General features: G+C 38.4%; 135 protein-coding genes, 6 tRNA genes and 2 pseudogenes (1 of these 143 running past the window's edge). 46 read left to right on the top strand and 97 right to left on the bottom strand.

Annotated features, from left to right (window positions below; translation table 11 throughout):
- From nuoC to hexA, 4 genes are all read right to left on the bottom strand, one after another.
- Positions 1-1418, bottom strand: partial view of an NADH-quinone oxidoreductase subunit C/D gene (nuoC, locus tag CUB63_RS00715; protein WP_072063179.1) — the 5' portion only. The gene continues 379 nt to the left of window position 1, outside the view; the window shows 1418 of its 1797 coding nt (coding positions 1-1418); the start codon lies at positions 1416-1418; its stop codon lies off the left edge, out of view.
- 76 nt (positions 1419-1494) lie between these two features.
- Complete coding sequence (locus CUB63_RS00710; RefSeq protein ID WP_004243697.1) at positions 1495-2169, bottom strand: NuoB/complex I 20 kDa subunit family protein; 675 nt, start codon at positions 2167-2169, stop codon at positions 1495-1497.
- Positions 2170-2186: 17 nt separating this feature from the next.
- Positions 2187-2639 carry an NADH-quinone oxidoreductase subunit A gene (locus tag CUB63_RS00705; RefSeq protein WP_072068609.1) on the bottom strand — a complete coding sequence of 151 codons (453 nt, stop codon included), beginning with the start codon at positions 2637-2639 and terminating at the stop codon, positions 2187-2189.
- Between the two features lie 796 nt (positions 2640-3435).
- The gene (gene hexA, locus CUB63_RS00695) at positions 3436-4353 is read right to left on the bottom strand and encodes a transcriptional regulator HexA (protein WP_109847245.1); all 918 of its coding nucleotides are present in this window, start codon (positions 4351-4353) and stop codon (positions 3436-3438) included.
- An 859-nt stretch (positions 4354-5212) separates the two neighbouring features.
- Here hexA and CUB63_RS00690 point away from each other — a divergent pair.
- Positions 5213-6427, top strand: a complete 1215-nt coding sequence (locus tag CUB63_RS00690) for a pyridoxal phosphate-dependent aminotransferase (protein WP_109847244.1) — start codon at positions 5213-5215, stop codon at positions 6425-6427.
- A gap of 137 nt (positions 6428-6564) precedes the next feature.
- Positions 6565-7146 (top strand): 5'-deoxynucleotidase, encoded by a 582-nt coding sequence (gene yfbR, locus CUB63_RS00685; protein ID WP_109847243.1) that lies wholly within the window; start codon positions 6565-6567, stop codon positions 7144-7146.
- Positions 7147-7195: 49 nt separating this feature from the next.
- Here the strand turns inward: yfbR and CUB63_RS00680 are convergent, their stop codons facing one another.
- The 5 genes from CUB63_RS00680 to yfbV form a co-directional block, all read right to left on the bottom strand.
- Positions 7196-8068, bottom strand: coding sequence for a hypothetical protein (locus tag CUB63_RS00680; RefSeq protein ID WP_109847242.1), 873 nt, complete (start codon positions 8066-8068; stop codon positions 7196-7198).
- Between the two features lie 182 nt (positions 8069-8250).
- The gene (locus tag CUB63_RS00675; RefSeq protein ID WP_072063183.1) at positions 8251-10080 is read right to left on the bottom strand and encodes an SLC13 family permease; all 1830 of its coding nucleotides are present in this window, start codon (positions 10078-10080) and stop codon (positions 8251-8253) included.
- A gap of 109 nt (positions 10081-10189) precedes the next feature.
- Positions 10190-10852, bottom strand: coding sequence for a sugar phosphatase (locus CUB63_RS00670; RefSeq protein WP_006533318.1), 663 nt, complete (start codon positions 10850-10852; stop codon positions 10190-10192).
- Positions 10853-10886: 34 nt separating this feature from the next.
- Positions 10887-11381, bottom strand: a complete 495-nt coding sequence (locus CUB63_RS00665; RefSeq protein ID WP_109399923.1) for a YfbU family protein — start codon at positions 11379-11381, stop codon at positions 10887-10889.
- A gap of 139 nt (positions 11382-11520) precedes the next feature.
- Positions 11521-11976 (bottom strand): terminus macrodomain insulation protein YfbV, encoded by a 456-nt coding sequence (gene yfbV / locus CUB63_RS00660; RefSeq protein WP_069367978.1) that lies wholly within the window; start codon positions 11974-11976, stop codon positions 11521-11523.
- Positions 11977-12368: 392 nt separating this feature from the next.
- Between yfbV and ackA the strand changes: the two genes are divergently transcribed.
- The 3 genes from ackA to CUB63_RS00645 all read left to right on the top strand — a co-directional run bounded on the left by ackA (position 12369) and on the right by CUB63_RS00645 (position 16349).
- Positions 12369-13571, top strand: coding sequence for an acetate kinase (gene ackA, locus CUB63_RS00655; protein WP_006533321.1), 1203 nt, complete (start codon positions 12369-12371; stop codon positions 13569-13571).
- Positions 13572-13648: 77 nt separating this feature from the next.
- Positions 13649-15793: a phosphate acetyltransferase gene (pta, locus tag CUB63_RS00650; RefSeq protein ID WP_109847241.1), complete on the top strand. Its 2145-nt coding sequence runs from the start codon at positions 13649-13651 to the stop codon at positions 15791-15793.
- 412 nt (positions 15794-16205) lie between these two features.
- Complete coding sequence (locus CUB63_RS00645; protein ID WP_071788551.1) at positions 16206-16349, top strand: Hok/Gef family protein; 144 nt, start codon at positions 16206-16208, stop codon at positions 16347-16349.
- 72 nt (positions 16350-16421) lie between these two features.
- On the opposite strand, the gene alr is transcribed toward CUB63_RS00645, so the two are convergent.
- From alr to CUB63_RS00625, 4 genes are all read right to left on the bottom strand, one after another.
- A complete protein-coding gene (gene alr / locus CUB63_RS00640) occupies positions 16422-17645 on the bottom strand; it encodes an alanine racemase (RefSeq protein WP_006533326.1) in 1224 nt (407 codons plus the stop codon).
- 189 nt (positions 17646-17834) lie between these two features.
- Positions 17835-19091 (bottom strand): PTS ascorbate transporter subunit IIC, encoded by a 1257-nt coding sequence (locus tag CUB63_RS00635; protein WP_006533327.1) that lies wholly within the window; start codon positions 19089-19091, stop codon positions 17835-17837.
- Between the two features lie 10 nt (positions 19092-19101).
- Entirely contained in the window at positions 19102-19389 is a 288-nt protein-coding gene (locus CUB63_RS00630) for a PTS sugar transporter subunit IIB (protein WP_069367973.1), read from the bottom strand.
- A 29-nt stretch (positions 19390-19418) separates the two neighbouring features.
- Positions 19419-19862 (bottom strand): PTS sugar transporter subunit IIA, encoded by a 444-nt coding sequence (locus CUB63_RS00625; protein WP_006533329.1) that lies wholly within the window; start codon positions 19860-19862, stop codon positions 19419-19421.
- A 227-nt stretch (positions 19863-20089) separates the two neighbouring features.
- Here CUB63_RS00625 and CUB63_RS00620 point away from each other — a divergent pair, with 227 nt between their 5' ends.
- A complete protein-coding gene (locus CUB63_RS00620; protein ID WP_006533330.1) occupies positions 20090-21136 on the top strand; it encodes a LacI family DNA-binding transcriptional regulator in 1047 nt (348 codons plus the stop codon).
- Here the strand turns inward: CUB63_RS00620 and yfcD are convergent.
- A complete protein-coding gene (yfcD, locus tag CUB63_RS00615; RefSeq protein WP_072063189.1) occupies positions 21133-21675 on the bottom strand; it encodes an NUDIX hydrolase YfcD in 543 nt (180 codons plus the stop codon). The genes CUB63_RS00620 and yfcD overlap by 4 nt on opposite strands.
- 197 nt (positions 21676-21872) lie before the next feature.
- Here yfcD and CUB63_RS00610 point away from each other — a divergent pair, with 197 nt between their 5' ends.
- Together CUB63_RS00610 and CUB63_RS00605 are read left to right on the top strand one after the other, a co-directional pair.
- On the top strand, positions 21873-22487 hold the full coding sequence (locus CUB63_RS00610) for a glutathione binding-like protein (RefSeq protein WP_109847240.1): 615 nt from the start codon (positions 21873-21875) through the stop codon (positions 22485-22487).
- A gap of 66 nt (positions 22488-22553) precedes the next feature.
- Positions 22554-23459 carry a TIGR01777 family oxidoreductase gene (locus CUB63_RS00605; protein ID WP_006533334.1) on the top strand — a complete coding sequence of 302 codons (906 nt, stop codon included), beginning with the start codon at positions 22554-22556 and terminating at the stop codon, positions 23457-23459.
- A 98-nt stretch (positions 23460-23557) separates the two neighbouring features.
- On the opposite strand, the gene CUB63_RS00600 is transcribed toward CUB63_RS00605, so the two are convergent.
- The 11 genes from CUB63_RS00600 to CUB63_RS00550 form a co-directional block, all read right to left on the bottom strand.
- Positions 23558-24139 carry a UbiX family flavin prenyltransferase gene (locus CUB63_RS00600; RefSeq protein WP_109847239.1) on the bottom strand — a complete coding sequence of 194 codons (582 nt, stop codon included), beginning with the start codon at positions 24137-24139 and terminating at the stop codon, positions 23558-23560.
- Between the two features lie 119 nt (positions 24140-24258).
- Positions 24259-25776, bottom strand: a complete 1518-nt coding sequence (purF, locus tag CUB63_RS00595) for an amidophosphoribosyltransferase (RefSeq protein WP_109847238.1) — start codon at positions 25774-25776, stop codon at positions 24259-24261.
- A 30-nt stretch (positions 25777-25806) separates the two neighbouring features.
- Complete coding sequence (cvpA, locus tag CUB63_RS00590) at positions 25807-26298, bottom strand: colicin V production protein (protein ID WP_023581692.1); 492 nt, start codon at positions 26296-26298, stop codon at positions 25807-25809.
- 185 nt (positions 26299-26483) lie between these two features.
- A complete protein-coding gene (gene dedD / locus CUB63_RS00585) occupies positions 26484-27134 on the bottom strand; it encodes a cell division protein DedD (RefSeq protein WP_006533341.1) in 651 nt (216 codons plus the stop codon).
- Positions 27124-28422 (bottom strand): bifunctional tetrahydrofolate synthase/dihydrofolate synthase, encoded by a 1299-nt coding sequence (gene folC, locus CUB63_RS00580; RefSeq protein WP_006533342.1) that lies wholly within the window; start codon positions 28420-28422, stop codon positions 27124-27126. The genes dedD and folC overlap by 11 nt, the downstream gene beginning before the upstream one ends.
- Positions 28415-29377, bottom strand: coding sequence for an acetyl-CoA carboxylase, carboxyltransferase subunit beta (gene accD / locus CUB63_RS00575; protein WP_072063195.1), 963 nt, complete (start codon positions 29375-29377; stop codon positions 28415-28417). Before accD ends, folC begins: the two co-directional genes overlap by 8 nt.
- Positions 29378-29546: 169 nt before the next feature.
- Positions 29547-30248, bottom strand: a complete 702-nt coding sequence (locus CUB63_RS00570) for a DedA family protein (protein WP_109399883.1) — start codon at positions 30246-30248, stop codon at positions 29547-29549.
- A gap of 24 nt (positions 30249-30272) precedes the next feature.
- The gene (gene truA, locus CUB63_RS00565) at positions 30273-31157 is read right to left on the bottom strand and encodes a tRNA pseudouridine(38-40) synthase TruA (protein ID WP_006533347.1); all 885 of its coding nucleotides are present in this window, start codon (positions 31155-31157) and stop codon (positions 30273-30275) included.
- A complete protein-coding gene (locus tag CUB63_RS00560) occupies positions 31157-32167 on the bottom strand; it encodes an aspartate-semialdehyde dehydrogenase (protein ID WP_109847237.1) in 1011 nt (336 codons plus the stop codon). Before CUB63_RS00560 ends, truA begins: the two co-directional genes overlap by 1 nt.
- 44 nt (positions 32168-32211) lie before the next feature.
- Entirely contained in the window at positions 32212-33354 is a 1143-nt protein-coding gene (gene pdxB, locus CUB63_RS00555; RefSeq protein WP_109847236.1) for a 4-phosphoerythronate dehydrogenase PdxB, read from the bottom strand.
- Between the two features lie 149 nt (positions 33355-33503).
- Positions 33504-34286 carry an AraC family transcriptional regulator gene (locus CUB63_RS00550; protein ID WP_072063200.1) on the bottom strand — a complete coding sequence of 261 codons (783 nt, stop codon included), beginning with the start codon at positions 34284-34286 and terminating at the stop codon, positions 33504-33506.
- 121 nt (positions 34287-34407) lie between these two features.
- On the opposite strand from CUB63_RS00550, the gene CUB63_RS00545 reads away from it, so the two are divergent.
- Positions 34408-35328 carry a DMT family transporter gene (locus CUB63_RS00545; RefSeq protein ID WP_072063201.1) on the top strand — a complete coding sequence of 307 codons (921 nt, stop codon included), beginning with the start codon at positions 34408-34410 and terminating at the stop codon, positions 35326-35328.
- A 562-nt stretch (positions 35329-35890) separates the two neighbouring features.
- Here CUB63_RS00545 and fabB read toward each other — a convergent pair.
- Entirely contained in the window at positions 35891-37102 is a 1212-nt protein-coding gene (gene fabB / locus CUB63_RS00540; protein ID WP_006533354.1) for a beta-ketoacyl-ACP synthase I, read from the bottom strand.
- Between the two features lie 205 nt (positions 37103-37307).
- Between fabB and mnmC the strand changes: the two genes are divergently transcribed.
- Positions 37308-39356 carry a bifunctional tRNA (5-methylaminomethyl-2-thiouridine)(34)-methyltransferase MnmC2/FAD-dependent 5-carboxymethylaminomethyl-2-thiouridine(34) oxidoreductase MnmC1 gene (gene mnmC, locus CUB63_RS00535; protein WP_109399881.1) on the top strand — a complete coding sequence of 683 codons (2049 nt, stop codon included), beginning with the start codon at positions 37308-37310 and terminating at the stop codon, positions 39354-39356.
- Between the two features lie 95 nt (positions 39357-39451).
- Here the strand turns inward: mnmC and CUB63_RS00530 are convergent, their stop codons facing one another.
- The 7 genes from CUB63_RS00530 to prmB form a co-directional block, all read right to left on the bottom strand.
- Complete coding sequence (locus tag CUB63_RS00530) at positions 39452-40000, bottom strand: GNAT family N-acetyltransferase (protein WP_109399880.1); 549 nt, start codon at positions 39998-40000, stop codon at positions 39452-39454.
- Positions 40001-40109: 109 nt separating this feature from the next.
- Positions 40110-41006 carry a hypothetical protein gene (locus CUB63_RS00525; protein WP_006533358.1) on the bottom strand — a complete coding sequence of 299 codons (897 nt, stop codon included), beginning with the start codon at positions 41004-41006 and terminating at the stop codon, positions 40110-40112.
- A gap of 327 nt (positions 41007-41333) precedes the next feature.
- Entirely contained in the window at positions 41334-41606 is a 273-nt protein-coding gene (locus tag CUB63_RS00520) for a YfcL family protein (RefSeq protein ID WP_006533359.1), read from the bottom strand.
- Positions 41607-41759: 153 nt separating this feature from the next.
- Positions 41760-42314, bottom strand: a complete 555-nt coding sequence (locus CUB63_RS00515) for an elongation factor P hydroxylase (protein ID WP_109847235.1) — start codon at positions 42312-42314, stop codon at positions 41760-41762.
- A gap of 19 nt (positions 42315-42333) precedes the next feature.
- Complete coding sequence (locus CUB63_RS00510) at positions 42334-43134, bottom strand: sulfite exporter TauE/SafE family protein (protein WP_109847234.1); 801 nt, start codon at positions 43132-43134, stop codon at positions 42334-42336.
- A gap of 168 nt (positions 43135-43302) precedes the next feature.
- Positions 43303-44388 carry a chorismate synthase gene (aroC, locus tag CUB63_RS00505; protein ID WP_072063207.1) on the bottom strand — a complete coding sequence of 362 codons (1086 nt, stop codon included), beginning with the start codon at positions 44386-44388 and terminating at the stop codon, positions 43303-43305.
- An 84-nt stretch (positions 44389-44472) separates the two neighbouring features.
- On the bottom strand, positions 44473-45405 hold the full coding sequence (gene prmB, locus CUB63_RS00500) for a 50S ribosomal protein L3 N(5)-glutamine methyltransferase (protein ID WP_109847233.1): 933 nt from the start codon (positions 45403-45405) through the stop codon (positions 44473-44475).
- Positions 45406-45787: 382 nt separating this feature from the next.
- Between prmB and CUB63_RS00495 the strand changes: the two are divergent.
- Positions 45788-46342 (top strand): annotated as a pseudogene (locus tag CUB63_RS00495) (Dps family protein).
- A 152-nt stretch (positions 46343-46494) separates the two neighbouring features.
- Positions 46495-47037 (top strand): endonuclease SmrB, encoded by a 543-nt coding sequence (smrB, locus tag CUB63_RS00490; protein ID WP_072063210.1) that lies wholly within the window; start codon positions 46495-46497, stop codon positions 47035-47037.
- 85 nt (positions 47038-47122) lie between these two features.
- Here the strand turns inward: smrB and sixA are convergent.
- The 4 genes and pseudogenes from sixA to CUB63_RS00470 all read right to left on the bottom strand — a co-directional run bounded on the left by sixA (position 47123) and on the right by CUB63_RS00470 (position 51979).
- A pseudogene (sixA, locus tag CUB63_RS00485) lies at positions 47123-47597 on the bottom strand (phosphohistidine phosphatase SixA).
- Positions 47598-47983: 386 nt separating this feature from the next.
- Entirely contained in the window at positions 47984-50143 is a 2160-nt protein-coding gene (fadJ, locus tag CUB63_RS00480) for a fatty acid oxidation complex subunit alpha FadJ (protein ID WP_170110777.1), read from the bottom strand.
- On the bottom strand, positions 50143-51447 hold the full coding sequence (gene fadI / locus CUB63_RS00475) for an acetyl-CoA C-acyltransferase FadI (protein WP_006533377.1): 1305 nt from the start codon (positions 51445-51447) through the stop codon (positions 50143-50145). Before fadI ends, fadJ begins: the two co-directional genes overlap by 1 nt.
- 235 nt (positions 51448-51682) lie before the next feature.
- Positions 51683-51979, bottom strand: a complete 297-nt coding sequence (locus tag CUB63_RS00470) for a YfcZ/YiiS family protein (protein WP_006533378.1) — start codon at positions 51977-51979, stop codon at positions 51683-51685.
- A 345-nt stretch (positions 51980-52324) separates the two neighbouring features.
- On the opposite strand from CUB63_RS00470, the gene fadL reads away from it, so the two are divergent.
- Positions 52325-53680 (top strand): long-chain fatty acid transporter FadL, encoded by a 1356-nt coding sequence (gene fadL, locus CUB63_RS00465; protein WP_109847232.1) that lies wholly within the window; start codon positions 52325-52327, stop codon positions 53678-53680.
- Positions 53681-53765: 85 nt separating this feature from the next.
- Here the strand turns inward: fadL and mlaA are convergent, their stop codons facing one another.
- Positions 53766-54503 (bottom strand): phospholipid-binding lipoprotein MlaA, encoded by a 738-nt coding sequence (gene mlaA, locus CUB63_RS00460; RefSeq protein WP_109847231.1) that lies wholly within the window; start codon positions 54501-54503, stop codon positions 53766-53768.
- 707 nt (positions 54504-55210) lie between these two features.
- Positions 55211-55285, bottom strand: a tRNA-Arg gene (locus CUB63_RS00455).
- A gap of 193 nt (positions 55286-55478) precedes the next feature.
- On the opposite strand from CUB63_RS00455, the gene CUB63_RS00450 reads away from it, so the two are divergent.
- From CUB63_RS00450 to CUB63_RS17915, 4 genes are read left to right on the top strand one after another with little or no spacing between them, the layout of a single operon-like run.
- Positions 55479-56648 (top strand): tyrosine-type recombinase/integrase, encoded by a 1170-nt coding sequence (locus CUB63_RS00450; RefSeq protein WP_109847230.1) that lies wholly within the window; start codon positions 55479-55481, stop codon positions 56646-56648.
- A gap of 38 nt (positions 56649-56686) precedes the next feature.
- A complete protein-coding gene (locus CUB63_RS00445; protein ID WP_109847229.1) occupies positions 56687-56902 on the top strand; it encodes a DNA polymerase III subunit theta in 216 nt (71 codons plus the stop codon).
- A gap of 4 nt (positions 56903-56906) precedes the next feature.
- Positions 56907-57164: an acyltransferase family protein gene (locus CUB63_RS17475; protein ID WP_157955964.1), complete on the top strand. Its 258-nt coding sequence runs from the start codon at positions 56907-56909 to the stop codon at positions 57162-57164.
- Positions 57145-58008: an acyltransferase family protein gene (locus CUB63_RS17915; RefSeq protein ID WP_415752984.1), complete on the top strand. Its 864-nt coding sequence runs from the start codon at positions 57145-57147 to the stop codon at positions 58006-58008. Before CUB63_RS17475 ends, CUB63_RS17915 begins: the two co-directional genes overlap by 20 nt.
- A gap of 73 nt (positions 58009-58081) precedes the next feature.
- On the opposite strand, the gene CUB63_RS17470 is transcribed toward CUB63_RS17915, so the two are convergent.
- The 12 genes from CUB63_RS17470 to CUB63_RS00380 all read right to left on the bottom strand — a co-directional run bounded on the left by CUB63_RS17470 (position 58082) and on the right by CUB63_RS00380 (position 70546).
- Entirely contained in the window at positions 58082-60028 is a 1947-nt protein-coding gene (locus CUB63_RS17470) for a tail fiber/spike domain-containing protein (protein ID WP_157955962.1), read from the bottom strand.
- Positions 60029-60085: 57 nt separating this feature from the next.
- Entirely contained in the window at positions 60086-62554 is a 2469-nt protein-coding gene (locus CUB63_RS00430; RefSeq protein ID WP_109847228.1) for a host specificity factor TipJ family phage tail protein, read from the bottom strand.
- Complete coding sequence (locus CUB63_RS00425) at positions 62541-62933, bottom strand: NlpC/P60 family protein (protein WP_109847227.1); 393 nt, start codon at positions 62931-62933, stop codon at positions 62541-62543. Before CUB63_RS00425 ends, CUB63_RS00430 begins: the two co-directional genes overlap by 14 nt.
- The gene (locus tag CUB63_RS00420) at positions 62930-63400 is read right to left on the bottom strand and encodes a DUF1833 family protein (protein WP_109847226.1); all 471 of its coding nucleotides are present in this window, start codon (positions 63398-63400) and stop codon (positions 62930-62932) included. The genes CUB63_RS00425 and CUB63_RS00420 overlap by 4 nt, the downstream gene beginning before the upstream one ends.
- The gene (locus CUB63_RS00415; protein ID WP_109847225.1) at positions 63400-63876 is read right to left on the bottom strand and encodes a hypothetical protein; all 477 of its coding nucleotides are present in this window, start codon (positions 63874-63876) and stop codon (positions 63400-63402) included. Before CUB63_RS00415 ends, CUB63_RS00420 begins: the two co-directional genes overlap by 1 nt.
- Positions 63877-63879: 3 nt before the next feature.
- Positions 63880-67302, bottom strand: a complete 3423-nt coding sequence (locus CUB63_RS00410; protein WP_109847224.1) for a tape measure protein — start codon at positions 67300-67302, stop codon at positions 63880-63882.
- A gap of 72 nt (positions 67303-67374) precedes the next feature.
- Positions 67375-67755 carry a hypothetical protein gene (locus CUB63_RS00405; RefSeq protein WP_109847223.1) on the bottom strand — a complete coding sequence of 127 codons (381 nt, stop codon included), beginning with the start codon at positions 67753-67755 and terminating at the stop codon, positions 67375-67377.
- Between the two features lie 140 nt (positions 67756-67895).
- Positions 67896-68213 (bottom strand): hypothetical protein, encoded by a 318-nt coding sequence (locus tag CUB63_RS00400; protein WP_109847222.1) that lies wholly within the window; start codon positions 68211-68213, stop codon positions 67896-67898.
- Positions 68214-68234: 21 nt separating this feature from the next.
- Entirely contained in the window at positions 68235-68714 is a 480-nt protein-coding gene (locus CUB63_RS00395; RefSeq protein WP_109847221.1) for a type VI secretion system-associated protein TagO, read from the bottom strand.
- Between the two features lie 213 nt (positions 68715-68927).
- On the bottom strand, positions 68928-69683 hold the full coding sequence (locus CUB63_RS00390; RefSeq protein ID WP_109847220.1) for a BRO-N domain-containing protein: 756 nt from the start codon (positions 69681-69683) through the stop codon (positions 68928-68930).
- Positions 69684-69757: 74 nt separating this feature from the next.
- Complete coding sequence (locus CUB63_RS00385) at positions 69758-70330, bottom strand: BRO-N domain-containing protein (protein ID WP_109847219.1); 573 nt, start codon at positions 70328-70330, stop codon at positions 69758-69760.
- A 39-nt stretch (positions 70331-70369) separates the two neighbouring features.
- The gene (locus CUB63_RS00380) at positions 70370-70546 is read right to left on the bottom strand and encodes an Arc family DNA binding domain-containing protein (protein ID WP_109847420.1); all 177 of its coding nucleotides are present in this window, start codon (positions 70544-70546) and stop codon (positions 70370-70372) included.
- Positions 70547-70674: 128 nt separating this feature from the next.
- On the opposite strand from CUB63_RS00380, the gene CUB63_RS00375 reads away from it, so the two are divergent.
- Both CUB63_RS00375 and CUB63_RS00370 read left to right on the top strand, forming a co-directional pair.
- Positions 70675-71109, top strand: a complete 435-nt coding sequence (locus tag CUB63_RS00375; protein ID WP_109847218.1) for an Arc family DNA-binding protein — start codon at positions 70675-70677, stop codon at positions 71107-71109.
- 128 nt (positions 71110-71237) lie between these two features.
- Entirely contained in the window at positions 71238-71417 is a 180-nt protein-coding gene (locus CUB63_RS00370) for a hypothetical protein (RefSeq protein WP_109372780.1), read from the top strand.
- 5 nt (positions 71418-71422) lie between these two features.
- On the opposite strand, the gene CUB63_RS00365 is transcribed toward CUB63_RS00370, so the two are convergent.
- The 38 genes from CUB63_RS00365 to CUB63_RS00170 form a co-directional block, all read right to left on the bottom strand.
- A complete protein-coding gene (locus tag CUB63_RS00365; protein WP_232240029.1) occupies positions 71423-71764 on the bottom strand; it encodes a hypothetical protein in 342 nt (113 codons plus the stop codon).
- 72 nt (positions 71765-71836) lie between these two features.
- Positions 71837-72529, bottom strand: a complete 693-nt coding sequence (locus CUB63_RS00360; protein ID WP_109847216.1) for a DUF6246 family protein — start codon at positions 72527-72529, stop codon at positions 71837-71839.
- A gap of 49 nt (positions 72530-72578) precedes the next feature.
- Positions 72579-73334, bottom strand: a complete 756-nt coding sequence (locus tag CUB63_RS00355; RefSeq protein ID WP_109847215.1) for an Ig-like domain-containing protein — start codon at positions 73332-73334, stop codon at positions 72579-72581.
- Between the two features lie 50 nt (positions 73335-73384).
- Positions 73385-73630: a hypothetical protein gene (locus CUB63_RS00350; RefSeq protein ID WP_036895037.1), complete on the bottom strand. Its 246-nt coding sequence runs from the start codon at positions 73628-73630 to the stop codon at positions 73385-73387.
- A gap of 74 nt (positions 73631-73704) precedes the next feature.
- Positions 73705-74076 (bottom strand): phage tail termination protein, encoded by a 372-nt coding sequence (locus tag CUB63_RS00345; RefSeq protein ID WP_109395740.1) that lies wholly within the window; start codon positions 74074-74076, stop codon positions 73705-73707.
- Positions 74073-74441 (bottom strand): hypothetical protein, encoded by a 369-nt coding sequence (locus CUB63_RS00340; RefSeq protein WP_109847214.1) that lies wholly within the window; start codon positions 74439-74441, stop codon positions 74073-74075. The genes CUB63_RS00345 and CUB63_RS00340 overlap by 4 nt, the downstream gene beginning before the upstream one ends.
- A 2-nt stretch (positions 74442-74443) precedes the next feature.
- Positions 74444-74785 carry a hypothetical protein gene (locus tag CUB63_RS00335; RefSeq protein WP_052038475.1) on the bottom strand — a complete coding sequence of 114 codons (342 nt, stop codon included), beginning with the start codon at positions 74783-74785 and terminating at the stop codon, positions 74444-74446.
- A 1-nt stretch (position 74786) separates the two neighbouring features.
- Complete coding sequence (locus tag CUB63_RS00330; protein WP_109847213.1) at positions 74787-75164, bottom strand: DUF7370 family protein; 378 nt, start codon at positions 75162-75164, stop codon at positions 74787-74789.
- Positions 75165-75206: 42 nt separating this feature from the next.
- Positions 75207-76157: a major capsid protein gene (locus CUB63_RS00325; RefSeq protein ID WP_109847212.1), complete on the bottom strand. Its 951-nt coding sequence runs from the start codon at positions 76155-76157 to the stop codon at positions 75207-75209.
- Positions 76158-76162: 5 nt separating this feature from the next.
- Positions 76163-76852 carry a hypothetical protein gene (locus CUB63_RS00320; RefSeq protein ID WP_109847211.1) on the bottom strand — a complete coding sequence of 230 codons (690 nt, stop codon included), beginning with the start codon at positions 76850-76852 and terminating at the stop codon, positions 76163-76165.
- 66 nt (positions 76853-76918) lie between these two features.
- The gene (locus tag CUB63_RS00315; RefSeq protein ID WP_109847210.1) at positions 76919-77980 is read right to left on the bottom strand and encodes a structural protein; all 1062 of its coding nucleotides are present in this window, start codon (positions 77978-77980) and stop codon (positions 76919-76921) included.
- Positions 77981-77982: 2 nt separating this feature from the next.
- Positions 77983-79365: a DUF4055 domain-containing protein gene (locus CUB63_RS00310; RefSeq protein WP_109847209.1), complete on the bottom strand. Its 1383-nt coding sequence runs from the start codon at positions 79363-79365 to the stop codon at positions 77983-77985.
- Between the two features lies 1 nt (position 79366).
- Positions 79367-80851 carry a terminase large subunit gene (locus tag CUB63_RS00305; protein WP_109847208.1) on the bottom strand — a complete coding sequence of 495 codons (1485 nt, stop codon included), beginning with the start codon at positions 80849-80851 and terminating at the stop codon, positions 79367-79369.
- 2 nt (positions 80852-80853) lie between these two features.
- Positions 80854-81456, bottom strand: a complete 603-nt coding sequence (locus CUB63_RS00300) for a hypothetical protein (protein ID WP_109847207.1) — start codon at positions 81454-81456, stop codon at positions 80854-80856.
- 16 nt (positions 81457-81472) lie between these two features.
- On the bottom strand, positions 81473-81655 hold the full coding sequence (locus CUB63_RS00295) for a hypothetical protein (protein ID WP_004247755.1): 183 nt from the start codon (positions 81653-81655) through the stop codon (positions 81473-81475).
- Entirely contained in the window at positions 81648-81806 is a 159-nt protein-coding gene (locus CUB63_RS17465) for a hypothetical protein (RefSeq protein ID WP_157955961.1), read from the bottom strand. Before CUB63_RS17465 ends, CUB63_RS00295 begins: the two co-directional genes overlap by 8 nt.
- Positions 81807-81836: 30 nt before the next feature.
- The gene (locus tag CUB63_RS00290; RefSeq protein WP_109847206.1) at positions 81837-82196 is read right to left on the bottom strand and encodes a hypothetical protein; all 360 of its coding nucleotides are present in this window, start codon (positions 82194-82196) and stop codon (positions 81837-81839) included.
- Positions 82177-82959 (bottom strand): KilA-N domain-containing protein, encoded by a 783-nt coding sequence (locus CUB63_RS00285; RefSeq protein ID WP_109847205.1) that lies wholly within the window; start codon positions 82957-82959, stop codon positions 82177-82179. The genes CUB63_RS00290 and CUB63_RS00285 overlap by 20 nt, the downstream gene beginning before the upstream one ends.
- A gap of 472 nt (positions 82960-83431) precedes the next feature.
- Positions 83432-83824: a hypothetical protein gene (locus CUB63_RS00280; protein ID WP_109847204.1), complete on the bottom strand. Its 393-nt coding sequence runs from the start codon at positions 83822-83824 to the stop codon at positions 83432-83434.
- A gap of 90 nt (positions 83825-83914) precedes the next feature.
- Positions 83915-84208, bottom strand: coding sequence for a hypothetical protein (locus CUB63_RS00275; RefSeq protein WP_170110776.1), 294 nt, complete (start codon positions 84206-84208; stop codon positions 83915-83917).
- A 12-nt stretch (positions 84209-84220) separates the two neighbouring features.
- The gene (lysC, locus tag CUB63_RS17910; RefSeq protein WP_109847203.1) at positions 84221-84484 is read right to left on the bottom strand and encodes an Rz1-like lysis system protein LysC; all 264 of its coding nucleotides are present in this window, start codon (positions 84482-84484) and stop codon (positions 84221-84223) included.
- The gene (locus tag CUB63_RS00265) at positions 84372-84752 is read right to left on the bottom strand and encodes a hypothetical protein (protein ID WP_109847202.1); all 381 of its coding nucleotides are present in this window, start codon (positions 84750-84752) and stop codon (positions 84372-84374) included. The genes lysC and CUB63_RS00265 overlap by 113 nt, the downstream gene beginning before the upstream one ends.
- Positions 84749-85141, bottom strand: coding sequence for a M15 family metallopeptidase (locus CUB63_RS00260; protein ID WP_109847201.1), 393 nt, complete (start codon positions 85139-85141; stop codon positions 84749-84751). The genes CUB63_RS00265 and CUB63_RS00260 overlap by 4 nt, the downstream gene beginning before the upstream one ends.
- A complete protein-coding gene (locus CUB63_RS00255; protein WP_109391273.1) occupies positions 85134-85451 on the bottom strand; it encodes a phage holin, lambda family in 318 nt (105 codons plus the stop codon). Before CUB63_RS00255 ends, CUB63_RS00260 begins: the two co-directional genes overlap by 8 nt.
- 444 nt (positions 85452-85895) lie before the next feature.
- Positions 85896-86390, bottom strand: coding sequence for a DUF1133 family protein (locus CUB63_RS00245; RefSeq protein WP_232240028.1), 495 nt, complete (start codon positions 86388-86390; stop codon positions 85896-85898).
- A gap of 297 nt (positions 86391-86687) precedes the next feature.
- On the bottom strand, positions 86688-87053 hold the full coding sequence (locus CUB63_RS00235; RefSeq protein WP_109847197.1) for a RusA family crossover junction endodeoxyribonuclease: 366 nt from the start codon (positions 87051-87053) through the stop codon (positions 86688-86690).
- Complete coding sequence (locus CUB63_RS00230) at positions 87050-87340, bottom strand: DUF1364 domain-containing protein (RefSeq protein WP_109847196.1); 291 nt, start codon at positions 87338-87340, stop codon at positions 87050-87052. Before CUB63_RS00230 ends, CUB63_RS00235 begins: the two co-directional genes overlap by 4 nt.
- A 111-nt stretch (positions 87341-87451) precedes the next feature.
- Positions 87452-87577: a hypothetical protein gene (locus tag CUB63_RS17830; RefSeq protein ID WP_275657917.1), complete on the bottom strand. Its 126-nt coding sequence runs from the start codon at positions 87575-87577 to the stop codon at positions 87452-87454.
- Between the two features lie 158 nt (positions 87578-87735).
- Entirely contained in the window at positions 87736-88167 is a 432-nt protein-coding gene (locus CUB63_RS00220; protein ID WP_109847194.1) for a hypothetical protein, read from the bottom strand.
- A gap of 2 nt (positions 88168-88169) precedes the next feature.
- Complete coding sequence (locus tag CUB63_RS17825) at positions 88170-88292, bottom strand: hypothetical protein (protein WP_260619472.1); 123 nt, start codon at positions 88290-88292, stop codon at positions 88170-88172.
- Complete coding sequence (locus tag CUB63_RS00215; protein WP_109847193.1) at positions 88289-88732, bottom strand: YbcN family protein; 444 nt, start codon at positions 88730-88732, stop codon at positions 88289-88291. Before CUB63_RS00215 ends, CUB63_RS17825 begins: the two co-directional genes overlap by 4 nt.
- A gap of 9 nt (positions 88733-88741) precedes the next feature.
- Positions 88742-88969, bottom strand: coding sequence for a hypothetical protein (locus tag CUB63_RS00210; RefSeq protein ID WP_109847192.1), 228 nt, complete (start codon positions 88967-88969; stop codon positions 88742-88744).
- A complete protein-coding gene (locus CUB63_RS00205; RefSeq protein WP_109847191.1) occupies positions 88969-89181 on the bottom strand; it encodes a hypothetical protein in 213 nt (70 codons plus the stop codon). The genes CUB63_RS00210 and CUB63_RS00205 overlap by 1 nt, the downstream gene beginning before the upstream one ends.
- 622 nt (positions 89182-89803) lie before the next feature.
- The gene (locus CUB63_RS00190) at positions 89804-90070 is read right to left on the bottom strand and encodes a hypothetical protein (RefSeq protein WP_109847188.1); all 267 of its coding nucleotides are present in this window, start codon (positions 90068-90070) and stop codon (positions 89804-89806) included.
- Positions 90067-91434, bottom strand: a complete 1368-nt coding sequence (locus CUB63_RS00185; RefSeq protein ID WP_109847418.1) for a replicative DNA helicase — start codon at positions 91432-91434, stop codon at positions 90067-90069. Before CUB63_RS00185 ends, CUB63_RS00190 begins: the two co-directional genes overlap by 4 nt.
- Before the next feature lie 3 nt (positions 91435-91437).
- Positions 91438-92274, bottom strand: coding sequence for a replication protein (locus CUB63_RS00180; RefSeq protein ID WP_049257590.1), 837 nt, complete (start codon positions 92272-92274; stop codon positions 91438-91440).
- A gap of 256 nt (positions 92275-92530) precedes the next feature.
- Complete coding sequence (locus tag CUB63_RS00175; protein ID WP_109391284.1) at positions 92531-92872, bottom strand: CII family transcriptional regulator; 342 nt, start codon at positions 92870-92872, stop codon at positions 92531-92533.
- Positions 92873-93008: 136 nt separating this feature from the next.
- A complete protein-coding gene (locus tag CUB63_RS00170; RefSeq protein ID WP_109395758.1) occupies positions 93009-93194 on the bottom strand; it encodes a Cro/CI family transcriptional regulator in 186 nt (61 codons plus the stop codon).
- Between the two features lie 95 nt (positions 93195-93289).
- Here CUB63_RS00170 and CUB63_RS00165 point away from each other — a divergent pair, with 95 nt between their 5' ends.
- The 6 genes from CUB63_RS00165 (at position 93290) to CUB63_RS00145 (ending at position 96776) form a co-directional block, all read left to right on the top strand.
- Complete coding sequence (locus CUB63_RS00165; protein ID WP_109847187.1) at positions 93290-94000, top strand: LexA family protein; 711 nt, start codon at positions 93290-93292, stop codon at positions 93998-94000.
- Between the two features lie 8 nt (positions 94001-94008).
- Positions 94009-94350: a DUF3024 domain-containing protein gene (locus CUB63_RS00160; protein WP_088207088.1), complete on the top strand. Its 342-nt coding sequence runs from the start codon at positions 94009-94011 to the stop codon at positions 94348-94350.
- A gap of 104 nt (positions 94351-94454) precedes the next feature.
- Positions 94455-94913: a hypothetical protein gene (locus tag CUB63_RS00155; protein WP_088207087.1), complete on the top strand. Its 459-nt coding sequence runs from the start codon at positions 94455-94457 to the stop codon at positions 94911-94913.
- On the top strand, positions 94910-95959 hold the full coding sequence (locus CUB63_RS00150; RefSeq protein ID WP_071425828.1) for a serine/threonine-protein kinase: 1050 nt from the start codon (positions 94910-94912) through the stop codon (positions 95957-95959). The genes CUB63_RS00155 and CUB63_RS00150 overlap by 4 nt, the downstream gene beginning before the upstream one ends.
- Positions 95960-95961: 2 nt before the next feature.
- The gene (locus CUB63_RS17460) at positions 95962-96123 is read left to right on the top strand and encodes a hypothetical protein (RefSeq protein ID WP_157955960.1); all 162 of its coding nucleotides are present in this window, start codon (positions 95962-95964) and stop codon (positions 96121-96123) included.
- 380 nt (positions 96124-96503) lie between these two features.
- Positions 96504-96776 (top strand): hypothetical protein, encoded by a 273-nt coding sequence (locus CUB63_RS00145; protein WP_109847186.1) that lies wholly within the window; start codon positions 96504-96506, stop codon positions 96774-96776.
- A gap of 21 nt (positions 96777-96797) precedes the next feature.
- Here CUB63_RS00145 and CUB63_RS00140 read toward each other — a convergent pair whose 3' ends face one another.
- Positions 96798-97331, bottom strand: coding sequence for a super-infection exclusion protein B (locus tag CUB63_RS00140; protein WP_049199138.1), 534 nt, complete (start codon positions 97329-97331; stop codon positions 96798-96800).
- Positions 97332-97499: 168 nt separating this feature from the next.
- Between CUB63_RS00140 and CUB63_RS00135 the strand changes: the two genes are divergently transcribed.
- The 17 genes from CUB63_RS00135 to CUB63_RS00060 all read left to right on the top strand — a co-directional run bounded on the left by CUB63_RS00135 (position 97500) and on the right by CUB63_RS00060 (position 104934).
- Positions 97500-97772 (top strand): hypothetical protein, encoded by a 273-nt coding sequence (locus tag CUB63_RS00135; protein WP_049257585.1) that lies wholly within the window; start codon positions 97500-97502, stop codon positions 97770-97772.
- Positions 97773-98100: 328 nt separating this feature from the next.
- The gene (locus tag CUB63_RS00125; RefSeq protein ID WP_141225990.1) at positions 98101-98325 is read left to right on the top strand and encodes a hypothetical protein; all 225 of its coding nucleotides are present in this window, start codon (positions 98101-98103) and stop codon (positions 98323-98325) included.
- A gap of 72 nt (positions 98326-98397) precedes the next feature.
- Positions 98398-98553: a hypothetical protein gene (locus tag CUB63_RS17535; protein ID WP_170110775.1), complete on the top strand. Its 156-nt coding sequence runs from the start codon at positions 98398-98400 to the stop codon at positions 98551-98553.
- Between the two features lie 64 nt (positions 98554-98617).
- Positions 98618-98824: a hypothetical protein gene (locus CUB63_RS00120; protein WP_232240027.1), complete on the top strand. Its 207-nt coding sequence runs from the start codon at positions 98618-98620 to the stop codon at positions 98822-98824.
- Complete coding sequence (locus CUB63_RS00115; RefSeq protein ID WP_109847183.1) at positions 98821-99075, top strand: hypothetical protein; 255 nt, start codon at positions 98821-98823, stop codon at positions 99073-99075. Before CUB63_RS00120 ends, CUB63_RS00115 begins: the two co-directional genes overlap by 4 nt.
- The gene (locus tag CUB63_RS00110) at positions 99072-99884 is read left to right on the top strand and encodes a PD-(D/E)XK nuclease-like domain-containing protein (protein ID WP_109847182.1); all 813 of its coding nucleotides are present in this window, start codon (positions 99072-99074) and stop codon (positions 99882-99884) included. Before CUB63_RS00115 ends, CUB63_RS00110 begins: the two co-directional genes overlap by 4 nt.
- 1 nt (position 99885) lies before the next feature.
- Positions 99886-100761: a RecT family recombinase gene (locus CUB63_RS00105; RefSeq protein ID WP_109847181.1), complete on the top strand. Its 876-nt coding sequence runs from the start codon at positions 99886-99888 to the stop codon at positions 100759-100761.
- A gap of 81 nt (positions 100762-100842) precedes the next feature.
- Positions 100843-101025: a hypothetical protein gene (locus tag CUB63_RS17610; protein ID WP_193524903.1), complete on the top strand. Its 183-nt coding sequence runs from the start codon at positions 100843-100845 to the stop codon at positions 101023-101025.
- Between the two features lie 36 nt (positions 101026-101061).
- Positions 101062-101388: a hypothetical protein gene (locus CUB63_RS00095; RefSeq protein WP_109847180.1), complete on the top strand. Its 327-nt coding sequence runs from the start codon at positions 101062-101064 to the stop codon at positions 101386-101388.
- A gap of 29 nt (positions 101389-101417) precedes the next feature.
- Positions 101418-101603 (top strand): hypothetical protein, encoded by a 186-nt coding sequence (locus CUB63_RS00090; RefSeq protein ID WP_109847179.1) that lies wholly within the window; start codon positions 101418-101420, stop codon positions 101601-101603.
- Positions 101600-102133 (top strand): phiTE_072 family protein, encoded by a 534-nt coding sequence (locus CUB63_RS00085; protein WP_109847178.1) that lies wholly within the window; start codon positions 101600-101602, stop codon positions 102131-102133. The genes CUB63_RS00090 and CUB63_RS00085 overlap by 4 nt, the downstream gene beginning before the upstream one ends.
- Positions 102134-102202: 69 nt before the next feature.
- Positions 102203-102895, top strand: a complete 693-nt coding sequence (locus CUB63_RS00080) for a hypothetical protein (protein WP_109847177.1) — start codon at positions 102203-102205, stop codon at positions 102893-102895.
- A 203-nt stretch (positions 102896-103098) separates the two neighbouring features.
- Complete coding sequence (locus CUB63_RS17530; protein WP_168713144.1) at positions 103099-103272, top strand: hypothetical protein; 174 nt, start codon at positions 103099-103101, stop codon at positions 103270-103272.
- A complete protein-coding gene (locus CUB63_RS00075; protein ID WP_109847176.1) occupies positions 103265-103672 on the top strand; it encodes a phage protein NinX family protein in 408 nt (135 codons plus the stop codon). Before CUB63_RS17530 ends, CUB63_RS00075 begins: the two co-directional genes overlap by 8 nt.
- Positions 103659-104261: an MT-A70 family methyltransferase gene (locus tag CUB63_RS00070; protein ID WP_109847175.1), complete on the top strand. Its 603-nt coding sequence runs from the start codon at positions 103659-103661 to the stop codon at positions 104259-104261. Before CUB63_RS00075 ends, CUB63_RS00070 begins: the two co-directional genes overlap by 14 nt.
- 80 nt (positions 104262-104341) lie before the next feature.
- Positions 104342-104536, top strand: a complete 195-nt coding sequence (locus tag CUB63_RS00065) for a TraR/DksA C4-type zinc finger protein (protein WP_109847174.1) — start codon at positions 104342-104344, stop codon at positions 104534-104536.
- A gap of 200 nt (positions 104537-104736) precedes the next feature.
- Positions 104737-104934, top strand: a complete 198-nt coding sequence (locus tag CUB63_RS00060) for a helix-turn-helix transcriptional regulator (protein WP_109847173.1) — start codon at positions 104737-104739, stop codon at positions 104932-104934.
- Positions 104935-105253: 319 nt separating this feature from the next.
- On the opposite strand, the gene CUB63_RS00055 is transcribed toward CUB63_RS00060, so the two are convergent.
- Positions 105254-106030: an AraC family transcriptional regulator gene (locus CUB63_RS00055; protein WP_109399871.1), complete on the bottom strand. Its 777-nt coding sequence runs from the start codon at positions 106028-106030 to the stop codon at positions 105254-105256.
- A 104-nt stretch (positions 106031-106134) separates the two neighbouring features.
- On the opposite strand from CUB63_RS00055, the gene CUB63_RS00050 reads away from it, so the two are divergent.
- From CUB63_RS00050 to phsC, 4 genes are all read left to right on the top strand, one after another.
- The gene (locus CUB63_RS00050; protein WP_109847172.1) at positions 106135-106938 is read left to right on the top strand and encodes a sulfite exporter TauE/SafE family protein; all 804 of its coding nucleotides are present in this window, start codon (positions 106135-106137) and stop codon (positions 106936-106938) included.
- A gap of 874 nt (positions 106939-107812) precedes the next feature.
- Positions 107813-110092 carry a thiosulfate reductase PhsA gene (phsA, locus tag CUB63_RS00045; protein WP_109847171.1) on the top strand — a complete coding sequence of 760 codons (2280 nt, stop codon included), beginning with the start codon at positions 107813-107815 and terminating at the stop codon, positions 110090-110092.
- A 14-nt stretch (positions 110093-110106) separates the two neighbouring features.
- Positions 110107-110685, top strand: coding sequence for a 4Fe-4S dicluster domain-containing protein (locus CUB63_RS00040; protein WP_006533391.1), 579 nt, complete (start codon positions 110107-110109; stop codon positions 110683-110685).
- Positions 110682-111461 (top strand): thiosulfate reductase cytochrome B subunit, encoded by a 780-nt coding sequence (phsC, locus tag CUB63_RS00035; protein WP_109847170.1) that lies wholly within the window; start codon positions 110682-110684, stop codon positions 111459-111461. The genes CUB63_RS00040 and phsC overlap by 4 nt, the downstream gene beginning before the upstream one ends.
- A 959-nt stretch (positions 111462-112420) precedes the next feature.
- On the opposite strand, the gene CUB63_RS00030 is transcribed toward phsC, so the two are convergent.
- The 6 genes from CUB63_RS00030 to CUB63_RS00005 all read right to left on the bottom strand — a co-directional run bounded on the left by CUB63_RS00030 (position 112421) and on the right by CUB63_RS00005 (position 115343).
- Positions 112421-112723 carry a helix-turn-helix domain-containing protein gene (locus CUB63_RS00030; RefSeq protein WP_006533394.1) on the bottom strand — a complete coding sequence of 101 codons (303 nt, stop codon included), beginning with the start codon at positions 112721-112723 and terminating at the stop codon, positions 112421-112423.
- A 2106-nt stretch (positions 112724-114829) separates the two neighbouring features.
- Positions 114830-114905, bottom strand: a tRNA-Val gene (locus CUB63_RS00025).
- 14 nt (positions 114906-114919) lie between these two features.
- A tRNA-Lys gene (locus CUB63_RS00020) sits at positions 114920-114995 on the bottom strand.
- A gap of 41 nt (positions 114996-115036) precedes the next feature.
- A tRNA-Lys gene (locus CUB63_RS00015) sits at positions 115037-115112 on the bottom strand.
- A gap of 38 nt (positions 115113-115150) precedes the next feature.
- Positions 115151-115226, bottom strand: a tRNA-Lys gene (locus tag CUB63_RS00010).
- 41 nt (positions 115227-115267) lie between these two features.
- Positions 115268-115343: transfer RNA gene (locus CUB63_RS00005), tRNA-Val, on the bottom strand.

Raw genomic sequence — 115343 nt, 5'->3', positions numbered from 1 at the left:
CGTAGCTCTTCTACTTTCAGCATTACACGATCGTAACAGTCACCATTGCTTGCGACAGGGATTTCAAATTCAAAGTTTTCATAACCTGAATATGGACGCCATTTACGCACGTCAAATTCAACACCTGTTGCACGAAGACCCGCACCTGTGACTCCCCACTCTAACGCTTCTTTTGCGTTATATGAGGCAACACCAATAGTACGACCTTTCAAAATACTGTTTTGCAACGCTGCTTTTACGTAAGAATCTAGACGTTTTGGCATCCAATCTAAAAATTCACGTAATAAGCGTTCCCAACCGCGAGGTAAATCATGAGCAACACCACCGATACGGAACCATGCAGGATGCATACGGAATCCGGTAATCGCTTCAACAATGTTGTAAACTTTTTGACGGTCAGTAAAGGCGAAGAACACCGGTGTCATTGCACCAACGTCTTGGATAAAGGTACTGATATACAGTAAGTGGCTATTAATACGAAATAGCTCAGACAGCATGACACGAATGACTTTAACGCGTTCAGGCACTTCGATACCGGCAAGTTTTTCCACTGCAAGTACATAAGGCATTTCGTTAACGCATCCGCCAAGGTATTCGATTCGATCTGTATATGGGATATAGCTGTGCCAAGATTGGCGCTCACCCATTTTTTCAGCACCACGGTGGTGATAACCCACATCAGGTACACAGTCGACGATTTCCTCGCCATCAAGCTGAAGAATAATACGGAATGCACCGTGAGAGGATGGATGGTTAGGACCGAGGTTTAAGAACATAAAGTCCTCATTCTCCGTACCGCGTTTCATCCCCCACTCTTCAGGTTTAAATGTCAGCGATTCCATTTCCAGATCCTGCTTCTGCTTTGTCAGCACATAAGGATCGAACTCTGTCGCACGAGCAGGATAATCTTTACGCAGTGGATGACCTTCCCAATCAGGAAGCATCATAATACGGCGTAAATTTGGGTGCCCATTAAAGACAATCCCAAACATATCCCAGACTTCACGCTCATACCAATTCGAGTTAGGAAAGAGAGATGTGATTGTCGGAACATTAAGATCATTTTCACTTAATGCGACTTTCAACATAATATCTTTATTACGATCGATTGATATCAGATGATAGAAAACGGAAAAATCTGCTGCTGGTAAGCCTTGGCGGTGCGTACGAAGACGCTCATCAAAGCCATGCATATCAAACAGCATGACATAAGGTTTCGGTAAAGATTTGAGGTATTGCATTACCTCAATGAGTTGTTCCCGCTTAACCCAAACAACTGGCATGCCAGTACGAGTAGGCTGGAACGTAAACGCATCTGGCCCAAATTTCTGACGCAGTTCATTAACTACCTGATCATCAATATGATCGGTCGTTTCCCACGCTGGCCGAGCGCCTTTTTGCGCTATCTGATCGGTCATTTCTATTCACCACAACTTTGATCAGGGTTACTATGATCGCAACACATTGCTCTGGTTACGTCTTAGGCAAAAGCCTTTAAATTTCGTCAGGAGTACGCAGATTTTTGACTGCGATACGCTCACCGTGTTTTCTTTCTCGTTCTGATTGCATATTGGCACGGTAAACGCCTTGGTCGCCGACAACCCATGATAATGGGCGACGTTCTTTACCAATGGACTCTTGTAATAACATCAGTGCTTGCATATAAGCTTCAGGGCGTGGCGGACATCCAGGAATATACACATCAACTGGAATGAACTTATCCACACCTTGCACTACTGAGTAGATGTCATACATACCACCAGAGTTAGCACATGCACCCATAGAGATAACCCATTTAGGCTCTAACATCTGATCGTATAAACGCTGAATAACGGGTGCCATTTTTGTAAAGCAAGTACCCGCAACCACCATAAAGTCAGCTTGACGAGGGGATGCACGTAATACTTCTGAACCAAAACGAGCCACGTCATGTACAGCTGTAAATGACGTCACCATTTCAACGTAACAACAAGAAAGACCAAAGTTATATGGCCATAAAGAGTTTTTCCGTCCCCAGTTCACAACGTCATGCAACGCATGTTCCAGTTTTCCCATATACACACTGCGATGAACGTGAGCATCTAATGGGTCACTGACAATTTCCTGTGATTGCAGGGGATAACGGTCATTCTCACCGTTCGGATCTATGCGGGTGAGCGTATAATCCATTTCTAATGCCTCGCTTATTACTGCTGCGGATGTTTGCCGCTGGTTAATCGAACATGGCTTTTACTCGCAGTTTCACGGCGAGAGCGAATAGGCGTCCAATCTAATGCACCTATGCGAACCAAATAGAATAATCCAGCTAATAAAATAGCGATGAAGACTGATGCTTCAATAAAGCCTAACCAGCCAACTTCACGAACGGAAACAGCCCAGGCATAAAGAAACAGTGCTTCAACATCGAAAATAACGAAAAACATGGCAACTAAATAGAATTTAGCTGACATGCGCAGACGAGCGCTGCCAACAGAATCAAGACCAGATTCATAAGGAACATGCTTTGCCCTTGCCTGTGCGCGTCCGCCTAAATAGCGGGCACCCAACAACATGAGCGAACATAACCCCAATGCGCCTATGAGGAAGACAGCAAATGCCCAATGATGGGCGATAACTTCGGTGGTTGTAGACATACTCATTGCTTACTCATCAAAGGTGGTGTCAATTAACCAACTCTTATCCGGCGGTTTACACCACATTTCTAATTACGAAAAAAAGGCGAATTAAACAGACTTGCTAATTAAAGAAATAATAACAGTCTATTTATACCTTTTTTCTTTTTTAGAAAACTTTGCGACAAATCACTCAGTTTTCTATCGCGATTTAACAAATTAAACACTCATTTTTAACACTAAATTACTGGCTAATGCTAAAACGTGTCAGTCAACCGACAAACTTTATGCTAACACGCTTAGTCTAACCGATAATTCGATTTTACTACACCAGTATCTCAGGAAAAACCTTATTCAACACAGGCAAATGTGCCTTATTTTTTTGATCAAACTCACAAAATAGTCGAAAAAACGCCTAATCAGTTTAAAATTTATCCAAATTTTAACAAATTAACTTTCTAATATTGTGGAGAAGGTCAAATATCCGCTTAGATTTACTTTTTTATTCTCTTAAAACCTAGACAAACTTTTTATTTGTTAACAAATCCTACAAGTGATTAACTAAGAGGGAAGGTAAACATTTTTTTAACAAATAGTTTAGGTAGTAATGGAATGAAATGTCACAAAGATAAATACATAAAACAACATAATTATTAACATAATGTTACTACTTCAAAAGAAAGCAATAAAAAAACGGAAATAAATGCACTTCATTGCATCTATTCCCGTTTATTATTCATCACTATCCAGTTTTATTTGACTCTATTTTAATCTTTAATTTTTGTGTTTTAACGCTAAAAAATTCACACAATTATTAATGTGATTATTCAAGTTCAGTAGAGCTAATATCTTCAGATGCAGTGACAGTATAAGGTGTTTTCTTGTTTTCAATCGCATTGAATACTGTTAACACCGCTTCATTTTGTTCATCAGAGTTACGATATAACCAATATTGTGTTTCAGGTAAACGCGGTAAACCTTCGCTTTCACCTAAAATACGCAAATCAGCATTTTGCATTTCAAGTGGACGAGCAGTAATACCCACTTCTGCATTAACTGCCGCACGAACAGCAGATAAAGAAGCGGCTTCATAAGCAACACGCCATTGAATTCCAGCGTCATCTAACGTGTTTATCGCTAATTGACGGAATGGATTTGTTTCATCCATAACAACTAAAGGAATAGGTTCATTCATTTGTAATTGGAAATCTGGCGCACAATGCCATAACACTGGTGCAGTACGTAGCGCTGTACGTGGGTGATGACCAATACGTGCTGTTGTTAATGCTAAATCAATTTCATGATTATCTAGCATTGTCTCAATATATTGAGAACGCTTAATACGTACATCAACAGCTAAACGAGGATACACTGACGCGATACGATTTAATAAAAACGGTAATAAAGTATCAACAGAGTCATCAGAAGCACCAATACGTAACTCCCCTTCTGCATCGCTATACGTTAATGATGCCGTTGCATCATCATTTGCACGCAAAATTTGACGCGCATAACCTAACAGTTGTAGACCATGCTCGGTTAAAAGTTTATTACGACCATGACGGGCGAAAAGCTCTCTACCCACCAATTGCTCTAAACGTTGCATCTGCTGACTCACAGCAGATTGGGTTCGACATACAGCAGCCGCGGCGGCTGCAAAAGTGTTCAAATCTGCTACAGCTACAAACATTCTAAGCAGATCGAGGTCGAGATTCATTATCGGACGATTTGCATTAATCATTGTTTATTCTTCACTTATTTTTGATTTTTAAATTACATATACCTGGTGTTTTATATCAAAAGTCTAAAAAGACTTCCGATTCAGACTGTACTTTACTCTGAAAAGGAGAGCAAAGACATACTGAATACTTTACATTTGTTTCTTATCGTTTACACCTCCTAGATAGAAAGGAATTGCATCTTTTTGTAACAAATTAAATTTTATTATCATTTCATATATTCACAAGAAAGAACTCTATACCGTCATCACAAGTTAGACTTAGATCATGCTATATTGTTTTCTCATTCATAAATTTTAACATTTTGAAAATAATTTAGATTATCTTAACTATACATTCAAGTTTAAGTATTTTCCCCTATAAACTAAATTTAAGATTTAAATTTAATTTATACTTAAACTAATTGATTGCTATAGAATAAAGTAGATTTAACCATATTATTTGAAAATTTAATATATTAAGTCAGATAATACAAATCCGATAAAATTATTCAATAATTGATTATGCAACATTTCACTTACTAACCTATCACATCAACTTATTTCTAATTGACACACTAAAAAGGCCCTTTTCATCAGAATAACAATCTAGATTATTTATCAAGTCTGAAACATAATCTCGCAGTAGGTAATATATTCAGTCATCAAAATAACATTCCAAGAATAAACTGACCTTTTACACCAAAAATTACCTAGCATCTTCAAAAGTTTGTAACGTGAGAGTAGAGTGATAGAACAGTTATTTGCTGGGATAACCTTTTCATTTGTATCTTTCTATATGAATAGCAACCGGCGATAAATGTCGCTAAGTCGCCATAATCACAATAAAGATACGAGTCAGACCCTATTAGGTAAACGCGCTATGAATCAGATTAAAAAATCAAACAAACTCGAACATGTCTGTTACGACATTAGAGGTCCGGTTTTGCAAGAGGCAAAACGTCTGGAAGAAGAAGGTAACAAAGTTTTAAAACTCAATATTGGTAACCCAGCACCTTTCGGCTTTGAAGCACCTGATGAAATTTTAGTAGATGTGATCCGCAATCTACCAAGCTCTCAGGGTTATAGTGACTCTAAAGGTCTGTTTTCTGCGCGTAAAGCTATCATGCAGCATTATCAAGCTCGTGATATGCGAGATATCACTGTTGAAGACATCTATATTGGTAATGGTGTTTCTGAGTTAATCGTACAAGCGATGCAAGCGTTATTGAATAATGGCGATGAAATGCTAGTACCAGCGCCTGATTACCCATTATGGACAGCCGCTGTTTCCCTTTCTGGGGGAAATGCCGTTCATTATATGTGTGACGAGCAACAAGGTTGGTTCCCTGATCTCGATGATATTCGTAGTAAAATTACAAAAAATACCCGTGGTATTGTTATTATCAACCCAAATAACCCAACAGGTGCGGTGTATAGCAAAGATATTCTGATGGAAATCGTTGAAATAGCATGTCAACACAACCTGATTATCTTCGCTGACGAGATCTACGATAAAATTCTGTATGACGATGCACAACATCATTCTATCGCTGCCATGGCACCCGATTTATTAACCGTAACATTTAATGGTTTATCAAAAACTTACCGTGTTGCAGGTTTCCGTCAAGGTTGGATGGTATTAAACGGCCCTAAAAAACAGGCTAAAAGCTATATTGAAGGCTTAGATATGCTGGCATCGATGCGTTTATGTGCCAACGTACCAATGCAACATGCTATTCAAACGGCATTAGGAGGCTATCAAAGTATTAGTGAATTTATCCTGCCGGGTGGTCGTTTATACGAACAACGCAATCGAGCTTGGGAGCTCATTAATCAAATCCCGGGGGTTTCTTGTGTTAAACCTATGGGGGCATTGTATATGTTCCCTAAAATAGACCTTAACCGCTACAGTATTAAAAACGATCAGAAAATGATCCTTGATTTATTACTGCAAGAAAAAGTCTTATTAGTGCAAGGTACTGCCTTTAATTGGCCATACCCTGACCATTTCCGTATCGTTACTCTTCCGCGTGAAGATGATTTAGATATGGCAATCCAAAAATTTGGTCGTTTTATTGTGGGTTATCATCAATAAAATTGTCTACACCTAAAATAAAACGCAATATTACAATACGTTATATTGCGTTTTATTTATTTTCTTTTTTATTAATGTTTACATCTATCTATTATCCACTCACAATAATGTCTTCAATCACGCAATTGGGAGATATTATGAGTTACTTTTTTGCCCACCTTTCTCGCTTAAAACTCATTACTCGTTGGCCTTTAATGCGTAATATTCGCCAAGAAAATGTGTCTGAGCACAGTTTACAAGTCGCTTTTGTCGCCCATGCCTTAGCAGTGATAAAAAATCGTAAATTTGATGGTAATGTCAACGCAGAGCGAATTGCATTACAAGCGATGTATCATGATGCCAGCGAAGTGATCACTGGCGATATGCCAACGCCTATTAAATATCACAATCCTCAAATTGCTCATGAATATAAAAAAATAGAAAAATATGCACAGCAAAAATTAATTGAAATGTTACCCGAAGAATTACAAGACGATTTTCGCCCTCTTATTGATGAGCAATTACATAATGAAGAAGAAACGTTTATTGTTAAGCAAGCAGATAGTCTGTGCGCTTATTTAAAATGCCTTGAAGAGTTAGCGGCAGGTAATAGCGAATTTAATTTAGCGAAAAATCGCTTAGAGAAAACACTTGCTGAAAGGCATAGTCCTGAGATGGACTATTTTATGAAGGTATTTGTACCGGGATTTAGTTTATCGCTGGATGAAATTAGTGAATAAAAAAACGAAATGAGCACAATTAAACGTGCTCATTTCTCTAAAAACAATATTATCTTTTATCTTGTAAGACGTTTATATTTATATCTGTTTTAATTGTTTCCCTATAAATCGTTAAAGCATGCGTTTTTTGTTCTTTCTGTAAAGTTTTTATTTTTTCTGATTTACCAAATAAATTTTTAGTCTTTTCCCAAAAAGAAATATTTTTCATTAAATTATCATGAGCTGCCAAGTATTTCTTTATATCCTTAATTTTATCTTCTTTAGACACATTGCTATCTTTAATTTTATTCTCTATAAGAGAATAATCGCTATTTTTTAAATTATATCTTTCTTTTATATCATTATATTCTTTATCTACTGCATTCTCAGATTTTTTTTCATTAATAAATTCCTTTCTATATGCAGAGAGTCTATCTTCTACTTTATCACTATTAACCATTGATTGTTCGTTCTCTTTTTTCTTTCTAACTCTAGAATCCTTGTGGTATTCTCTAATTATTACATCACTCTCAGTAGATTGATTATCTTGATATTTAATAGATTGTTTTAACTGAGTTTTACTTTCTGAATTATTATCATTTTTTTTATCGAAAAAAGTTGATAATTTAACGACTTGAATTTTTTCCGATAAATGAGGATATATTGGATTCGAATTATTATTGATGTCAGGTAATATAAAATTATTTTCCGTTGAACTAACGTTATTATTTTCACCATACATATTTGCTGTATAATAAGTATTATTAGAACTATTATCTGATACTATATCTTTAATTTTATTTAAACCTAGAAAATTTCTAAATGTATTACCAATAAAGGATACAGCTTTTGATAAACTTCCATACTGTTTAGATTCATTTTTTATTTGACCAAGAAATACCACACCCATATTTGTAGGTTGCACACCATTTGTTCCGCTCATTTAAACTCTCCAACTGTACTATTAATACTCCAAATAGTATTCCCTCTTCTTGGTAAGATATGTCAAAAAACACACACTCATAGATACAACACATACATCAAATAAAAACCACCGCCTAATAAATAAAAAACGCTGTTTATTAATTAACAAACAGCGTTTCAGCAAAACAAAAGTATTGATATTTAGAATGGGAATAATAGCGGGATCAAGAAGACACTAATCAACATCACAATAACCGTAAATGGCACTCCAATCTTAATAAAATCGGCAAACTTATATCCCCCCGGCTCAAGAATAAGCGTATTAACGGGTGATGAAACAGGCGTCATAAATGCCGCAGATGCTGCAACACCAATCACCATTGCAAATGGTAATGGAGAAACATTCATTTGATTCGCTGCTGCTATCGCAATCGGTGCCATTAATACCGCAGTCGCGGTATTTGAAATAAACAACCCAATGGATGCACAAAGTATAAATAAACACACCAACATCACTTGAGGACCAGCACTACCTGCCACATCCATTAAGCCATTAACAATAAGCTCTATGCCGCCTGTTTTTTGTAGTGCTGCAGCAAAAGGCATCATACCGACAATTAAAATAATGCTTGGCCAATGAATAGAACGATAAGCACTTTCCATATCAATACAACGGAATTTACCCATTAATAAACAAGCAATAAGTGCTGCAATAAAGTTAGGGACTTCATTCGTTACCATCAATGCCACCATTAACGCTAACGAAAATAGTGCATGAGGAGCTTGAGATGAAGCAGGCGCCACAGTTTCAATTTCTGCCGCTAAATTTAACACGATAAAATTACGTGGTTTGGTTGATAAAATCCGAATAAGTTTCCAATCACCAATCACTAATAACACATCACCAAGGCGTAATGGCTCATCGACAATTTTACCCGGTAAGGCACTTCCTTCACGGCGAATAGCAACCACGTTTAATCCGTAGCGAGTACGGAATTTAATCTCTCTTAATGATTTGCCTAATAACTCTGAATCTGGATTCATGGATACTTCAGCAAGCCCTACATCACGAGATTGTTCAGAAAAATATTCGCCTCGCAAGACCATTGGCTCTAACATTTGTTCACGGCAAAACTCACGTAAATCGACATCACTAGCGGACATATCAACTAATAGAACATCTCGCTCTCTTAATTCAGTGCCTCCCGTTGCACTGACCATCACACGCCGAAAACGCCTCCAGCGTTCAATACCGACAACGTTTGCACCATAACGTGAACGTAAGTGTAATTCATCAAGTGAATGACCTATCAGTGGAGAGCCTTTACGAATAGCTAAACGGCGAGCACGCCCCGCTAACTGATAATCACGAATAAGATCACGGAAAGTACGGCGATAAGCTTCTTTTTGTTTACCATTATCGTTATTTCCTAGCCAGCGACGTACTACCAACATATAAAGAATGCCTGCGAATAATACGGCGATACCAATAGGCGTAATAGAGAAAAACTGAAAACTCGGTAACCCCTCTCTAACTAATTCACTGTTAACAACCATATTAGGTGGCGTTGCCACTAAGGTCATTAATCCACTAATCAATCCAGCAAAACCTAACGGCATCATTAAACGACCGGGTGATGTTTTCATTCGAGCTGCAACACTCAAGACAACAGGAATAAATATTGCGACAACGCCAGTTGAACTCATGAAAGCACCTAGACTTGCTACGCATATCATTAATAGCACAAGCATTTTAACTTCACTATTACCCGCGACACGTACCAGCCAGTCCCCCATTTGATAAGCCACGCCCGTTCTCACTAACCCTTCGCCAATAACAAAAAGGGCAGCAATAAGCAATACGTTTGGATCGCTAAATCCTACCGTGGCTTCATTTAATGAGAGAGTTCCACTAAGAACGAATGCGATAATGACAAGTAAAGCGACCACATCCATGCGGATTTTGTTGGTCGTAAAAAGGACAATAGCTATCAATAGCAGGCTTAAAACCCATAATAATTCGCTATTCAAAATGGCCTCGATCAGCAATAAGTGAAAACAAGTTAAGACATCAATTCACTACATTGATAAGTAGACCATTTTTACAACAATAAATCTTCTAATATGATCAAAGAAAAGACTATCTTTTGTGCGTTATTATCACTTTTTCAGCTTGCTTCTCGATTTGAATATTGTTTAAAGAATCAATGATTAAATGAATCTCATTGCGGCGAGGGAGAGAAAGAGGTGCATGAACAGCAACGACTTGACATCCTGCATCTAAACCAGAGTAAATACCCGCTGCAGCATCTTCAAAAACCACACAATCCTGTGGCAATAAACCCAATTTTTTGGCACCTAAAAGATAAGGCTCAGGATTAGGTTTACCTTTACTAATACATTCCGCGGTAACCCAATGCTTAGGTTCAGGGATACCCGTGACAGATTGGCGCGTTGAGGCGATAGGAACAGTACCAGATGTGACAATCGCCCATGGAATATTTAAGTCATTAAGGCGATTAATTAACTCAATAGACCCCGGAAGTGGTGCTAAACCTTCTGTTTGTGTTGATTCTAATTTTTCTAACCAACGAAAAGTTTCTGTTATCTCTTGTTCGGTAGCATTAGGCATAAAATGGCGAATCGACTCAATAGCAGGCTTTCCATGGATGTAGTCATTAATCTCTTGTGTTGATACGCCAACGCGTTCACCAAATAACGCCCAGCAATGTTCAACAACAGGTAATGAATCGACTAATGTTCCATCTAAATCAAATAGAAAACCTTTACATGTGATCGCCATAATTTATGCCTACCTTAGAATGATGCGTTACTTATTACGCATTAAGAATTTGTTGGATTTCAACGACGCTAAGGTGATATTGACGAGGGCACGCTAACCAAACAGCCAGCATTCTCTGGTATTTTTCCCACATTGGTGTTTGTGAGTTAAAACCATGACTGCCACTATCAAAATGTGTATAACGCCCTTCTGTATTCACCATAAAACGCACATAACTAAGATAGCGAGATTCTGTCGCCGCATCAAAGCCAATAAATGCAACACGACGAGCATCAGGCATTTCTTGATCTTTTAAGTTATCGCGAGAAACTTGCAGTGCATGGTACATTTCCATGACGTTAATAATGGTACGGCAAGTCTCCTCAGACATTTCATCAAAATCACGGTCTAGTTCACGTAATTGTAATCCGTAACCGCGTTCAATGATTGTCTGATAGCGACGATAACGTTCAGCGTTATCAGGATCCATCATAGTCATCATTTTGTATTGATTAGAGAGGATCAAGCGTTGTGCGTGTGTCATTTCCATCATTAATTCTCCAAAGAAATCATTGAGGAGAGAATGACATTAATCAAAAGTATTGAGTAGTGTTAACTACGCGTTTTTTGATCTCAACGGGGTAATTCTGATGACAATCATGACCAACGAAGAAGGTAGAACAAATGTTCTACACATCATCAAGAAAAGAACGATCAAGTTGCTTAAAAGCGCGTTTTAATAAATGGGCTAAAGAAAGGTACGTCGGCGTTTGTTCGACTGGTGCTAAAGCAATGCCTGCTTCTTCAAATTTCTCTCGAATTTCATAAAACCAGCGTAATAACGTAGCTGGAAGTGGCGTTGCTGCACGCTTACCTAACCACCACAACCCTTGCATTGGCAGACTACAGGCAAATAACGCCGTTGTAATTGCAGGCCCTAAATTACCGCCTAATGCGATTTGCCATGTCATTGTAAAAATAGCAATAGGTGGCATATAACGAATACCAAAACGTGTGGCTTTGACAATACGATTTTCAGGGAAAACAGGCGCTAATTGCTTTTCAACCGGCCAGGTTTTTAAATACTCGTTACCCAATCGAAGCTTCTTAAAAAAGCCTGGGGGAGTCACTGTCGGTTCGCTCATAATGACCTCAATCAATTTCTTCTGTAACTTTTAAAAAATATCTATAAAGAATAAAAATCTTTTAGTAGAATTAAGTATATTTTGTCTTTGTTGCCTTTACTCTGTATCCTGTGCCCATTCTAAAGGTTTGTGGCAATAAAGCGCTATATTTTGTTTGCCGGCGTGATTTTCAACCCTTTTCGCCGATTTTAACGCGAAAAGTTAATGGGTGAATAAAAATCGTCCAATTAATGATTGGCAACTATAATTAGCATCAAGTTTTTTACTTTAAGCATGATGCGCGTCATTAATGTCATCATAGTAATGCGATAGGCTTTTATGATTGACGTTTTATTAACCACCGTCTTTATAATATAAAAGACACTACGACAACAAGATAAATAGGTAATTCCATGTCAAGTAAGCTGGTGCTGGTACTGAACTGCGGTAGTTCTTCTCTTAAATTTGCAATTATCAACCCAGAAAATGGTGAAGAATTCCTGTCAGGTTTGGCTGAATGCTTCAACCTTCCTGAAGCCCGCCTGAAGTGGAAAATGGATGGCCAAAAACATGAAGCTGCGTTAGGCGCAGGTGCTGCTCATAGCGAAGCATTAAACTTTATCGTAAATACTATTCTGGCTGAAAAACCAGAACTGTCTGCACAAATCGCTTCAATTGGTCACCGTATTGTTCACGGTGGTGAGAAATTCACTAAATCTGTCGTGATCACTGACGAAGTTATCAAAGGTATTGAAGCTGCTATCCCATTTGCTCCATTACATAACCCAGCTCACCTTATTGGTATTGAAGAAGCGCGTAAAGCATTCCCTCATTTAATTGAGAAAATGGTTGCGGTATTTGACACTGCATTCCACCAAACAATGCCAGAAGAAGCTTATCTGTATGCACTGCCATACAGCTTATATAAAGATCACAGCATCCGTCGTTACGGTGCTCACGGAACTAGCCATTTCTATGTTTCTCGTGAAGCCGCTAAAATGTTAAACAAACCTGTTGACGAACTGAACGTGATCACTTGCCACTTAGGTAATGGTGGTTCTGTTTCTGCTGTTGTTAACGGTAAATGTGTTGATACCTCTATGGGTCTGACTCCATTAGAAGGTTTAGTAATGGGTACTCGTAGTGGTGATATCGATCCTGCTATCGTGTTCCATTTACACGATACTTTAGGTATGAGTGTTGAAGACATCAATAAACTGCTGACTAAAGAATCTGGTCTGTTAGGTTTAACAGAAGTCACTAGTGACTGCCGTTATGTTGAAGATAACTACGACACTAAAGCAGATGCTAAACGTGCAATGGACGTTTACTGCCATCGTTTAGCGAAATACATCGGTTCTTACTGTGCACTGATGGAAGGTCGTTTAGATGCGATTATCTTTACTGGTGGTATCGGTGAAAACGCAGCAATGGTTCGTGAATTATCTCTGAAAAAACTGGCTCTATTAGGTTTTGAAGTTGATCATCAACGTAACTTAGATGCACGTTTCGGCAAATCAGGCACTATCACTACCGATAACAGCCGTCTTGCTGTTGTTATCCCAACTAACGAAGAGTTAGTTATCGCTCAGGACGCAAGTCGCCTGACCGCTTAAGCTCTTTGATGTGCTGCCAGTGTCATGCTGGCAGTACTGTTTTACATAACGAGCAACCGATATTTAAAGAGGTTTCCGTGTCCCGTACAATTATGTTAGTCCCAACTGATACACGCGTAGGTTTAACCAGCGTCAGCTTGGGTGTTATCCGTTCTATGGAACAAAAAGGCGTTCGCCTTAGCGTGTTCAAACCAATTGCACAACCTCGTGTAAAAGGCGCTTTAGATCAGACAACTGCGATTATCCACTCTCACTCCACTATTCAATCATCAGAACCTTTAAACATGGATTATGTTGAGTCTCTACTCAGCTCAAACCAAAAAGATGTTTTGATGGAAGAAATTGTTGCTAGATACCATGAAAATACCACTGATGCAGAAGTTGTTCTCATCGAAGGTCTGGTACCTATGCGTAAGCACCCTTTTGCACAATCATTAAACTATGAAATTGCAAAAACATTAGGTGCTGAAATTGTTTTTGTTACTGCGCTAGGTAACAACACGGTTGAACAGCTAAAAGAGCGTATCGAATTTGCGCGTGCTGAATTCGGCGGTGTAAAAAACCAAAATATCACTGGTGTTATTGTTAACAAACTAAATGCACCTGTTGATGATCAAGGCCGTACTCGCCCTGACTTATCTGAAATCTTTGATGATTCAAGTAAAGCGATTATCTCTAATGTCGATTTAAAAACCATCGAAAAAAACAGCCCCCTGCCTTTACTGGGTTGCATTCCATGGAACTTCGATTTAATCGCTACTCGTGCAACAGATATGGCAAAACACTTAAATGCGACTATCGTCAATAAAGGCGATATTGAAACTCGTCGTATTAAGTCTGTCACTTTCTGTGCCCGCAGTATTCCACACATGTTAGAGCACTTCCGTCCAGGTTCACTTTTAGTGACTTCAGCGGATCGCCCAGATGTATTAGTTTCAGCGTGCCTTGCTGCAATGAATGGCGTTGAAATTGGTGCAATCCTACTAACTGGTGGTTACCAAATCGATGCGCCTATCAAACAACTTTGTGAACGTGCATTCGAAACTGGTTTACCAATCTTTATGGTTAATGCGAACACTTGGCAGACCTCTTTAAATCTGCAAAGCTTTAGCTTAGAAGTGCCTGCTGATGACCATGAACGTATTGAAAAAATTCAGAACTACGTTGCTCAACATATCAATACACAATGGATTGATTCACTGACTGCTAACTCTGAACGCCCTAACCGTTTATCACCACCAGCATTCCGTTATCAATTAACAGAATTAGCACGTAAAGCGAAAAAACGTATCGTTTTACCAGAAGGTGATGAGCCACGTACTGTTAAAGCCGCAGCAATTTGTGCTGATCGTGGTATCGCGACTTGCGTACTGTTAGGTGATCCTGAAGAAATTCGTCGCGTAGCAACTGCACAAGGTGTTGAATTAGGCACAGGTATTGAGTTAGTCAATCCTAAAGAAGTGCGTGAAATCTATGTACCTCGCTTAGTTGAACTACGCAAAAATAAAGGTATGACAGAAGTTGTTGCTCGTGAACAGTTAGAAGATAACGTTGTTCTAGGCACATTAATGCTAGAAAAAGGCGAAGTAGACGGCCTAGTTTCTGGTGCTGTTCATACAACTGCTAACACTATTCGCCCACCATTACAGTTAATCAAAACTGCACCAGGTAGCTCATTAGTGTCTTCTGTGTTCTTTATGCTGTTACCTGAACAAGTTTATGTTTATGGTGACTGTGCAATTAACCCAGATCCAACAGCAGAACAACTGGCTGAAATCGCAATTCAATCTGCAGACTCTGCAATTGCATTCGGTATCGACCCACGCGTTGCGATGATCTCTTATTCTACTGGTAACTCTGGTGCAGGTAGCGATGTAGAGAAAGTTCGTGAAGCGACACGTTTAGCACAAGAAAAACGCCCTGATCTGATGATTGATGGTCCTTTACAATACGACGCAGCTGTTATGGCTGATGTTGCTAAATCTAAAGCACCAAACTCACCAGTTGCAGGTAAAGCAACTGTGTTTATCTTCCCTGATCTGAACACCGGTAACACCACTTATAAAGCGGTACAACGTTCAGCTGACTTGGTTTCAATCGGACCAATGTTACAAGGTATGCGTAAACCAGTGAATGACCTTTCTCGTGGTGCATTAGTAGACGATATCGTCTACACCGTTGCGTTAACAGCAATTCAAGCAAGCCAACAAGAAAACGCATAATTATTGAAGTTCACTTCAATTAGAACCACGCCAGATGATTAATTTCATCTGGCGTTTTTTATTCTACGGATTTTCTATTTAACTAAAATCCGAAGCAGTTTCAACACTCAACAACATCAGTTCTCTCTCCTTTATAAAGGAGTATCAAGAGACATTCCTCATATAAACACCCAATAAAAACACAAATAACACATTGATTTTAATCGTTTATTTATATTGTTTTTATTCAAAAAAAGATAGGAATGAGGTCGATTTCTGTTAGTATGCAGGTGGGTGCTTGGATCGTTTTGGTTCAAGCATTTGCGAGCGCCAAAAAGACGAAAGCCCCGAATTTTAATTTACTAAAATCCGAGGCAGTCTCAACGCCCAACAACGTCGATTCTGTCTCCTTTAAAAAGGAGAGTCAAGAGAAATGACTAAATTTGCCCTGATAGGGCTGATTGCTGTCTGCATGACAGCACTGTGTTTATCACTACTTAGACATGAAAGATTATGCTCTTTCAATATTCGTAGTGGTCATACAGTAGTTCAAGCGACTTTATCTTGCGATAAATAGCTTTGTGGGGGAAAGTTCCCCCACAATTTCTCATGACACGTTGTTGCGTTTTGTGGTTACAAGCACCCTACTTTAATCCACCAATACACGCTGATTTGTCGCTCCCCACAAAATCGACATCTCTGTAAACAGCGCACCACTAATATCTTCAATCTCTTCAGCCGTGATCTCTGCATTACCTTGCTTACCAAAAAACACGACTTCATCCCCTGATTTGATATTTTTAAGATCGGTAATATCAACAATCACCGTATTCATTGACGTTTTACCTAAAACAGGCACACGTTGGCCACCAATTAAAGCATGTCCCGCATTACTAAATACTCGACGATAACCATCTGCATAACCGACAGGAATATTAGCTAATACTGAATCACGTTTTAGTGTGTAAGTGCGATCATAACCAACAGTATTGCCTTTAGGATAATAATTGATTGAAGCAATGTTGGATTTAAACGTCATTACGCGTTTGTAATCTGTACTTGCAATGGTATCGCCATAGAAAATTCCGCCTACACGCACCATATCTAACCAGGATCCAGGTACGGTAATTGTGGCAAAAGTATTTGCCATATGCAGAGTAACCTCTTTAGGATTTAGCCCTGTAACATCCAATACCTTTTGTGATTGCTGTTTAAAACGAGCGAGATCTTCTCTTACTTTATCAGCATCTTCTTCAGGATAATGAGACATAATACCAACCACTTTAAGGTTAGCTAATTGAGCAATTTGCTTCGCCTCTTCAAGCCCTGCTTTGTTATTGACCTCTAAGCCATTACGAGACATTCCACCTGAATTTAAGGCAAGATGAATAGGGATCACTTTATTTTGCTGTTTAGCAATGGCATCTAATTTCTTAGCCATATCTAAGTTACCAATTAATTCTTCTACGTTATAGCTTGTCGCCTGAGCCATTTCCTGCTCTGTAGCATTACGTACTCGCATTAAACGACCTTGAAACCCAAGATCACGAACTTCTTTTAGCTCTTGGTTATTCGTTACACCAATACATTGCACATTGTTTTCAATCATAACCGGGGCAACTAATGATAAATCATGACCATATGCATCGCCTTTTAAAACGGCACAAAGTGAGGATTTATCACCTAAAAGTGATTGAACTTTTTTTACATTAAAATCGAGCGCACTACGTGAGATTTCAATCCATGAGTTATTCACGATTGCAGGCTGAACTTGAGCAGTTTGAGCCACTGGTGGATTGTGATTAACGGGTTGTTGACAAGCAGTGATAACAAAAAGTGGTAACAACGCAAGATATCGAATACCGAAAGACATCTTCTTTTTCCTTAGTGATTGTGATGTTAAACCTATTTTTATAATTAGGTACGAAAATATACACAATGTGAATATTCACTCAGGATAATAGCATTGTTATTCATAAAATAAACATATAAATTCATATAAAAAAACGCCCCAATGAATTAATCTCAATGAGGCGTTGATGTATCTTAATTCTTAAAACAATCAGCGAACAATAATACCTAACAGAATACCGATAACACCAAAGTCTGCATCACTAAATGTGGTGTTAGCAATACCGATATCTCCAAGTACAGGTAATAGGAATACAGGTAAGAATGTAATCAATAAACCTTGAACAAAAGCACCTAAAATTGCACCGCGACGTCCACCGGTTGCATTACCAAATACCCCTGCGGTGGCGCCCACAAAGAAATGAGGAACAACCCCCGGAATGATCACTGTCCAATCTAAGGCATACAGAATAAACATGCCAATAACACCCGCCGCAAAGCTACTTAAAAAACCGACTAATACGGCATTGGGTGCATAAGGGAATACGACTGGGCAATCTAACGCTGGTTTTGCATTAGGGACTAATTTATCTGAAATACCTTTAAATGCAGGAACAATTTCAGCAATAACCATACGTACACCTTGCAGAATAATATAAACCCCTGCTGCAAAGGTTATCGATTGCATCAATGAGAACATAAACCAGTTTTTACCACCACTGACTTCACGAACAAAAGTATCGCCCGCAAATAAACAGGTAATGATAAAAATAATTCCCATAGTGAAAGCAATGGCAACGGGTGTATCACGTAAAAATAGTAGGCTTTTAGGGACATTCATCTCTTCAGTTGAATGCTCTTTATTACCAAATTTACTGCCGATAAAGCCGGCAACGACATAAGAAATAGTGGAAAAGTGTCCTAATGCAACATCATCAGAGCCAGTAATTTTTTTCATATAAGGATGTGCAATGGCTGGGAAAAATACCATTGAAATCCCAACAACTAATGAACCTACCGCAACTAACACTGTGCCTTCTAAGCCCGCAGTTGCCAAAATAACCGCCACCATCATCGACATAAATAATGTATGGTGACCTGTTAAGAAAATAAATTTCCACGGTGTTAAACGTGCAATTAAGATATTAATCAACATGGCAAAAAACATGATTAATGCCATCTCTTTACCAAAGCTTTTTTGTGCAATAGAGACAATTGCCTCATTATTAGGCACAACGCCTTGAATACCGAATGCATGTTGGAAAATCGTTGAGAAATCACCCAGTGAGTTAATGACAAGACCTGCGCCAGCACCTAAAATCACAAACCCCATAATGGTTTTTACGGTACCTTTAATACATTCTGTAACTGGTTTTTTTTGGGCAATTAAACCAATTAATGCGATCAAACCAACTAAAATAGCAGGCTCTGAAAGCACATCACTCATTAGAAAGCGGAAAAAGTCCATGATAGGCTCCTTATAACGCGCCTAATTCACGTAACGCGACTGAAAGCTTCTCTTTCATCGCTACTTTATCAATCATGTTATCCAGTGAAACAACTTTCCCATTTACTGCTTGTGAATTAAGTTGTTCTGCAATATCACGCGTACCTACATAGATATCACTTGGTGTACCTTTTGCTGACCCCAGATCAACGTGATCAACTTCAGCATTTACAGAAAGATCTTTTAAAATGCTTTTGATGCTCATTTCCATCATTAAGCTACTACCTAAACCATTTCCACACACAACAGTAATTTTCATGATATTCCCCTTGGTAATTTAAATTGTTATTAATAGTTGTTGATAACAGATAAGACATCCACTTTGCTTTTCGCATTAAATAACTTTTGAATATCTGTATCGTTATCAAAAAGTTCGGCTAATTTCATAATGGCATTAATATGGCTGTCGTTATCTGTTGCAGCCAAAACAATCAGTAATTTCACCGGATCGTTTTCGTCTGCACCAAACTCAACCCCTTGCTCAACAATAGTTAAAGCAAGCGAAAGTTGATTAACACCATCTTCGGGGCGCGCATGAGGCATCGCAATCCCAGGACCTAATACATAATATGGCCCTATTTTCTCGTGTGATTTGTAAATTGCATCGATATAACGAGGTTCAATATAGCCTTTATCAATTAATGGCTGACACGCCACTTTTACAGCCTCTCGCCAATCACTAACGTTTGGCACCACTTGCACCATATCCGGTGTTAATAACGTTTTAAGCATATTTATAACCTCGATCAGACTCTCTTTGAGCTTCGTTATTAAGGATAGTAATCATTAATGGTAGCGCTATCTAGATAGATCATTCGTAATTGTGATAGCGCTATCATTTTAATGAAATGTTAATTGCAGAAAATGCCAACTATTGACACTGTATTGTTTCAGCATAATAGGAAGATTTCAGGTAGGATCTGCCGTTAATCAAATAGGTTAAACAAGCATAATTACACATGATCAAAACACGTAAGCGCCGAAATACAGGCCGCGTCACATTACAAGATGTCGCTAAACACGCTGGAGTCGGTTCAATGACCGTTTCGCGTGCATTACGAACCCCTGAACTCGTTTCTGATAAGTTAAGAGAAAAAGTTAATCTAGCCGTAGAAGAACTTGGTTATATTCCTAATGCCTCGGCCGGTGCTTTAGCTTCAGCACAAAGTCATATTATTGCTGTCCTGTTGCCCTCTTTTACAGATAGAGCAAGTGCAGATTTTATGCAATCTTTACAACAAATACTCAATCGCCATCAGTATCAAATTTTAGTTGGTTGCTATGAGCATCAACCTCATAAAGCCAATGATGTGATTAATATGCTATTGCAAAGTAATCCTGCTGCATTAGTTGCTTTTGGTTCACAGCTTAGCCCAACTCATTTTTTACATATCAGTAATGCCAATGTGCCCGTTGTCAGTGTTGCCAGTCAATCAGACGAACAAGCGGCTATTAGTATTGATTGTTCTTATGAGCAAGCCGCATATGATTTAACAAACCATTTAGTCTCCCAAGGAAAGCGTTGTATTGGCTATATTGGTGCGTTACAAGGCCAGCGCCTGCATCATCAGCAAATAACAGGTTGGTCACGCGCATTACTCAAAAATTATTTAAATGCTGAGCAAAGTGTCACTACGCCTGATCCCGCGTCTATGGCATACGGTCGGCAAGCGTTAACAGAAATTTTATTGCGCCAACCTGAACTAGATGCGGTTATTTGTAGTCATGAGAGTATTGCACTAGGTATGATTTTTGAGTGTCAACGTCGATTAATTAAGATCCCACAAGATCTGGCTATCGCGTGTTTAGAAGGCTCAGAAAATAGCGATCAGATCTCCCCTTCTCTCACAACAATTCGTTTTGATTATCACAAAATGGGAAAAGAGGCAGGAAAACATCTGATAGCACTTTTACAACGTTTAAGAGACGAAGATGATAACGCTATATTTGAAGATACCGTTATCAACTATGCATATCGATTTGAGCTAGGACAAAGCACCCCTTAGTCTACGGTTTCTCTACTTTCTAGGCGTGTACTGTTATTACGTGTTAACCAAAGAGAAAGGGCTTTTAATGAATCAGGCGTGAATTCATCACAGCGCTCAGTAATTTCAGAGGGAGTTAGCCAACACACTTCCTCTATTTCTTCTGCTTGTAGTGCGAAAGGTCCATGAGAAACACAACTAAACAAGCTTCCCCAGACACGACAACTTTCATCATCATAATAAAATTGACCATGCTCAGCAAAAGGGACTCCAGCAATACCTAGCTCTTCTTCTGCTTCACGACGCGCACTTTCAAGTAAATTCTCACCTTGTTGAACCACACCACCCGCAGTCGCATCTAACCAACCAGGGTAAAAATCTTTTGTTTCAGTTCGACGCTGCGCCAAGATTTTCCCCATTCCATCATGAACAACGATATAAGTTGCTCTATGTCTTAGGTTTTCAGCTCGCATTTGTTGACGTGTTGCTTGTGCAACGACTTCATTTTTATCATCAACAATATCAACCCATTCAACCAATGCCGTCTTTTCTTGTTCCATCCTCAACAAACCTTTTTTAACCGATACTAAACGATCGTAATTTTTATCCTGAATATACCAAAATCACTATTTTTCACCACTACAATAATCATACGTGACTTATTTTATCCATCTTGCACTTTTTTGCTTTTTATGATGTTAAAAGGCAGACTGTGATTATGTTGTGTATTTAGTGCCTACTTTATTTTGGAGCTTTTATGATTGATTTATATTATGCAGATACCCCAAATGGCCAAAAAATAACGCTTTTTCTTGAAGAAACAGGCATACCTTATCAGTTACATCGCATCGATATTAGTAAAGGCGATCAATTTAAACCTGAATTTTTAGCCATTTCACCCAATAATAAAATTCCCGCAATTATAGATAACTCACCTATTGATGGAGGTGAACCTATCTCTATTTTTGAATCAGGTGCTATTCTTATCTATCTAGCTGAAAAAAGTGGCAAACTACTCAGTCAACATTTACGAGAAAAAACAACGCAACTACAATGGTTGTTTTGGCAAGTAGGTGGATTTGGTCCGATGTTGGGACAAAATCACCACTTCACCCGTTATGCCACAGAAAAAGCCCCTTATGCCATTAAGCGTTATACTGAAGAAACACAGCGTCTATATAGCGTATTAGAGAAACGATTAGCACAGTCACCTTATCTTGGTGGAGAAGAGTACAGCATTGCGGATATCGCTACATATACATGGGCTCGTTTGCACGATCACCACAATATCGATTTAACAAATTATCCAGCAATTGCTAAATGGCTAAACAACATTAATCAGCGTCCAGCAACGAAAAAAATCTTTAGTTAATACAAGCAATTCATATATCAGGATGATATTTATTCTTTATCAAGCAAGCAGATCAGGAGGATTGTGATGAAAATACTTATCACTGGTGGTACAGGATTAATAGGCAAAGCATTAGTTTGTGAGCTAGCACTCGCCAAGAATGATATTACGGTGCTTTCTCGTTCGCCTCAAAAAGTTTATTCGCATTTTTGTAATGAAATCACCTGCTGGACTCAACTCAACGATAAACAGGATCTTAATGAGTTTGATGCCGTCATTAATCTTGCTGGAGAGCCTATTGCTGATAAACGTTGGACACCCTCTCAAAAACAGAAACTGATTAATAGTCGTTGTCATTTAACCCAGAAATTGGTTGATTTGATTAATGCTAGCGACTCCCCACCCGCTGTTTTTATTTCTGGCTCCGCCGTAGGTTTTTATGGTGATCAAGGTGATACTAGAGTCACAGAAGAGACGCCTGCAAATCCTGAATTTACACATGAGCTTTGTGCTAAATGGGAACGCATTGCACTTGAAGCTCAAACACCATTAACTCGAGTTTGCTTGTTGCGTACAGGGATTGTACTTTCAACTCTCGGTGGCGCACTACCTAAAATGAGTAAACCCTTTAAATTAGGATTAGGTGGCAAATTGGGAAGTGGAAAACAATATATGCCGTGGATCCATATTGATGATATGGTCAGTGCAATTATTTTCTTGCTTAATACTCAAGATGCTAAAGGCGCTTTTAACTTAACAGCGCCTAACCCAGTACAAAATAAAGAATTTACTCGCCTATTAGGAAAAGTTTTTAATCGCCCAGCCTTAATGACAGTTCCTGAAAGTGTATTACGTCTAGTGATGGGAGAAAGCGCTACATTGGTGTTAGGCGGGCAACAAGCTATACCTGAAAAATTACTCAGTGCTGGCTTTGAATTTCGTTACCCACACTTAGAAGAGGCATTAAAAGATATTATTACCACAGGAAAATAATCTCTTTTTCTATTCTCAATCAGTTGGAATAAATACTCTAAATAATTCAAGATGCAACGTTGTTGACTACGTTGCATCTTGAAGTATGACGAATATCTTTAGCGAGCAGGTTTATCCCCTTCCCACCGTTGAAATAAATCATCAGGTAAATCAATCTCAAATTGATCAAGCACACGATTAACTGTTTGATTAACAATATCATCAATAGTTTTAGGCTGAAAATAGAAAGCTGGAACTGGTGGCATAATCACTGCACCTATTTCAGATGCTTGTGTCATCAATCGTAAATGCCCTAAATGAAGCGGTGTTTCACGCACACATAAGACTAGTTTACGCCCTTCTTTAAGTACGACATCTGCTGCACGAGTGACTAAGGTATCTGTATAACTATGAACAATACCTGACAAACTTTTGATAGAACAAGGTAATATGACCATTCCATTGACACGAAATGAGCCAGAAGAGATAGATGCACCAATATCACGATCGTCATAAATCACATCCGCTAAAGCATGAATATCTTTTAGCGAATAATCGGTTTCTAATGAAATAGTACGGCGTGCAGCTTGGCTAATCACTAGATGGGTTTCAACTGACGGCACAGATTTTAGTATCTCTAATAAACGTATACCGTAAATTGCACCACTGGCGCCGGTTAGCCCAACTATCAGCTTTTTCATTATAATCCTCAGAATATATATCTTTGTTAATCATTATGATGATTAACCCTCAAAAAACAAGCGTCGATGCAGAACACACTGACATCGACGCTTTATAAGGGAGATATCTTACCGAAAAATTAGCCTTCGTTATAGATTTCCAAATTTTCTATTTCATTCTGATCACGAATTTTATGTTCATCATCACGACGTAGATTTTCTAAATAATCCAAGTAATCTTGGTCGATATCTTTCGTAACATAAACACCATCAAATACAGAGCATTCAAACTGAGTGATATCAGGATTCTCTTCTTGTACCGCAGCGATTAAATCAGTGAGATCTTGGAAAATAAGTCCATCAGCACCAATTAATTTACGAATTTCATCCACTTCACGTCCATGGGCAATAAGCTCATTGGCATTTGGCATATCAATACCATACACATTCGGGAAGCGAACTTCTGGCGCTGCTGAGGCAAAATAGACTTTCTTCGCACCCGCTTCTCTTGCGAGTTCGACGATTTGCTCTGATGTGGTGCCACGTACAATGGAATCATCAATCAACAGAACATTTTTATCACGAAACTCTGCACGATTTGCATTCAGTTTACGTCTCACTGACTTACGACGCTCTTGCTGACCTGGCATAATAAAAGTACGACCAACATAGCGATTCTTGACAAAACCTTGGCGATAAGGTTTGTTGAGAATATGCGCAATTTCTAAGGCTATATCGCAAGATGTTTCAGGAATGGGGATCACAACATCAATGTGTAAATCATCCCACTCTTTGGCAATTTTAGCGCCTAATTTCTGCCCCATACGTAAACGTGCATTATAAACTGAAATTTTATCGATAAACGAATCAGGACGAGCAAAATAAACATACTCAAATAAACAAGGAATTAATTGCGGATTTTCGGCACATTGGCGAGTAAAGAGTTGCCCTTGCTCTGTGATATAAATCGCCTCACCCGGTGCAACATCACGCAAGAATTCAAAACCTAAAGTATCAAGCGCAACACTTTCAGATGCGACCATATATTCATGGCGACCATCTTCTAAGGTGCGTTTACCCAATACTAAAGGACGGATACCAAAGGGATCACGAAAAGCCAGTAAACCATGGCCGATAATCAAAGCAACACAAGCATAAGCACCGCGGAGTTTTTTATGCATTGCCGCAACGGCTGCAAAAATATTATCAGGCTCAAGCGGGAAATGGTCAAAACGGTCTAATTCATATGCCAATACATTGAGCAGGATTTCAGAATCAGAGGTGGTATTGATATGGCGACGCGCTGTTTCAAATAATTGGCGACGTAATAAATGCGCATTGGTTAAATTACCATTATGCGCCAACGTAATACCAAAAGGGGAATTCACATAAAAAGGCTGCGCTTCTGATGCACTAGAACTACCCGCTGTTGGGTAACGGACATGCCCTATCCCGATAGTACCTTTTAAACGCAACATATGACGGGTTTCGAACACATCTTTAACCAGTCCGTTTGCTTTGCGAAGACGGAAACCATTGTTACCGTCTATCGTTGCAATGCCTGCTGCATCTTGACCCCGGTGTTGTAACACCGTTAACGCATCATAAATTGATTGGTTTACTGGATTAGCTCCAGCGATACCGACAATACCGCACATGAATAGATCCTCATCAGCCAGACGGAGAGGTTATATTCTCTCCGACACGAAACTTGACGCATTTTGTAGGTAGTCAAAGAACCACCTAATAATATGGTTGAATTGAGGAATAAGCTCAGAACGTTGCCAATCAGCGCTATCTGCCATAGGCGTAAACGCGCCTAAAACAAAAAGTAATGCTGAAACTATCAGCACGCCTCTTAAAGCCCCGAAACAGACCCCCAATACACGATCTGTACCTGATAACCCTGTGCGTTGAACAAGAGAGCTAATCACATAATTCACAACAGCACCGACAATCAGTGTCGCAATAAATAACGTGACTATTGCAATCCCGTTACGAACCAGCTCATCTTCAAACCGGGTAAAATAGACGGCAAGATAAGGATAAAACTGACTAGCAACAAAGAAACCACAACCCCAGGTGATGAGTGACAATGCTTCACGAACAAAGCCACGGATCAGGCTGACTAATGCGGAAAAACCAATAATGGCAATGATGGCGTAATCTATCCAGACCATAAATTCTTTATCCAATAATGATGCTCCGCATTAATACGGAAGCATTCTAACAGAAAACGAAAACGTTTGCGTAATGCTAATTTTCGCTAATTTCAAAATAATTTACGGCGATATGAAAAATCATAATCGCCGCAATAAGTTAACGCTTTGTTACATTACTCATCTGATGACTCGTTTAGAAAAAATTAAGGCTTATATGCCCTTACCTCACCTTGTAAACCCGTAAGCTCTTTTAAATGAGGCAAAATAGCCTGTAATTCTGACTTAGATGCACTAGGACCAATGTAAATTCGAGTCACTTGTCCTGCAACTGGGCGGGCGGGTATGGTATATACTGGATAACCTGAGAAATGCATTTTCGCAATAATTTCTTCTACCTTCGCCGCATTTTTCAACGCACCTAATTGAACAACCCAAGCTTCGCCTTTCGGTGGCTTAGTTTCTTGCACTGGCGGTGTTGGTGGTTGTACGGGTGGAGTCACCACAGTTGGAGACTCTGGTGTAGGCGTTGGTTGTTGTGGTGGTTCTACTGGTGTAACAGGTACAACAGCGGGTGATTCAGGTGTTGTAACGGTAGATTGCTCAACGCCAGTCACTGCTTCAGAAAGCATACCTTCAGATGCACCTTCTGATGGAGTAGAAGGCACTGAGGTTTGCTCTATCGGGGCGATAGATTCTATTTCTTGCTCATCGCCTGGTTTAGGTACTAAAGGAATAGAGGCGAACTGGTCTTCGTTATATTTCTTATCGCCGTCGAGTAGAGCAGGTAAAAAAATAACTCCTACTGCCACCAATACAACGGCACCGACTAAGCGATTTTGAAATTTACTTGCCACCCACACTCTCCTTTTCCAAAAGTTCCATTATATGTGCGACTGTATGAAATGAGCCACAAACCACAACAATATCATTAGGAGCAGCATCAGAGATTGCTTGTTGCCATGCATTTTCAACACTATCGAATACCATTGGCTTATCAAGATGCTGAGCTAACACCTCAGCAGAAGCACCACGAAACTCATTAAGTGGAGCGACATACCAATGATCAGCTAATGGTGTTAAGCACGCTAATGTTCCTGCAATATCTTTATCACCCAGCATACCAACAACAATACGCATCTGAGTATCAGATTTTTGTGGTAATTGTGATAATTTTTCCGCTAAATATCCTGCAGCATGAGGATTATGAGCCACATCAAAGATAACCAGAGGATGTTGCGAAATTACCTGAAAACGACCCGGTAATTGTGCATGGGACATACCTTCGACAATACTTTGTTCTGTTATTGCTTGGCTGACTTTGTCATCAGATCTGAGCAAGCAACAAATAACTCCCATTGCTGTCGCCGCATTGGCTAGCGGAATATTAGGGATTGGTAACGCATCAAATTCACAGTCAACACAACGCCAATGCCAGTGCTCACCTTCAATAGCAAAAGACCAATCCGTTCCTCGACGGAAAAGCTTAGCGTGTTTTTCATTGGCAACTTGGGCTATGGAATGAGGCATATCCGGTTCACCCACAACAGCGTAGTGATTAGCACGGAAAATACCGGCTTTCTCGTGACCAATATGTTCTCTATCTGCACCTAACCAATCCGTATGATCGAGTGCAATACTAGTGATAGCCGCAATATCTGCATCAACGATATTCGTTGCATCTAATCGGCCACCTAATCCTACCTCAAGAATAACCACATCAAGTTGCGCTTGTTGAAATAGCTTCAGCGCAGCCAGAGTGCCATATTCAAAAAAAGTCAGCGAAATATCGCCTCTAGCTTGTTCAATTTCTGCAAAAACTTCGCAAAAAGCACCTTCGGAAAGTTCTTTGCCTTGAATACGAACGCGTTCTGTATAACGCACAAGATGAGGGGAACTATAAACGCCGACTTTCAATCCTGATGCCATCAAGATTGATTCGAGCATATGACAGGTTGTGCCTTTTCCATTTGTACCTGAGACAGTGATTACCTTAGGTGCAGGACGTAACACATTTAATATTTTTCCTACCTTGCCTACTCGTTCTAACCCCATATCAATAGCGCTGGAGTGTAAATGTTCAAGATAAGAAAGCCACACCGACAAAGGCGATGTGGCTTTAGGAGCAGTTATGATATTAGACATCTTCTTTTTTATTCGTTTCGATGTTAATTTCTGGCTCGTTATCTGTAGATTCAATTTCATCAGCAATCATTTCTTCACTAATGATTTCATCTTCATCTTCGACTAAATCATACTGAGTCAGCTTAGCCAGTAATTCAGCTAGTTCATCACGCATTTCAGGGCGGCGAATAATCATATCAATCGCCCCTTTTTCTAGTAGGAACTCACTACGTTGGAAACCAGCAGGTAGCTTTTCACGTACTGTTTGCTCAATAACTCGAGGACCTGCAAAACCAATCAGTGCTTTAGGTTCAGCAACATTGATATCACCTAACATCGCTAGACTTGCAGAAACGCCCCCCATTGTAGGGTCAGTCATGACAGAAATATAAGGTAAGCCACGTTCCTGCATTTTTGCTAATGCTGCACTGGTTTTTGCCATTTGCATTAATGACATCAGCGCTTCTTGCATACGAGCGCCACCACTTGCAGAGAAGCAAACTAATGGGCAGTTATCTTCTAGTGCTTGTTCAACAGCACGAACAAAACGCGCCCCTACAACAGAAGCCATTGAACCACCCATAAACGCAAACTCAAAGGATGCAGCAACAACTGGCATCTTTTTTAGCGTTCCTTTCATAACAACTAATGCATCTTTTTCTTGCGTTTGTTTTTGAGCAGCGCTAATTCTGTCTTTATATTTTTTAGAGTCGCGGAATTTCAGAATATCTTTAGGTTCTAATTCGCTACCTAATTCTGTTGTGCTTCCTGTATCAAGGAAAGTCTCAAGGCGACGGCGCGCTGAAATGCGCATATGGTGATCACATTTAGGACAAACCTCTAAATTACGCTCTAATTCTGCGCGATAGAGTACCTGTCCACAGCTATCACATTTAGTCCAAACCCCTTCCGGGATATTGGCTTTACGTGAACTTGTGATAGTGCTTTTATTTAGAATTTTTTCAATCCAGCTCATTAACGGACCTTTTCGTCTGAATCTGACCTTCGCCAGTAAAATTATTGTGAGCGTATCAACCACAATGCACTGGCTGTGTGGTTAGCAAAGTTTATGATGATACCGCTTACTGAATTTCAGCGCATCTCTTTATTATGGCTATTCTACGGCAAAAACTAATGATAACTGCTCAAACCTCTTTGCTATCACTTTCTTTCTTCGCTTTTGCGCTCGCTCTGCGATGGCGTATGATCTCAATGACGCCCGGTAAAATAGAAATAACAATAATGGCAACAATTAGCAATTTTAAGTTCTTTTGAACTATATCTAAGTCACCAAAAAAGTATCCCGCATAAGTAAATAGCAGTACCCATGCAATTGCCCCAGTAACATTATAAAAGGCAAAATGACGATATGACATTTTTCCCATTCCTGCAACGAATGGCGCAAAAGTTCGGATAATCGGCACGAATCTTGCCAAAATAATCGCCTTACCACCATGTTTTTCATAAAAAGCATGGGTCTTATCCAGATATTCACGACGGAAAATACGTGAATTAGGCTTACTAAATAGCTTTTCGCCAAAAAGTCGCCCTATAGAATAGTTTACTGCATCACCTAAAATGGCAGCACAAAGTAGCAGTAAAACCATAATATGGACATTAACATCATTGGTTTCTAATGAAGCTAAAGCGCCAGCAACGAATAATAAGGAGTCTCCAGGTAAGAAAGGTGTTACCACAAGCCCTGTTTCACAAAAAACAATTAGAAACAAAATGGCATAGACCCATGTACCATATTGCGCGACAAGCTCTGCTAAATGCGCATCAATATGTAAAATAAAATCAATTAGAAATTTTATCAGATCAACAAATTGCGTTAATATATCCATAAATCCTCAGAGAACTGGGTGTCTTTATGATTGAGATATCTCAATAGGGTTATCCGCTAAAAATAGTGGGCCCATTGCAGGTTTTGGTAATTCAAAATGATCAGGATAATCCACAGAAACTAAATACAATCCATTCGCTTTAGCTGTTGCAGCGGCTTTAGTTCTGTCTTTTAAGGCTAATAATTCAGCCATCCAAGTAATATCCTGATTGCCACACCCTATTTCTAAAAGGCTGCCAACAATATTTCTCACCATATGATGAACAAACGCATTCGCTTTAATGTCCACAACAACATAGTCACCATATCGAGAAACATTGATATGCATAACGTTACGCCATGGCGTTCGCGATTGACATTGAACGGCTCTAAAAGAGGTAAAATCGTTTTCACCCAGTAAACATTGCGCAGCTTGGTGCATACGCTCAGCATCTAAAGGGTAATGAAAATGCGTCACTCCAGATGATAATATAGCGGGACGATAGCGATGATTAAAAATAACATAGCGATAACGTCTTGCCGTTGCACTAAAGCGAGCATGAAAATCATCAGCAACTGTTTTTACCCAACGTACAGCGATATCCGCAGGTAAATGAGTGTTAACTCCCATTGTCCATGCAGGATCTTTGCGGTGCGCAGTTGTTTCAAAATGGACAACTTGTCCCGTTGCATGTACGCCAGCATCAGTTCTTCCCGCACAAAACACAGATATAGGCTCATTAGCCACTTGTGAAAGTGCTTTTTCTAGCCGTTCTTGTACACTGCGCACTTCATTTTGGCGTTGCCAGCCATAATAGCGACTACCATCATATTCAACGCCTAAAGCAATTTTGATTGTTGTGCTTTCAGAAGTAACCGCTGACTCAGTCAAAGGCTGTTCTGCCACTTCAGCACTCACTTGCGCATTCATTAGTAAAACTGCTCCTGCATTAATTGCTCTGCTACTTCAACAGCCATTAATGCCCCGCCAAAGCGCACGTTATCTGCTACTGACCAAAATTGCAAAGCTTCTGGCATACCATAATCATTACGGAAACAGCCTAAATTCAAACTCACATTACCAGATGCATCAGTGACTTGTGTTGGAAAATCATTTTCATCACTGATATTAAGATCTTCACTTTCTTGTAATGCTTCACGTGCTTCATCACTTCCCATTGGGCGTGAGGTTTCTAATTGTACTGACTGTGCATTACCATAGAAAACAGGCGCTTGCAGTGTAGTCACAGAAATTGGCAAGCCTTCATCTTGTAAAATTTTACGAATTTGATCAACCATACGACGCTCTTCTTGTATAGAACCTTCGTCATCAACCATTAAAGGTAAAATATTAAATGCCAATTGCTTATTAAAACGGCCTAATTCAGGAGGAATACCGTTAAGTAAACGAGCACTTTGCCCTGCGAGTTCATCTACGGCTTGTTTCCCAAAACGAGAAACAGACATTAAGTTAGTCACACTAAGGCGCGTTAAACCCGCAGACTCTGTTAGTGGATTAATGGCACGTAATAATTGGCTCACCATGCTATCAGCAATAGAAACAATATTACGCGTACGATATTCCGCTAGCATTGCACTGTTCACACCAGGAACAACCAATGGCACATCCCAATCCATTGCAAAGATGCCACTACAATCAATAACAATACAGCCAGCATCAGCGGCTTGTTGTGCGTATTGCGCACTGATTTCTGTTGGCGCCGCAAAAAAAGCTAATTGAATATCTGCCCATTCGATATTGTAAATACCTTGAACAGCAACACTTTTACTGTTTACACGCACTGATTTTCCAATACTGTCTTCACTTGCGATTGCCGTCAGTTCACCAATGGGAAATTCACGCTCTTGTAGCAGTTCTAAAATCGCTTCACCAACAGCGCCTGTTGCACCAACAACTGCGATATTCCAACCTTCTCCCATAAGATATCCTCCAATACCATAAATTTTAAAAATAATGTTGTGCTTTATTTGCGTGTCGCACTTTTGTATGTAGCACTAAAACCAATCGCACTTAATGTATTGGCCGTGGTTTGGTTATCACAAATTACATGTAGTGAAGACCATTCACGACGTACAGGATAAAGTTTGCGTAATTTATCAAACTCCCCTTTTATACCTGCTACCTTTCGTAATGGCGCATCATCACGACGCACATCATAAACAAGGTGGATCAGTTGTTTTAAAAGTGTTTGTGTTAACTCACCTTGTATTGAAATTATTGAAATAGTCGGTGCTGGCAACAAGGTTGATAATTCAACTTGTTGAGGCTGTCCAATAAAATCACAGTAAGCCTCAAATACTTGTGTTGTACCGCGTGCTTTGCCTTCTAAGGTATAACCCGCAATATGTGGGGTACCTATATCGACTTTATTTAATAATTCAATAGAAAGATCAGGCTCTGGCTCCCAAACATCTAATACCACACGTAAAGATTTACCTTTCTCGAGTACAGACAATAATGCTTGATTATCAACAACCTCGCCACGACTCGCATTAATTAAAATACGTCCTTCAGGTAATTTTTCGAGGTTGCTCTCATTAATTAAATGATAACTTTTGTATGGACCTGATTTATTGAGAGGTGTATGGAAAGTCAGAATGTCCGCTTTTTCTAATAGCGTTTCCAATGAATGAAATTCTTCATTATCACCATTATCTGCTCTAGGTGGATCGCAAAGTAATACATTGACACCCAATGCACGTAAACGTGTAGCTAACCGTCCACCTACATTTCCCACCCCCACAATACCGACGACTTTATCGGTTAATTGGAAGCCATCTTGCTCTGCTAGCATCATCAGTGCCGAAAACACATATTCAACGACCGCAATAGCATTACAGCCTGGGGCTGATGAAAAACCAATTTGTTGCTGTTCTAACCATGAAATATCGACATGATCGAAACCCGCAGTCGCCGTTCCAACAAATTTCACTGGCTTGCCTGATAATAAGGATTTATTGACTTTAGTAATTGATCTCACCATTAAGGCATCAGAATCATTAAGCTCATCAGTAGGTAATGGGCGCCCAGAAACAGCTTTTACCTCACCTAATTGGCGGAAAAGTTGTTCCGCATAAGGCATATTTTCATCAACCAGAATTTTCACGGTGTTATCTCACTGATTTGGTATTTATGTGTGTAAACAATCAATCGAAAAATAAAATTAAGCGGTCTATTTTGCCACTTATTCACCGCAAAGCCTATTATTGACAGTAAAATCCACCTAGATTTTAAGTAAATAAATGAAAAGAAAGCTTAACAATTAGGTAATCGACGAAAACGTTCGGGTGTTGTACCAGCAAATTGTTGAAACATCGCAATAAAAGAAGATGAAGAGCTATATCCAACATCAAATGCAATTTCATTCACACTTTTCCCTTGCTCTAGTAAAGAAATTGCATGTAAAAAGCGTAGACGTTTACGCCATTCACTAAATGACATACCTAATTCTTGTTGGCAACGGCGAGAGAGTGTTCTTTCTGAGGTATAACGTTTTTTAGCCCATTCTTCTAATGAGGTATTATCCGCTGGATCCTGCTCTAATACAGAAAGTATGGGAGCAAGTAATTTATCTTTAGAAGAGGGTAAGTAAGTATGATGTATTGGCGAAACTTTAAGTTGATCAATCAATACTTGGGCTAAGCGAAAATCTTCTTCTGTTTGTGGTTTACACACACCACGATGAAAGAAGTCGGAAAATATGGTTGAAAAAATAGCACTTAATTGGATCAAACAAGGTTTATCTAATAATCCATCACACCAGCTTGGCGCGATATCTAGCACTTTAAAAGAGAGTGTTTTTTTATTGTAACTAGCGTGCCCTATATTTTTTGGGATCCATACACTAAATTCTGGTGGTGCTAAAAACCGCTGTCCTCCGGCTTCTAAATCCATGACACCAGAGATCACATAAAGTAACTGACCAAAGTCATGCTGATGATAAACAAACTCAGTTTCAGCTAATAGTTGCTCATCACGAAATCGGACTGTATCTGGATCAGACAATAACCATTGCATTTTTTGTTGTTCAATTGTCATCGTTATGTTGTTCTCTTGTCATGTTGTCTTTATTGGCCTATCTGTTGTCTGGTTTTCATTATATATATCTAATCAGACAAGCTTACAATAGCAACCTGGTTTAAAAATAGATGTGAGAACAATGAAAAACGCAATATTTCCGCTTTTAGCGGTACTGATCTGGTCCATTAATGCCGTCGTAAATAAAGCAGCTGCGTCTGTTATCGATCCTGCGGCTATCTCTTTTTATCGTTGGTTTCTCGCCTTTTTAATTATGACACCTTTTTTGATTATGCCAGTTTGGCATCATCGTAAAACCGTCAAACAATATTGGTGGAAATTATTTATTCTTGGTGCATTAGGAATGGTGATGTACCAGAGTTTGGCTTATTATGCTGCACATTATGTTAGCGCAACATTTATGGGGATACTAAATTCTCTTATCCCATTATTAACCGTCATTATTAGTATTTTTGTTTTACGTGTTGTACCTACGGTAGGTATTGTTTTAGGCACTGTGCTTTCAATTAGTGGCTTAGTTTGGCTAATTAGCCGTGGCGAACCCTCTCAGTTACTTTCCCAAGGCTTGGGTTATGGTGAATTGATGATGTTTATAGCTTCGGCGTCATACGCTCTTTATGGTGTATTAACAAAACGATGGTCAATCACACTACCTAACTGGCAATCACTTTATGTGCAAATTGGATTTGGTGTTCTGTTATTATTGCCAAACTTCTTTCTTGCCGAAAGTGTTGCATTAACAAAAGATAATATTGGATTGGTTATCTTTGCAGGTATCGGAGCTTCTATTCTTGCACCTTATCTGTGGATTTTAGGTGTGATGAAATTAGGTGCAAACACAACCTCTATTTTTATGAACCTAATGCCATTATTTACTGCAATGATTGCTATCGCACTTCTTGGTGAAGAAATGCATAGTTATCACTTAGTGGGTGGGGGGATTGTGTTACTAGGTGTGCTCTTAGTGCAACAACTTAGAACACCACTAAATTTCCGACGTCAGTCTGCTCAAAAAAAAGCAGATTGTCATCAGGAGATGTGAGTCAATGTCAAAAAGACAACAATAAAAAATGCCGGCTAAATTCTTAGCCGGTCACATTCATAATGTTCGGTTTAATAAATAAAACTGACACAAGAAATCAAAGTATAAAATATAAAGTAATACAAGTATCCGTAGCAAACATTACCAACTTTTATATTAAATAGCTTCTACTTATTCATAATAAAATAATCCAGATCAATTTTTTACAGCTCTTTTTGTCCTATTAGCCCTTTCTATTAACCTAACTTCATATAAAACAAAACATTTAGTGATTTTAGTTACAATAAAATCAAACGATTGAAATAAAACACAATTGACTTTATTTAATCATTTAAAACAATTAGTTATAAAAAAACCATCTATTTTTTAGAATAATAAAAATAAGTAACTATTAGAAAGGCTTTTTAAAGATTATTTATATAATCTTTTTTAAATATTTTTTTATGCGAAAAGTATCTTTATTAGAATAATAATTTATTTTAACTTGTGATTTTAAAATAAAAAGGCAGACTCCATTAAAATGAAGCCTGCTTTTTTAATAAGAAAGTATAAGTATAACCAACTAATTTTTATATTTACTCATGACTAATGAAGCATTAGTACCACCAAAACCAAAGCTATTTGACATTACAGTCTCCAACTTCTGTTCTGTTGGCTGAGTAATGATATTCATACCTTGTGCTTTATCGTCTAATTCTTCAATATTAATGCTTGGTGCAATAAAACCGTGCTCTAACATCAATAAGCTATAAATTGCTTCATGTACACCAGCCGCACCTAATGAGTGGCCAGTCATCGCTTTAGTGGCTGAAATAGCTGGTGTATGTGTACCAAATACTTCAGTGATAGCTTCCAACTCTTTTAAATCACCCACTGGCGTTGAAGTACCATGTGTATTGATGTAATCAACTTTCTCAACATCTTGCATTGCCATTTGCATACAACGCACAGCACCTTCACCTGAAGGAGCAACCATATCTGCGCCATCGGAAGTTGCACCATAACCCACAACTTCAGCATAAATATGTGCGCCACGCGCTAATGCGTGCTCTAACTCTTCAACAACCACAATACCGCCACCACCAGCAATAACAAAACCATCACGGTTTTTATCGTAAGTACGGGAAGCTTTACTTGGTGTGTCGTTATATTTGGTTGAAAGTGCGCCCATTGCGTCAAATTCGCAGGTCATTTCCCAACTTAACTCTTCGCCACCACCTGCAAACACAACGTCTTGTTTGCCTAATTGGATAAGCTCAACGGCGTGACCAATACAGTGTGCTGATGTTGAACAAGCAGAACTGATTGAATAGTTAACGCCTTTAATTTTAAAAGGTGTTGCTAAACACGCTGAAACACCCGATGCCATTGCACGAGTCACCATATAAGGACCTACGCCACGTAGACCTTTTGCTCTCATGCCATCAGAACCTTGAACCTGATTACGTGGAGAACCACCACCAGACCCTACGACTAAACCTGAACGAATATTAGAAACTTGGTCTTCACTCAGACCTGAATCTGCTATCGCTTCTTGCATAGATAAATAGGCATAAACCGATGCGTCGCTCATAAAACGGCGGATTTTACGGTCAATAAGACCTTCAGTATCAAGCTTAACGTTGCCCCAAATGTGGCTACGAAGCCCCATCTCTTTAAATTCTTCTGAGAAAGTTATCCCGGAACGACCTTCTTTTAAAGAATCCAGCACTTCTTTCTGGTTATTACCAATGCTCGAAACAATACCCAGACCCGTGATCACTGCGCGCTTCATTCATACCTCTTTACAATAATAGTTGTAGCTGCGGGATTTCTGAGTAGCACTTTAGCGTACAGTTGTACGCCGAACAAGTCCGATCAGGATCTTTTTTACAAAAATAGAGATAGGCTGATAAAACACTTTTCCCTTTAAGGCTGGTACAGACTACCTAACGGCGCTAAGATATCTGTTAATTTTTTCGAGAAATACAGGCAGTTCCGTGAATAATAGCCCGATAAATACCGCGTCTTTAAGTTGGAATGAACTTGGTACACCTATCTCTGAGCAATTTGGCGATATTTACTTTTCAAACCAAGACGGTCTAGAAGAAACTCGACATGTGTTCTTACATGGAAATCATTTTCCATCACGTTTCGGTACACATGTACGCTCTGAATGTATTATCGCAGAAACAGGTTTTGGTACTGGGCTTAATTTTTTAACACTATGGCAAGCTTTCGAGCAATTTAGACAAGCATCGCCTGACTCTTGTTTAAAACGTCTTCATTATGTAAGTTTTGAGAAATTTCCTCTTACAAAAAGTGACTTACAATCTGCGCATGGTCATTGGCCTGAACTCGAAAAATATTCACAAGCGCTTTGTTCTCAATGGCCATTAGCTATTGCGGGTTGCCACCGCATTATCCTTGCTGATGGGACAATTACACTGGATTTATGGTTTGGTGATATCAACATCTTGTTACCGCAAACTCGCCAAGCATTACATAACAAAGTGGATGCATGGTTCTTAGATGGTTTTGCTCCTTCGAAAAACCCACAGATGTGGAGTGAAACGCTCTTCCAATCAATGGCTGACTCAATGAGAGAAAACGGCACATTTGCAACATTTACCGCTGCCGGGATTGTCAAACGAGGTTTACAACGTGTTGGTTTTGAGATAACTAAAATCAAAGGATTTGGGCAAAAAAGAGAGATGCTGACAGGTGTATTCCCTCATTCTCCCACCCCTGAATATCTACCTTATTATGCACGGCCTCATGCAACACAAGCACAAGATATCGCTATTATAGGCGGGGGTATTGCTAGCACCTTTATCGCACTTTCTTGCTTAAGAAGAGGCGCCAATGTCACCTTATATTGTGAAGATAAACAACCTGCAACTAATGCCTCAGGCAATCGACAAGGCGTGTTATATCCATTACTCAATGGCAAATCCGATGAACTAGAGCAATTTTTTACAACCGCATTTCTATTCGCTCATCGCACTTATGACAATCTGAGTAAAGCAGGCATTCCTTTTTCACATCAATGGTCTGGTGTTGCTCAGGTTATTTATAACGAGAAAGTTCGTAAAAAAGCACAGAGAATTATGGATAATTCCATACCTTTTGCTCAAATAGCGTGTTACCTCAATGAAGATGAAGTTAATAAAATCAGCGGAATAGATATTAATTGTGATGCATTGTTTTATCCACAAGCCGGCTGGCTTTCCCCGACTGAGCTCACAATCAATACATTAAAATATGCTGAAAAATTAGGCTTAACGTTGCGCTTTAATCATCAAGTCACTCAAATAAGTGCACAGGATACATCTTGGTGCTTAGATGTTGTTCATCATGATGGAGAGAGTACGATACATCTTCAATCACAACATGATTGCGTTATTTTGGCAAATGGCCATAGAATTATAGACTTTACTCAAAGTGCCAAATTACCCATTAGCGCAGTCAGAGGCCAAGTTAGTCATATTCCAACAACAAAAACATTATCAAAGCTAAAAACCGTTCTTTGTTATGATGGCTATTTTACACCGGTTGATAACCAAGATAATTTGCATTGTGTAGGGGCAAGCTTTCGTCGCGATCGCTTAGATTTAGCTATCTCAACTCAAGAGCAAGAAAACAACCAAGCTCATCTTATACAGTGTTTAGCCAAAGCACCTTGGGTTAAAGAAGTTGATTTTAGCCAAAATAAAGCGCGAATAGGTATTCGTTGTACTATTCGCGATCACCTACCGTTATTAGGTGAAGTGCCTGATTTTGAAAAATTGCGAGTAGCATACACGCATTTAGATAGATTTAAGCGTAGAAGACAAACTCCCGCTTTAGCGCCTGCTTATCATCAACTTTATATTATCAGTGCATTAGGCTCTCGTGGATTATGTTCAGCACCTTTATCCGCCGAAATTCTTGCAAGCCAAATTTTTGATGAACCTTTTCCAGTTGAAGATAATGTGTTGAATGCCTTACACCCTAATCGTTTTTGGGTAAGAGCATTACTGCGAGGAAAATCAATTGAAGTGAAATAAAGGTATAAGCAGCCGGCCTTGGTTGCTTAGCTCGCATATTTTTACTTTTTACTCCACTCATTGTGAGATCAGACATCATCGCATCAAAAGAGAAACTAAACCTCAAACTTCATTGCACAGCGCATTTCTTTTACAAAACCCCCACTTTCAACTTCATCATCTAAGATTTCTTGCAAAGAATGAGGAATTTCGTTTTCAGGTAAAATAGAAAAACCTAAACGTTGATAATACGGTGCATTCCAAGGAACATGGCGAAATGTTGTCAACGTAACAGCATCAAACTTATGTAGTTTGGCTTCATCTTTTACTTTTTGAATAAGTAATTTACCAATTCCTCTATTTTGCCAGTCTTGACTCACTGAGAGTTCATGAATAAATAAACTTTCTGGTAATGGCTTCGTCATAATAAAACCGACGGGATCATTCTCACTATTAACAGCTACCCAATGCCCTTTATGGTTAATAAAGAGTAAATGTTTTTCAACGCTTTGTACGCCACTTTCGCTTATCCAACTTAAATCTTCTAAGGTGCTAAATAATTGCCCTGCTGATTGCTCGATAATAGGTAATTTAATTGCATCATCAATTTGTGTGGGGCGAAGAGTAATATCGTTATTTTTTATTTTGGTTTGTGTTGTTGTCATAGAGATTTCCAGTGATGTTCTTATTCTTTAGTGAATTAAATACGTTAAAAAAGCCACCCGATTGGATGGCTTATAATTGCATTGGATAGCTTTTTACTCTTTGAATACCTTACTTTTTAGGTAATATACCGTAAGATTGAAATTTACCACTCTCTTCCATAAAATGGTTGTAATACTTGTTGTCTTCTACCGAGTCTTTCACCACTCTATTAGCATACGTGCTAGAGACAGCAAGTGTCGCCTTATAAAGTTTATCTTTTAATGCGTTATGGATCTTTGGATCATCACTTTCTTGAATTTGATTTAATAATGACACTAGCTCTTCTGCATCGGCTTGAATATCAGGATCAGTAAATTCTGCTGTCGGTAACATATAGTCTAAATCAAGGTTAACAGAATCGTTATACTCATCTTCTTGAGTAAACGGAGCTAAATCTTTACTGTATTCCGCTGAAATATATTTAACAAATTCAGGTTTATCAAAGCATTTATTTTTTATACTACCGTCATTATTTTTATTACGAGTACGGATCTCATTAGGAAATGGCTCACCTAAAGCATAAGTACACTGAAAAACATTACCGTCAATTAATGTGGCATTAGTGCTACGCACTGGAAGTTCAAATTCATAGCCATTAATAATAACGGGGTAATCAACAGGTTTAAATTGGTTTGTTTTTCCCTTTACGGCATAAACTTCAGAAAGGGTGTAATACATGAAATTATCAGGATTTAATATGCCACCGTTATTATGATCATAAACCATAAATCGAGCATTATTACCGGCGCTATCTGTTAAATTATGTTCACCTGGAGACAGCGTTATGTAACCATTTTTACCCGGCTCAACCTGATATTCTTTACCATCAACGTTAAAACTAATGACTTTCTCGCTTGGATTACTGTAATAAAACTTATTCTTTTTATTATCTAAATCAAATTGATCACAAGCAGATAAAAATAAAACAGCACTAGTCAGTAGGCCTATTTTAAAGAAATTTTTCATCGTATCGTTATCCTTATCATAAATATTCTATGCAAATCATTTGCATCCCGAGAAACATTCCTAAAAAACATTTAAAAGTAATTTTACAGAAATGGCAAGGAGTTACAAAAGATAGCACTATTATGCTTAATCAATGAGAGATACATCGACTTTGAAAAATCAAATAAAAACAATTGATAAATAGTGAGGATCAATTTTTGTATAAAAACCAGTCTAATTCAACAGCAAATATCCTAAATATAACTTAAGTGTCATTATTTTAATGAGATTTTAAGAAAGAAAAAACAACCGATTTATGCCGGTTGTTCTCTTAATCGACATGCCAAATTAATTAATTGAGTTAACTAAATCATGCCATGTAGATAAAACTAACGCTTGATCTGGAGGTGAAAGTTCACCTGCTTTTATCGCCTTTTGAATGCTCTCTTCTACACGCGCTCTTAACGCTTCTAACTGTGTGTTATTTTCTTGCTCTAGTTCAGCAATAGCTAGTGTAATATGACCTTGTAAATACCCACCTGCAAATAACTCATCGTCAGTGGCATGTTCAACACGGCTATCAATTTTATCTAATAAGTACGCTTCATACTCAGAAAGCATTATTTATCCTCAATATATAATGTTGCTATCTTTTATATTTACCTTGTATTAGCAAAGCATAAATACGTGTGTTCCAGCAACCTTACTACTTCAGACTCCACCCTATTGGGTAAAACCTTCACAGTGGATAGGCGATAGTTATTCTCGCAATCCTTAATTAACTAAAGGATTTTCCTGATAAGGAAACATCTCTTCCGTTAGCTCTGGGGTATTGTAAAACAAATGTAACGCATTAATAAATAGCTGTGCACGAGGTGGTGTGTTTTTGTCTCGTAAATAAGCGAGAACTTGTTCTCTCACTTTATTTCTAAATTCATAACGATCAGGTTCAAAGTTACCTTCTAAATTGTCACAACTAACATTAAAAGGATAACCAGCAGCTTGGCAGAATAACCAATCTAATGCTTGAGGTTTGATTTCTACAATTTCGAACTGTCTTTGAGTAGTTTCATCTCGTCCATCTGGGCAATACCAGTAACCATAATCAACTTGTTGCCGACGAGCCTCTCCGGCGATACACCAATGCGATATTTCATGTAATGCGCTGGCATAAAAACCATGAGCAAAAATAATTTGATGATAAGGAGTCTCTTCATTTGCTGGCAAATAAATTGGCTCATCATCCCCTTTAACTAAACGGGTTTGGAAACTTTCGCTAAAACATTGATTAAAGATATCAATTAACTGTTGATAATGATGTGCTGACATTTAAAAAAACCATTTATTCCTAATTAAAAAGTGCAGAGAACCAAAGTGCAATAGTATCACCATGATTGTCATTAATGAGTTTGATGCTCATCAAAAAGGAGATAATGACCAACATAGGTCTTATTAATTTTTGCCCTTTTGTTAAGACTAAACCTGCACCTAAGCGAGCACCAATAAACTGCCCACAAAGCATAACTAAACCAATAGTCCAAATAACCTGCCCACCAATAATAAAAAACAGTAAAGAGCCAAAATTAGAGGTGAAGTTGAGTAATTTAGCATGAGCTGTTGCTTTTGAAAGATTATATCCAAGTAACATGACATAACCTAAAGCGAAAAAAGAACCTGTACCCGGCCCAAAAATACCATCATAAAAACCGACACCGCCGCCTAATATTGCACCAAAAGTATAATAGCCAATACGTTGTTTACTGTCTTGAGCACCGATTGATGGAGTAAGAAGAAAATAGAAACCGATAGCGATGGTAAGAATAGGAAGTGCTTGTTTAAGAATTTCTGGATTAATAAACTGTACCAACATGACACCAGAAACAGCACCAATAAACGTCATTAAAATGGCAAATCGCTGCGCTCTTAAATCAATCACTTTTCGACGTATAAAGTAGAGCGTAGCCGAAAATGAACCACCTACTGATTGCAGTTTATTTGTTGCAAGAGCCTGAACAGGCGAGATCCCAGCGGATAACAAAGCTGGAATAGTGATTAATCCACCACCACCAGCAATTGAATCAATAAAACCTGCGATTAAAGCCACCAAAAAGAGAAGAAGGTAGATGCCATCTGAAAAGAGCCAATCCATTTATCTATCCGAATTATTAGGAATGAAGGACGTGTTGCTGTGTTTATCTCATTTATTTAAAAAAGCCACAACAACACGATCTGAGCATAATAAAATTAGGCGCTCACACCTTTAAAGCTAACATCAAACTTACAACAGTTTGTCGACTTCGTTATTGACTTAGAATGATTACCATTGCATTAGCGGAGGTACAACGTCACCACATTGCCCACGTTGGCGCAATGCATGATCGAGTAATACAATTGCCATCATTGCTTCTGCAATAGGGATAGCGCGTATTCCCACACAAGGATCGTGACGACCTTTGGTTATCATATCAACTTCTTCACCATCACGATTAATCGTTTTACCTGCAATAGTAATACTAGACGTTGGTTTTAAAGCAATATGAGCGACAATTGGCTGACCACTGCTAATTCCACCTAAAATGCCACCTGCATGATTACTGGTAAAACCATTCTTAGTGAGTTCATCTCTATTTTCAGTGCCTTTTAATGTTACAACACCGAAACCATCACCAATTTCAATTCCTTTAACAGCATTGATACTCATTAATGCGTGCGCTAAATCTGCATCTAGTCTGTCAAAAACAGGTTCACCCAATCCTACTGGCACCCCTTCTGCCACCACAGTCACTTTTGCACCAATCGAGTTGCCCTCTTTTTTCAATGCGCGCATATATTCATCTAGCGCATCTAAACGCGAAGGATCAGGACAGAAAAATGGATTACTTTCGACAATAGACCAATCAACAAGCTCACACGTAATTGGCCCTAATTGAGATAGGTAACCTCGAACTTCGATACCCAATTTCTCTTTTAGATATTTTTTTGCAATTGCGCCAGCGGCAACACGCATTGCTGTCTCACGAGCAGAAGAGCGTCCACCACCACGATAATCACGTAAACCATATTTTTGTTCGTAGGTATAATCAGCATGACCAGGGCGAAAAACATCTTTGATTTCACTGTAATCTTGAGAACGTTGATCCGTGTTTTCAATCAGTAAACCAATGCTTGTTCCTGTTGTAACACCATTGAATACACCTGATAAAATACGAACTTGATCAGGTTCACGGCGTTGCGTGGTATAACGTGATGTTCCGGGTCTACGTCTATCTAAATCAACTTGTAAGTCGGCTTCAGTTAAAGGTAATCCAGGAGGTACACCATCAACAATGCAACCTAATGCAATACCATGAGACTCACCAAAAGTTGTGACTCTGAATAATTGTCCGATACTGTTTCCTGCCATCCCTTTATTCCTATCTTTTACTGTGTGATGTTATCAATATGTTATTTTCAATAAATAACAATCTACCGTCTCATTACTGTTACATCAACGTTTATCAATAGAAAAACACGCTGAATATTCGACGAGCTGTTCACGAGTCAGCATAAAGACACCGATTCCACCATTTTCAAACTCAAGCCATGTAAATGGAACCTCGGGAAATTGCTCTATAAGGTGAACCATACTATTACCCACTTCACACACTAAAATACCTTTTTCACTCAGATATTCAGGGGCTTTTAGTAAAATTTGTCTTGTAATGTCTAGGCCATCAATACCCGAAGCTAATGCTAATTCAGGTTCAACTTGGTATTCATCAGGTAAATCACCCATATCTTCGATATCAACATACGGAGGATTTGTCACAATAATATCGTAAGGCGTTGGGACAAGAGCGTTAAATAAATCTGATTGCATTGGATAAACACGATGCACTAACCCGTGGTTTTCGATATTAAATTCAGCTACTTCCAGTGCATCTCCAGAAATATCAACTGCATCGACTTCCGCCTCTTCAAACTCATGAGCACAAGCAATCGCAATACAGCCACTACCCGTGCATAAGTCGAGAATACGTGTTGGCTCTTGCTGAATTAAACCATCAAAATGGTTATTGATTAGTTCACCAATAGGAGAGCGAGGGATAAGAACACGTTCATCAACATAAAATTCGTGACCACAGAACCAAGCGCTATGAGTTAAATAAGGAACAGGGATCTTTTGCTCAATTCGGCTTTCAATAAGTGTAATGATTTCCATTTTTTCAGAAGTTGTTAATTTAGTCGATAACAGCACATCTGGAATATCTAAAGGAAGTGCAATAGTTGGCAATACAAGCTGCAATGCTTCATCCCATGCGTTATCTGTGCCATGACCATAATAAATGTCAGATGAATTAAACTGACTCATAGCCCAACGTAGCATATCTAGGATCGTGCTTAAATCAGCAACTGCTTCCTCTTTTAGTGTTATATCCAAAATGGTTGTCCTCTGAAGAAATAGAAAGTCTGTAGTTTGCCATGAAGATAATGATAAATCAGCGCTAAGAAATAAAAAAAGGAAACATTACTAAATAATTCTCTCATCCCCCAATACTACAAAAGGACATCTAAATAAAGTCATATAAACTAAATTAAAACAACTAAACGAAATTAAAAATTAACAAACTATAAAAACAAAGAATATTTGTTTAATTTTTTGACTTTAGCTAGAAATAATGAAAAAAGGGATCATACTTAAAATTATAAATTAATTATTGAGCAGAAAATAAATTACATCAAAAAATATTCATTCTCTACTTGTTATTTTCTTGATTAGGTTGCTCTCTCAATAATCTTTCTTTGATTTTTAGGAGATAAGAATGAGTAATAAAAAATTAACCCAGTCTGAAGTTAATGATGCACATAAACTCCAAACTCGTTCTCTAAAAACCCCCACAGACCTAACCCCTAAAGCAACAAAAGAGGTCGGTGCTGCAATGAATGCAATTTTAGCTGATGTTTTTGCATTGTATTTAAAAACAAAAAATTTCCACTGGCACGTAAGTGGCCCTCATTTCCGTGATTACCACCTAATGTTAGATGAGTAAGGTGACCAATTATTTGCAATGACTGATCCTATTGCAGAGCGTGTCCGTAAAATTGGTGGTATGACATTGCGTTCTATTAGTCAGATTTCAAAAATGCAACGTATCAAAGATAATAATGCAGAATTTGTCGAACCTTTAGATATGCTTGCTGAATTATGTCAAGATAACCAATCACTTGCAGCCGAATTAAGAAATGCGCATGTGGTGTGTGATGAAAATAATGATATATCTACTGCAAGTTTAATTGAAAATTGGATTGATGAAACTGAACGTCGTACATGGTTTTTATTTGAAGCCTGCCGACGTGCTGAAACCTCAGGCCATTAATTCATCTATTTGCTAGCTATGTGACTATTTCGGCAGGGTAAATTCCCTGCTTTTTTTTATGCTAAATTTATAACCTATACTTTTTTATCTCTGACACTATTTCATGTACTATTGCCTTATAAAAACAGTAACACTATGAAGAATCGTAAAAAATGAATAAAAAATTTTCATTACCACCTTCTGAAATTGAGTTATTTCAGGAGATGATAAAAGGCACTAAGAAATTACCTCAAGATAAAATACTTCATTCACCAAAACGTAAGAAAGTGACACACTACGCTATTGAACGTCTTCAACAAGAACAAGTTGATGCCTCTTATTATTTTTCAGATGAATTTCAACCTAACTTAGCAACAGAAGGCCCAATGCGCTATTTAAGAGAAGGCGCTAATGCTTATGAATTAAAAAAACTACGTCGTGGCGATTATACACCTGAATTTTTTCTAGATTTACATGGATTAACACAGCTAATTGCAAAACAAGAGATTGGCGCATTGATTGCGGCATGTAGACGAGAACATGTTTATTGTGCCTGTATTATGCATGGGCATGGCAAACATATTTTAAAACAGCAAACACCACTTTGGTTAGCGCAACACCCTGATGTTATTGCTTTTCATCAAGCACCAAAAGAATGGGGAGGCGATGCTGCATTATTAGTTTTAGTAGAAAACGACGATCTTGCTCGCCGCTAAACCAAAACTCTATTGCATTAACCCTTAAATCACCTATCGGGTGAAATAAGGTGTTAATTACTTACTCAGCTAATTCATTTAAATTTTATTTCAATGTCGAAGGTGATACTTGCCATAACAACGCCCCCTGTACCTTTTGATAAATCAAAATCAACACAAGCAATAGTTGATGTTGAAAACATAGGAGCACATACCGCCGGACAAAGTTCAGCAACAACATAGCCAACCAAAGGTAAGTGAGAAATAACAAGAATATTTTTATATCCTGTATCCCCCAAGGCACGTAAGTAATGTGCAATATGTGAAGGATTTCCTCCGGGGATAAGTCCATCATCAGTTTCTATTTTACTAGGTAGTGCTAAATCGACTTTTACTGCTTCCAATGTCTGTTGAGCACGTAAATAAGGGCTGACTAAAACATAATCGATAGTATGTCCCTGCTTTGTCATCCATTCAGCCATTTTTATTGATTCATTTTTTCCACGATCAGTCAGTGGTCTTAGTGCATCGCTGGCAGCATCAATGGCTGCTTCTCCGTGGCGCATAATAAAAATTTGCATAATAAATTATTAAACCTATTTTATTTTTGTAATTACTGGTATTTACACTTTTAAGATACTTAATTTAAATCAATTTAAATCAATATATCCCCATCTAAAATCTTCAATACCCTAATTGCAATAGCATTATTGATCTTTTTAAGATCATACTGTTGGTTTGCAAATTGACATCATTTTTAGAATCTTATTTTAAAAAGCTTCGTTTTTAAATTTATGTTCGAATAATCATTTTGCCATATCTGGCTATCATTGACACTTTCGACCTCTTTTTCCATTAAAAATTCATCAATTATTAATCTGACGCAAAAACCACAAGAAAAAAGGCGCCTAAGCGCCTCAATCAAAACAAATGTCACAAAAGGAAAAAGCAATGGTAAGCAATGATATTAATCGTAAAAACGTTCATTTCGTTTAGCCATTTCAACTAAACGTTCACAAGGGCGAAATTTTTCTCCATATTTATCGGCAAGTTGATTAAGCTTTTCTGCCACCTTTGTTGTTCCCATACTGTCCATATAACGGAATGGGCCACCAAAAAAAGGAGGGAAACCGATACCAAACACAGCCCCTATATCACCATCTCGTGGTTGCTTTATAATATTTTCATCTAAACAACGAACTGCTTCATTTAACATTAATAATAAACAACGTTCTGTAATTTCAGAGAAAGAGTGTTGTTTTTTAGGCTTAATTTGTAATAGTCGATATATCGTTGGATCAGGCTGTTTTTTGTTTTTACCTAATGAGAAAGGTAATGCATGTTTTGCATAAAGATAAAAACCTCGTCCATTTTTACGGCCTTTTCTATCATCAGCAATAATGGCATCCACAGCAGGAGGAGAAGCAAATCTTTCACCAAATGCATTTACTAATATCGGCGTTATTTTTGTACCGATATCAATACCTACTTCATCTAATAACTGAATAGGCCCTACAGGGAAACCAAACTGAACAAGTGCTTTATCAATATTTTCAATAGGTTCTCCTTGTACTAAGCATGTCAATGCTTCACTAATATAAGGAGCCAGAATACGGTTAACATAGAATCCAGGTTTATCACCAACAACTATTGCAACTTTACCCTGTTTTTTAGCAAAAGCGACTGTTGTAGCAATGGTTTTTTCATCCGTACTTTCATGTGGAATAACTTCAACCAAAGGCATTTTTTCCACTGGACTGAAATAGTGAAGTCCGATCACTTTTTCTGGGTATTTTGCTGTTTCAGCAATTTTATGAATAGGAAGCGAAGAGGTATTTGAAGCAAAAATAATTTTACCTTTACCTACTTCTTCAATATCTGCAACCATCTTTTGTTTTAAAGCCAAATCTTCAAAAACCGCTTCAACAACAATGTTTGATTGATGAAAACCACTGTAATCTAAAGAGCCAGAGAGCAGCCCCATTTGGCGCTGACGTTCGCGTGCAGATAATCTTTTTTTACTCACTTTAGCTGAAAGCGCTTTCCAACTATAATTGAGTGCCTGAGCAATTCCCTTATCGCTGATATCTTTAATTCTTGCTGGTAAATTACCTTTTGTCGCTGTAACAAAGGCAATCCCTCCCCCCATTAATCCACCACCTAAAATACCGATATGGTGTAAATTATCTGGCTTTTCAGATGATCCTGTTTCATTTTTAAGTGCCGTAGAAGCAAAAAAGAGATGCCTTAATGCAGATGAAACTGGAGTCATAGCGAGTTCACCAAACGCATTAGCCTCTTCTTTAAACCCTGTTTGAATATCCTTTTCAAGACCTCGTTCTATAACATGAAGAATACGCTCAGCTGCTGGGTAGTGGCCTTTTGTCTTTGCTAATGTGCGTTTTTTAGCTTGCCCAAACAGTATATTTCTCCCTAAAGTTGTGTTTGCCCAGAAACGATCCATCATCGAATGCTTTCTCTGCTCTTTTTTACCCGATAAAATCCATTTAGCAGCAACTTCTAATAAAATATCTTGTGAAACAACATCATTTACAAGACCTAATTTTAAGGCTCTTTTCGCATTAACTTGTCTACCCGTTAATATCATATCTAACGCGGATGTCACACCAATAAGACGGGGTAAACGTTGAGTTCCGCCAGAACCCGGCAGTAATCCAAGTTGCACTTCAGGAAGCCCTAAACGCGTTTTGTTATTATCAGAACAAATTCGCCCATGACAAGCTAAGGCCAATTCAAGCCCTCCACCAAGACATGCGCCATTGATAGCGGCCACAACAGGTAATGGATAATTTTCGAGTTGGGTAAAAAGGTCTTGCCCTGCTTTTGCGAGTGCACTCGCCTCTTCTTTAGTTTGACAACCCGCAATCATGGAGATATCCGCACCTGCAATAAAATTATCTACCTTACCTGATGTGATAATTAATCCTTTTACACCAGAATGTTGTTGCGCTTGTTTCAAAACATCTTGGAACTGCTGTACAAATTCTGCTTTTAGTGTATTTACTTTTTCACCAACAACATCAATGGTGATAACACCTACTTTGTCATTACGAACTGAGAATTGAAAAACAGATGATTTTTCTAGTGTTGTTTGTTGTTGTTCCATTATTCCACCTCCAAAATCATCGCAGCACCCAATCCACCCGCTGCGCAAGCAGTGGTCAACCCAAACCCTCCACCTCGTCGTTTAAGCTCATGGAGTGTCTGTGTGACCATTCTTGCACCAGTTGCAGCAAATGGATGTCCATAAGCAATAGAACCACCTAGCACATTAAACTTATCCATATCCACTTCTCCAATCGCCTTGGATAATCCTAGTTGCTCTTTAGCAAACCGTTCACTACCAAACAGTGTCAAATTACTGAGTGTTTGTGCAGCAAAAGCTTCATGCATATCAATTAACGTTAAATCACTTAATGCAAGACCTGCGCGAGAAAGTGCCAGTGGTGTGGCATATGATGGCCCCAATAGCATATCTTTCCAGACATCTGTCGCTGTAAAAGCATAACTGCGCAAATAACCTAAAGGTTGATAGCCAAGACTTTTAGCAACAGATTCTTTCATCATTAATACAGCGGCTGCACCATCGGTTAATGGCGTACTGTTTGCGGCAGTGACACTACCATGGCGGCGATCAAAAGCAGGTTTTAACTTGGCGTAAGAATCAAGAACGGAATTTTTACGAATATTGTTATCTTGATGGAAACCTTCTTTGTAAGGCGGGAAAAAAGCGGTCATCACCTCATTATCTAGTTTTCCCATTTCCCATGCTTTAGTTGCTAATTGATGAGAACGATGCGCTAATTCATCTTGAGCAACTCTGGAAATATGATAAGTCTTTGCCATTTGTTCTGCCGTATCTCCCATACGTAATCCAGTTGAGTATTCAGCAACGGCAGGTGCTACAGGAAGGAGATCACGAAATCGTAATTGGCTTAAATAACTTAATCGTTGACCTAATGATTTGGCTTTATTAAGGCTTAATAAAACATCAGCAAGTTTTTTACTCACACCAATAGGCAACACTGAAGACGAATCTGCACCACCAGCAATACCAACAGATACGTGCCCAGCCATCATACTTTCAGCAATATTAGCTATCGCCTGAAAGCTTGTTGCACATGCTCTTGTTACACTATAAGCATCCGTTTTTACACTTAATCCTGCGCCAAGCACAATTTCTCTGGCAATATTCGGTGCTTCAGGCATTTGAACCACTTGTCCAAAAACAAGTTGATCAATAATTTCAGGAGGAATTTCATTGCGAGTTACTAATTCTTGAACCACTGAACGCCCTAATTCAACCGCAGGTATTCCTCGATACGCAGTCGCTTGTTTAGCAAAAGGTAAGCGTAGCCCGCTGACAATAGCGATGCGATCTTTCATAGCACTGTTCGTTGATGACTTCATAACGGCTCCTGACAAAATGATTTCCTAGCACCAAAGAGGTCTGACCTGATAATAGTGTTAACAAAAAATTCACTTTTCAGAAACGTTATTTTACAAGAAGTGGGAGTTAGCGCTCAATATTTCGATGAAATGTCTGAAACTTAACAATAATGATAGAAAAAGATAATAACGTGATGAAGGGATATAAAAAAGGCTGTTGAATTTCAACAGCCTTAAATCTAGTTATTTCAGTGGATTAGCGTAATCCCAACTGAAAGATTAAGTTTTCTGCTTCACAAGAGAATGTAAAATCAGCGGTAAGTTGAACACCACCATCAACATCAGCAAATTGTTGATTGATTTTGCAAGGCTCTGAAGCGATAGATTGTGCTTTTGCACTGAGTTGATCTAACATTGCTTGCGCTTGTACTTTATCAGCGAAGACATGCTGATATGACGCTGTGCAATTCTTATTGTCAATAATAGTACCCACATCTACACAACAGCAAGCAGCGGTTTCTTCTGCACTACAACGATTAATTGCGTCTGCCATTTTAGTCTCCCAACGAAAGAAATGTTAATTATCTATCATAATCGTAAAAAAATAAAATAAACTGCTTTAGCTCAAATTTTATTACAATTTTACAAAAATAATTGATTATTCTGTTTGTTTAACAATCAAAAACATCTTTATTGGAATAACTTGTGAAAAATATGTTAACCAAATCCCAATTATTGAATCTAATTGGCAATATTTGTAAAACATACTTGCAACATTTACGGTAATCAACTTTATACTTAATCAACTGGTCTGATTTGTCATAACGACAACCGCACCTAAAATCCAGCGCTTCTAATCAGAAGTTACTAACTTAAAAAAATTATGAGGGTTTAGGTCATGAACCGTAAAAACCTGTTTACTCGCACAGCACTAGCTGCCTTGGTAGGTGTTATCTCCTCTCAAGCAGGCGCTGCCGGTTTTCAGTTAAATGAATATTCTACTTCAGCACTAGGGCGTGCATTTTCAGGAGAAGGCGTTATCGCCGATGACGCAAGCGTAGGTAGCCGTAACCCAGCTGCACTTACCATGTTCGATCGCCCTGAATTCTCTGTTGGTGCTATCCATATTAACCCAAGTGTTGATATTAAAGGTAATTCACCTCTTACAGGCGCTAGCACTAACGCTGGCGATATTGCACCAAGCGCATTAGTCCCTAATATCCACTTTGTAGCACCAATTAATGATAAATGGGCGATTGGTGCATCAGGCACAACAAACTTTGGTTTAGCCACTGATTTTAAAAAGGATTATACTGCTGGCCTTATTGGTGGTAAAACCGATTTAAAAACCATGAACTTAAACTTAAGTGCAGGTTATCGAGTAAATAACCAATTTAGTGTCGGTTTAGGCTTAAATGCCCTTTATGCTGATGCAGAAATTACACGCCATGTTGGTGAGGCGGGTAAAGTTTTAGGTGGCGCTTTATCACCAAAACCGGGCATGGGACAATTAGGCGGTTATTTATCAAGCCTATCGCCAAGTGACCGCTTTGCTCAATTAAAAGGGGATGCATGGGGCTTTGGCTGGAATGCTGGCTTACTGTATGAGTTTGATGAAGACAATCGTGTAAGTTTTACTTATCGCTCTAAAGTAAAAGTGAAATTTAAAGACGGTGAGTTCCAAAGTGACTTACGTTCAATTCCACAACTCGAAGGAATGGGAGTTGTAGGTACTAACGGCGAAACCATTAAAGGCAAACTTGATCTTAACTTGCCTGAAATTTGGGAATTTGCTGCTTATCATCGTGTAGCGCCAAAATGGGCTGTTCATTATAATTTTGCTTACACAAGCTGGAGTGAATTTAAAGAATTGAGAGCCACACGTAAGAGTGATGGTCAACAACTCTTCAAGAAAGAAGAAGGCTTCCGAGATGCATGGCGAGTGGCTTTAGGAACAACCTATTATCACGATGATAACTGGACATTCCGTACTGGTATCGCTTTCGATGATAGTCCAGTTCCAGCGGATAAACGCTCTATTTCCATTCCTGATCAAGATCGTTTCTGGTTAAGTGCAGGGGCAACTTATGCATTTAACAAAGATATGTCTGTTGATGTGGGCTTAGCGTATATGCACGGTAAAAAAGTCACAATCAAAGAGAAATTATCTGAAGAATTACCATTACCTGCTTACGAATTTGAATCATCAGGTAAAGCATGGTTATACGGTATGAACTTTAACTACCGTTTCTAACTGTTACGCTATATCGCTTTTATACAAAAAATGGTCTTTTTTAAGACCATTTTTTATTTATTCACCAAGCTAAAAAGATAATTCACTAATCAATGGAATCCAAATCATCTTCAATGGCTTTCGCATTAGGATTTTCTTTTACTGTGCCCGCTTGGAAGTCATTACTTTGGAAATAGGCTTCACGCATCATTAAATAAGGATCAGATGAATTTTGTAAAATAGCATCAGAGTCGAGCAATTGCGCTCGTGTTTCAATGCCTTCTAATGCCCACTTACCCGCTGACATCCAAAACGTTAAATAGCTCAACATAGGGTAGGTTAAATCAGCCCAATCACCACCCTCTTCACGGACAGTAAAGCTACCATAGCCTGGTACAACAACATAAGGGCCATAATCCATACCATAATAACCTAACGTACTACCAAATCGCATTGGTACTTCCTTTTCCATCGTTTCTTTGGACATACCAGCAACATCAATTAAACCACCCATACCAAAGACGGTGTTGATCCAAAATCGACCAAAATGTTTTGCACCCTTTTCAAAATCACCACGTAATACGCTGTTCACCATACTTGCAGGCTCTTCTAAATTACCTAAAAAGTTAGATAAGCCATTTCTTGCTGGTGGTGGCACATAATCACGCCAAACAACGGCAACTGGACGTAAAATATAGGGATCTAATACATAGTAGTTAAAATCAAACATCTGGCGGTTAAACCCTTCTAATGGGTCAGAACGCCCCTCCCCATTATTAGAGGTGCTTGCACATCCTGAAAGTAAGGCAACTGAAAGAGCAACACCGCACAGGCGATACTTCATAATGTTCTCCGCTAATTATCTTATGATGAGCAGCATCATAATTCGCATATTCATAAATTCTAGACATAATACTGTCAATGCATAATAAGTGGTACTTTTATTAGGTTTTGATCTTATAAGATTATTCGGTTTTTGTGATTATCTTATCGAGCTAATTTAAAATATTAACCCTATATTATGGACAAATATAAAAATATTCGATGTTATGTAATTAGATTCTACTTTCAATACATCAATATCTGCTAATGATTTTAACCATTGTCGCTACTTCGGTGTATTAGCAGGAAAATCTATAATAATGGTATTTCCAGCGTTAAGAAGAACTGCAATATGTTCACTTAATACACTCTTCACTAAATCACTTTTTTCAATATAGTCAGCCACTGTCTTTATTTGATTTAGGTAAAACCACGAGAGCCATTCATCTTTATTGATTAATACCGCCCTGAGTGATTTTAAACTTGATCAAAATTTTCAGGAGGGATAAAGATATCAATTGGTCTAGCATTACACATCATCAACAGAAAATAAGTAATAAATAAAAACTTTAAATATCAAATGTTATTAATTAACTTTATATTCATATAAAAACCTGTATTTATTATCGATTATTGAACAAGTGAGTGAAATAATGACGATAATAGATAGCGTGAACTGATAAAAACAGCTCTAGGAAGAATGTCTAGATTTATAGCATGGGTAATAGATGGCGTTCCCTACAGGGATCGAACCTGTAACTAGCCCTTAGGAGGGGCTTGTTATATCCATTTAACTAAGGGAACCTTGATTTGAGTTGTTTACCTAATTTCTTAAGTGTTTCTATGTTACCTCTCATTCGCTGTTCTAATCAAGCCTTTATCTCTTTCTTGTTTTAATTTGTTTTTAATTGTTTCCGTTTATATCTTGTTCGTTCATTTGATATGGTGTACATATTGAGTACATAATCTAAAACAACTCTGTGTACATTATATAATTATGGCTCTTAGTGATACAAAACTCAGAAATCTTCATAATAAACCATACTCAGGATCGTCAGAGTTAACTGATGGTGATGGCTTGAGTGTGCGTATATCTAAAAATGGCACCATTGCATTTCAATACCGCTATCGATGGAATTCAAAGCCAACACGTCTAACTATTGGGAAATACCCAACCACATCACTAAAAGATGCGCGTATCATAATTTCAGAGATGAAAGAATTGTACACAAAAGGCATCGATCCTAAAATGTATTTCTCATCAGAGCAGTCTCACGCAACACTACAGGATTGCTTGGACTATTGGTGGGATAAATACGCTTCAACATTAAAAGATAATACTCAAATACTTTATAAGTCTGTCGTGTACACGACCATGTACACACAATTTAAAACGATACCTGTTGAAACAATAACCGCCTCAGCTTGGGTTAAATTCTTTGACGGGCAAGAAAATCTCAACCCTAAAAAAGCAAGGACGCTTCTTATACAACTAAGATCGGTCATCAATTGGTGTATTAGTCGCCAATTTATACAAAACTGTGAAGTGCTGAAGATCAGCCCCAAAAATATAGGAAAGAGAGCAGAGGTTGGCAGCAGGGTTCTTACATACAACGAATTAGCTCAGGTTTGGATTGCGTTAGATAATAATAAAGTTGTTTCATCAAATAAATTATTACACCAACTTCTGCTTCTTTGGGGTTCTCGTTTGTCTGAGCTAAGACAGGCAACAATTAATGAGTTCAATATGACCGATGAGATATGGACGACACCTAAAGAACACTCAAAAATGGGTAATACAATAAGAAGGCCAATATTTGAACAAATAAAGCCATACATTGAAAGGTTACTAAATCAAGGTAATGACATTCTATTCCCTGGTCAGATGCTAGATAAACCTCTCGATTTATCAAGTGCTGGCTTATACATGAGAAATTTAAGAAAGAAAATAGATATACCTGAATGGAGAACTCACGACTTTAGACGATCTCTAGTTACCAATCTATCTAGTGAAGGGGTTATGCCTCACGTCACAGAAAAAATGCTTGGCCACGAACTTGGCGGTGTAATGGCTGTTTATAATAAACACGACTGGCTCAGTGACCAAAAGGATGCCTATGAATTATATGCTGATAAAATATTTTGGCATGTTAATAAATTAAAATAACACCCTGCTATACTCTACAAAAACTAACCGGATCCGATATGAACCTCGCAAACCTAACTCAAGAAGAAAAAGACAAAATCAATGTCGATTTGGCAGCTTCTGGTGTCGCATATAAAGAACGACTCAATATGCCAGTTGTTGCGTCCGAAGTTGAACGACAACAACCAGCACATTTGAGAGCGTACTTTAATGAACGACTAGCGTTTTACAACAACAACAAACGTGGTATCTTTAACGATTTCGGATATAGATAAAGTAATGGGTAAAGAAATAAAATCATTGCAATACTTAAGGGGTGTTGCCGCTGTGTCAGTTGTGTTGTATCACTACAGGTGGTACTTAAACTCATACAATCAGGTTAATATACCAAACCTCGGCAATATTCTTTTTAATGGATTTGCATTTGGTGTTGATTTGTTTTTCGTAATCAGCGGCTTTGTTATTATTCTTTCTACAGAAAAAAACTTTGGCCTGTATAAAAACTCACTGTTTTTTTGTGTTAAAGCGAGTGTTTAGAATATACCCTATTTTGATTTTCTTTGTTTTAATTTCAATTGCAATCAAAACGCCTGGGTTAATTTTATCTATAAAATCAATCATCCCAATTCACTTAGATTATACCTCTAGAGCTCCTTTTTTTGGTTATAATGTATTGATTGTTGCTTGGACGCTAACTTATGAGATATTTTTCTATTTTATATTCCTCATATCAATGGCAATTAATCACAAATATAGAGGCGTTATTTGCTGTGTATTGATTTTATCAATGTTTTTGCTAGTTCAATATTATTTTTCTGGTGAAATAACACTAAACGCATATAAGTCACAAAACATAGCTCTACCTGTCTATTTTAGCGCTCCGCTTTCATTGATATCATCACCAATGATTCTTGAGTTTTGTCTTGGAATTATTGCTTACCAAATATATAAAATAACTATAAATAACAATATATTAAAATTAGATATCACAAAGCATATATTAGCGTGCGCAATTTTCCTACTCTCTACGATACTAATAACGCACAGTGTTTTTTCTGGGCACGGGGTATTAAAGTGGGGAGTGATTTCATTTTTATTAGTTGTATTAATCACAATGTATGAAGAGAACGTAAAAATAAAACACATTCCTAGCCTTTATTTTCTTGGGAATATATCATACTCAATATATATGTCACACATACCTCTTATTGCATTGATCAATATTATAAACAGTCACCTTGGGCTTAAAGGATTTCCTTTGATTGTGTCATCCGTACTTATTGTAATAATAATATCATCCATAACATATTATTTAATTGAAATGCCAGCAGTGAGGATTTGTAGAAAAATAAATACACATTATCATCAATATAAAAGTTGACAGAGTAAATATATACAATTGGCAGGATGAATGCTAAATGATAAGCCATCCTGCCACAGTTATATAGCTAATGTTAAAGGCTTGGAAGCGGTGCCCAAGTCCCTGGTTCCCCTTCCTCAACACAAACCCATCCTAGAGGAGTCCCGGGAAATGGATCGCGTTTATATACCTTTTCACCATACTTCCAGTAATCTTTAAATCCATTACCGACCGTCGGCTTAGCCAATCCAACGTAGGTTTTATTACCTAAAGCATAATAATCTATATTTATTAACTCTGGGTTGTCACCATACATAAGTTCAATATAAGAGGATTGGGTTTTACTAGAGTTATTAACTCCTTTAGGTATTTTTGCATTGCCCAGATATAATTTAGCAGATTTATTGACAGTAAGAGGTTTGCTATCGCTATCTATAAAAGAGTCAGTGACTTTAATTGATTCATTTGTACCGTTACGCGTTGTGAAACTCACCCCAGTAAAGGAAGATTCATTTCTAATAATTAATTCACTGCTGTTGTAGACGTCAGCAATACTATTGACACACTCTACTCTTGTTCCATCAAACGTAAATCTTCCGTTATAGAAGTTGAATGTTGTAGCACCCCCTTTTACACTCCCACCGTTGAATAAAAATTCACCCAACCCGTCCAACGTAATGCGAAAAAACAATCCATCACCACTATGTGAAAACTTACAATCATTAAATACCCCTTCACCGCCTGTGCCATAAATCATAGTATCATCAGATATAAAATGGGTTTGGTTGTATACAGTTGGAGATAATACATTCCAGTTTGCGACAGCAGATTTAATCCAGCTATGATTTGACCATATTTTTCTGTACTCAATAGTTCCACCATTAATAATAACACCATGGCCTGTTAATTCGGTGTGTAACGGACGGTCGTATCCTTTAATATTAGGATTGTTGATTATGACATTACTGGTTGCTGTTCCTCCTTCTGGGTAGTAACCCTCAACGACAATGCCGCACCGCCCACTCCTGCCACCATTTAGTATCACAATTGGGTTATTGATCATGACTTGGCAAGATCCGTACCAAACATGTATACCGTCTGACCACCCTTCAAGATCTGTTATTGAGTATCCAACATCAGACAGTGCTGCGCAATCATTCAGTGTCGGTGATTCTATAACTCCGCTAGAATTTGATACATCTATTCCGGTACACTGAGAATTCCTTACTTTAACTTCTGCATAAAACGTACTTCCACTAATGTGCAGCCCAACCCCCCAATCATTCGCATCGATTTCTGGAAACCCAGTTATCTTTGTCATCCCTTGATCTATAATTGCCAGTACATAATTATTTCTTTTATTATCTTTATTGGTTAAATCTACCTTATCACCCACCCACTTTATTTTGCAGTCAGGAAAATAATACGTCCTTCCCCTCAATAATTGCGTTTTCTTAGATATAACTATTTCGCTTCCCCGCCTGCATGTTATGCTTGACTTTGGGTAACTTGAGTGTATTTGCGGTAGCAAATCAGTAATATCATCTCCGCTTTTAAATCCGAATTGCTCAAGATAAACGTAGTGTAACCCAATGATATCACTAACTGTTACGCCTCCGTAGCCTATTTTATCAGCGCCTTCGTGAGATAATAATTGCTCACGCAGTGATGCATCCCCAACACTAACCCAAGCGACAAGTCCTATCCCACCGGTGCTTTCTGGTGTAGATCCGGCGGGTACAGATTTAGGCAATTCGCCATCCCAGCGGTAATATTCTCCTGTGGTTTCATCACGTAAAACTTGATTTGGCAGTGTTATTTCAGCCCCTTTTTGGAACGAGTCTAACGTGATATAGCCGAATTGAGATATTGCTTGTTGAGCAATCCAGCGCAACCCTTCGATTGTAAAATGCTCTTGCCCGAATCTATCGATATACTTATTTTTCATTGACGTAACGAGCTCGTCAATTTTACCTGCGTTGTACTTCAGATCACTCGCTGCTTCACTTGGAACTGGATTTTGTGTTGGAATTGTAGACATAATTTTTCCCAATAAAAAAGCCAGCACTTAGGCTGGCCATGATTGAAATGAATTTAATTAAACGTTGTAATCTTTCTTTGCAGAAAAATACTCACTTGCTGTAATGCTATAAGTTCCGTCTGCATTAGGCTTTTTGTCGCTTACAGTCCATCTCATTGAGTCCATTTCAACGATATTGGATATAACATAACGTGACGGCGACTGAACATTCATGCCGTCATAGATGTTTAGCTGGATGTCAGGTATATCAGCGATAAATCCGTAAGCTGTATCGCTTCTCGGTATAGCTTTAAATCTTTCTGTCGTATTACCTAGGTGATCAGTGATACAAACAAACATCTCACCATCAAAGACAACTTTTTCATTTGTTGAAAACTGGTTGCCTATCCTCTCAACTATATAACCAGCCTGTTGATTCTTATCGTATGTGTCAGCAACAATAATTAAGTCACCTGGATAAACATAATCACCATCTGCGAGAGTTTGCACACTTATACTCATACGCTGATGTATTAGTCTATCCATTTCTAATAGTGCCCTATCTGTCGCTTGATACTCATTACGACAACCGTGAATGGTTATTTTGTTAGGGTTCTTAGCTGGCTTTTTAACTATTTTGTTATCTTCAATACGATATTTAAGGTAGGTTTTTTTGTTTGTTTTAGGGTTTACGTATTCGATTTCAACACCATCATTACCGCTCGGCATCGTCATATCATAAGAAAGTGAAAATCCATTTCCTGTCGTGTTTGCTCTATTAAAAGTGCCAGATGGATATTTCTTTTCCTCCTCACGAGTAAAGGTTAGAACTCCGTTATCCCAAAATGAAATAACACGAGCAACATTGCATATTGTTTCTATACGCTGACCTAGCGATACATCTTCATCATCAAACGTGTAATCAAAATATCCTAAACGATTATCTGGAAGTGATTCATAGATTGAATACAAACCATATAAATCTATGGTGCTTTCTGGCTGTCCTGCGGTGACTAACCAAGTGTGAGCGACAGCATCAGCAAATGATCGTGATGGTCGTAATGTATAATCAATACTACGGCTATTCATGTCGTAACTAATAACATGACGTGTAGCCAGTGCGTTGTATTTACGCTCTCTTGCTCCTGTTGGCGCTTCTGTTGCCCTCACTGTTACCTTAACAAGTGTATCTTCTTCATGTACTTCGTTAATTCTCTCTCTAACAATAAAGACTTCCTCTAGCTTAAGAATGCTGTGATCATTACTGTTTTCTAATCGAGTTAATTGAAGTGCATATCTTCCATATCCAGCCAACGGCTTGAACTTTTCCGTCAGATAGTATGTTTTTGTTTTTGGTGCAGATGGGAACCCTCTATTGAATGACTCTCTTGTTCCAGCTACTTCATTGTTATTCTCATCAACCTTCCAAAATTCAATTCTTGCATTAGCACGATCACCATCACCAAGTTGGGCATTTAAATGTACCCATAACTCACCACCATCAAGCGGAGAAAAGAAAGGCCCTACTGTCAGGAATTGGTTGTCATAAAGAACAAACTTTGATGTGTTAACAATTGCATTAGGCGGTAGAGTTGCCAAATCACCACCGGTTAAATTGGTGAAAAAGAATTCGTAGTAGTATTTTGGTGAGATAATAGCACCATCATCACTTTCTTTCGCATCAGATAGATACGCATCAACCTTAATATCCTTTGTAACCGAACCCTGCGGGGTATCATAAGTTACATTAACAATAAGACTTACTGATCTAGGCTTTACGATGTCCATAAAGTATCGAAAATCATCTTGTTTCTCTATCTTTATGGCCGCTTCACCACCTTTAATTTCACCAGAAATAACATTGTTAGCAGTAGCCACATATTGTGGAATTTCGTCACTTTCATTCGGACCTGGTATTTCTTGTCCGTCAACATCAGGGAACTCAAACCCCTCGAATATCTGTGGGATCACTTCACCTGGTTGGAATATCTGATAACTGGCACAATCAAGGGCGATCAGCTCAGACTCTGAATATTTCACATTCTCAATCGTGTAGTAACCGATGCCAAAGTTCATCCATTCAGTAACCATCTTTTTATTGTCGATGTATTCAAACATTGATTGCTGAATTAGATCGGGAAAGGCTCTAACTTGTCCGTGAATTTCAGGTCTAGCCTGATATGTTCTCGCTATATTAGTTTGGCCTGTTAATCGGTTGTTAGGGCTTTCCTTTGCATTTACATCAGCAGCGCTAAATGATGGTGCTTTTGGCGCTAAGAATGAAAATATCTTGGAAACAAACTTAAATACTGGATTAAGAATGTCGCCAATAATCCCCTTCGGTTGGTCGAATATTTGAATGTGATGAAATTCACTAACAATAAAATCAAGGCGATCATCATTGTTAAGTTTTACGCCGTTAACATAGATATCAACGTCATGATGAAAGTTTTGCTCTTTTAACCAATCAAAAAAAAGAGAGCCGGCTTTTATCTCGACTCTCTCTTTCGGCACTCCAGCAACACGCTGAATTTCAATTATTGGCATATTTCATAAACTCCAACTTAGTGAACTTTCTCTCAAGAACAATCAACCTATCCATTCTCACAGAACCATTTTCACCTCGACTATGTAATGCATTACCATCGATAATCAAGCCAATGTGAGCGGGTTTTGAGCCTATATAGCCTATAAATATTCCGTTATTTTCTGGTTGATTTACTTTCTCCCAAAACTCAACTTCATTTTTATAGCAAGTAACAAAATCCGTTTCAGACTCATAGCCTGCGTCATGGTGGATCTCAATACCTAGAACGTGTCGATAATAGAGAACGACGAGCCCCCAACAATCCATAGCGTCAAATGTGCAAGACCGGTTTTTCCATGGTTTACCGATAGTTTTATCGATGAAATCCTGAGTTGTCATACAGCCTCCAAGCCCGGCCATTCTTGCGGTTCATAAATACGTCCGATGTTTTTATTCAATGGGTTACTCATAGATAGCGTGACAGTGACGCTTTCATGATCCAACGACACATCTTTCACAAATAATTTCCATCGAGTAATTGCTGTGCCTTTGTCTTTCTCATCAAATAAGCGATAAGTAGCCTCTATGGGTTTCATTCTATTGAATGATTTCCATAGTTTAAGTTTCTGTTTAAAGTCTTGTGCGACACGGCTGAATTTAACACTAGCGTCGATGATGGGCGTTCTGCTTTGCTGGCTGTCAGATAGTTCGAAATTACAAGGTTGATATTCAACCCCACCTAGAACCTTTGGGAATACCTGATAAGACACGAGATAGATATCGCCAAATGATGGGTGACTAAATTGCAGTGTCTCATAAAGTATTCTGTTTGGTCTTTGTGCGCGATACTCTCTTAGTGTAGGCATTACATCTCCTTATACTTTGGTAGAGTCTCAGTGACGATAATATCAAGCCAGCTTCCAAATGATGGCGGAAACTCAACGATAATATCGTCGAATTCATCATCTGAATTATAAAGTTTCTTACTAATGACTTGACCAGTCCATGTTACAGAAGATCCATTAATACTGGTTTGCACTGGATAGGAAACAAAATGCAATTCCTGCTCCTGTAACCCGCTACCACCAAGATTAATTTTCATCCTGAACCAGCGATTACAATTATCAAGATAGTTAGGACTTCGCAACCATTGCGCAAACGCACGCTCCTGTTGAAGTGTAAATATCCAATTCACACTCCATACAGTTTTTAAGTCATCAGTTAACTTCTGAAATATAGGTGCGCCTACCTGTGGCTGATCTGTCAAGAAGCCAGTATCTAGCGTCATGCTTTTATCTGCTTTCTGTGCCAGAGGAAGCCAGTCAGGGTAATTAATAACCATATATCAACCTCTCGCTCTCGCTGTTGCCGATGTGTTTCTTGTGATGGATTGAAGCATAGGTCCTTTGTTATCCATATCCATAATGAACGCCTGAATAGTTAGCGTATTTCCATCTTGTGAGGTCTGCGCATCAAACTTGTGGCCACCAGATGAATAGTCACTAAAAACAACATTCACATTCATACCTCCACCCTGCATATCTTTATTGGAAATAACCTTTCCATTGTCACCGGGGATCATGTATTGGCGACCGTTGTTAGCCTTGAATATCTCAGGTTTACCGCCCTCACCAACTCGATACATTGAACCAGCGTCAACAGGGCCACCATTTTTACGAGCGCCTGCAATTGCCAGTGTTGAGGCAAGTCCAGTGGTACCAACTAAGCTTGCGTTAGCTGGCGCAGCATTAGCACCCATTGTAGCTAGAGAAACAAACGCAGCAGCAGGAGCCCACGCGGAAGCAACAATTGCTGCTTCACCCATAGATGCGGCAGCGGCGGCAGCGCCCATTGTTTTACCAATAATGAAATTCTTCAGCATTTCAACACCAGTCTGAACAATGGAATTAACAACACTGTTTAGTATTGTGTTACCTAGTGATCTCATTGCATCAGCAGCAGTCATGGTACCAGTCAATAATCCAGTTATGGCATTAGATGCGCTTCCTGCCATTGCGTCAACAGCAGATGTAAGCATGTCAAAACCTAAGCTCTGCTGGCTTAACATCTGCCACTGTGCGGCAGTTTGCTGTTCATTGAACTGCCGTTCCTGCGCTGTTCTTATTTGAAGGTATTGTGCGTCAGTAATTTGCTTAGCTGTCGTAAATTGCTCGTGTGAGATCTGTTGATTTGCATACGCTTGATTAATGATTGCCATTTCATCAGCATAATACTTATCCATGAGCGCTAGTTTTTTAGCGTTCTCATTTTTCAACTGATGAATTGGATCGAACTGCGCCCTATTATCTTCAATTGGATTAGCTGAAAGTTTGGCGTTTTCTTCTGCTATTTTTCGGGAATACTCGCTTGCTATTTCAAGGCGTTTAATTTGATGAAGTTCAAAAGATATATCTTCACTAGCTAGTAGCTCATCCAGCGTGTTTAATCTTGACTTTCTCTCTTCATCTAGCTTTCTTATCGTGTCAATCTCAAGAGCAAGCTCCTTGTTTTTAGCTGCTCTCTGTATATTGTACTTTTCTTCTGCTAACTGCTTTGCGGTTTCAATTTGACTTGATGTTGCAGTATCACCAAGAGACTTAACTGCATCATACTTAGCCATTTCAAGAGATCCGTCTTTATAACCTTTGTTTAAAAGCTCAATTTCTTCTCTCTGGCGCTTAAGTGCCTCGTATGCTGCGTCTGTGGCTTTGGTTGATTCCTTTGTTTTGCTGTTGCGCTCTGATTCAGCGTCTCTTGCCTCTTGCGCAGCAATGGCATACTGATTTAATGATGCTACCTCTTGCTCTGACAATCCATTATCTTCTGCGTAAAACTCAACTTGTAGCTTTCTTTTGTCAATCTCACTTTTTGCGTTAGCTAATTTAGCTTCACGCTCAAGGGATTTTCTCATGTCCAGTCCTTTTTCAGACCATTCCATGACAAGGCTTTGAGAGTTGAAGTTTTTCTTCTCTTGTGTTGCCCTCTTTAAGGAAAATCCATAGGCATTCCAAGCATCTTTAACATTTGGTAATATGGATGCCTCTCGCTGTAACAGCTCAGCACCTTGCTTTAACTCACCATTAAGATCAGCTTGAATAAAAGATATAGTATTTTTTGTACGGCTGTAATTGTTTGACGCCTTTGTTGCGCTATCTGTTGCAATTGCTAATTTATCTTGAGCGCCTGTCAGTTGTCTTGTTATTGATTCATATTGACTTGTTCCAACCTTGGCTAAAGCTAAATCAGCCTCTAATTCTCTTACTTTTTCCGCAGCTTGCTTCATGGCGACAGTGGTGTTTAGAACTTCATTTTTTAACTCAGGGAGTGCTTCTTTTAACTTGGCAGATTCAGCCCTCTTTTGCTCTCTCGTCATGTTTTTCATTTCAGCAGTTAATTGATTTACTCCCTCTGCAAGTTTTACTGCTTCTTCTCTTGCTTCTTTTGCCTGCTGGTAGAAATACATGATCGCAGCACCCGCAGCCATTGCTATACCTGCTGGGCCACCAACAAAACCTAGAGCTTTATTAGCTAAACCGATAGATACAGAAGCGGCTCTTGCTGCTGCGGCTGAGTTAGCCATTGCTGCTGTCTGCGCTTGCGTTGCTTGCTTATGATTTATCGCCGCGGTTGTTGCGGCAGATCTAACGGCAATTAAATTTGCCAGCGAGGTTGCTTCTGCGTTTGTTCCTCTTGCGGCCGCAAATTCGGTTTTCGCTTTCTCAACTAACGCTCTGGCTGCTGCTAAATCTAAAGCGGTCTTTCTTGCCGTCATTATTGCATTGTGTTCAGCTACTCTAGCAGCTTGAAGGTTTGCTATCGCTTCTTGCCTTGCTGCAACTGCTGATTGCATTTTAGCTTTGATAGCCAACCCCATTGCGGCAATGTATCTACCGCCAACAACGGAGGCAACTAGACTAACCGCTAAAACCATTTCATCGAGACTCTTACTTGCAGTAATTACAGCATCGCTGAATACGTTAATAGATGCCTTTATTGTTGTATTCTCACCAAGGAACTTAGTTAAGTTATTCCCTGCTTCTTGAAATGCCTGCGACATTGTTCGAGTGGTTTTAGCGAACTCTTTACCAATAGCATCCCCTTGAGACAATAACCCTTTTACAACAACATCAGTAGTTAGTTTACCTTCTGCTGCCATTTTACGTAGTTGACCAATGCCAACACCCATCGAGTCAGCAAGTGCAACCATCAAACGGCTACCTTGCTCTGCTACTGAGTTGAATTCCTCACCACGAAGAACACCTGAAGCGATACCTTGTGATAGCTGAATAATGGCGTTTTCTGCTTCCTGTGCAGTAGCACCAGAGACGATAAAACCTTGGTTTATAATGGATGTTAATTTTGCCAAGTCCGCTGCTGATGTGTTGTATTCTCTCGTTCCTCGTTCAAGTCGTGCGTAGAGTGTGGCAGTAGCGTCAAGACTAGAACGTGTTGCTTGAGAGATATCAAACACTCGTTGAGTAACATCAATAAGTGACTCGCTCGCACGAACAGAGTTGGACAGTTTATTATTTAACACAGCCCATGCTTCGGCGTAACTCGCAACCATTGAAACCGATAAATAACCAGTAAGAGCTGCTGCAACTTTGGATAGAGACTGCATTGAACGTTCTGCGTTATTTACTGACTGAGACGTTCTATTAAAGCTACCATCCATACGATTAAGGCGTTGCTCTAACTGCTGTTGTGATGTAAGTAATTGCCGAACATCCATTTGAACTTGATAAACGATTTCGCCTACATTTGCCATTTATCGGCTCCTTAAAATAAAAAACCCCGCCGATTGGCAGGGTGACGTTTCTTAGAATTCACTTATATATGCTTAATAACCTTGCTTGGCGCATACCTCAATTATAGATTGCTGTGCAACATCTGATTCTTCTTGCGGGCCTAAGTAAATAGCCACTCTTTTGCCATCTTTATTATTTGTTATACCAACAAAGAAAACAGAATATCCAGAGTATCCACCAAATGAGTTTTTTGCATTAACCATTCCGCAGTATGGGTCAACAACTCCATCACTGCTCAAAACAAGTTTTGTATGCTTAAATTGAGCGCTATCAGGATCTTTTAGCGTCGCTTTTACAGCTTTTTCTACATACGCCTTTTCCTCTGGAGTTAAATCACGAGATTTGCTACTTGCCTGAGCATTAAACGCAAACACACAAGCAACCACCGTAGCCACTGCTAATAATCTTTTCACAACACCATCCTCGTTAGTTAATTTGTTATTAGTTTAGCTGTTTGTGGTGCAAATGGGAGCAAATCATAAAAGCCTCATTGAGAGGCTTCACTCTATTTAACTTACTGGAAATAAAACTCAAAAGAACGAACGCTATTCCATTACCTATCAAAAACCCTTCCGTTGGTTGATTTTAAGTATGCATATTCGCTGTACGGTAATCTAATAATGATATCGTCTTTATCAATTGCGTTTCCTAACATTCTCATTCTACACAACAGGCTTACACCCCCAGTTTTCTGTATGCATAAGCTATCTGGACTCTCAAAAAACTTCATATCACCCTTTTTCCAGATAACAACGGTTACACCATCTGGTATCGCACCTATTGGCTGTACTGTAAATATGGTTAATTTATTATAAGCAAAAATAGATAAGGTAATAGCTAGAATGGCAAGTATTGCTAGTAACTTTTTCATTACAAACTTTCTTCCTTTTTATTATAACTTCCAGTTACAAGCGGATGATATTTCTTTTGCTATCGTATCTATATTTTCCAGATCAAATTCAGCTACCACTTGAGTTTTGCCATACGGGCTATATCCAGAAATTAAACTCTTTTTACCTACTAAACTTTTAATTAATGATACAGGTTTAGGTACAAATAATGATGTGCCACCTTCTCCAATTCCCCATGACTGAGTTAAGGGTTTTTCTTTATCTATTCGCAGAGTCACCTTGGAATTATAACCGCTACCAATATAGTCCCTCATTGATAAATAAGCCTCAGTCTTATCATTTTGGCAACGTAACACAAGTGATACATCTTTATCTTTTGCAGAAAGAATTGCGTAATAATCTATTTTGTCTGTTAATTTATTTTCTTCCTTACTGACCAACCAATCGCCAACCTTTTGATGGTCAGCAGCAAAAACAGAACTAGAAAGTGATAATACAGAAATAAGTAAGATTTTTTTCATTATAAATATTCCTTGCGAGTAATAAATTAATCTTATGTTATGTATTATCTTTACGTTACTAAAGGTAAATTTACTTTTTATATCTAGTTCCGTGATCCGTATCCCTAGTTGTCACTAGTAGCGTCAATAGCATCCTAAAAAATATAAAAGCAAAAAGCCTCAATTAAGAGGCGCAATATGTGATCTCAAGCAAGCCGTCCTTGGCTCGGGTGATTAAGCTACTTCAACACCATGAATGGCGTGTCGCAATGCTTTTACCCCGTTGTCGTTATATCTGAATGCTTCAACCTGTTTTGATGAATAAGCAGATTTATCTAAGAAATATTTCCCATATTCCTCTGTTTTTAATCCGTGCTTATTAGCCATGCGTCCGATTTTATTAGCAGACACTTCAAGCATTTCGCCAACCTCACCAGCGGTATAATACTTTTGCTCAAGTGTCGGTAAAGGAACTGCTTCAAACCCAACTATCGGATTGACGATATTAGCTGCTGCACACTGTTTCGCTTCATCACTCAAGTTTGGCATTAAGTCGAATAAGTTAGTAATGGCATCAACCGACATTTTCAGCGTTCTTGCTTGGCGATACTCAGGTAAACCTGATTGACTTTTCTTGATTGAGTAACTACCAGTTTCCATAATTTCAGGTAAAACTTGCTCACACACCCAATCTTGGAAAGATTCAGCAGAAGGTAGATTGCTACGCATAATTAATCGGAACATGTCAGACTGACCTGCCAAAATAACGCCTTTAGGATTATCAAATCCTAATTCTAACGATTCGTTATAATTAAGTTTAATCAGTGACTTACAATGGTCTTTTAACGCTTTTGACGGGTTTGTGTACCCTAGCGAAGCTGCCAATTCAACAGCAAGAAATACCGGTTTACCTTTATATTTCAATCCTGAAACAGTGATTAACTGGTCTTTGCTTGACTTGTAGTTAAAAACTCTAATACTATTACTCATAAATATACGTCCTATATTTTAATTTAAGATGAGCCGATAGCTGTAACTATCGGTTTTTCTGTTTTTAGTGCCTATCAATGTGTTAACCTCTTAACTTGTTTTGTCTTAGCTATTCCTTTCATGTGTTGTGAGTACATTAAAAACATACTCATTGTTGAATTAAGACGTTTAGCCATTTTCGGATCGAAGTTTTCCATATCCTTTCTAGCCTCATCCCATGTTGTACAAATCAGACTTAATCTTGCTAATAATCCGTTTGCACTTACCGAACTATCTTTTTCTATTGGTAAATCTTTCTTGTCAGCTACTTCTCTATCCAGAATATCCAGCACCCATTTACGGAATTCTTTAGCCACTGGAGTAGATGCGAACATTGCGATCAGGTGTGCGCCACGAAGTGAGTAAACTCTGACCACTTTATTACGTAAGCTATTGTTTATTCCATTGACACTCAAATTGAGGGTCATTGTCATGGAGTCCGTAAACTCATCTGAATTGCGTGAATAAATTTGGCTGACAGCGTCAGTCTTTTTATATTCAAGCACTTTTGTTAACTCAGTTGATGTTAACCATACCTGACCATTTTCAACGATAGGGTTGAATGTGAAATTCTGGAAAGTAAGTTCATTCTTGGTTATACTGTTCATGTCATTTATTCCTCGTAAGGGTTTACTTGGCAACTGGCCTCAGCTGTTCGTGCAGCTGGGGCTTTTACTTTCAATCAATCCATAAACCTTTCTTAGTTGATAAATAATCTCTGTATTAAACTTTCTACACTCCAAATCACCATTAGTTTGGATCGCCTTGCATACATCCTCTGGAAATCTAATTTTCTTCTGATACATATCTTTTGCTTTTTGCATTATTTCATCCTTAATTTTCAATGCCTCAATGTGGGGCAAAATCATTGTCACACCGTGCGTCATTGAAGTCAACCCCACAGTGGGGCATAATTTTATAATTATTTCCATTACGAGTGGTTGGTGTTTCTATGAGTAGAGAAGATCCTCAATTAAGAATCAGACTTCCTATTGAATTAAAAGAGAAAGTAGAAGTAACAGCGAAAGAAAATGGTCGCTCAATGAATGCCGAAATAGTTCAACGGTTAGAATCAAGCTTTCTTGGCGATATCAATACTGATGATGTAATTGCAGCAAAAGACGCTATTATCATTGCTAACAAGGCAAAGGATGAATTATCCAGCATAATCTTCAAAAGAACATTTAAAGTAATTAATAATAAAATTAGGTTGGGCCATTCCATTTTTAATATAGAGCTTGAAGATTTAGATCTGGAAGGTCTTGGTGATGATTTCATCTCTGTTTTGGAGCCAACTATAAGCAAATTAACGGAGTTGGGATATCAAATACCCGAAAGCGTTATGGATGTAGATGGGTTTCTTGTGGAAATACCATCATCAAAATAGAACAAAGGGCACGGATGCCCTTGTTTTAGTAGTGGCAACCTCCTTCCTTTGTACGGATATTTGACTTAATTAAATTCCTGTCTAATATTTGTTCTGCTCAATAACGAGCATTACAAGGAGTTTTTATTATGAGTAAAAAGCCAGGTGAAAATACAGGAAAGGATGGTGGTATTTATCGTGAAGTAGGTCCTCGAGGTGGGCAGCGTGATAATTACGCCACCGTGAGAGATAACGAAAGGTTGCCACCAACAACTGAAAAAGGTAATTCCTGGGTTCTTGATAAAAGAACACCTGATAGTAAGCGTTAGTTGAATTAAGCCGACATAGGTCGGCTTTTTTGTTCTCCAGAACAGAAATCAATCATTCTGCTAATTAAATGACAAAATGTTTCATTTGCTGATCCTGTTTCAACGCTCACACCGACGCGATGACAAATGTCGAAAGCCATATGTGCACATTCGTGAGCTAGAGTAGATGATTTACCGTTAAACACACCAATAATATGGAGCACACACTGAGCGTTAGTAACTGTACGACTTGCCCCGTTAACAAAACTATCCCCACCATCAATGCCTAGTTTTTCATGTAGAGAGCGCCAATCATCCCAAGAGCCACAATAGATAATATATCCAGATTCAAATAAAGGTACCTTCATATATCGATACTGCCTTAGGATTTTATGCATATTCCTACCTTTACTATAAAACATCTCAAACCTAATAATTGGCTACTTTCTCTTTCTACTCACCAATCTACGCTTACCACTGATCAGTTCATCATTGCGTTTATCATCTTGTTTCATGATGTTGTCGTATTCTTCTTTAGTGAAGCCTTTCTCATCAGGGTATTTAGCTTTGAGCATCATCTGAAATTCAGTCATGGTTAGCTGTTCGGCTTCCTCTCGATTCATACCAAAGTGCGCACGAGCTGAGCTGATGTAATCAATTGCCATAAACTCATCTGAGAATTCATTTTTGCCTTCGTTACGTTGAAGTTTACGGATCTTCGCTTTACCGATAATTCCGTGAGTGAATAATTCTCGAGCAATGACGATAATGTCAGCGATTGGCATCTTGCCGTTTTTATAGACAATACCTCGCTTACCCGATCTCCATTCGCCAATGATTTCAGAACAATCATCATCACAGCACGCCTGCATAACCATCATTGCAATTTGTAGGATATTGCGTCCGTATGTTGGTTTGCTAATGGCCTTTATTAACCACTCAGGGATAACCCTGTACCTCATTACGGCGCGTGCAATTAAATCCTGAACCTCTGTGCCATTTAATTGACCATACGCACTCACAATCTGTTTAGGCTCACCGATTCTTGTCATATTGATGAACGATGGTCTAAATAAGTAATCCTTTTTATCAGTAGAGATAACCATCTCACCGATTTCTAAAATAGGCGTCATAATCCCTCCTGAATATTATCAAGGGCACTCAAAAGCACCCTTTGTAATATTAAGCAGTGGTAACAGTGACCACGCATTTGGCTGTTTTACTACCATCTTCGGATGTGACAGTAACGTTTGCAGTACCTTCGGCAACACCACGCACAGTTACCACATTCACAAGCTGAGTAACTGTTGCAAAGTTCGGCTTATCGCTTACGGCAGTGTAGTTTTTGTTAGTCGCATCGGTTGGTGTAAATTTGACAGTAAATGTCTTGGTTTCGCCTACTTTTACAGACAGAGTTGCTGGCTCTACCGCGACACTTTCAACAACAACTTCTTCTTGCAACCACTCAACGGTGTCTGAGTCATAGACTTTCAATTCACCTGAATAAGTGGAAATTTCTTTTGTTGGAAACTCCATTGACCAAGATGTGAAAGCCATATAACCCTGAACAACATCAGAGCCATCGCCTTTCATATCAAGTTGAACCCAATATGTTGGTTGGCGACTTGCTTTGATTTCATCAAGGATTTCTTTGGCAATATCAAACGCGGAAGTAGAACCGGTTACACCAGCTTTCTTTAATTCACCATCAAAACTAATGGTAAAGTCAGCGCCAGTAACAATTGACTCAGTTAAGCCTTTGGTGTCATCAGCATTAGATGTCACTGTCTCCATACCGAAATCGAATGACTTGCTTGTTAGCGCACCTAAGCGCAAGAATTGATCTTGTGCTGGTACTTGGTCAGGACAGCCTTTTGCAATGCGCAGAATACCTGCGTTACCCATCACTAGGCCTTTATCATCAGGGCATTGTGCCATGTTATAACCTCTTTATTTGCAAATAAAAAAGGCCGCATAAGCGACCCGTGTTAGTTTGATTTTAATCCGCGACTGATAACCCGAACCGTGTCGCCGACTATCGTTGTAATGTAAGCATGATCTGTTCGTTTAATATCAAATGATGGGATAGCGTCTTTCTTTGTGTGTTCAACCCGCGCCACGATATCCTTATTTTCAGGTTCAGGATAAAATTCCAAGCGGTACATTTCTCCCAAGCAGTGTACTTCTTCTACTTTACGGCCTTCTCGTTCAGTAATTAATTTAAGTGCGTACATAGTTATATTCCTTAGTTTTTTTTAAACAGCAAATAAAAAAGGCCACCGAAGTGACCTGTTAAGATGTGTTTAATTTAAGATGTACAACGGAAAGAAAGTGGAATGATAAACCTACCTTCTGTCGTTTGAATTGGATTAACAAAACCAGATGTATTGATAATAAAGCCAATGTTATGGCTTCTAGAGTGACACCTTACATACTCTAGTATTTCGTTAGCTTTCTGAACAATAAACTCAATCCACGCCTTGCCAGATATGAGTGAAACGGTAAAGAAATCATCACCACTTAGATCATCAATACGACCAGTTCCGTTTGGTTGCTGAAATACGATATATGAATCTGAATCATTACCTTCTTTTTCATTCCAAATATAATCCTGCTGAATGAAGCCATCAGATAACCCGGATTCAGAAAAATAGCTTTTCAGTCTCTCAAAGGTCGTCATATTTTAAATTCCTCAGCAACAGCCTGATCAATCATTTGCTTCGTTTCCTCAAATCCTTTCAGGAGGAATTCTTTCTTAGCAGTAGGTCTGCGGAAAGTTTGTTTAACACTAGGATCATGAACGAAAACAGCATACGAAGCAGAATAACCAACGCGACCAGTAAATAGTGTGCCTTTTGCTTTTACATCTCTAAATTGTGAGTTAATGAGCGTTTTAGTGTCAATTGGCGTGTATACAGCAGCTTGCCTACCGCCAATATCTAGCGCTCTATGCATGGCTCGAGCTATCTTTTTTGATGCTATACTTCCAACCAGAGAGTTTAAGTTAGATATCGCATTACCTATTCCTTTTACTTTTGCCCCCATAGTTATACCGCCGTCGTTAATGTGTAATCATCTAGACCACCATTAATATCTCGGTCTCTATCGATAGACTTAATCCTACTAGCACCATGCAAAAATGGATCTCTATCTTCATGTTTGCCAATGGCTATATAGTCTTCTTGAGTTGCTTCGCTATACTCAGTCCAAATAACATTCTTAATGATTATTTCAGTGCCAATGGTTTTTCTACCATCTTTAAAACTACTTCCGTAATCACATCGGATATGAATTGGCTCTGAAAATATGGGTTTACCGTAACCATCTTTACCTGTAATTTTCCAAATGGTTGCCCACCCCTTGCAAAATCGTCGCAGGATTTTCCCCATATCACCCCCGAACCACATCAAACTGAACAATGCCAACAGGTCGTTCAATAGGTAAGCTATCGGTACATCCAGAGGGATCCAGAGAAGACAGCGTTTTTAATAATGTTTTTCTACCATCAGCAAAATACTGATATGAAACAGAAGCGCCAGAAGGTGCATATTCTGAGGATATTTTTCTAACATCAGCAGATGATAATATGAGGATAACCGAATACAGCTTGATTAAGGTAACTACCGCATCTGAATATCCTGCGTTATCAAGGCAATTATCAATAGTGTCCACAATAGATATGGCAGAGCTTATAACAAGGTTTGTTGCCTCAAACCCCATCACCTCTAATTGCTCATTAACTTGCTCACCCGTAATCGCAATAGACATGATCACTCCTTATGGATAAATAAGGGGCTACCGCCCCTCGTATTACCCATCAACGCTAGTATCTTTGCCAAATGAAACCATAACGCCAGCAGTATCTTTAATATCAGTAGCAATTTGCTTCCAGTTAGCTACTGTTTCAATCTGTGCGTTAGTGGGTGATTTGATACTATCTTTACTCCACTGATAACCACGTAAACCAACAGTAAAGTCATACTCACCTTGCATTAGTGCCTTAATATTTTCTTGGCCTAACACATCCTGAGCCTTCATGATTAGTGGCGATGTTTGAATTGCTGCAGCGCCAGTAACCAAACCTAACGAATGCTGTTTGTCTGCATCTGATAAAGCGGGAATATCAGAGATAACAAAACGACGACCAAGGTTATCTTGTTTAATAGCAACGTTACCAATTTGGAACAGGTTATTCGCATTGGTTAGCGTCTCATCCATAAAGTCGTTGAAAGTTGCACCATCCATTAACCAAGCAACAATACGTGAATAAGCATCGCCGAATGGACGTGTGGCTTTATTCAAACCTCTTAATGATGGTGTTTCTCCACCAACAGTAACGGCGGTTGAATTTCCAGAAATAGCTGCTTTCAATGCCGCGCCAGCAGTATTAAGGTAATCTTGCAACATGGCTTCTGCTGATTGAGCAGCAACTACCGCGGCCGCTTCTGAGACATCTTTACCTAGTCGCTTCATCATCGTTGGGGTAACAGATACAGGTCCAATACGACCATCAACCTTAATCATACGGTCAAGGATTTGCCCCAATTCTTGTGGCGTTAGATTGCCTGAGCCATATGCATTACGTCGCTGAGCCAACCCACCGAGTAACTGCCATGATGTTTGCTCAATGTAGTCACCGATATGATCACCATCACCAATAACTAAAGCGCCGCCAGATGCTTCGTTAAATTGACGGACAGCCTGAGCAACCAGTTCTGTTGCTGCTAGAGATACTTGTTTTTGAAAAATATATAAAGACATATAAATTAATCCTCTTGGATATTAGCAATGATTTCACGTGCACTATCCACTAATGGGTTCGTGCTTTTGGGTTTATCACTGCCTCCGGCTGGTGACTTCCCTTTACCGCCTCCTTCCCCTCTGGTTCCGGTGGCTTTGCTACCGATAATTACTGGAGCAAATAACTGATTACTACGAAATTCTTTTTCTAAATCATCAATGGTAAATGCAGAAGGATGACCAGCGGAGTCAATTACTCGCGTTTTACCGTCCTCCACTGATAATCGAGATTTAATGTGTGGCATAATTAACGGCGCAGCGTCACCCGCAAGTTTTGTAGCCAGCGTTTGTGCGACGTTATCAACCAATAGTGTATGTAGGCTTGTGTCTTTCTCCTGCAACTGTGCTAATAGCTCGCTTTCACGTGCTTTTAACTTTTCAGTCCAACTTTTTTCTAATGATTCGATATCGCCATTTTTACGCGCCTGATCTTCTGCTGCTTTTTTTGCAGCCTCTTCGGCCTGTCGGCGTTTCTCTTGCTCTGATTTTTTCTCAGAAAGTAATTCATCAACCTTTTTTTGAAGCCCTGACACATCTGGAATTTCTGGCATACCTTCGATTTGAAGTTGGTAATTACCACCAGACTCTTTGTAAAGAGCCTTTTGCTCATCGGTTAATGCGTCAAATTCTTCTTTCGTTAATAAATATTTAAACATCGTAAAACCTCTGGTTTAGATGGTGCAGTCTCTAACTGCTGATAATAAAAAACCCACCGGAGTGGGTTATTTGAGTTCGATACCTGCTTTATTAAAAGCCTCAGGTATGATCCGCTGAAGTTCCTTAAGCGTTATTGGCTTAAAGTATTTATCGAGCTGTAATTTTGCGAATTTATCAGGTGGTAATCCACCATCACGAAACAACTGTGCCCTTGTCTTACCAAGTACAATGTCCTGCCTGTTCGCTGGCTGGCGATAAAGCCACTCGTAATAAGACTCTTCCTCCCATTCAGAATTACCGACATAATCTGTTGTAATTAAGTTTATGTATTTCTCATCTAAAACTGGAAGTAATCGACTACGGCAATTGGGATGAAGAGGAGGTTTAGGGCCTTCTCCTAGTGGATAACGATTACCGGATAATGATCTGCATACTGATGAAGTTTTATTGTCCAGTATTGCACTGAATTCTTCATACTTAATCAGATCAGGATTCTCTTTGTAGAAATCCATTGCCCCTATACTGTGCGCATACTGTAAAGAGGTTCTGGATATCATCTGAAAGCCCCTAGCAATCCTACCGACTACCGACGATGCGATGATTAGAGGCTCAACTGATGTTCCGTTAATCGTTGATTGCAAATCAGACACATCACCACCAGATGACAGAGATATCAATGCCTGATTTTCCACCTGCTGAACGGATGTATCAGCCCAAGATTCAATAAACTTAGCTAGGAATAGTGAGCCACTCCACCCCGCCAAACACATAGGTAAGTTTTGTATATCTCTACGCACTTTTTCATAGTCGGCAGGCTTAATACCTTCGAGAAATGAGTTAAAACCTCGATATTCGGCATCAGCCATAACAATGGCAATACTGATGGCTTCATCAAGCAATTTTTGAGAATAACCAAAGAGAACTGGCTTGAGTGTTTTTTTTAATGCTAGAGAGATTGATTTTGCTTTGCTTATTGATGAAATATCACCAGAGAAGGTAGACAGCGCAGATGCTACAGAGGTGCGAATATCTAACACTAAATCACGAGTATCTGCTGTTGATGACTTCAACCTTTCCAGCATGACCTGTATCATTAGTGCGTTATCAAGGATGATGCTCGGCTGCATAGTTACACTCCCAACATATTTGCCCCTCTAGTTACCTCCAGCTCATCAACAACATCCTCTGCTTTTTCATCTTGAGGAATGATATTGATACTTTGCAGATACTTAACAAAATCAATCAATCTCATAGAACCTGATTGCAGTGCTGCCAATAATGCTGTAATAGTTGGTGAATCTAACTTAGCGATATCATAAACTTTATTCAGTTGTATTGACGCTTCGCCACCACCCGCAAACTGAATACAAAAATTAAGTGCTCGGTTAAATGCCTGCTCGACATTCCCGGAACATAATGAAAGAACTGAATTATCTGTTTGTGCCTCATCCTGAGCTTGGGTGGCTGTTCTAGCCGATGTGCCGCGCTCAACTAACTTAGCGCCTAGCATTGCCATTTGCTTCTCTCTACGTTCAACCAAGGTGATTTGAATATTTCTATCTTCGGGCTGTGCAAACTTCATGTCACCACCTTGTGGTAGCAACACCCCTTTACGGGAGCCAACAGTAAATCCATCAGACATATAGTTTTTAACCCAATCGTCTGTAAGCCCCGTTAATGCAACCATCGGCTGACCGACAGTGTGTGCAGACTCTGCGATATCAGCCTCAGCCTGATAATGCTTGATATTCACGTATGCAATATCAGCAAGAGGTGGAGCATCTGGGGTGTGATCGTTATTCATTGATCCAATCCATGACCAAGGCAACTCCTTTAATGGAATGCCGTGTGCATCCTTTAATACAACCCACTCTGTAACTTTTATGTCTCCATCTTCATGCCAGCGACGAGAATGAGCTACATCACCAATAAGCCTTAATTCAATCCAGTTATTCTGCATTTGCAGTTCAAAATCATCCGTATCTACTGGCTCTTGATACTTGAGGACAACGAGGGATGTTTTCCCATTCGTTACACGCCAGTTGATGATTTCTTTTGCTGTGAACAATCGAACATAAGGGCGTCCCTTATTAGCCTCTGACTGAATACCTGAACCGCTAAAATCACTTAATAGACCAGCTCGGCCACGTTGTAAGTTTTGCGATAAAGCATCCCTTATCATTTGGGTTAATGGTTGACCCTGACCGTCTATATCATTCTCTAAATACTCAACTCCCGCGACGATGTTAATTTTAACTGGCTTACTAAACGCAATACCAAGTAAGCCGCTAAGTGTCCTTCCGGTAGCATTAAAGAAAGATGCTCTAGATAAATAACGCTTATAACGTTCGTTATCTTTATCATCCATGTCTTTTTTATCTGCTGGATGAGGGAGGTATTTCTCTTTTTTGCTTTTAACAACTCGTTCGCCATCAACACAATCGCCGATCATGTCCCATTCAGGCAAAAACTCATTGTAAGCTGGATGCTTATAATCAACGTTTGTATTCATGTTAATTCCAGTTAAATTCTATTTTCTTAGTCAATCGTTTAGTATTTCTGCGACTCACCGCAAAATACCTAAATCCATCAGCATCATGTGACGTGTAATCATGAAGTGGTTTATCTTTCCAGCACCCGCGTTTGTCATCCCACTCTTTGCGGTACGCTTCAAGGTGAGCAATACCTTCACTGCATTTGTGTTCGTCGAACACACAAAGAGGAAGGATTTCGCGTACCGCCTCAATCCCCTCATCAATGGAAAGTTTCGGCACTACTTCGAATCGCATTGAATAGTTTTCACCGTCTATTTCGTACCCTTCACGCGCTAACTCTCTACGTGATTTCGCGTCAGAGCCAAACTCGCGGTTATCGATATCATGTGGCCCATTGTGACTTGCGTATGTGTAGCCTTTGTCTTTTAACACTTTCATGTAGTGCCGTAGACCTTCACCACTGTTTGAGTAGTGATCAATGACGTGGAACTCTTCGCCCACTTCACGGATAAACCAAATTGATGTTGAATCGCCCACACCAATATCCCAGTACGTGTGAACCGGTAAGTGTGAATTATCAGGAAGTGTGCCAATGCGTTTATTTTCGTACAGGAAGCGGAATTGTTTAGCGTAGTAAGCGCCTTCAACCGATTGTTGGAATGCCTCAGACGGTATTGACGGGTATTCCCGTTTCATATCATCGCCGAGTGTTTTCTCTTTGGCGTAGTACCATGCTTTCTGGCGTTCGTTTAATTGAACACCATGTTTGCTGGCTATCTCATCAAAGTAGTCAACTAACCGCTGTGGTAATTGCTCCACAGGGTTAATGGCATACTCTGGATTCTTCCACCATGAGAAGAAAAAGAATTTCCAGTCTAGGTTAGAGAGAGCCTTGTTCTGAATTTGTGCTTTCTCAGCCGACTGGCAATAATCAAAGAAATAACCTGCTCTACCTTCCGCTGTACTTTCAATTGTCGTGAAGCAATCACTTGATACCGCCTCAAATGCGCCAGTGACAATCTCACGGGCTTTCTCTGGATACTTAGCACATATCTTACCGAACTCAGAAACGTGCAAATAACGGAGCGTACCGCCACGAAATGACGTGCTGATATAAAGCGAGCCGCCTTTGCTAAACACCAACTCACCAGCCGCATCATTACTCGCTGGGTTAGCCGCTTTGATTTCATCGGGTAGCTTGTCATAGGCATACTTTATCTTTTCCCTAAATAGTCGCTTAGCATCGTTAAGTGTGTGGGCTATCAACGCACATTTAGCTGCTTCAAATAGCGCTGCGTCTAATTGGATAATGCAGACCTCAGTAGTGAAGCCAAGCTGACGAGCTTTAAGGATAATGTTTCGCGTGTGCATCCCTTCAAAGTATTCAAGTTGCTCAGGCGTCATTTTAAATCGAACCGGCTTACCTTCTTTATTGGTTATCCAGTAGAGATGATTCAATCGCCAGAGCTTATCTCTCAATAATGCAAGATGTTCTGGCTTCATGATTATTCCTTAGATAAGTCGTCCATTAAATCTGATAGTTGGCTAGCTGTCTTATTCGGCTGAACATCATCAAGGCCGTATGCTTGACGCTCAAGGCCAACTAAATTTTTAAGTGTTTCGCTTAATGCTTTGGCTGACTTAACGCGCTCAGGCAGGGAGATGATTGAATGATAAATTTCATTGAGTTTATCGCGTCCGTTATCATCAGGACTAAACATTAACTCGCCAAGTCTTCTTAAGGCTGGCACATCAGCACATTCAGCAGATAGTTCATCAAATAAGTTGTTGGTTAACTCTCTAGCTCTTCTGATGTCGCCTCTATGCTCCATGCGGACATTAGCGATAACCTCGGCATTAGCCTCAATAAGTTGCCGTTCTGAAATAGCCTTTTCGGTGGCAACCAGACTGGCAACCTCCCTTTTGGCAACCAAGTTTTCAGCCCTAGCTTTAACCTTTGCCTTTAAATCTCGCTCCCATCCTTCCTTCTTTGCTCGTTTACTTATCGCCTGATGGGTTATCTCGTATTGAGAAGCTATTTCCCTTATGGACATCACGCCAGCTCGGTAAGCCGACTCGATGGCCTCCCAATCTGGTCTTTTGGCCATACCCTTTCCTTAATATTTACTGTTCAACTACTGGCACATATTTAATATCACTAATCTCATCAGGTGATATGTATACCCATGAACCATCAAGTGATGCGATACCGATTAATCCGTTAGTCACACGAGGCTCTTTAGTGGTCATCATGCCTTCGTAGGTTGTGCCGTCTTTCTTGGTTGCTATTACGTGATATTTATTCACTACTCAACTCCACCTCTTGACCTTCAAACACAATTTCTTTCTTAAAACAGAGCTTCATTAACCAAATACTGTTAATTAAAGCGCCGATAATAAACAATGGGTACATATAACGGCGCAGCGTCATTTTGTAATGCAGTGTTCCTGTTTTCATATCCCACACAATAAAAAAGGCCACTAGGGCCTATTTGGTTTTCTGTTCCGAAAATTCCATTTGAGCTAAATTTTCCAACAGTTCTGATATTTTATTTACCGCTTCATCAGTAAGATCATCGTTTATGCACCAAGAGATAAATACTTTTGGATCTGGTAGATATTCTCTTTTCAGCATATTAAAAAACAACATGCTTAGTTCAATGTCGCTTTTGCCGTCTTCCCGATAGTACCCCTTTAAGAAGTTAGCTAATGTTTCTACGCTAAACCTGATATCTCCTAGCGATGAACGAAAAACAGGCCGCTTATGTATGGCGACCTGTCTAATCAAAAATAGCTCACTAACTATGGTGGAGAATGTTTCTACTTGATCATTGTAATCTTGTTGCATTGTGCTCCCCTTGTGCTGATAGGTAAAGCATTTGCATTTGCCCCTTAACATCAAAAGCAGCCATGCATCGAGCATCAAAGTCTTTATAATCGACGGAGCTATTAGCAATGTTTGTCACTGCAACCATTTGCTTTTCTACAGCAAGTAGAGCATCACCTTTTAGGTATTGGTGGATTTTTTCTCTGTCGCCTTTATTTTCTTTGACTGATTCATAGACATAATCAGGCAATGCAACGCCATAAACCCATTTAGCCGTGATGCCAGCGAACAATAATGGACAGCCGCCAACATGACCGAAATAAGGAGTGCCTGACATCTTTGATAGCGCTCTATAATAGGGTTCTTGAAATCGCTTTTCCCACTCAGTAGCTTCTTTGTATGTCAGTAGCCCAATTACTTGATCTTCAGTTAATGTCATACTCTGTGACATCAACATGTTTTTAATGTGCCGGTCACAAGCGCGAGCAAATTTTGGTGATAACCATCTTGCGAACTCAATTACTAATTCAGGATGGATCCAAGTACCGCCATGTCGTCCTTTTTCTACTCGAACTAAAAGGGGAGAAATCTCCTCTTTAGAATTATACGCTTCAATATCAAGCTCTTTGCCAACCTCGTAGATATACTCTTTAGTTGATGAGACCCTTAACCAGTCTTTGGTTAGTTTTCCAAAGTGCCTAGCTGCTGCTGTAGCATTAACCCAACAATCGCCATTAAACGGGATCAGAGTTTCGTCATACTTCATGGGTACGATTTTAATCATTGCATATTTCCTATAGAAAGGGAGCCTATTAGCACAGAAAAGCCGCCCCAAGAGAGCTTGCCAGCTATAACGGCAGTTCTCAGGCTCACTTTCTGTAGGCTCTTGGTGTTTTTATGTGCGTGCTATGCACAGGTGAAATGCGTAGAGTTGCAACCATCATCACGTATCACTACGTTAATCAGGTCGCTTCTAGTCTGTTCCTAGCAGTCAAGATAGGGATCACTCTCCTTAATGGATAAACGATTTATCTAACCAAGCTGGTATATATACTTACTTAAGCTATACTAAGTAGCTATCGCTATACTTTAATTGATATCTTGCTAGTATTGCCCAGTTTCCCATACTGGGCTTTTTTTATTCTTTTGGAATGCTTTTATCCAGTTCTTCACGGAATTTAACTGGATTATCTGAACCTTCTGCTGCCATGATATTTCTCCATTAAAAAGCCCCGCTATTACGAGGCGATTGTTTTCTATCGAACTACTTCTACGGTATGTCCGTTTGCGTCAGTTATATAAGCTGATTCACCCTTGTAAATGAATTCAAACATCTGTCCGTTAAATTCTTTCATATTCGGGTGAGTGATTGACTCACATTCTGTAACGATGATTGCAATGCAGTCTTTCTGCACATCAACGTGATCAATGCTCTTTTCGCTAACAATTAGCTCTTCTTCCTGTATCGCTTTTGTACACTCAGCATCTTCGTAAACCGCTGGAGTCTCAATAGCGTAATCAGGGTTTGACCAATTTTTAAACTTATCAAGTAACTCAATGAATCGAGGGCTACCTAGTTTAATTATTGATAGACTACTTTCGCTTCTGAGGCTTACATCACCGTTAACAATAGTTTTTAAAGTAAACATATTTTCTTCCTGTTTCTGTTGGTATAAAAAAAGCCCCTAATTACTTAGAGGCTCGTTGTTGTTCAATTTCCCGTATTGCTTTCTTGTTGGCTAAATTTTGAGTTTATCAATCTCTTCATGATCTGGCCGACGATAATTCAGGATGTAACCTGGCATCTTCATAAACCTATTATTTTTGTCTTTTGCACTCACTACTACTGAATGGCAAACAGATGACGTGTCGAATGTTTCATCATATTCATACAATAAAGCCGCCATTTTATCTTGCCATTCAGTAGGCATTTCATGCATGAGAACTCTTGGCATGACTAGAAATGATGCATAAGACAATCCAAACCAATTCCACAATTCACTGCTATTTTTTGACTGTGTTGCCTTACTCATTTAAACACTCCATTAATGTAAATTTAAATTGCTTCTAGCCGATTCAATATCTCGAATCGCCTTCTTGTCTGAATTACATTGCTCAATAACCGATAACAGGGAGATGTTTAACATTAACGATTCTCCCCATGTCATTTTTTCGGGTATGTATGGCAGTAGACAATCAGCGGTTAGGTGTGCCGGTATCGCTATATGTTCCACTGGCACGTATTCTTTCTGAATAGTCGTGCATCCTGATAAGAGCGTCACTAGGAATAGTAGTATTGGCGCAATCATTATTGACAAGAACAGTTTTGATAACCGTTTTAACTTTTTCAGAATCCACGGCTGACCTATTCCGCTCTTCGCTATTAAGTGATGAGACATTGTTGATAATCCTGAATGTTCGGTTGGCGTTTTCTGTGATTGAGTTTTGGCGTGAGATTTGCTTAGTGAGTGATTTATTTTCTTTACTCAGCTCAATAACTTCTTTCATAGATAGCATTGAGAATAACAACATCGCTCCCCACAAAATTACTGGAAACCAAGGTTTTAATTTACTCATGCTGGATATGTCTTATGGGTTAATTGGAAGTGAGGGCCATCTTTAAATGTTTTCCAGTTACCGCCCCATTCGACATCGACGCCGAACTCTTTCGCCGCTTGCATCATGGCATCAGCTACTTTTTTAAAGTATGACCAATCATTCCAAGGGATCTGATTATTTACTAGTGGAGCACAATCAACAGCGTGGCCAGTTAAGTGACGACTATTCATCGTTTGGCCTTTGCCACTTGCAACTAATTGTCGCTGTCTGGCTTCGTTGCGCTTACCTTCAATCACCATAAAATCAATATCGGTAATTTCTAATGCTCGATGTACCACCTTAACTAAATCAGGATGAACGCCACGGAGGTTTTCTTCACTACGTCTGCTTAATCTAAACTTACTCACTTTTCAGCCCTGCCTTACCCTTAATGAGTTTACTTAATCCATCTACACCGACATACCCAATGAATACACTAGCCAGATATGCCAATTCATGATTAAGGCCAAGTAGCGTCAAGAGGTCTTTTACAAACCATGCAAACAACGCACACATAGCACCATCAAATAACGTTTTCTTCCAGCCACCGCCGTTGTACTTACCACGCAGAATTGCCATGCCAGTTGCTAGTGACGCGCTAATTCCTTGCTCCTTATGAGAGGCGATAACTTGGAATACTTGATCCCAAAACTCAGGGGTTTCTTTCATATGATTCATACTCACCCCCTATTTGGAGGAATTAGTTAATAGAACGCCGACTCACAGCTCTTGTGTGAACGTGATAACGAGGGTAATTGTTCTGTGGTCGGCATATACGAAAAAAGACCGCCTAAGCGATCTTCTGAATGAGTTGTTCGGAATAACCGAACATGTGAACTATCCGGAAATTCCGGAGAGTTGGATTACCACAATGCAAATAAGCACTCTGGATAAATATCAGAAACTTATTCCCTCGAATTCGGGGGAATTAAAATGGTGGAATTACACCAGATTAGATAACAAAAAACCCCGCCGAAGCGAGGTCTTGGATCGGAACTTTTCAGCCCGTAATCAGCAGGTAATTTCTTACCCTCTTTAATATATCTGCTCTTTGTTTTACTGCCCGAGCATATCACAAACTATACATATAAAATTCGCATTTGCAATATATATTTTAAATATTTATGAAATTAGACATAATTCCCTTTCTAATTCATGCTTCATTGCGTAAAACATCTCCTCTTCAAGAATACTTTCAGCCCAACCAATTCTTCTAACTGCTTGCTGTATGCTGATTTTTGTTTGATAACTCAATTCACGAGCCATCTTTTGCGGGTATTTGCGATCACAATATCGTTTAATAGCTACATGACGAATCGGATTGTTTTTAGCAAATGTTTTCGTTATTACATTTTCCACAAAAGCGGCATCATCTGATTCTTTGGCGAGAGCAATGAGGTCGCTTATTTTATTTTTAGGATTTAATATCTCATGTGACTTTTTGAATAATTCCTCTCCTTGATAACCCATTTTATGTAAATCATTAACCACCTTGATTATTCTTTCACCCTCAGTTTCGCTCCATTCCGTCCTAATCATTAATCGTCCAATGACGCTACCTGATCCTGATTCTGGATAATCATTGCCACCATATTCCTTTCCCCACGTCATTAACATGTAGCGAACCCAGACTCGCTTACTGTCTAATGCGTTTTTTCGATTAGAACCCCAAACTCGTCTTAGCTCATTTTTGCTTGAGTAAAGAGACAGTAGATTGAACGGATCACATTCCCTCATCTCGCCTCCGGTAATACTGTGTGATAATCATCATTCGCAGTTGTATATAGGACTCTGACACCATCCATCAGCCCGCATAATACTTCCATGCATTCAGCAATCTGGATTACACAGAAGTTAACCCGACCGCCTGATTTGGATTTTAAATATCTGGCTTCTTCAATAGCTGCGATTAAGTCAGTGAACATCATCTATCTCCCATATCGTGATATCTAATGAGCCATGAGCAACCTTTTCACCTCGACGGATCCGCATATCATCAATCTGGCTATCATCTACCCAAAATTCGGCGTGAGTTAACGAATCGAAAACCGCTTTAGGCAAGTTATCGAGGTCTCTTTGTCGTTTATCTGGGGGATTTGCTGTGATGACTATTTTGATGCGGGAAGTGGTTTTGACGTCTAGGTTATGTTGCTTGATGTAATCTGTTACTTGCTTTCGGTAGCCGGTGCCTTTGGATGAGATATAATGCCGTCCTCTACAATGCCTCCAATAGGTATTATTGCTTGGTGGCCACGGCAGTTTTAAGTGATACTCGTTCATACCTTAATCTTACCCTCCTTGATGAGAATATCCTGAGTACGAATAACGCCTTCTAAGTGACATTGCTTTGCGTATTCAGCATCGACGTAGTTAGTGCGTCTATCTGATTCATCATGACAAGCACTACACGCCCAAGCACCAAAAATATCATTAGGCTTTATTCCGGTACCGCAAATACCAGACATTCGATAATGAGCTAAGACGACAGTTTCAGAATTACCATTACATACTCCCGGCATTCTAATTTGGCATTCACGACCTCGAGCTTCTTTGCGTAAGTTCGACATCTCCCTCTCCTTTGATTTTATCCATCACTTCCAAATGAGCGTATTCATCAGCACACTTGCTACACACGTAAATTTCTTCATCTGTTAGCTGTCTATTACATGATTAGCAGTTCATTGAACGCCTCGCTTTACCGCACGTTTAGCTTCACGTTTAATGGCAATACCTAGTCGCTCTAGCCACTCTCCGTATTTGAGCAATGCTTCGGTTTCATCACTAATACGAGGGAATCCATCCATTTCAATATCTACCTCAAACTTTCCAAAGTTATCTCTGGCAATAGATATTTTCTGCTCTAGCTTTGTAGTCTCGTTATTGTGAGTAACGTTATACTCCTTGAGAAATAGGCTTTCGTTTCTTTCAAACTTGACCAACTCCATTTTTGTTGACTTTGTTTTCACGCTCTCACCCCGCTCAATAATGAATCAAACTTCATCAACATCGGATTACCCATGCCTGCCGTGTTTGCCTTATCGACAAATGACAATCCACACATGAAATCATCCAGCACTTTTCTAGGCTTCTTTGCTTCAACTTTTTTTGCTTTTGGGAAGAGAGGGAGATTAGCCAGCCGTTCTTTTTCAAACTGACTTCTCAATCGAGTAATTGCATCGTCTGTTACTGCATAGTTATTGATTGGGCGAGTGCGTTTACGGCTCTTTGTTTCAACATGCTCTACACACTTAAATGCAAGTAACTTTCTTAAAATGGTTCCTGTTCTTGCGGGTGTTAAACCTGTTACCGCTGAAATAGTGTTGTGATTAAATGAGATAAACTCACGACCAACCACTATCACTCGCGCATAAGTCCTGTATTGTTCTTCAGTCATGATCACTTCCTGTTTAAGTTGTTGCGGTTAATGTGCTCACGGCGACTTTCTTCGATAAATCGAACCAACTTCTGAGCCTCTTCTAATTTCTCGTCATACTGCTTTAACTTTTCTTCTGGCGTCATTCGTCTTGTTTCCTTTTCAATTTCATATATTCACTGTTATCAGGTATCGTCACGAAACAATTTATACCTACCGCCCAGCGTTCAACCTGCTCCATGAAGCGGAACATTTCACCTGTATCAAGTTTTGATGTTTTCCGAAGTGTCCTTACGCGCTCTGTAAGTTGTGTAGTAACGTCAACCATATCGACCACCTCGTAACCTAGGAATGTATGCTTAAGTATTTCCTTAACGGTTTCTGGTGTGTAATTGGCGTTGTTCTTACATAGGTATTTGCTTATCTCTGAACACCACAAATGAAAAGTTGCATTCTGAGATAATGAGCGCTTATTTTTCCAAGGCTTGATGATGATTCGGTGTGGTTGGTTTGTTGCTAGAACCTCTTTGAGGTGTTGCCATGCGGTATTTTTGGTTGATTCGTGGAAGAGAAAATCTGCTTCCAAGTTAACCTCCTATATTAACGGCTCCCGTAATCCTGTTTTCACATATTTGATATTGTGGGCAACTAAAATCTCCCACTCGTCATAATCGTGACCGAAAAAATGACCTCCTGCCCAAGCTCCATCACTGTCTTGGTCATTAAGTATGAAATCCCATTGCTCATCATTGAGCTTAACTAAACGAGCAACGTTAGTGTCGAACACCTGTTGCTTAATCATTCTTGCAAGTGGTGATTCCATCATTCATCCTCTGGCATTGGTGGTGAGCACCACTCAGTTACATTGCTCAATATTCTACTTTTCCCGTTTCGACTAAAGTGAATAAATGTTGGCGTTTTCTGCTCGTCGTAGATAAATACTGCTCTAGCATTTGCACCATTGTTTTTAGTCAAAACTACTTCGTAATCGTTAGGCAATCTCTCACTCACCTTAACCCAATCAGTTCCCTGCATTAGATGCCTCCTTTGATATCAATATTTTTCATACAAAATTTAAACAACCACCTGAATAGATAGGTCATCACTAACGCCTGAATAACCACTATTGGTAATGAACCTAGATAAGCATGAAGATTAAACTCGCCTAACCTATTAACCATGATTAAAACCGATAACGAACCCCAAGCAATGAATTGAAATAGAAATGTAAGAATGTTGCTACTAAATACCCTGACAAGTATTTTTTGATGCCATTTCATCTAATAACCTCGCTTACTGAAATATTCAATTCGCTCTAAGTTGTTGTATGTTTTACCTCTTGGATAACAACTGCGAATTTTACGAGCAAGGTGTTTTTCCTCAGGCATTGAAATGGATCTGCGCTTGCTATCCATTAGCAGTCCATGAGCTGTAATCTGTGGAGTTTGTAGCCAGTTTCTATTTTTGTGAAAAATTATGCTCATCTAGAAGTCCTTATGATTCAATTGATAATCAGCCAAAGCCTGCCTAAGTACGCCGTTTAGATCTTTAATCCGATTAACACACCCTTCCATTTTGTCCAGTAATTCAAATACGAGCTTAAAGTCGATATTATTCATCTAAAAATCCTCTTGCGTGTTCCCCCACAGGAACTTGATTAGTTAATTTTGATATTCGATTTAACGCTTGCTACACGAATGAAATAACGTAGTAACTCAGTGTTCATCCACTGCTTTTCAGTCAAATGAAATACCCATGAAAGCAACTTTTCTGGGGTGTTACATGAGGAGATGGAGATCTCATATTGATCAACTTCATTGTCACTTAGCTGGAAAACAAAATGATTACCTTCAACTTTTAAAATAGAACGCAACACTTCAAGTCTTTCAATAAAATCATCCGTATCTAACTGCTCTAAATTCATACATTTGCTCCTTGAAATCTTCTCTGTTGTGGTCTGCTACTTTGTTGACAGATGCTTGATGCTTGAGCCTGATCGGTGTCAAGAAAGTGACCATTTTTGAATAATTGATAAACAGTTCCCAATTTCCCAAATCGGTTTTTTGTCACAATTATTTCTGCGTAAGCTGCTGCGGGGGAGTTCTCATTATAGACTGCATCGCGATAAAGCATGATGATGCTATCCGCATCTTGCTCTACGCTTCCTGAGTCTCTTAAATCCGCATTGGTAGGTCGTTTGTTAGGTCTCTTTTCAACATCGCGAGATAGCTGACTTAGTGAAATAACAGGCGTTCTGATGTTTTTAGCTAGCCCTTTCAACGTTGCTGAAATATGAGCAATAGCCAAGTCGTTACGCTCTGCACGAGGTTTCTCAATTAACCCTAAATAGTCAACCATGATCAACGATAATTCAGGGTGACGTTTCTTGTGTCGTGTTGAAATTGCAGTGATTTGTTCAACGGTTAATTTGCTAGCATCGACAACCCAGACATTCAGGCCAAGTAAATTACCTGCTCCCATAGATACCCTTCCCCAATCTTCGTCACTCATACGAGATGGGTTTCTCAATGCGCTAACAGATAGGTTTGCTGATCCTGCAATCTGACGTTCTACGATTTGCTGAGAGTCCATTTCCATCGAGAAAATTAAAACACCTTTTTTGGTGTCAGATCCGATAACATTTTGAGAGGCAACGCCTTCTGTAATTTTCAGTGCGATTTCTGTTTTACCCATTCCTGGTCGAGCGGCGATAATGACCAAATCAACAGGATTGATACCCCCCATAATTTCATCTAATTCGCGGATCCCCGTTTTTAGTGTGTCCGATTCCTCACCTTTGTTAACACGCTCTTGTAAAACTTCGGTGTAATCTTCGATTAACGATGACACATGGACTGGTGCGATATCACCTTTCGAAGAATGCATATCAGATGCCTGAGCAAGAAAACTTTCCATTGCCTCACTGGCTTGCTCAATAGTTCCGTTCTCAATCACACCACGCACAGAATCCATTAACTGGATCATAGCTCTACGGTTATGATTATCGGTCACCATCTTGGCATAGCCTTTTAGGTTGGCTGCGCTAGGGCAATCCTTGGCTGTTTGGATAATACTAGCTAGATGCTCACTGCCCATCCCTTCAGCAACCATCATCATATCGATGACACCGCGAGACTTAGCTTGTTTTTGAATAACTTGATAGGCTTCTCGATAGAACCTAACTGAAAATGATTCAGGCTCTAAAGTGGCTAAAACATCCGAGGCATCAGGAGTTAATCCTGAAATTAACAAACCTCCGATAACACTCGCTTCAAATTCCGTATTGATCACTTAAAACCCCCTGTCAGCAAATTTACCTTCTCGAACACCTGTCAACGTTGTTTCTCTTAGCAGATAATCAATATCAGCCGTCCAGCCTGTATCGTTTTCACCAAAATAAAATGGCTTAGCCATCCGCACAAAGGCTCTAACGTAGGCTCTCCAACCATCAACGTTTGCCGTTGCAAGGTTTTTGATTATCTTCCTGATCCGTGTTTTGCGTTTCTCGTTAGCTTCCACAGCATGAGGTAGTCTGTCACCAACTTCCTCGTTGTAGGCATTGAGATATTCATCGTAGTTAATTGGAGTTGATTTTCTCTTGGTAGGTTTTACCGATTCTCCCCCTTTCACCTCGTGAGGGGTAAGGGGTGTATTACTTTCTTTCTTTTCTTTTGTAATAGTTTCTTTTGTGTTTAGCTGACTTGGCTTATGTGAATTAGCCGTTTTAGCTAATGTTTTATTAGCCGACTTAGCTAATGTTTCGCTAACTTGGCTAATATTGAAATTCCACTCAGTAAAATCTTTGTTAATTCCAATTTTATTACCTGATGAAATAACAATATTCATAGCAATCATTTCATTCTTCGCTTTGCAAACATGAGTATGATGAATGCCTGTCATTTCAGCTATTTGAGTGTTTGTAATACGGTCTAACTTTTTGCCGAAGCCGTATGTCTTTCTGATGATGGCCATAACGACTTTTAGTTGTCTTGCTGTTAAATCTGCACACATAACAGCTTCAAATAGGTCGTTGGCTATTCTTGTGTAACCATCTTCAAGATTTGCCACTGTTGACCTCTCTTGCCGTCGTTGATTACCAAAGTCAGCGTATGCAACATTGCTATTCATCGCTCTTACCTCCTAGTACCTGTTGACGATGTTCAGTGCGTATTTTTGCATCCTCAAGCATTGCTCTTAGACACTTAACACCGTCCTGAGTCACCAATCTGTTAAAGTGATTTCTAGCGTTGTTTTTATGCACAGCGCTATGATTAAATCGTTGTTTCATGGTATAATTCCCTTATTCCTAAGCTGTATCAGCAAAAGGGAAACTCAAAATCAGCTTCCCTTTAATACTGGTTATTGATACAGTGTATTTGTTAAGTTAAATGGTTAAGTCCATTTGTTGAGAAGCCTCACCATTCGCAGTGGTTGAGGTTTTTCTTTTTGGTGCTTTGATATGCTCAAGCATCTGAATTAACGCTCTAGCCTCATCACCTTGCAATATCACTGTGTCATCCGGTGTCTCATACCCAATAGCAACTAAAAGCCTTGCACAACGTTGTATGAAGCTTAATTGCGTTTTAGATTGTTGAGATTGCCAGCGAGATATTTGTGATTCGTGAATACCCGTTCTTTTCGCTACTTCTCTAGCGCCAGTAACAAGTATCCCTTTCATGATTTTTGATTCGATTTCTCGAAATTTGCGTTCGTTTGATAGTTCCATTTGTTAAATTCCTTCTTAGATTACTTCCCATATTGGGAACAGCAGTAATGATCCGTGGCTCATTCCATATGAGCGGATTGTTTGCTCTGAGAATTTACTCTGAGCGGGTTAGCGATGTTAAAGAGCGTGATGGTACTTATTTACCAGATGGAAACGGTTTAACTTCTTCTGCTTCAACTGTTCCATCTTGTTTTCTGATAATGAAAATATTTCTTTTCTTTAAAATTGCTTTACTTATCGCGCTTTGCCTAACACCTAACAATTCAGCCGTTTTGTGTTGTCCTAGCTCAGTAGCAAATTTAGTTAATGGGACTCTTTCCATAGTTTCTCCTTTTTTAATTATTATCACCGCAAGTGATAAAATAGTCAACACCTGCGGTGATTGGTAAATATTCCATTTGGTAATAAAATTGCAGTATGAAAAAGAAACCGATCACAGAAGAACAGAAAGCTGACGCTCTTCGCCTGAAAAATATCTTTGAGGCAAAAAAGAAAGAGCTTGGCTTATCACAAGAAACCCTAGGCGATTCAATCGGCATGGGGCAGAGCGCTGTTGCTCAGTTATTGAATGGAGTAAACGCTCTAAACATAGAAAACGCGGCAAAGTTAGCTGAGGCGTTACAAGTTACCGTTGATGAATTTAGCCCATCCCTAGCTAAAGAAATTAGAGGCATGTTTAAGGCTGTCAGCCCATTAAAAACACCAAGCATGGATGAGAAATATCAATACCCTCTATTCACTAAGGTACAGGCTGGCGCTTTCTCAACAGAATTTAACTCATATACTCAGAAAGATGCTGTGTCGTGGATACCTACAGCTAAGAAAGCCAGTGAGCGCGCTTTTTGGTTAGAGGTTGAAGGCCAATCAATGACAGCGCCACCAGGAGGAAAGCCAAGTTTTCCTGAAGGAATGCTTATCTTGGTTGATCCTGAGGAAGAGGTAGAGTTCGGAGATTTCTGTGTTGCTCGTTTGCTAAATGATGAATTCACATTCAAACGATTGATTAGAGAAGGTGGAATATCATATTTAGAGCCGTTAAACCCACGCTATGACCTGATCCCTATTAACGGTAACTGCACAATCATAGGAAAGGTAATCAAGTCACAATGGCCTGACGATACGTTTTAGGAGGAAATATGGCGTTTAACAATATTGAGATAGCAAATATTAGACGGTGTATGGAATTTTTCATGGAAAAACGCCGCCCAGCAGAGCACCTAAGGGATGAATTAGATTTACAGTATCGTATCGAGGACGACTCAGTAATTATCTTTGAAATTAGGCAACTAATATGGAGTGATGGCAGAGTAGAAGAACCTATAGCAAAAATCACACATAATAGGTATTCGAATTCATGGTCTCTGCTTTGGATGGATAAAAATAGTAACTGGCACAACTACGATGAAATAATGCTAGGTAGTTTCTCTGACGCCATTAGGCTCGTTGAAGATGATGTGCGAGGTTGCTTTTTTGGGTGACGACACGTTTTATGGAGTGGTTGACAGAATAGCAGTAAAATTGAAATTTGGTTGACGTAATTTTGTCAACCAATTGTCTTCAATTGCCTTTAAAGGATGAGTAAATGAGAATATTAGGGGTTCGAGTTTCACCTTCAGTGGCATCATTTATTGTTTATTGCACTGAATCTAAAAAGCTTGTTTGTTCTGATGTGATAAATATTCCATGCATTTTAGATACACCAGAGAAATTAAAATATGTTCGTAACAATATCCTAGATATATTAATGTTTTATAATGTTGATATCGCATCAATAAGGGTAACAGAAGCAAACTCTCAAAATATGAGCATAGACCGTCTCTATATAGAAGCAGTAATACAAGAAGCATTTTCAAGTAGTGAAGTTAAAAAATACTTTACCATTCGAAAATCAGGAATACGGGCAGGTCTCAATGTAAGCGATACTGAATATAAACAATTACTTAAGTCAGAAATATCAATACATGATATAGACAATTCATCATTCACTCAGGAAACAAATGAAGCCATGATGGCAGCATTAGCAGTGGAGGGTAAATTTTGATCACCCCATATCAAAAAGCAGACGTGTCATTTAGAAAAATAAAAAAACTTGATGAACAAGGTTGTTTCTCAGAGGTTTATCTTGCTCATGATGAAAATTTAGATCATGAGTTGGTTATCAAAGAAATCACAAAAAAACCCAATCAAGATAAAGATACTTATTTTTCTGAGGCAAGACTGCTTTACAAAAATGCTCACCCAAACATCGTGCAGGTTCAATACGCAGCTGAAGATAATGAAAAAATCTATATAGCAATGCCATATTATATTAATGGCACGATAAGCCAAAAGATGAGCAGAGGAAATTTCACTCCACGTGAAATAATAAGGTACGCAATACAGTTTATTGGTGGCCTATATCATATCCATACAAAAAAATTAATTCATTTCGATATCAAGCCTAATAATATTATGATTTCAAACCGAAATGAAGCAATGCTGGCTGACTTCGGGTTATCTAAATTAATAAATATAAATTCAACAGCAATACCTGATCACAATTACTATTTTCATACCCCTCCTGAATATTTCACAATAAGCAAAAGTGGTGGATTTACCTATACCTTCGATATCTACCAAGTTGGAATGACTTTGTATAGGATGTGCATTGGTGCCATTGAGTTTGAAAATGAAATATCTCAATTCCAGTATGCTGAGCAGTTAGAGTCCGCAATAAAAGCTGGAACATTCCCTTCCAAACAATACCCATCGCATATACCAAAAAAATTAATATCTATAATTAATAAGTGTTTAGAAAGCAATCCAAACAACCGATTTCAGTCATCACTAGATATTCTTAATGCACTATCATCAATAAAAGACGATGATGGCGCGTTAGATTGGAGAAAGTGCGATAATTCCGATACCACACTAAATGAATGGCGCAAGAAAATCGCAGGTGCTATACTCCATTTAAGTTATGATAGCAATACAAAATCCTCTATTTGTCATAGAGTATATCCAGATGGGAGAAAACGAAAGGAAGGCAAAGGTACGCTTACCCGTTGTTCTCATTCAAAAATATATCAAATACTCAAAGGGTTATAGCTATGAAAAATCGGGCGGTGTTGAATAATACGCCACCCAGCAGAAGGGATGTTGCGGTGGCTTCCCCTTATACAAAATCAGATCTTCTGAATAAAGATGAAAAAAAAGAACGCTCTGATAAATTTAGATCTTCACTTCTAAGAAATAAATATTTTAAACTATAATTTCAAATTCAGCCCTCCCCGCGAGGGCTTTTTTGTGCCCCCCTCCCCTCCAAAGAAGTGATCTGCATTCCAATCTGAGATTTTTTTGAAAATAAATTATCTGAAAATACAACAAATTAACACCGCCAGTTATATTATTATCACCTGCGGTGTTGACTTATAAATCACCGCTGGTTATATTTATCACATCGAAGGCAAGGAGCCATAGATAAACAGGATGTTCGCTCTTTTACAATTAGGAACGCTCAGAATAAATTTTCAGAGCAACCACTGAGTGGTTTTTGGGGTGATGGTCGAAAAGACAAGCAGTCGCCTTGTTGGCGAAAGACAGCTACCGGAGGCATTCGGCATCACCACCAAAAATCACTTAGGAGACAAATATGGCAACAATAACTTTTAAAGAGAACTCAAAAATTCGCAGGCGCAGAAAGCAAGGTGAGTTTTTGGCTCGAAAGATAGCTATGAGAAGTCGCTCAGTGGAAGAAATTTGGGATTCGATATTTGGCGTTGAGAAGAAAGAACGCCCTGTTCTCTCTCTCAAACCAACAAAGCATTATCCAAGTGGAGATAACTGTTGCTTACCTAATGTAGCAGTATATTCAGGAGTTAAAACAAAACAGCCGAACAGTGAGTTCGGGGTGACGGCGAGATAAATAGGAGAAGTAAGATGAAATTTATCTGTTGATTTTCTGTTCCGCCTCATGAGCTTCAACTAAAAGTCTGATAATTGCTTTTCGGTAGTAAGAATCTAATTTGTATTTAGTTATGTAGGTATCATGATACTCATGAATGATACCTTTACACATAAGGCTGTACACATAAATACCATCTTCATCATTTTCAAAGTCGTCTATATCATCGCCATCAATTAAACACAAGATAATTTCTTTTTCTCTCTCTGAAAGTGATTGAATTTCTATTTTGGTTCGCCTGAATTTTAGAGACTCTTTTATATTTCTGTGCATACCTATTAATGAAGACCACAACCACTTTAAAAAATAGCTAATGAAAAATGAAACAGGGATCAGGATTAGGGTAACGCCGACATAAGGGATATTAAAAAAGTGTATTTTCCCATTAACAAAATGAGATACCGAATCAGGAACAAACAAAAGTAAAAGTAACCAAGTAAACAACCAAACCATATTGAACCTCAATGATGTGTTTTGTTTTAAATAGGCAATCACTGCCTCAATCCAATTCGGCATGGTTGATAATCTCTTATTCTGTAGGGGTAAGTGGATTATAGCCGATTTCTCGCTGTAGGGGTACACGAGAACCACCTCGCCTGACGTGGCTAAAAGCAGGCACAGTTAACTAATTACAGTCCATTCTGTGGGCTGTGGTGAGTTGATTAATAGATAGGAGATAGAGATATGTGTGATTGCTTTACTAAATTAGGTGATGACATGGAAAGTCGCATTAAAGCAAAACTACCTGAAGGAGCAAGCCTACGGTCTTCTGGTTGGAAACAGTCTGGATTGTTTATGTCTGGCGGCGTCATGTCAGTTAATTATTTCATTGAATACAACGCCAGTTATCAGGAAGTCAAAAAGGACGGTACACCGAAAGCCCGCCTAACAAAGCAGGATTTCCCCGTTACGTTCTCATTCTGCCCTTTCTGTGGCGTGAAATGTGAAAGAAACTAGCATCGTGTTTAGTTAATAACGGAGGGAGTATGGCAATAGATGATTTCCATAACGGAAAGCTACCCATGCCGAAGTTATTTAGAGCTGTTCGAGTCGAGTTTGATTCACTGGTTCCAAATGGTCCTAATGATGAATATTGGGTCACAACAATCAGGTATGTAAGACGAGTTAGACATGCTGATGGTTGGCGCTGGCAATTGGTCAGGACGCATCATAAAGGTTTGGATAGATGGGATCCATACCTAGAGTTAGATAGGGAAGGACTTAACGACATTAATCATGTGTACGGACTAATTAAATAGTTAGGAGGGAGTATGACATGGGAAAAATGACATTCGTAGTTGAGTATGAAGATGGCAGGGAGCCGTCTGTAAACGCAGGAACGGAGATATTAGGCGGTAAATTGTTATCAGTTGGATTTAATGACTACCGAGATGAACAACTAACTCAGGATGAAGTTAGCGCCTTAAATCACGCAATTAACTTTAACGACTTGAAAGAAACCTGCAAAGACTTTGAAGTTAGTTATGACGAAGTTGTAGCAAAACTCTAAAGCCCTAGGTCAGCAGTAACCCACCGCACCAACACCAGATAACCACCCTATCGCTCACCTAGCGAGGTAACAATGAAAACTAACTATTACAGCGCTATGCGTGATTGCATGGCGGTGCGTATCACTACGCCTCAAGCACGTAAAAATAAACGTACAAGCCCATGGTTATTCAGTTTAGCTGTGGTCATTGTGACAACCGTTGGCGTAATACCAACATTTGTAAGTTGAGGTGATTATGCAAATTTCTTACAGCTACTCGAACGGAACTCGAGTAATAGATGGAAAAACAGTCATGGAATTTGACGAAAGTAGCAAGCTTAGTATTGAGACAGGAAGTTTCGCTGAGTTGGCTAAATTAACGGAGATTGACTCAGTTAAGGCAATGGAATATGTACTCGATTGTGACGATGAATCGCTTGAACGGACTATCAATGCAATAGGCAAGGAGGCCTTTATTAACAGGATATTACGTGTTTCTAAGCTAAGGAGAGTTGCGTGATTACCAACACCTACGGACTCAGAAACGACTGGTACGAACGCCAAATGGAACGAGAAGCGTTTGTTAATTCTCAGGAAGAGAAAACATCAGTCGATGAGGTTATGGATAGCCTACCAGAAGAACTACTGTGTATGGATTTAGCAAGGAAGTTAAATCCGGTATTTGAAATTAGCCCTCAAGCGCTGTATGCAGTTTTAGACGGAATTAGAACAGCTATTCAGATCGGAATAGATAAAGAGGTTTTAGGATGAAACCCGGCATCTATTACGACATTTCAAATGAGGACTATCACCATGGATTAGGGATCAGTAAATCTCAGTTGGACGATATAGCAAGAAGCCCTGCATTTTATAAATGGAAGAAAAATGCACCATTAGACACGGAAAAGTTGAAGGCTTTAGATATGGGTACCGCCCTTCACTGCTTACTTTTAGAGCCAGATGAATTTTTAAATAGGTTCATCGAGGCTCCTGAATTTAACAGAAGGACGAAGGATGGTAAGCAGGAAGAAAAGGACTTTCTAAAAGAATGTGATGATTCAGGGAAGACCGTAATGGATTACGAACAGCATCGGAAGCTGAAAATAATGCGTGATAGTGTCCTCGCCCACCACGCGGCAAGGTATTTTCTTGAGGCTGACGGTTATAGCGAAGCGTCAATTTACTGGGAAGATGCAGACACGGAAGAGTTATGCAGAATTAGACCAGACAAGTTTTTATCAAATCAGCCAGTAATTATCGATGTAAAAAAAGTAGCCGATATGAGTCGATTTGATCGTCACATCGAAGAGTTTCGCTATCACGTTCAGCATGCAATGTATCAGGAAGGTTATTTACAACATTTTGGGGAATCACCAATTTTTCTCTTTCTTGCTGTAAGCGAAACAATTGATTGCGGAAGATACCCAGTTCACGTCTTTGAGTTAGATTCAGAGGACGTTGGTGTTGGGTTTAGTTTATTCAAACAAAATTTACATACTTTTCATGAGTGCCGTATCAATGATGACTGGGGCGGCATAGAACCTATATCACGCCCTGCGTGGGCTAAACGGAGGGATTAATATGTCTCAAGAAATAACAACTATCAACACAGAACATGAGGCTGACACATCAACCGCAATATTCAGCCCATCAGGATTACAAAAGCTTCAGGCATTTGCAGAGATTATGTCTCAAGGTGTTGCTACTGTTCCGAGACATTTAGCAGGCAAGCCTGCAGATTGTTTAGCTGTGGCGTTGCAGGCGGCTCAATGGCGAATGAATCCATATGCGGTAGCTCAAAAGACCCACTTAGTTAATGGCGTGCTCGGCTACGAGGCTCAGTTAGTCAACGCTGTTGTTACAAGTTCAAAAGCTGTTAATGGTCGTTTTCATTACCGATATGGTGGTGATTGGGAGCGAATAACGGGAACAAAAGATAAGTCTGACGAAGCCGGTTTATTTGTTCAGGTTGGGGCGATTCTTCATGGTGAGGATGAGATCACGTGGGGTGAACCACTCTATATGATTGATATCACCACCAGAAATTCACCGTTATGGAAAACAGCGCCAAAGCAACAGATTGCCTATCTAGCAGTTAAGTATTGGGCTCGACTTTATTGCCCCGAAGTTATCCTCGGAGTTTACACGCCTGACGAATTTGATTCAGAGCCTAGAACGGCAAGAGATATAACGCCAAAAACAACAAAGCAGTCCCTTAATAATCTGATTAACAACAAGCCACAAAATAATGATGAAGCCGAAAAGCCAGCCGATAAACGCACGCCCGATGAGTTGTTATCTGATTTCACTAACGCGGCAAGCAGTGCAAAAACAACTGATGAGCTCGACAAGCTTTACAGATATGCAGGTAAAGGGCTAGCCAATGAGCCTGATCTGCTCTCAAGGGCGACTGATGTTTATCAAATTCGCAAAGATGAATTAATGGGTGTTATTTAATGGATTTTTAATTTCAAGGATGAAATACCCCTACCCGTATAACCCACGAACTCAGTGCAAGGATGCAAACAGGAGATAGATATGACTATTGAACAGTTACAAGAAGAAAATAAGAAGTTGAAAGAAGTGCTTTTTGCTGGCGCTTTCTTAATGGCTAAAGCGGTTCATAAATATGATTTCGGCGTTGGAATGGAAGAGCAAGCCACTGACTTTATGAAGGATGCAGAGGAACTGGTTGGCAGGAAGCTACCAACGTTCGTATGATAATTTAACTTGCAGGGATGCAAACAGGAGATAGATATGACAGATAAGCTCAAAGAAGAAATTAACGCACTTCAACAAGAAGTCGCTAGAGGTCATGTGTACGAGTGGGAATTACACAGACTAAATTTATTACTTTTAGTGATTGAGCATTACCTTTCAGAAAATAATGCCAAAGAGGCTCACTTGTGGGCGCAAAGCATATTCCAGTGGATTGACTCAGAGTTTTACGAAGAGATGAAAAACAACACTGGAGATATTAACGCTTGGTTTAATAAACAAATGGAAGGTTCAGTTAGCACTGAGCAAGCGTTAAAAATAACTCGTGAATTATATCCAGAAATAGAAAAGCTACGGACAGCTTAATTTAACTCGCAGGGATGCAATGTTGAGGAATGAATGTGAAATTAACAGAACGTCAAATTAGCACATTAAAAAATGTAGATAATGGATATAGGCAGTTAAGTAATGGGCTGTTAATTTTCTCACTGGAGAATAAAGGACTTATTAAACTTCACCCTAAAGATGGATGGAAATTAACAGAATCAGGCATTGAAGAATTAAATAAGGTGGAGCAATGAAAGTTGAGCAATCACAAGTTACTAAGTTAGTAATAACAGGCATAGAGCGTCACGACCCTATTCATGTGTATCTTGAAGACTACGGCGATAATCAAAACAGCCGTGTCACAATTAGCGAAAGCGGTTGTTCATGGTCTTGCTTTTGGGGCTCGATGGGTAGTTCGCTAGTTGAGTTTATTCAGCGTATTAACAATCACTATTGGATAGGTAAGCTAGATTCTAATTTAATCTCTGAGATAGACGCTGATAACGATGCAAATGCTGAATACGCTAAAAAGCAAGTTATCAAACTGCGCAAAGATGATGAAATAGACCAATACGAAGCAAGGGAATATTGGGGTTTAATCGAATCATCAGATAATGTTAAAGATGATTGTTGCAATAGTTTTTTAGGCGGTAAGTTGCTTAGCTTGTTTGGTGATGATGCTTGGTATAACGATTGGCCCTCTATTCCCAACCCTGAATATATAAGAATGGAATCACGATTAAACGCTGTTCGTGAGGCATTAAAGCAAATAAATGTGAATTAAGGAGGTACTTTGACAGTAGATTAGTCACATGGATGTGAGTATGATTCCTGCTTTAATTAAGGAGGGGTTATGTCAGATGAAGATGAGAATTGTTTAACTTTCGTGCTAAAGTGGTCATTTATAATTATATTATTTACCACTGTTTTTCTTCTAGGTTTTTCTTTTATTTATTACTCACAAATAAGCCTAGATAGTAAAATATCATCATTTTTTAGCTTCTTATCATCACTTGGTATTCTAGCTACTATTGGTGTTTATTGGCGGCAAAAAAAGGACTCAGAAAACTCAGAAAAAAAAAGACAAAAAGAAATATCCATTAGCTATCTAAATATATTTACTAAATATTCTGATGAGTTAAAAACAATAGTAAGTCAACTGGTTAAACTACATAAATTATTAGACGAAAACAACAATTCATTTGTAGAATATATTGGTGGTCATGATATACATGCATTTATCTTAAAAGACGTAAATGGGAAAGAATTAGGCAATGCTCGAATGTTTAAATTTGATAGCTCATCCTTGTCTTATATATATTCAAACTCCGCATCAGTTAATATAAATATCTCAGAGAAGTATCAATTTTTATACAAGCGCAGCATTAAAATAAATACATATATTGAAAATTTAATTTTAAAAATTCATTATGATAATAGTAAAGAAAATATACTTAATTATTTTAGTACTTTAAGATTAAGTAAATCTATAGATAAAATTGATTTATGTGTAAAAGATTTCAAAGATTACTGTAAAAGTTTATAGCATCACCCTGCATTGCAGGGTTTTTTGTACCTAAAATTCAGAGTAACAATTAATGCAAATAATCGGATATGTATTACTCATGCTAATACAGGGTTCTGCTGTGCCTTTAACGGAAGATATATATACGCAATCGGAATGTAATAAACGTGCTGAATATTTAATGTCAGTTAGTAGTTTTGAAGTTGTTTGTGGAGAGGTATGGAATGAAAGATAAATATTATTTGGGATTACAAGGCTACGAAGAAGAAGGTTTTGAAATTGAGCCGACAATAAAGGATAAATTTAATTTAAAATCTCCATCGTGGGATATATCAATAACAAAGCAGGACTTAGTTAATATTAAGCTCATGATAGAGGAGATATTAGAAAGTGAATAAATACACCGAACTATCTGACTTCGAGATTAATAAAAAGGTTACTATTGCTTTGGGTATAGAAGGCAACTTTTGGATTAGCGAAAAAGAAGGTGATTTTGATAAAGAGATCCCGTCTGATGAAAGAGGGCCTATATGGAACACTAGAGAATATGCAGTGTTATCTTACATTCCGAGTAATGGCAATATATTTAATCCCTGCAATAACCCATCTGACGCAATGCCGATTATTATTGAAAACTTAATATCGTTAATGGCAGATATGTCAGATGACGGAGGATCAACTTGGTGGTGTGCAAGTGATATTTCAAATGGAATCACATCGAGATATAAATCGAACCCACTGCGCGCAGCTATGGAGGTATTCTTAATGATCAAGGATGCGGAGAATGAAAAAGTATGACTTAATATTGTGCGATCCTCCTTGGTCTTACAATAACAAAGTTTCAAATGGCGCAGCAGATAATCATTACAACACCACCGACTTATATTCTCTCTCTCGATTACCAATAGAAAAACACTCCTCTAAAAATGCCGTACTATTTATGTGGTACACAGGCAACTTTGCACTCGAAGCAATTAAATTAGCCGAAGCATGGGATTTTAAAGTTAAAAACATGTTCGGGTTTGCGTGGGTTAAATTAAATAAAAATGCAGGAGATAGAATAAATAAAAAACCACCAGAGGACTTTTTCGATTTCATGGAAATATTAAACAATGAGACGAAAATTAATTGCGGTAATTACACTCGTCAAAATATCGAAATGTGTTTAATAGCCACAAGAGGTAATGGACTACCTCGTAAGTCTGCAAGTGTTCGCCAAATTATTTACTCATGCCTTGGTGAGCACAGCGAAAAGCCAAAAGAAGTCCATCATCGTTTAGAGGAGCTATATGGAGATGTTCCTCGGCTCGAATTATTTGCACGAGAGAAATATGGTGATTGGGATGTATATGGCAACCAAGTAGAAGGAAGCATTAAATTAATATAGATGAATTATGACATTTAATTAAATTGCAGGGATAATAGCATTATGTGTACTTATTTAATTGAAACAGGACAAGCGTAATTATGGATATTATTGACTCAGCAAATGAAATAAACGAATTACATATTCAAGCATCATTATCAAATCGTAAACCAGCAATTAAATCTCATAACGGAATGTGTATTTGGTGTCACGAAGAACCTGTTGCACCTAATAGCGCATATTGCAGTAAAGATTGTGGTGATGACCATGAACAGTATAAACGGAAGAATGGATAGTATTGCATTAGAAAACGCATGAAGGAAAATAGCAAAGTAATGCTTAATCGAGCTAAGAAGCCACGGAATACCCAACGACAAACTAACAACTCAGATCCTCGATAAATACACATCAAAGTTTAAGCCTCTAAATCACATGAACTATCAGGACAAGATGGTTCTATCGTATTACCTACGGAAATTACAAAAGGAAGAGAAAGATGGAAGCTGATTTAATTGATGAAAAAGACGTATTCAAAATGTTAGGTAAAAAGAGAACTGCAATTTGGAGATTAAGACGCAAATGCGGCTTCCCCGATCCAGTATTAAACTATCCGGCCAGATATAGATTATCAGCAATCAACAAATGGTTGGAGAATGGTGGAGTTAATGCAGATAAAAAAGAAGTGAGAAATTGAAATTTTAGAGAGATTTTTAATAATTTGTACATTTATGTGTACATAAATTTATTGCTAATCTCTTTTATTTCTTTTTATTCAGTTGGTTACATATCAAGATAGCTATATCCATTTAACTAAGGGAACGTACGTAGAAAAATCAAATGTAACTTATGGACGCCTTACATTTTACCTCCCTCGCTCTCTATTAATCAAGTTTTAACGCACTGATATTGGAAGGAATTTTTTTGTTTCTTTTTTGAACAATGCAATTTAACTTAAAAATCACCTAATATATAAGAATCAATGATTATATTTTTGCTTACATATGTCTATTTTATTAAAACTCTTTCAATTGTTTTAAAAATAATTTAGGTGAATACCCCATCTCTTTATTAAACATCGCACTAAAGGCGCTAGGATTTTCATAACCCAGCTCTAAAGCAACTTTAGTAACCGAATCACCTTTTTTTAAAGCAGTCAACGCATACATTAAACACGCTTTTTGACGCCAATCTCGAAAAGAAAGACCGGTTTCTTTATGAAAAAAACGGGTAAAAGTACGTGGGCTTTTATTTAATTTTTCAGCCCACATTTCTGGTCTAGTGCGAATATTGGGTTGTGACATAAATTCAGTACACAATTCATCTAATAAAGCATGTTGTGGTAATGGCGTAAAATAAGGTAACGGTTTTGCCTGAGCTAATTCATGACAAAGCAAAGTTAATAATGCACTATCTCGTCCACCTAAATCATAAAGTAAAGGAAGCTCATTAGCTGAAAGTAATAGCTGATGAAGCAGAGGTGAAACTTGTAAAACTTCACAATATTCTGAGTGACGAGGAATTTTATTAGGCTCAATATAGAGACTATAAGTGCTACTCCCCAACATTAGCACTTGATGTACTTTTTCTGCTGGGATCCACACGCCACTGTAAGGTAATACAATCCATTGACCATCTTCTGTTTTAACTTTCATTACCCCATTAGGGGCATATAAAAATTGTGCTCGTCGATGATAATGGGATTCAAGAAATGTGTCATAAGGATAATCAGAGCCTAATGCCAAAATGTCGCGAGGAAGATTATCCACACAATTGATATCGATATTACGCATAATCTTTAAATTGTCCTAAATTCGTATAAAGTTGTCATTATCACGTGGGTAAGACATCACTTCATTCTATATCGTTAATCTCCTGACTCAACAGGAGATTTGAAATGACACTTTGGCTGATTTCTTTTGGTCTAATTTCAGGCATTACAACATGGTTATTTGGCTTTGGTGGCGGCTTTGTCACTGTTCCCTTACTCTATACACTTATTCTGACACTCTGGGGAATAGACAGTTTACCTGCTGAGCATGCTATGCAAATCGCCGTTGCTACTTCTGCATTAATTATGTTGTTTTCTGCAACAGTCACAACCATTAAGCACCATAAAGCAAAAAGGCTTGATTGGAATATCATGTCCATACTGTTTATTGGTATCGCTTTTGGTGGGATCTTAGGTGCTCTTCTCGCCTTAACGGTTGAAGGTACGTGGATCAAATGTATCTTTATTGGTTATCTTTTTATCACTATTTTAGACTGCTACTTTCGTCCCGGTTTTATAGCTCCTACTCACAATACAAAAAAAGTGACCAAAGCAAAAGAAAGTATTAATGGTACCGTAATTGGTATTATTGCTGCTTTTCTAGGAGTTGGTGGAAGCGTGATGACAGTACCTTTATTGCGCCGTAGAGGAACACCAATGGCACAATCAGCAGCAATGGCAAATGTATTAACCTTACCTTTAGCACTCACAGCAACATTCACTTACGTTGCCCTTTCTTTTACGTCACCTTTAAATGGTGAATCTGGTTTCATTGGTTATATTTGGCTAAAAGCTGCACTTATTCTGATTTGTAGCACTTGGGTTGGTTTGAAGATCTCTGAACGTTTTTTATCTCGTATTCCCGACAAATGGCATGCAAGAATTTATCCTCTATTACTGAGTCTTGTTTTAATTGTCATGCTGTTTTAAATCCTTTCTTCTATATAAAAGTTCCAAAGGCAACAAACAACGAAAAAACAATAATGACTACATATAAAATGGTGGCTTTAAATGTTCAAAAAAGTCACCATGTCTTTAACATTTCACTCCATCTTTTTCCTACACGTCTCCATTTAGCATTAATGCTATTAAGATACTTAAAACAAAATATATCTCTTTTTGACAATCACGACACAGTTCCATAACGATTAATATCATTAATTAATATTTAAACATAATGAATAATAATTTATAAATTGTCTCGTGCTTAATATCAGCCTGATCACATTTAACCGAGCATTTTTTCGTACCATGCATCACTGATTTATTTTTCTATTTTATTTATATCTATTATCAAAATAATAAGTTAGCTATTTTTCATAAGAGGATAATTTATGAAAAAACTAAATTTAAATAGTATCAAAAGTATTATTTATCGTTATTTTTAAATAACAAGTTAATTACAATATAACCAACACTCGATATATAATAAATTATATATCGATAGGTTTTTTTGTCAAATCTTAATTATTATTAATAATATATTTAAAATACACTTTAACAAAATAGATTAATACCATAAGTTAGTGAATTTAAAAGAACAATATATAACTATCATATCTATAAAAAACCTCTATTCCTTCTCCGAAACTTTATTATAGCATTTAATAGAAGAAAATAATTATCATTTAATTTTGTCTATTTTAGTTAATTTATTTAGTGATATTTATTAACTTATTATTCTCTATTATTTATTATTTACAACTAAGTCATCACTTATGGATTAATAAAATGGAGACACCTTCAAATATTTATTTAACCGTCCGTATATAATATTTAGCTATAAGAAGAAACTGGAGGTTATATGAGTATTAGTCGTCGTTCTTTCATTAAGGGGATGGGAATAGGATGTGTGGGTTGTACCGTAAGTAGTTTACCACCAGGTGCACTTGCATTTAATCCTGTAGATTCTCTTAAGGGTCAGTCAAAATTAACACCTAGCCTGTGTGAAATGTGTTCTTATCGTTGTCCAATAGAAGCTCAGGTTGTTAACAACAAGACTGTTTTTATCCAAGGAAATAGAAATGCTGAACACCAAAGTAGCCGAGTTTGTGCAAGAGGTGGCAGTGGTGTTAGCCTAGTTAATGACCCAAACCGTATTGTCAAACCTATGAAACGCAAAGGTCCAAGAGGCGCGGGTGAATGGGAAGTGATAAGTTGGGAACAAGCTTATAGCGAAATCGCCGAAAAAATGAATGCCATAAAGCAAAACTATGGCGCAGAAAGCATCTCTTTCTCCTCAAAATCCGGCTCGCTCTCATCTCATCTTTTCCATTTAGCGGCTGCATTTGGCTCCCCCAATACGTTTACACACGCATCAACATGCCCTGCAGGTAAAGCCATTGCAGCATCTGTTATGATGGGTGGCGATCTTAAAATGGATCTCGCAAATTCAAAATATATTATCTCTTTTGGTCATAACCTTTATGAAGGTATTGAAGTTGCAGAAACTCATGAGTTAATGACAGCACAAGAACGTGGTGCGAAATTAGTCAGCTTTGATCCTCGTTTATCTGTTGTTTCAAGTAAAGCTGATGAGTGGTACGCGATCCGCCCAGGCGGGGATTTACCTGTTCTAATGGCAATGTGTCATATATTAATTAAAGAAGATCTCTACGATAAAGATTTCATTGAGAAATTTACGGTAGGTTTCCCACAATTAAAAGAAGTTCTACAAGATACAACCCCTGAATGGGCTCAATCTCATTCTGATGTTCCAGCTAACGATATTGTTCGCATTGCTCGTGAGATTGCATCCCAAGCACCTCATGCACTGATTATGCCTGGTCACCGCGCAACCTTTAATAAAGAAGAAATTAATATGCGCAGAATGATCTTCACCTTCAATGCATTGCTCGGTAACTTTGAACGTGAAGGTGGCATGTATCAGAAAAAAGCAGCATCAAAATACAATAAACTCGCGGGTATTAATGTTGCGCCTGAACTCGCTAAACCAAGCGTTAAGGGAATGCCAGAAATTACAGCAAAACGTATTGATGCTACTGCACCTCAATTTAAATATATCAATAAAGGTGGTGGTATCGTTCAATCTATTATTGATTCAACATTAAACGGTGTGCCATATCAAACCAGAGCATGGATTATGTCTCGCCATAACCCATTCCAAACAGTAAGTTGTCGCCCTGAGCTAGAAAAAACCGCACAGAAATTAGACTTAATTGTTAGCTGTGATGTTTATTTAAGCGAAAGTGCCGCTTATGCCGATTATCTATTACCTGAAACAACTTATTTAGAACGTGATGAAGAGATTTCTGATGTTTCAGGTTTAAATCCAGCTTATGCATTACGCCAGCAAGTTGTCGAGCCAATTGGTGATACAAAACCAAGCTGGTTAATTTGGATGGAATTAGGGAAAAAACTGGGATTAGCTCAATATTTCCCATGGGAAAATATGGGTGTTCGTCAGCTATATCAAGTCAATGGTGATGAAGCACTGTATAAGGAAATCCATAAAAAAGGCTACTTGTCCTATGGTATCCCATTACTTTTACGTGAGCCTTCTTATGTAAAAGCCTTTGTTGAGCAATATCCTGATGCTATCAAGCATGTTGATGGCAATAATATGATGGAAAAATCACTGTCATTTAAATCACCGAGTGGCTTAATTGAAATCTACTCTGAGGAACTAGAAAGCCGTTTAGAAAACTACGGTATTCCACGCTTCCACAACTTCCCATTAAAAGAAAAAGACGAGCTTTATTTTATTCAAGGCAAAGTCGCCGTTCACACTAATGGTGCAACACAATATGTACCATTATTAGCTGAATTAATGTGGAAAAACCCTGTTTGGCTTCACCCTGAAACAGCTAAAAATCATGGTATTAAACATGGTGATGAAATCATTCTAGAAAACAGTATCGGTAAAGAAAAAGCACATGCTCTGATTACTGAAGGCATTCGCCCTGACACCGTATTTGTTTATATGGGATCAGGTGCAAAAGCAGGCGCGAAAACAGCTGCGACAACGACAGGCGTTCACTGTGGCAATTTATTACATCATGAGATTAGCCCTGTATCAGGTACTGATGTGCATACATCAGGTGTCAAAATTAGTCGGGCTTAAGGAAAAAAATAACGATGAACAATAATGATAAACAATTTGTCATGTTACATGATGAGAAACGTTGTATTGGCTGCCAAGCTTGTACTGTTGCGTGTAAAGTCATCAATGACATTCCAGAAGGATTTAGCCGACTTCAAGTCCAAATACAGGGTCCTCATAACGATGAAGCAGGTCATCCACATTACCAATTTTTCCGTGTTTCTTGCCAACACTGTGAAGATGCGCCTTGTGTTTCTGTTTGCCCTACTGGTGCCTCTTTTATTGATGAAAATGGTATCGTTCAGGTGAAAAAAGAGCTGTGTATTGGCTGTGATTACTGTGTTGGTGCTTGTCCTTACCATGTTCGTTATATCAACCCAGTGACACATATCGCAGACAAATGTAACTTCTGTTCTGATACTCGATTAGCTGAGGGAGAATTACCCGCATGCGTATCAGTATGCCCAACAGATGCACTTGCTTTTGGTCGCATTGACTCACCTGAAATTCAGGCTTGGATCAAACAAAAATCCGTTTATCAATACCAATTAGATAATGTCGGAAAACCGAGTTTATTCCGTCGTAAAGAAATCCATCAGGGAGATAAAGCATGACTAGTATCTGGGGAGCAGAACTCCATTATACGCCAGATTATTGGCCTGTATGGTTAATCGCAGCTGGTTTATTAATCGTTGCTATGATAGCAGTATTAGTTATTCATGGTTTACTACGCTATGCCCTTGCACCAAAACACGCTGGTCATTATGAAGAAGAACGTGTTTATTTATACTCCAAAGCAATTCGTTTTTGGCACTGGGGTAATGCTTTACTATTTATCCTATTGCTATTAAGTGGCTTTTTAGGGCATTTCTCTATCGGCAATGTTACATCAATGGTACTGTTACATAAGATCTGTGGTTTTGTTCTTATCGCGTTCTGGATTGGTTTTATTTTTATCAATCTAACAACTAATAACGGTGTACATTACAAAGTAAAATTTAGCGGATTAATTGGTCGTTGTATCAAACAAGCTCGCTTTTATCTTTACGGTATAATGAAAGGCGAACCACATCCTTTCGCTGCAACTGAAACCAACAAGTTTAACCCACTTCAACAACTCGCTTACTTAGGTGTGATGTTTGGTTTAGTGCCACTGTTACTTGTTACTGGATTATTATGTTTATATCCAGAAGTACTTGGCTATGGCTATTGGATGTTAAAAGCACACTTAGTTTTAGGTATTGTGGCATTAATGTTTATTTGTGCACACTTCTATTTATGTACACTGGGTGATACTTTTACTCAAACATTCCGTAGCATGATCGATGGTCATCATCGCCATCAGAAACATGAAGATCATGGATCCATAGCAGAAAAAACAGAACATTAATTTCTCAATATTTCTTCTGTTACATTTCATTTCCTAAAATGCCCGTTTAAACGGGCATTTTTTGATCTTAATTCAGAATTTCCTAACCTTTTTTGTAACAAGGAAGCAATCTAATGCACAATGACAACGCTAAAAAATATGCCTAAATGACAATCTATTACTGCGATACATAAAGACCGAATTTATACAAATCGTAAAGGCTTGTGTTAGTAGTGCTGTCAAACTGCAGAGAGATCTTACTATTTTTATGATTAATAAATGTTTTATACCCAGAACAAGCAAAGCATATTAATCTCTCTAAATAATCCTAACAGGTCTTTTAATATCTACTCAACCGACCAGCAACTAAATCATATTCTTAAACTGCTCAAAGACTTATTGTTACTACCTTTTCATCTCGATCAAAAGGCAACAATAATCTATCCTGATATGATATTAACTATCATTATCAAAAACAGTCATTTAATGATAATACTTAACTTTTGATCTGATAACCTATTTTCACCAATACGTATATTTTGCATTTATCATATTAAATGGATTTTTTAATTTATTGATGTGAAAAACATAAATTATACGTTTAATAGCTTCAAAAATGTTACCAGGAGGTAAAATTGTGGTAGGTAATATAAGAGGTAATTTTATGAGTAGCTTATTCTAAACAAGCATCAATTAGCTATTTTTTCTCATACTAATAAATATGATAATATATTTCTCTAAGCATGAAGATTTTAGTTCATTTACAATAAAATTATTCTTCTTTTTGTAAAAATTAAAAATATTTATCTCTATAAACATAAAATGCCCTAATAAGGGCATTTATTTCATATAGCGACTTCATTTCATCCGCTAAGATAATTCTTATTATTAACTAACTAAAGAGAAACATTTGTATATAAGAATTATCTCACTCAATTTAGCTATTCTAAAATGAGTTATTTTCTAATTTAAAAATATTATTAGAAAATAGAAAGAGCCTTGCTATCGAAATGAGCTGGAATATGTTGTTCATTTAGCTCAGTTTCTTGAGCCATTCCGCCAGTTACTTCTTCAAAGAAGCTACCAATATTAACACCTAGTACTTCAAGTACTTTAACTAAGCAATCAATATCAATACGGTTTACACCACGCTCATAACGAAATAACTGTTGTTCACTAATATCAATTTCTTTTGCTAACTGAAATACAGTATAACCTTGAGATTTTCTTAATGACTTAATTTTTTGTCCAACAGCATAAGCGACTGGATACTTGCTACTCATAATATTGTTCTCGCTTTTCACTTTGATTGATATCTAATTTATAATGGCGTATTCCTGCGCAATAATATATAAAAAGATATATTATTGATGACACCTTTTTGTTTTAATAAAATATTATTTTTAGTAGATAAGAAATATTACAATTCAAAACATGACTTATCATATGTAAATAATATACTACGCATTTAAACACTTTCAACCAGTCAAAAAAAGATAGTGCAGGTGCAATGATTTACTCATACTAGTAAACAATACTTAGGATAATGGTATATTTCCTTTATTTTCATATAGTTGAAATATTTTACTTATAAAATCACGTTTTTTTTTCCTTAAATTTTACTCATTAATTAGAATTATTATCTATAATTATATTAATTTAAAGTATGATTATTGGTATTGTGTAAAAATAAATCAAGTTATGTCAGACTAATTTATTTAAAATAATAAATTAACCTCATAAAGGTAACGATTTTTTATTTTTATTAACTAGCTTAATTAAAATCAATGAAATCTGATGAGTTTATAAAAAAGTCTATATTATATTTTAATATCATAATGTTACGAGATTTACACTAAAATATAGATATAAATCACATTTTAAACATTTGTTAATTAATTTATATAAGCATAAACACTTACTCTTTCAGCTAAATATATTTCATACTCCTCAATTCTTTATTACACTGGAATAAATAAAGAATAGACCTAATTACTCATTTTTTTGAATTTTTATTAATAAATAACTTATTTTAAGTTTCAGTTATATTGAAAATCTTCTTTATAAAATAGAGAAAAAACGAATATTAATATATTGTTTATCAGTAAGTTATTCAAAGAGCATACTTATTATCATAAAAAGTGGTCTTGTTATGACGACACAATATTATTCTTTCTTTTTCACTCAAATACGCACATTTAGTACATTGCAAAAATAGAGTAATAGATAGACATTAAGTTAAATTCACAAAAGAATAAACTGTTAAATATCAACTTTAGCATGATCTAATTTTGTTAATAAAAATAAAAATCAATTATTTTATATCCTAAGTAATCACACTTACACTGTATAAGAGTTATCCATAGGATAAAATAAACATTAATATTTTTATATAATTTATATTCCTGCTAGATGCACAAATTTCTCCATTTTTCATAAAAAATGAAATTAACCACTCTAGGACAAATCAATTACTGATAAAATAAGTGATTTTTGCTTTATATCATTTATGATCCAGTGCATTATTATGCAAACATTGATAAACATCAAATTTTAAATCCAATCTATTTTAAATTAAACGTTAAGTAAATTCACTCATTTTGTCGTATCTTTAGAAAAGAAGATAAACTATAAAACCCAATTTTTATCTTTTAATCTTCTGAACTTTTCCTTAAAAAGGGAGTACTAAATATTTTTCAATAGTGACTTAAAATGTTTTAACTTGCTCATTTTATGAGAGATATTGCTCATAAAAAATGCTCAAATAATTTATAACAGTGTATTTAAGGTTGTTTAATTTTATGAATAAACTAGGAAAACCTATATTTATGCTCAGGAGGAGTAGATACTTCCTTTTTGATTAGAGTAATTTTTTATATTTTCAGAACAAAACTTGTTCTCTGTTCAAAAATAAATACATATCTTCTATTAAGTTAGGCCCCTGCTCTAAAATGATTAACTTAACAATAAAAGAACGACTTATTTTTAAGCACTTCAATTTAAATGATAAAACATGGCTGGATGTAAAAAAGTGTAATAAAGAATCCGACTTATGCCCCCTTTTCACAGAAAGCGCAATGCAATAATAAGTTAAAAAAATCTTAGAAACGCATTGCCCAAAGGCACAAGAGCTGTAGCTAATTATTGCTTTGATATAACGAAATGAGCTCAATACAAGGAACTAGGAAAGCATACACGTGTAAGGATACACAGTTATAAATAAGACGATGAGCAAAGTCATGAACAGCAGACACAGAGACAACAATTAATGTCCAAAAAATATGACTAGATTTCATCACACAGCTATCAAAAACTAAATGACTCTTATTGATTATTTTATAAAAATGCGAGGAAAATAAATAAGAAAGTATAACGAAGAAATAAAGAAGTGGTGGGCGGTATTGGGCTCGAACCAACGACCTCCTCCTTGTAAGGGAGATGCTCTACCAACTGAGCTAACCGCCCGCTGAATTATTAAATGGTGGGTCGTGGGCGATTCGAACGCCCGACCAATTGATTAAAAGTCAACTGCTCTACCGACTGAGCTAACGACCCGTTTAATAATTTTTGCGTAAATCTGTAAGTAGCTTTGTGAATGGTGGGTCGTGGGCGATTCGAACGCCCGACCAATTGATTAAAAGTCAACTGCTCTACCGACTGAGCTAACGACCCGTCACAATGTTCACTACTTTATGTTGTATTCTTAGGAATGGTGGGTCGTGGGCGATTCGAACGCCCGACCAATTGATTAAAAGTCAACTGCTCTACCGACTGAGCTAACGACCCATACCTAATTATGTGATATTGCGCGAAATAACCGAATGAAGTGGTGGGCGGTATTGGGCTCGAACCAACGACCTCCTCCTTGTAAGGGAGATGCTCTACCAACTGAGCTAACCGCCC

It is taken from the genome of Proteus penneri (assembly GCF_003144535.1).
GTDB classification, from domain to species: Bacteria; Pseudomonadota; Gammaproteobacteria; order Enterobacterales; family Enterobacteriaceae; genus Proteus; species Proteus penneri.
The sequence above is the reverse complement of the archived record's forward strand: the minus strand, read 5'-3'. Positions and strand labels throughout refer to the sequence as shown.

Bases quoted from the DNA above. Each gene is read 5' to 3' on its own strand.
- CUB63_RS00370 (WP_109372780.1), top strand. From the start codon at position 71,238: ATGAGTAAAAAGCCAGGTGAAAATACAGGAAAGGATGGTGGTATTTAT.
- CUB63_RS00230 (WP_109847196.1), bottom strand. From the start codon at position 87,340: ATGTCGAACTTACGCAAAGAAGCTCGAGGTCGTGAATGCCAAATTAGA.
- CUB63_RS00220 (WP_109847194.1), bottom strand. From the start codon at position 88,167: ATGACTGAAGAACAATACAGGACTTATGCGCGAGTGATAGTGGTTGGT.
- yfbR (WP_109847243.1), top strand. From the start codon at position 6,565: ATGAGTTACTTTTTTGCCCACCTTTCTCGCTTAAAACTCATTACTCGT.
- CUB63_RS00030 (WP_006533394.1), bottom strand. From the start codon at position 112,723: ATGAGTAGCAAGTATCCAGTCGCTTATGCTGTTGGACAAAAAATTAAG.
- CUB63_RS00645 (WP_071788551.1), top strand. From the start codon at position 16,206: ATGACTAAATTTGCCCTGATAGGGCTGATTGCTGTCTGCATGACAGCA.
- CUB63_RS00390 (WP_109847220.1), bottom strand. From the start codon at position 69,683: ATGAGTAATAGTATTAGAGTTTTTAACTACAAGTCAAGCAAAGACCAG.
- CUB63_RS00400 (WP_109847222.1), bottom strand. From the start codon at position 68,213: ATGAAAAAGTTACTAGCAATACTTGCCATTCTAGCTATTACCTTATCT.
- CUB63_RS00365 (WP_232240029.1), bottom strand. From the start codon at position 71,764: ATGAAGGTACCTTTATTTGAATCTGGATATATTATCTATTGTGGCTCT.
- CUB63_RS00520 (WP_006533359.1), bottom strand. From the start codon at position 41,606: ATGCTTTCTGAGTATGAAGCGTACTTATTAGATAAAATTGATAGCCGT.
- CUB63_RS17830 (WP_275657917.1), bottom strand. From the start codon at position 87,577: ATGGATGGATTCCCTCGTATTAGTGATGAAACCGAAGCATTGCTCAAA.
- yfbV (WP_069367978.1), bottom strand. From the start codon at position 11,976: ATGAGCGAACCGACAGTGACTCCCCCAGGCTTTTTTAAGAAGCTTCGA.
- CUB63_RS00605 (WP_006533334.1), top strand. From the start codon at position 22,554: ATGAAAATACTTATCACTGGTGGTACAGGATTAATAGGCAAAGCATTA.
- CUB63_RS00355 (WP_109847215.1), bottom strand. From the start codon at position 73,334: ATGGCACAATGCCCTGATGATAAAGGCCTAGTGATGGGTAACGCAGGT.
- CUB63_RS00350 (WP_036895037.1), bottom strand. From the start codon at position 73,630: ATGTACGCACTTAAATTAATTACTGAACGAGAAGGCCGTAAAGTAGAA.
- CUB63_RS00385 (WP_109847219.1), bottom strand. From the start codon at position 70,330: ATGAACAGTATAACCAAGAATGAACTTACTTTCCAGAATTTCACATTC.
- CUB63_RS17825 (WP_260619472.1), bottom strand. From the start codon at position 88,292: ATGACGCCAGAAGAAAAGTTAAAGCAGTATGACGAGAAATTAGAAGAG.
- mlaA (WP_109847231.1), bottom strand. From the start codon at position 54,503: ATGAAGTATCGCCTGTGCGGTGTTGCTCTTTCAGTTGCCTTACTTTCA.
- CUB63_RS00550 (WP_072063200.1), bottom strand. From the start codon at position 34,286: ATGACAATTGAACAACAAAAAATGCAATGGTTATTGTCTGATCCAGAT.
- CUB63_RS00510 (WP_109847234.1), bottom strand. From the start codon at position 43,134: ATGGATTGGCTCTTTTCAGATGGCATCTACCTTCTTCTCTTTTTGGTG.
- CUB63_RS00345 (WP_109395740.1), bottom strand. From the start codon at position 74,076: ATGACGACCTTTGAGAGACTGAAAAGCTATTTTTCTGAATCCGGGTTA.
- CUB63_RS00110 (WP_109847182.1), top strand. From the start codon at position 99,072: ATGAAACCCGGCATCTATTACGACATTTCAAATGAGGACTATCACCAT.
- CUB63_RS00705 (WP_072068609.1), bottom strand. From the start codon at position 2,639: ATGAGTATGTCTACAACCACCGAAGTTATCGCCCATCATTGGGCATTT.
- CUB63_RS00085 (WP_109847178.1), top strand. From the start codon at position 101,600: ATGAAAGTTGAGCAATCACAAGTTACTAAGTTAGTAATAACAGGCATA.
- smrB (WP_072063210.1), top strand. From the start codon at position 46,495: ATGAATAAAAAATTTTCATTACCACCTTCTGAAATTGAGTTATTTCAG.
- CUB63_RS00420 (WP_109847226.1), bottom strand. From the start codon at position 63,400: ATGCCTACACTAAGAGAGTATCGCGCACAAAGACCAAACAGAATACTT.
- CUB63_RS00105 (WP_109847181.1), top strand. From the start codon at position 99,886: ATGTCTCAAGAAATAACAACTATCAACACAGAACATGAGGCTGACACA.
- purF (WP_109847238.1), bottom strand. From the start codon at position 25,776: ATGTGCGGTATTGTCGGTATCGCTGGAGCTAATCCAGTAAACCAATCA.
- CUB63_RS00320 (WP_109847211.1), bottom strand. From the start codon at position 76,852: ATGTTTAAATATTTATTAACGAAAGAAGAATTTGACGCATTAACCGAT.
- CUB63_RS00255 (WP_109391273.1), bottom strand. From the start codon at position 85,451: ATGAATCATATGAAAGAAACCCCTGAGTTTTGGGATCAAGTATTCCAA.
- lysC (WP_109847203.1), bottom strand. From the start codon at position 84,484: ATGATTGCGCCAATACTACTATTCCTAGTGACGCTCTTATCAGGATGC.
- CUB63_RS00710 (WP_004243697.1), bottom strand. From the start codon at position 2,169: ATGGATTATACGCTCACCCGCATAGATCCGAACGGTGAGAATGACCGT.
- CUB63_RS00395 (WP_109847221.1), bottom strand. From the start codon at position 68,714: ATGAAAAAAATCTTACTTATTTCTGTATTATCACTTTCTAGTTCTGTT.
- aroC (WP_072063207.1), bottom strand. From the start codon at position 44,388: ATGGCAGGAAACAGTATCGGACAATTATTCAGAGTCACAACTTTTGGT.
- CUB63_RS00165 (WP_109847187.1), top strand. From the start codon at position 93,290: ATGAAAAAGAAACCGATCACAGAAGAACAGAAAGCTGACGCTCTTCGC.
- CUB63_RS00265 (WP_109847202.1), bottom strand. From the start codon at position 84,752: ATGAGTAAATTAAAACCTTGGTTTCCAGTAATTTTGTGGGGAGCGATG.
- CUB63_RS00285 (WP_109847205.1), bottom strand. From the start codon at position 82,959: ATGATTAAAATCGTACCCATGAAGTATGACGAAACTCTGATCCCGTTT.
- CUB63_RS00245 (WP_232240028.1), bottom strand. From the start codon at position 86,390: ATGTTAATGACGTGGGGAAAGGAATATGGTGGCAATGATTATCCAGAA.
- CUB63_RS00375 (WP_109847218.1), top strand. From the start codon at position 70,675: ATGAGTAGAGAAGATCCTCAATTAAGAATCAGACTTCCTATTGAATTA.
- CUB63_RS00625 (WP_006533329.1), bottom strand. From the start codon at position 19,862: ATGCTTAAAACGTTATTAACACCGGATATGGTGCAAGTGGTGCCAAAC.
- fadL (WP_109847232.1), top strand. From the start codon at position 52,325: ATGAACCGTAAAAACCTGTTTACTCGCACAGCACTAGCTGCCTTGGTA.
- truA (WP_006533347.1), bottom strand. From the start codon at position 31,157: ATGAATGCGCAAGTGAGTGCTGAAGTGGCAGAACAGCCTTTGACTGAG.
- fadJ (WP_170110777.1), bottom strand. From the start codon at position 50,143: ATGGAACAACAACAAACAACACTAGAAAAATCATCTGTTTTTCAATTC.
- CUB63_RS17475 (WP_157955964.1), top strand. From the start codon at position 56,907: ATGGGTAAAGAAATAAAATCATTGCAATACTTAAGGGGTGTTGCCGCT.
- CUB63_RS00180 (WP_049257590.1), bottom strand. From the start codon at position 92,274: ATGAATAGCAATGTTGCATACGCTGACTTTGGTAATCAACGACGGCAA.
- CUB63_RS00160 (WP_088207088.1), top strand. From the start codon at position 94,009: ATGGCGTTTAACAATATTGAGATAGCAAATATTAGACGGTGTATGGAA.
- CUB63_RS17610 (WP_193524903.1), top strand. From the start codon at position 100,843: ATGACTATTGAACAGTTACAAGAAGAAAATAAGAAGTTGAAAGAAGTG.
- CUB63_RS00610 (WP_109847240.1), top strand. From the start codon at position 21,873: ATGATTGATTTATATTATGCAGATACCCCAAATGGCCAAAAAATAACG.
- CUB63_RS00380 (WP_109847420.1), bottom strand. From the start codon at position 70,546: ATGCAAAAAGCAAAAGATATGTATCAGAAGAAAATTAGATTTCCAGAG.
- CUB63_RS00310 (WP_109847209.1), bottom strand. From the start codon at position 79,365: ATGAATACAAACGTTGATTATAAGCATCCAGCTTACAATGAGTTTTTG.
- CUB63_RS00205 (WP_109847191.1), bottom strand. From the start codon at position 89,181: ATGCAGGGAACTGATTGGGTTAAGGTGAGTGAGAGATTGCCTAACGAT.
- CUB63_RS00335 (WP_052038475.1), bottom strand. From the start codon at position 74,785: ATGGGGAAAATCCTGCGACGATTTTGCAAGGGGTGGGCAACCATTTGG.
- CUB63_RS00450 (WP_109847230.1), top strand. From the start codon at position 55,479: ATGGCTCTTAGTGATACAAAACTCAGAAATCTTCATAATAAACCATAC.
- CUB63_RS00305 (WP_109847208.1), bottom strand. From the start codon at position 80,851: ATGAAGCCAGAACATCTTGCATTATTGAGAGATAAGCTCTGGCGATTG.
- CUB63_RS00175 (WP_109391284.1), bottom strand. From the start codon at position 92,872: ATGGAACTATCAAACGAACGCAAATTTCGAGAAATCGAATCAAAAATC.
- CUB63_RS17535 (WP_170110775.1), top strand. From the start codon at position 98,398: ATGAAAACTAACTATTACAGCGCTATGCGTGATTGCATGGCGGTGCGT.
- CUB63_RS00170 (WP_109395758.1), bottom strand. From the start codon at position 93,194: ATGGAAAGAGTCCCATTAACTAAATTTGCTACTGAGCTAGGACAACAC.
- CUB63_RS00635 (WP_006533327.1), bottom strand. From the start codon at position 19,091: ATGGACTTTTTCCGCTTTCTAATGAGTGATGTGCTTTCAGAGCCTGCT.
- CUB63_RS00545 (WP_072063201.1), top strand. From the start codon at position 34,408: ATGAAAAACGCAATATTTCCGCTTTTAGCGGTACTGATCTGGTCCATT.
- CUB63_RS00425 (WP_109847227.1), bottom strand. From the start codon at position 62,933: ATGACAACTCAGGATTTCATCGATAAAACTATCGGTAAACCATGGAAA.
- CUB63_RS00445 (WP_109847229.1), top strand. From the start codon at position 56,687: ATGAACCTCGCAAACCTAACTCAAGAAGAAAAAGACAAAATCAATGTC.
- CUB63_RS00090 (WP_109847179.1), top strand. From the start codon at position 101,418: ATGAATGTGAAATTAACAGAACGTCAAATTAGCACATTAAAAAATGTA.
- CUB63_RS00060 (WP_109847173.1), top strand. From the start codon at position 104,737: ATGGAAGCTGATTTAATTGATGAAAAAGACGTATTCAAAATGTTAGGT.
- CUB63_RS00300 (WP_109847207.1), bottom strand. From the start codon at position 81,456: ATGGCCAAAAGACCAGATTGGGAGGCCATCGAGTCGGCTTACCGAGCT.
- CUB63_RS00155 (WP_088207087.1), top strand. From the start codon at position 94,455: ATGAGAATATTAGGGGTTCGAGTTTCACCTTCAGTGGCATCATTTATT.
- CUB63_RS00120 (WP_232240027.1), top strand. From the start codon at position 98,618: ATGGAATTTGACGAAAGTAGCAAGCTTAGTATTGAGACAGGAAGTTTC.
- CUB63_RS17470 (WP_157955962.1), bottom strand. From the start codon at position 60,028: ATGTCTACAATTCCAACACAAAATCCAGTTCCAAGTGAAGCAGCGAGT.
- CUB63_RS00065 (WP_109847174.1), top strand. From the start codon at position 104,342: ATGGATATTATTGACTCAGCAAATGAAATAAACGAATTACATATTCAA.
- CUB63_RS00600 (WP_109847239.1), bottom strand. From the start codon at position 24,139: ATGAAAAAGCTGATAGTTGGGCTAACCGGCGCCAGTGGTGCAATTTAC.
- CUB63_RS00410 (WP_109847224.1), bottom strand. From the start codon at position 67,302: ATGGCAAATGTAGGCGAAATCGTTTATCAAGTTCAAATGGATGTTCGG.
- CUB63_RS00665 (WP_109399923.1), bottom strand. From the start codon at position 11,381: ATGGAAATGACACACGCACAACGCTTGATCCTCTCTAATCAATACAAA.
- CUB63_RS00430 (WP_109847228.1), bottom strand. From the start codon at position 62,554: ATGCCAATAATTGAAATTCAGCGTGTTGCTGGAGTGCCGAAAGAGAGA.
- CUB63_RS00235 (WP_109847197.1), bottom strand. From the start codon at position 87,053: ATGAACGAGTATCACTTAAAACTGCCGTGGCCACCAAGCAATAATACC.
- CUB63_RS17460 (WP_157955960.1), top strand. From the start codon at position 95,962: ATGAAAAATCGGGCGGTGTTGAATAATACGCCACCCAGCAGAAGGGAT.
- CUB63_RS00515 (WP_109847235.1), bottom strand. From the start codon at position 42,314: ATGTCAGCACATCATTATCAACAGTTAATTGATATCTTTAATCAATGT.
- CUB63_RS00530 (WP_109399880.1), bottom strand. From the start codon at position 40,000: ATGACAACAACACAAACCAAAATAAAAAATAACGATATTACTCTTCGC.
- CUB63_RS00080 (WP_109847177.1), top strand. From the start codon at position 102,203: ATGTCAGATGAAGATGAGAATTGTTTAACTTTCGTGCTAAAGTGGTCA.
- CUB63_RS00275 (WP_170110776.1), bottom strand. From the start codon at position 84,208: ATGAGTAAGGCAACACAGTCAAAAAATAGCAGTGAATTGTGGAATTGG.
- CUB63_RS00315 (WP_109847210.1), bottom strand. From the start codon at position 77,980: ATGCAGCCGAGCATCATCCTTGATAACGCACTAATGATACAGGTCATG.
- CUB63_RS00145 (WP_109847186.1), top strand. From the start codon at position 96,504: ATGGCAACAATAACTTTTAAAGAGAACTCAAAAATTCGCAGGCGCAGA.
- hexA (WP_109847245.1), bottom strand. From the start codon at position 4,353: ATGATTAATGCAAATCGTCCGATAATGAATCTCGACCTCGATCTGCTT.
- CUB63_RS00280 (WP_109847204.1), bottom strand. From the start codon at position 83,824: ATGTTTACTTTAAAAACTATTGTTAACGGTGATGTAAGCCTCAGAAGC.
- yfcD (WP_072063189.1), bottom strand. From the start codon at position 21,675: ATGGAACAAGAAAAGACGGCATTGGTTGAATGGGTTGATATTGTTGAT.
- fabB (WP_006533354.1), bottom strand. From the start codon at position 37,102: ATGAAGCGCGCAGTGATCACGGGTCTGGGTATTGTTTCGAGCATTGGT.
- CUB63_RS17465 (WP_157955961.1), bottom strand. From the start codon at position 81,806: ATGAAAACAGGAACACTGCATTACAAAATGACGCTGCGCCGTTATATG.
- phsC (WP_109847170.1), top strand. From the start codon at position 110,682: ATGACTAGTATCTGGGGAGCAGAACTCCATTATACGCCAGATTATTGG.
- CUB63_RS00680 (WP_109847242.1), bottom strand. From the start codon at position 8,068: ATGAGCGGAACAAATGGTGTGCAACCTACAAATATGGGTGTGGTATTT.
- CUB63_RS00190 (WP_109847188.1), bottom strand. From the start codon at position 90,070: ATGAATTTAGAGCAGTTAGATACGGATGATTTTATTGAAAGACTTGAA.
- CUB63_RS00340 (WP_109847214.1), bottom strand. From the start codon at position 74,441: ATGGGGGCAAAAGTAAAAGGAATAGGTAATGCGATATCTAACTTAAAC.
- cvpA (WP_023581692.1), bottom strand. From the start codon at position 26,298: ATGGTCTGGATAGATTACGCCATCATTGCCATTATTGGTTTTTCCGCA.
- CUB63_RS00620 (WP_006533330.1), top strand. From the start codon at position 20,090: ATGATCAAAACACGTAAGCGCCGAAATACAGGCCGCGTCACATTACAA.
- CUB63_RS00360 (WP_109847216.1), bottom strand. From the start codon at position 72,529: ATGACGCCTATTTTAGAAATCGGTGAGATGGTTATCTCTACTGATAAA.
- folC (WP_006533342.1), bottom strand. From the start codon at position 28,422: ATGTCTAATATCATAACTGCTCCTAAAGCCACATCGCCTTTGTCGGTG.
- CUB63_RS00525 (WP_006533358.1), bottom strand. From the start codon at position 41,006: ATGAAAAATTTCTTTAAAATAGGCCTACTGACTAGTGCTGTTTTATTT.
- CUB63_RS00040 (WP_006533391.1), top strand. From the start codon at position 110,107: ATGAACAATAATGATAAACAATTTGTCATGTTACATGATGAGAAACGT.
- phsA (WP_109847171.1), top strand. From the start codon at position 107,813: ATGAGTATTAGTCGTCGTTCTTTCATTAAGGGGATGGGAATAGGATGT.
- CUB63_RS00070 (WP_109847175.1), top strand. From the start codon at position 103,659: ATGAAAAAGTATGACTTAATATTGTGCGATCCTCCTTGGTCTTACAAT.
- CUB63_RS00290 (WP_109847206.1), bottom strand. From the start codon at position 82,196: ATGCAACAAGATTACAATGATCAAGTAGAAACATTCTCCACCATAGTT.
- CUB63_RS00470 (WP_006533378.1), bottom strand. From the start codon at position 51,979: ATGGCAGACGCAATTAATCGTTGTAGTGCAGAAGAAACCGCTGCTTGC.
- CUB63_RS00125 (WP_141225990.1), top strand. From the start codon at position 98,101: ATGACATTCGTAGTTGAGTATGAAGATGGCAGGGAGCCGTCTGTAAAC.
- CUB63_RS00095 (WP_109847180.1), top strand. From the start codon at position 101,062: ATGACAGATAAGCTCAAAGAAGAAATTAACGCACTTCAACAAGAAGTC.
- CUB63_RS00415 (WP_109847225.1), bottom strand. From the start codon at position 63,876: ATGGTTATTAATTACCCTGACTGGCTTCCTCTGGCACAGAAAGCAGAT.
- CUB63_RS00330 (WP_109847213.1), bottom strand. From the start codon at position 75,164: ATGTCTATTGCGATTACGGGTGAGCAAGTTAATGAGCAATTAGAGGTG.
- accD (WP_072063195.1), bottom strand. From the start codon at position 29,377: ATGAGCTGGATTGAAAAAATTCTAAATAAAAGCACTATCACAAGTTCA.
- CUB63_RS00690 (WP_109847244.1), top strand. From the start codon at position 5,213: ATGAATCAGATTAAAAAATCAAACAAACTCGAACATGTCTGTTACGAC.
- ackA (WP_006533321.1), top strand. From the start codon at position 12,369: ATGTCAAGTAAGCTGGTGCTGGTACTGAACTGCGGTAGTTCTTCTCTT.
- CUB63_RS00210 (WP_109847192.1), bottom strand. From the start codon at position 88,969: ATGGAATCACCACTTGCAAGAATGATTAAGCAACAGGTGTTCGACACT.
- CUB63_RS00325 (WP_109847212.1), bottom strand. From the start codon at position 76,157: ATGTCTTTATATATTTTTCAAAAACAAGTATCTCTAGCAGCAACAGAA.
- CUB63_RS00055 (WP_109399871.1), bottom strand. From the start codon at position 106,030: ATGCGTAATATCGATATCAATTGTGTGGATAATCTTCCTCGCGACATT.
- CUB63_RS17530 (WP_168713144.1), top strand. From the start codon at position 103,099: ATGAAAGATAAATATTATTTGGGATTACAAGGCTACGAAGAAGAAGGT.
- alr (WP_006533326.1), bottom strand. From the start codon at position 17,645: ATGTCTTTCGGTATTCGATATCTTGCGTTGTTACCACTTTTTGTTATC.
- CUB63_RS00050 (WP_109847172.1), top strand. From the start codon at position 106,135: ATGACACTTTGGCTGATTTCTTTTGGTCTAATTTCAGGCATTACAACA.
- CUB63_RS00140 (WP_049199138.1), bottom strand. From the start codon at position 97,331: ATGCCGAATTGGATTGAGGCAGTGATTGCCTATTTAAAACAAAACACA.
- CUB63_RS00570 (WP_109399883.1), bottom strand. From the start codon at position 30,248: ATGGATATATTAACGCAATTTGTTGATCTGATAAAATTTCTAATTGAT.
- CUB63_RS00670 (WP_006533318.1), bottom strand. From the start codon at position 10,852: ATGGCGATCACATGTAAAGGTTTTCTATTTGATTTAGATGGAACATTA.
- CUB63_RS00630 (WP_069367973.1), bottom strand. From the start codon at position 19,389: ATGAAAATTACTGTTGTGTGTGGAAATGGTTTAGGTAGTAGCTTAATG.
- fadI (WP_006533377.1), bottom strand. From the start codon at position 51,447: ATGAAGTCATCAACGAACAGTGCTATGAAAGATCGCATCGCTATTGTC.
- CUB63_RS00135 (WP_049257585.1), top strand. From the start codon at position 97,500: ATGTGTGATTGCTTTACTAAATTAGGTGATGACATGGAAAGTCGCATT.
- CUB63_RS00560 (WP_109847237.1), bottom strand. From the start codon at position 32,167: ATGGGAGAAGGTTGGAATATCGCAGTTGTTGGTGCAACAGGCGCTGTT.